This is a genomic window from Ruminococcus bromii (genome assembly GCF_928721825.1).
Taxonomy (GTDB): Bacteria; Bacillota; Clostridia; order Oscillospirales; family Acutalibacteraceae; genus Ruminococcoides; species Ruminococcoides bromii.
The window spans coordinates 1,787,815-1,903,157 of the sequence record NZ_CAKMVP010000003.1 but is presented as its reverse complement, the minus strand read 5'-3'; the positions used below and the strand labels follow the sequence as shown (position 1 = coordinate 1,903,157).

The following is a 115,343-nucleotide window of genomic DNA, read 5'->3' as shown; positions in this document are numbered from 1 at the left end:
TCAAAAACTTTTAATGCCCGAGCGTAACTCTGCAAGCACCTGTACATTCTGAAAAGCGAGTGCCTCGCACCCTATTCGTGCAGACAGTCTTACTTTTCAAAAACTTTTGATATAAGAGCATAACTTTGCAAGAATTTTATGCTAAAGCACAACTCGGCAAAATTTGACAGTTTTCAAAAACAAGAATCTCACAATTGATATTTTCCTATAAAATAAAAATCGGAATATGCCTAATGTATTCCGAACACCTTGTCGAATTAATTTTAGCACAATTATATCTGCGTTTCAAGTGAATTTTGATGATTTTTACATATAATTCTTGCCATTTCACCAAACAAACAGCCTATTCTGCCGTTATTTTTTTCACAATCCCCCAAAAAGCACAATTCAATCAATTTTTTGAACCTAAGAATAATTTTTGCACATATGAAAACCCTAAAAAAAGAATACAAACGAAAGGGACGGTCACATGTCGGGAAACAAAAGAAAGGTTGTACTTGTGGGAACGGGAATGGTCGGAATGAGCTTTGCCTATGCGGCACTCAATCAAAATGTGTGTGATGAGCTCATTATGATTGACCTCAACGAAAAGCGTGCCGAGGGCGAGGCAATGGATTTGAACCACGGGCTTGCATTTTCGCATTCAAGCATGAAAATCCGCTGCGGAGGTTACAGCGAATGTGCCGACGCCGACATTGTTGTAATCTGCGCAGGTGCCAATCAAAAGCCCACCGAAAGCAGACTTCAGCTTTTGCAAAAAAACGCAGTTGTATTTTCTTCAATTGTGCCAAAGATTGTGCAAAGCGGTTTTGAGGGGATTTTCCTTGTTGCGACAAATCCCGTTGACATTATGACACGGGTGACCTATGAACTTTCGGGATTCAATGCGTCAAAAATTATCGGCACGGGAACTACACTTGACACGGCACGGCTCAGATATCTCCTCGGCGAATATTTTGAGGTTGATCCACGCAACATTCACGCATATGTAATAGGCGAACACGGAGACAGCGAATTTGTTCCGTGGAGTCAGGCACTCCTTGCCGCCAAACCGCTAAAGGATGTCATGCGTGATAACCCAAAGTCGTACTATATGGAAGAGCTTGAGCAGATAAGCGATGATGTGCGTTGTGCCGCCCACAAAATCATTGAGGCAAAGGGCGCAACCTACTACGGCATCGGTATGTCAATTGTTCGTATCGTCCGAGCAATTCTTCAAGATGAAAACAGCGTTCTGACAGTATCGGTTCGTCTGCGCGGCGAATACGGCGGCAAGAAAGATGTGTTCATCGGCAACCCGTGCATAGTAAGCGCAAACGGTGCAAAACGCATTCTGGAACTTAAATTAACCGAACAGGAATTGCAAAAGTTAGATAACTCCTGCACAATTCTGAATGACAACTTTAAGAAATTGAAATTTGAAAATTAACGGCGAGCCGCCGTTCCCCGTTCGTGAAGACAGTATGATATTAAAAAGCCATATTATTCCCGAGCGTAACATTGCAATATATTGTACCATTCTGTGTAGGGGCGTTCATCGGACGCCCGCTTTGATGAAACTTTTTGTTTAATAAAAATGTTTTGGTGTGATAGAAAACGTGTATTCAAATTTGCACGCATTGCGTGCAATCATGTGCTTTGCACATGGGCGGGCGACCGATGATCGCCCCTACATTTAAGCAACGACTTTCATATAGAAATCGCATCAAAGCTTTTTCGGGCATCTGATGCGATTTCTATATTATACTATCTTCTCGAATTGGTAACGGCGGCTCGCCGTCAACTTTCAATTTGTAATCCATTAAAACGGCAAAAAGCCTAAATCTTCAAGCAAAATTTTGAGTCCCAGCAAAATCAGTACTGCACCGCCTAAAAATTCTGCCTTTGACTTATACTTTGCACCAAATACATTGCCTATTTTGATGCCGACAGCCGAAAGTATGAATGTTGTTGTGCCTATAATTGCGATTGCAGGCACGATGTCAACATCAATACACGCAAACGAAACGCCTACCGCAAGGGCGTCAATACTTGTTGCAACGGCAAGGGGCAGCATTGTCTTGACCGAAAACGAATCGTCAAGCTGTTCTTCCTCACCGAAGGCTTCTCTTATCATATTTGCACCGATAAGTGCAAGCAGGATGAATGCAATCCAATGGTCAATGCTTGTGATAAGCCACTCAAACTGCTTTCCGAGAAGATAACCGATAAGCGGCATAAGCGCCTGAAATCCGCCAAACCACAATCCGACAGTAATTGCGTGTTTAGGTCTTAACTTACGCACGGAGAGCCCCTTGCAAATTGAAACCGCAAATGCATCCATAGACAAGCCGATGCCGAACAGCAGTAATTCCACAAAACTCATAATATTATCCTCCGTTATATTTTAGTCGGCGGTGAAAGGAAACAGAACACCGTTTGCCGGCTGTTATTTAATCAAAATGATATTCAGCTGTTTCAATCAGTTTGAAATGGCTCTTTTTAAATTCAATAATTCCTGCTTTTTTCAGTTCACCGAGTGCTCTTGAAAGTGACGCTCTGTCAACCGCAAGATAGTTTGCAAGCTCGTCACGGGAGAACGGCAGATCAACCTCACAGCTATGCTCACGCTTGCAATGGATTTGAAGAAGGTGCATAAATTTGCCCTTGATACTTCGCTTTGAAAGGCAGGCAAGGTGTTCCGAAATCTGCAAAAACACCTGTCTTTGTGACGCAAGCATATTGACGAGGATTTTCTGCTGAATCGAAGCAAGCGAATCCTCGGTTATAAACATCGGCTCCGGCGGAATAAAAAGAATTTCGCAGTCCTCTCCTGCCATAATCTCAACAAGCGTGTTGTAGTAGTCAAACATCGCATAAAGCGTTCCGCTTGACTCGCCGCTGCGAATTGTTTTGAGCAGACTTTTGTTGCCGTTGTAGTCCACAGAATAAAGGTATGCAGTTCCTGAAAACACAAGACCCGTCATATGGCTGAACTTGTTTTCAACCCTTGCCGTACTGCCACGGTTCAGCGACATATAGTACGGCTGTGCATATTGAATAAACATAAAAATCTCGTGATCCGTCAGCCCCGAAAACAACAGCTGATCTCTCAGCTTTGGCAAATGGTCACGAGTAAAAACTTCTACATACTTTCTCATTTAATCCTCCCTCATACCGTGGGGCGTGGGTTGTAACGGCATTATTTGTACAATTCATAATATCCGACCCTGCTTAATTGCAAACGCATCATCCGTCTTTCAAAACGAAAACGGCCGAACCCTGATTAAGCCCTAAAACTTTCTTGGCGATTTTCTTATTCTTATACCGCATAACAAAATCTTTCAATGCCGTACCGCTGTGATAGCCGAAAATTACGCACACCTCACGGACATCGGGCGAAATATTTTTCAGCCGAGCGGTAAGCACCTTTTGTGCGCTATAAACAGTTTCGCCGTGCAAATCAATCGTTACGGAATAAGACATGGTTGTATCCCTCTGTTCAATTCATTTAAAACATTCAAATTAGATTATACCACAGGAAATTGCAAATGCAACCGTTTTAACCTTTCAACAGGAAATAAAAAAACTTTGTTATAAATTTTTGAATAAATGCATAAAAGAGTACATTTTTTCACCTTTTAAATCCTTTAAATGGAGGTGTAATTTATGATTATTTATAACAAACGAAAACCTAAAGCCTTTGACGGGACAAACTGCATTGGAGTCACAGGCGAAAACCTTGCCGAAACGCAGGAGTTTTTGATTAACGGAATAACTGACATCACGGCTGACTACCGCATTCATCTGCGTTTTGCAGACGGAAGCGTCAACTCAATAATTCCGGACAGCACTACTGTTGACAGGTTGGGGACAAAAATCGTATGGAAAGTCAAGAAAAATGATATTTTTATGCACGGCTATTTTGAACTTCAGCTTGAAGGCAGGGGCGAAAACGGCAGTATTTTTCAGACGCAGATTGTTACCCTTTATGCCGATGAAAGCATTCCGATTGAGGACAGGGAGTATCTCAATCCGAACTCAGAAACATTAAGATTGCGTGAGGAGATGCTGAAAACTCTTACCGAAGCTAAAAAACAGCAAGCAAAAATTGACGAAAACCGCAAAATTATTGAACAGAGCAATTTGTCGCTGAAAGAAAACATTTCAAACAAGCTTGAAAACAGACAGCAGATTGTAAATCAGTCGGAAAATTATCCAAGCATCAAGTATCTTGAAGCCTACTATCTGCCGGCAAGCAAGTCATACGGACGCGACGAGCTTGACGGAATGTTTGCCGCAAAGGCTGACAGGGCAACCACTCTTGACGGTTACGGTATTACGGACGCAATTAAAAATGCAGCAGGCACGGTCAGAACTGTCAACTTGGCATATGATGTCAAAAGTAAATTTGATGAAAAAGTAAACAGTAGTGAATTATTTGATGTTACTAAGAGTATAAATTTAGCTAATTTGGCAGATTACTCACAATACCAAAACGGTGTAACTATTACTGTTAGTAAAAACAAAATCAGTTTGAGCGGTACATCTACGGCGGCTATCAACGCATTTTTACCACTCAAAACACCGATAGCATTACAAGCTAATAAACCTTACTGCCTGTCGTTACAGGATTTTACAACTAACAACACAGGATGTGTGTTTTATCCTGCACACGGTCAAACGGTTATCGACTCAAAATGGTTACTATCTGAGGTGAGTGCGCTTAAAAATGCAGCAGCTACATACACTCCCACACAGGATATCGTCATTGACCATATTAAAATTGCCATTGCTGCAAATAGATTAACAGACAATAGCTGTTACTTGCAGATTGAGCAAAACAATCAAAAGACTGCATATGCTAGCCCTGAAAAGATTGTTCAAAAGGTTAAGCCTGCATTGTATCAAGCTCCTGACTACACAATGCACTATTTGTATGTTTCAAACGATTATGATGAGGATACAGAGGGATTCGGAAAAACAAAATTTAACTCTATCTTGTCAGCTAATAACAGCATTTCAGACAACAGCTATCATAATCGCTATACGATTGTCGTAATGGCAGGTACATACACAGATTTGCAGGACAAATATGCAGGCATGTCAGATGTCGGCTTAGTGGGTTATCGTGGCGTAATGACTAAGGATTATGTTTACTATGAATCCGAAAACATTTATAATCCTGCCGCAACAATAATCAAATGGGACGGAGCAACAGGATTTGATAAATCTACATTAAAATCTGAAGACATTATTAAAAAGTGCCCATTCCACCTTGATTTGAATGTTCATACGCACATCAAAGGATTTACATTTGACTGTAAAAACATCAGATACGGCATACACCTAGAAAGTGGCGGAACAGGTTATGCAACAAATTGGGTTGTGGGACACTGTACCTTTATTTGGGGCGGTCGTGCTGATTGTGTGGATTATGCGAATAAGACAACAGTGCCAGTCTTCGGTTGCGGACACAGTTTTGGCGAAGTCGGCTTGATTGAAAACTGTAAAATCATACCTACGCATTGCACTATTGGTTATCAAAGTCACGATAATGCCGATAACAGCGATTTTGGCTTACCTATTAAAGTTGGCGCAAAAATTACCTTCAAAGATTGTGATTTCGGAGGTACAGAAATACAGGCACGCACGCTCAAGGGTGCATATGCGGACACGCCGAATGTATTAACACTTGACGGTTGTATCAACATATCTGCTATCAATAAGATGTATGCTGCACCAGCCGACCATTGCGACTGGGAGGTAATTGATTGTACTGACTTATCAAACGAGGTTCTCGGAAACAAAGCTGATAAGGCAACAACACTTGCAGGGTACGGCATTTCAGACGCATATACTAAAAATGCTGTTGATACTTCACTGGCAAATAAAGCTAACCTCGTTAATAGCTCGAATATTTTTGATTTTGATGCTTGGGCAAAAGGATTACAGGGGCTTACTAATCCAGTTTACAGAGGTACTCTTGACAAAGTGGATTATAACGAAAAATCATTTGCTATAACAACTACTGAACCCAATGGATACACAAACGGATGGAATCCGTCAGCGCCGCAATCTATGAGAATAGCAGTAAAGCCAAATACAAAATATTTATTCTCGTGGTTACCATCTTCCACCACTTGTGGAGCGTATGTCTTTTTAAATGGAATTAATACAGACGCAACTCGCTTTGAACTTAGAAAGGGTTTTGGTTCGTTTACGACAGCAGAGGATACCACTTATATTGCGATTCGGTTTGATTATTACGGAACAGGATTCTTCAAAGTGTCCAAAATTATGATTGCTGAAAAAGAATCAATCTATTTGCCGAATGAAGTTGCGGAAGGTGTCACAGAGGTTGCGAACGAGGTTTTGGCATTTGAAAAGACAACCCAAACTTCACTTGCGACTAAATACGATTCGTCAAATGTTGAGGTCGGCAAGGGTGAACTTACTCCTGCACAGGCTGTTTATGACGGCTGTGAGGGCAGTTTTAACTATTCAAAAATCGGCAAAACCGTGACGGTAGCACTAAACATCACAACCCTTGTTGCAGGTAAAAACTATGTACAGTTCGCAGGACTGCCATTCAATGCTATGACTGCAAGCGGATTGTCAAGCATTGCGGTGTATACAACTGCCAACAAGCTTGTTAATATTCGCCTTGACGGCTCATGGCTGTACATAAACAGTCCCGGTACGACATTTGCAGAAGGCGAAAAAATCAATGTAATAGTTACATACATCATAGGCTAAGGAGGCAAAAATTATGGAATTAAAAGAAAAAATCACACTTGATATGCTGACAAAAGACAGCGTATCGGTACTCAGACAGCAGTTTATAAACTATAACGGAACTGAAATGCAGGTCGGCGAAAATGTTCGCAACGCATATTCAAATAATGAAGATGACAGAGCTTCGCTTAAAAGCATCTTATCGGACGAATACTACAATGCCGTTATGGCAGTCTGGCAGTGTAATTAACAATGACAGTCGGCAAGAGTTTCGCAATGGCGAGAATATATTTGTCATAACGGAACTTTTTTAATTGAAAACTGAAAGCGGAAAATTGAAAATTGCGGTCGGCGGTGTGCCGCCGCATTCTATTCGAGAAGGCAGTCAGATAAAAAAATTGCATCAGATACCCAAGTAAGGTTCTGATGCAATTTTTGTTTGTGCCAAACTTTGTCAGTAGCTGCGAACCGTGTTCGCCATATAAATAAACAGTAAATTTCATATTAACAAAACAGTCGGGAAGACATTGCATTTTATTTTGCAAACTGTCTTCCCGACATTAATTTTTAATTTTCAATTTTCAATTTTACATTTAATTAAAACTTTCTTCACGAATTGGAGACAGCGGTTCGTCGGTTACGGTTTTTCGCCTGTCAAAAACTCAACGCTTCTCTCAATTGAATCCTTGGAAGTGCCCCAGTCCTTGCCTTGATTGCGGTAATCAAACATTGAGCAAAAGTATGTTATATCCTCTTTGAGTGACAAAAGATAATTCTTTGTAAGTACCGCCGTTTCGGCGTAGAACTGCGGCAAAAGCTTTGACGGCAGCTTGCTCTTTTGGGTTGCAACATTCATAATAAAATCGTAGTGTTTAAGGCAGATGAACGGCTGTTCGTTGTACAGCTTATAAAACTCCTCTCCCTTTGCCCACTCAACAAAAATCGTGTCGCAAAAATGGTGCATATCCCACTCTATTCTGTCGCAGACATAGCAGGAATTAAGCCGCTTTTTTATGACTTCCAACTGCTTTTTATCAGGCTTTCCCTTCAATTTTTTCGGCATATCGTTATCAATAATTTCCTGAAGGTGGCTTTCAAGAATGAGAGCGTTCGGGAGCTTCTGCCCTTTTTCAAACATCTGCGAAAAATGGCGGTGACAAAAGCCCTTTTTGTTGGTTTCAATCCTGATATTAGGCTCCATCATCGCGTCGCCCGTAATAAATTTTACATACTGCTCCTCAAGCATACTCTCCATTCGGCAAAACGGACATCCGCATTTCGGCATAAATATATCGTTAATCGGAATTGTGCAGATAGTTTCTTTCACTTATAATTCTCCTTTTGTTAGCGTAAATGAGGCACGGCTGCACTCTGTCGACGGCTCGCCGCTGCTTTTTTCATATTTCTGATATAGGCAAATGTTTTTTCCTCGCCCTCATCTCTCAGCATAACCAATAATTTTTCAAGCAACGCTTCGGTGTTGGGATGCATGCGGTGCTTGCCTCTGATTCTGCAAAAATATGTGAACGGATCGCTGTCCTTGTAGTTTTCGCCGTTATAGATTTTGCTTGCGGCTACTCGGTCGCAGAACATTTCGATAACATATTTTATCGGCATTTCAACATTTTCAATTTGCTTTGACTTTGGGTTGTAATCGTTCCAGTACTCGTAATGATGGCGGTTTCTGCCCTTGTGATGCATCCAAGCCAGAGAGTAGCCGTACCGCTCTCTCTCCTTTTCATTCGGACTTCTTGTTCCCTGAAAATACTTTGCACCAAGAATAAATTCCGTGGGCGAATATTTTGACAAATCGTGCCTTAATCCCTGCCAAAAAATTCCTGCCCTTGCGCAGTTGGCAATTACCTTGTGTCTGTGGCGGGTTATTGTTCTGAAATGTTTAATCGGATGTGCCATAATTATCACCATAAATTATTTTAATCATTAGTTCGGAAATTACAAAAACATTTTCCGACTGACATTTTACCACATTTTCAGCCAATTTAAAATAGTACTTGCAAGATTACACTAAAAAAGTTATAATAGGAAAAGGTTAAATTTTTGTAACCATTTTTTGTAAAGGGCATAAGGATAGAAAATATATGAAAAAGAAGATTTTCCTTTTTTTCCTTTGTGTTGTACTTATCGCAACCAGCATATTATGCGGCACAATGGGTATAATCAGAAATGATTCTAAATCACATAAAAAAACACAGACGGCGGATACAGCCGCAACAGAAAATCCGACATTACCAAGCACATTAGATTCGCTCACATTAAAAGTCGGCGAAACAAAGCTTATTGAGCTGTCATCCGAAAAAGCAGAATCTGTTACAAAATGGACAAGCTCGGACAGTAAAACCGTGACTGTTGATGACGGCGGAAGGGTTGATGCATTAAAAGAAGGCACGGCACTTGTTTCGGCAATCCTAAAGGACAAATCCAAAGCCGAATTTCAGATAACAGTTACGAAGTCAACGGTAAAAAAACAGCAGAGCTATTCAACCTGCATAACGGCAAATACAGACAAGCTCGAGCAAAACAAGCGCAACAAGGCAAAAAATCTGTATGAAATCAAGGTGAACCGCACGGCAAACTGCGTGACTGTCTACACATACGACAAAAACGGCAAGTACACAATTCCTGTCAGAGCGATGGTTTGTTCAACGGGGTTGAACAACGCAACAATCACAGGCGACTACACAATCGGAATAAAGACCGAATGGCTGTTCCTTGTGGGCGATGTTTTCGGCAGGTACATCAGCGGAATTTCAGGCGATTACCTCTTTCACTCTGTTCCCTACTACACCTTAAACGAACAGGATTTAGAGGTTGACGAGTTCAACAAGCTCGGTGAGCAGGCGTCGCAGGGCTGCGTAAGGCTTGCGGTTTCGGACGCAAAGTGGATTTATGACAATTGCCCCACAGGTACGGCGGTCAATATTTATGACGATGCCGAAACGGCAGGACCTCTCGGAAAGCCTGACGCGATAAAAATTACGGATTTCAATAACAAATGGGATCCGACAGACAGCAGTAAAAAGTGTCCGTATGCCACAGCCGCCCCGACAATCAGCGGCGCGAACGATTGCACAATAAAAAGCGGCGGAGAATTTTACGCTCTGACAGGGGTAACGGCGGTTGACACCTGCGGCAATGATATAACCTCAGATATTGAGGTTGTGGGTAATGTGGTAACCGCACGCAAGGGCAAATATAAGGTGACCTATTCAGTTACCGATGTGCTTAAAAGAACTTCAAGCGTTACAATTACGGTTACGGTACAATAAACAGCAACATAAATCAAGAGCATTATTGCCAAATATGGCAGTAATGCTCTTTGTCGGTTAATTACGCATTTTTGCTGATAGCGAACACACCTAAAAACCTCTGTCTTAATGGTTATCACATTCAAAATTCATTGCAATTTGCAATATTACAAAATTTGATAAATGCCGCAAAGCCGCCCATACAAAACACAAAAAGGCTGTGAAGAAGTGAAGTTTAAAACTTCGTTCTTCACAGCCTCTGATTTACTGTACTAATCTTGAGAATCAGCCTTGGCTTTCTCAATAATTTTTTGAGCAACATTTGCAGGGGTGTCCTCATAGCGAACAAACGCAAAATCAAACGAACCTCTGCCCTGTGTTACCTGACGAATGTAGGTTGCAAAGTCATCCATTTCTGCCATAGGAACTTCCGCCTCAACAATCTGCGTTCCGTTCTCACCCGGCTGCATACCGAGTACACGACCTCTACGCTTGTTGACCTCGCCCATTACATCGCCCATATTTGCATCCGGAACATTGGCTTTAAGGCTTCCGATCGGCTCAAGAAGCGTGGGAGAAGCATTTGGAATACCGTTCTTATAAGCCAGAGAAGCCGCTGTTTTGAATGACATTTCGGAGGAATCAACAGGATGATATGAACCGTCATAGAGAGTAGCCTTGATGCCTACCATCGGATAGCCTGCAAGAACGCCCTTCTTGATTGAGTCCTGAAGTCCCTTTTCAACAGCAGGGAAGAAATTTTTCGGAACTGCACCGCCGACAACTCTTTCGGCAAATACAAGACCGTCCGAATCACACGGCTCAAACTCAATCCACACATCGCCGAACTGACCGTGACCGCCCGACTGCTTTTTATATCTGCCCTGTGCGGAAACCTTTTTGCGGATAGTTTCTCTGTATGCAATCTTTGGCTTTTTGAGGACTGCGTCAACATTATATTTTGTTTTAAGTCTTGAAATTACAACATCAAGATGCTGTTCACCGAGTCCCGAAAGGAGCATTTCATGGGTTTCGTGGTTTGAAACAAGTTTGATTGTCGGATCTTCGTCCGCAAGCTTTGCAATGCCCTGAGCAACCTTATCCTCGTCACCCTTCTTTGCCGGATACACAGCCATTGTATATGATGATGACGGATAGTCGATTCCGTCAAGAACAACCTTTCTGAGAGGCGAACAGAGTGTGTCGCCTGTCTTTGTTGATGCAAGCTTTGGAATTGCGCCGATGTCGCCTGCACCGATGTACGGAACATCCGACTGCTTTTTACCGCTTACGGAAAGCACCTTTGTTATCCTCTCCTGTGCGCCTGTACGCATATTGATGAGAGGAGCGTCCGAGCTTACCTTGCCCGAAACAACCTTTACATATGAAAGTCTGCCGATGAACGGGTCTGCAACCGTCTTGAATACGATTGCGGCAGCCGCACCGCTGTCATTAACCGAAACATCAACGGGTTCACCGTCAAGGTCAACACCGATTTCACCGCTCTTGTCAGCCGCTGACGGAGCAAGCCATGTAAGACTGTTCAAAAGCTGATCAATTGCGAATGTATTATGAGCGTCGCCGCAGAATACGGGGCAGATTGTGCCGTCCTTAACACCCTGACTTACACCGAGAATGATTTCTTCGGGAGTAAACTCCTCACCCATAATAAACTTGTCAAGAAGTTCCTCGCTTGTTTCGGCAACAGCCTCCTTGATAGCCTCGCGCAAGCCCTCAAGCCTGTCGCCCATATCGGGAAGCGCAGTCTGTTTTACACTGCCGTCTGTGCCGTACTCATAAGCCTTGTAATCAAACAAATTAACATAAGTGTTTGCCTGACCGTCAACAATGTACGGAACAACAACAGGACAAACAGATGGACCGAATGTAGCCTTCAAGCTCTCGAATACACGATAGAAACGGGCGCTTTCGTCACAAAGACCGTTTACAAAGAACACCTTTGTAAGCCCTGCCTTTGTTGCCGCCTCAACTGCTTTTTCGGTACCTACACAGACACCGTCCTTGCCCGAAACAACGATGAGCGCTGTATCAGCCGCTCTCATGCCCTCTGCAACACCGCCTGCAAAATCAAAAAGACCGGGGGTGTCGATTAGGTTGATTTTTGTATTTTTCCATTCAATCGGTGCAACCGCCGTCATAATTGAAGTCTGTCTTTTGATCTCCTCGCTGTCAAAATCAAGGACTGTGTTGCCGTCTGCAACCTTACCGAGTCTTTCGCTCATCTTTGAGAGATAGAGTATTGACTCCGCAACCGAGGTTTTGCCGCTGCCGCTGTGTCCTGCGAGGGCAATATTAAGAATTTTTTTAGCGTCGTATTGTTTCAAAAGTGAAATCCCCTTTCGTAAAATTTCTATTCTAATCAAGCTTATTTCGACAAAATTAAACAATAGTGTCAATTAATACGGAATTATTATAGCATATTTGTATAAAATAAACAACCGAATTATGGCAAAATAAAAAAATTCACCCTTTGCCCAAATGGACAAGGGGTGAATTGTGCAACTTGCTTTTTTATTTTATGTTAAGCCGAAAAATATACAGATTTTCGCAAGTTCAATTGTGCATTTTAACGATTGATTCCCTAAAAAATCAGTTTTCGACAAAAGAAAAGGCTCTCAAAACGAGAGCCTTGAAAACTTGATTATTCGAGAACCGCACCCTGTGCGCCTGATGTAACAAGCTTTGCATAACGAGCAAGGTAGCCTGTTGTAATCTTGGGCTGACGGGGTTTCCACTCTGCCTTACGCTTTGCAAGCTCTTCGTCAGAAACGAGGAGGTTGATTGTGTTTGCAGGAATGTCGATTTCAATCATATCGCCCTCTTTAACAAGTGCGATCGGACCGCCGACTGCTGCCTCGGGAGATACATGACCAATAGCCGCACCTCTTGTTGCGCCTGAGAAACGGCCGTCTGTGATAAGAGCAACACAGTTGCCGAGACCGCTGCCCATAATAGCGGAAGTCGGGTTGAGCATTTCTCTCATGCCCGGACCGCCCTTAGGACCTTCGTATCTGATAACAACAACCTCACCGGGATTGATTTTGCCGTCATAAATTGCACTGAGAGCGTCCTCTTCGCAGTCAAACACTCTTGCCGCACCCTTGTGGTGCATCATTTCCTCTGCAACGGCACTTCTCTTAACAACAGAACCGTCAGGAGCAAGGTTACCCTTGAGAACAGCAATACCGCCTGTCTTGCTGTATGGATTTGTAACAGGGCGAATGATGTCCGTGTCCTTGATTTCACAACCCTTAATGTTCTCGCCTACAGTCTTGCCTGTTGCCGTGATAAGGTCTGTGTCAAGAAGTCCAACCTTTGTAAGCTCGTTCATTACGGCATAAACACCGCCTGCCTCGTTGAGATCCTCCATATATGTGTGACCTGCAGGAGCAAGGTGACAAAGGTTAGGAGTCTTTTTGCTGATTTCATTGGCAATGTCAAGGTTAAGCTTAACACCTGCCTCTTTTGCGATTGCAGGAAGGTGGAGCATTGTATTTGTTGAACAGCCGAGAGCCATATCAACAGTAAGAGCATTCATAAATGCTTTTTCCGTGAGAATGTCACGAGGACGGATATCCTTTTCAAGAAGTTCCATAACCTTCATGCCGGCGTGCTTTGCAAGCTTGATTCTTTCTGAGTAAACAGCAGGAATTGTACCGTTGCCCTGAAGTCCCATACCGATTGCCTCGGTAAGACAGTTCATACTGTTGGCGGTGTACATACCCGAACATGAACCGCATGACGGACAAGCCTTGTTTTCAAACTCGGCAAGCTCTTCGGCAGTAATCTTGTTTGCCGTGTAAGCGCCGACTGCCTCAAACATACTCGAAAGACTTGTCTTTTTGCCCTTAACATGACCAGCAAGCATAGGACCGCCACTTACAAAAACTGTCGGAACATTAATTCTTGCGGCAGCCATAAGCATACCCGGAACATTCTTGTCGCAGTTAGGAACCATTACAAGTGCGTCAAACGCATGAGCCTTTGCCATAGCCTCTGTTGAGTCTGCGATAAGCTCACGGGTTACGAGAGAATACTTCATTCCCTCATGTCCCATAGCAATACCGTCACAAACAGCGATTGCAGGGAATACAATCGGAACACCGCCTGCAAGAGCAACGCCCTGCTTAACGGCGTCAACAATCTTATCTATATTCATATGTCCCGGAACGATATCGTTCTTGGAACTTACAATACCGATAAAAGGTTTCTTGATTTCTTCTTCGGTAAGACCGAGAGCATTCAAAAGCGAACGCTGAGGTGCGGTACTTACGCCGTCCTTTATAACTGAACTTTTCATTGTAAACACCCTTTCCATAATTATCAAATCGGAACAAAATTCACATAAAAGCCCTTCAATTGTTCCATAATAAAACACAGTGAAAATTTCTGTATTGTTAATCTTAATTTTAGCACATCGGCTGTTCAAAATCAAGTAGAGAACCTATATTGCCAAAATCATTTATTGCGGCTCAATCGTTGATTATTCTGCCCTTTTCAACATTGGGCATAATAAAGTTATCCCTTGAATATTCCCACAGCTTTTTTGAGCCGTCAGCAGTGTTTTTGTTGCGGTTAAGGATACTGTGCAGGTGAACAATATGCTCTACCCACGCCTTGCCGTCGGTTGCATCATTGAGCATGGCGGGCTGAATGTTGTCCATTGTGTGAGCAAACTTTGCTTCGGCTGTTTCACCGTTTTCAAATTCAAGCCACAGATTCATCATCTTTTCGCCCTGATCTTCCGGAAGAAGTCCGAAAATTCTTTTTGCGGCTTTCATTTCACGCTCTGCCTGAGTTTTCTTAGCTTCCTCATCATAGGCATATGTATCTCCTGCGTCAATCTCGACAATATCGTGAATCAGGAGCATTGTCATTGTTTTAAGCACATCAATTTCCGAATTTGCATATTCGGAAAGCATAACGGTCATTATCGCCATATGCCATGCGTGCTCGGCATCATTTTCCTTTTTTCGAGCGTCGGAAAGGTAGGTTTGACGGATGATGAATTTTTCCTTATCAATTTCCTTTATAAAATCAAATTGCTTTTCAATTCTTGATTTCTCCATAATGTTCCCTCTTAAAATTCAGGCCTGCACATTGGCATAGTGCAGGCTTTATGTGATTATTTATTTACTACAGGAAGTTTGGTTTTATCGTATTCATCCAGTCTGTTGCCGTAAAGGTAATAGTTCGTTTCTTTTACAACAACAGGTGAAAGCACAACTACGGCAATAAGGTTGGGAATTGACATAAGTGCATTGAAGATGTCAGCCATTGTCCAAACAAGGTCAAGCTTGATAACAGGACCGATGAGAAGAATAAATACAAAAATCAGCTTGTAAGGAATCATACCGCCTCTGCCGAAAAGATATTCAACGCAGCGTTCACCGTAGTATGACCAGCCGAGGATTGTTGAATATGCAAAAGCGGCAATACCGATAACAAGAATCGGTGTACCGATTACGGGAATCTGCTGGAAGGCTTTGTATGTAAGGTCGCCGCCGTCGGAAACATCAATTGCAGGATTTTTGATAATTGAGCTTACAAGCACAAGACCTGTCATAAGACAAACAACGACCGTGTCCCAGAAAGTACCCGTTGAAGAAATCATAGCCTGACGAACAGGGTTTCTTGTTTGAGCGGCAGAGGCAACTATCGGAGCAGAACCCATACCGGATTCGTTACTGAAAAGGCCTCTTGCAATACCGTAACGAGCGGCAAGCATAAGGCTTGAACCGAGGAAACCGCCTGCAACGGACTTGAGAGAAAATGCGTCCTGAAAAATCATTTCAAATGTCTTACCGAGAACATCAAAGTTCATGCCGAGGATAATAAGACATCCGAGAACATAGAAAACAGCCATAAACGGTACAAGGAGTTCGCAAACTCTTGAGATTGACTTGATACCTCCGAAAATTACAACGGCTGTAATTGCGGCAACAAGAACACCTACAATAATCGAAATAACCGAAGCGTCCTGACCGAAAAGATTCACAGTACCAAGGTCAAAGGTGTTGTTCATAATGTTTGAAATTGCATTAACCTGAACACCCGAACCGATGCCGAAGGATGCAAGCAATGCAAAAAGTGCAAAAAGAACGGCTAAAATTTTGCCGAGAGTTTTAAACTTAAATCCTCTTTCAAGAGCATACATAGCGCCGCCGAGCATTCTGCCGTCAGAGGTCTTTACACGATACTTTACACCGATGAGTGACTCGGAATACTTCGTTGCGATACCGAAAACACCGGTGAGCCAGCACCAGAGAACCGCACCGGGGCCTCCGAGTGCAATTGCAGTACCTACGCCTATGATATTACCCGTGCCGATTGTTGAGGCAAGCGCTGTTGCAAGAGCCTGAAACGGGCTGATGTCACCGTCTGAATCGGGATCCTTTGTCACCGAAAGTTTGATTGCCTTAAAAGTTTTTCTCTGTACAAATTTTGTGCGAATTGTGAGGAAAATGTGAGTTCCGAGAAGAAGAATAATCATAAACCAACCCCACAGGAAGTCATTGAAGCTATTCATCACAGCTGAAATCGCATCCCACATATTGTACGCCTCCTTGTTTTAGTATAATCCTACCCTGTTTAATATACAAAAGCAAAACCTGCTTTATGTCCGTTAATGTTTTTTACAAAAATCGTTTTACATCAATAAGGTTGTCTGCAACTCCGTAAAGAAGGGGAATTGCCTCTGCACTCGGACGGTCAAGGTCGGGAACCATAACCGTTTTACACCCTGCCGAGCTTGCCGACTTTATGCCGTTGAGCGAGTCCTCAAGTGCAATGCAGTTTTCGGGAGCAAGTCCGAGTTTTTCTGCGGCATAAAGATAAATGTCGGGTTCGGGCTTTCCTTTTGCAACCATTGACGCACAAACTATTTCGTCAAAATAATCGTAAAGACCGAGAGCCGAAAGATATTTTTTCGTTCTCTCCGGAGCGGTTGCGGTTGCAAGGGCAACCCTGTAGCCGTTCTGCTTTAAAAAGCCGAGAAATTCAGCAGCACCGGGTTTTGATTCAATGCCGTTTTCCGAGATGAACTTATCCATAAGCTCAATTCTTTTATCGTGAACCTTGCAGTAGTCAAAATCCTCCCCGAAAAAGCCCTTTAATTTTGCAATTGCAAACGGGCGAGCCATTGAACGAATACTGAGTGCGTGGTGCGTTTCCATAGGATAACCGTAAAAAAGAGCCGCCTCACACCAAAAACGGACATACAGCTTTTCTGTGTCAAGAATGACACCGTCCATATCGGAAATAATACCTTTTATATCAGGATTCATATTTTACCTCCCGATTTTTTTAGATTCATATTTACAAACGCAATTCCGAGTGAAATCAGAATAAGCGAGATGAGCGTTTCGATTCTGAAAACATTTTCACCGAGCATAAGTCCCGACAAAACTGTTCCGAACACGGGAACAAGCAGATTGAAAACGGAAATTCTGCTTGCATCATGAAACTTGAGAAGTGCTGTCCACAGCGAAAATGCCGCCGCTGATACGAACGCAAGCCAGAGCAACACGGAAACACTTTCAACATTTATCAAACCAATACTGCCACCGCAGCATATGCCCGACACAAGTAGTATAAAACCGCCTGTTAAAAGCTGAAAAGCGGTTACAGGGAACGGATCTCGTCCTGTTGTGACTTTTTTCGCCACAATGTTGCCCGCCGCCGCAGATATTGTTGAAAAGAGAATCATCATATCGCCGAACCAAGTGCCCGTGCTGACAGTTTCGCCGAAATTGATTGCGATAATTCCGCCGAATCCGAGAATACAACCGATAATTTTCATCAGCGTGAGCCTGTCGTTTTTGAAAAACAACGGCACGAAAAGTACGGTAAAGAACGACGCACAAGCCGTTATTATAGAGGTGTTCGTTCCGCTTGTAAAACCGATTCCGATGTATGTAAAAATATACTGCAATCCTGTCTGCACCACTCCGAGTGAACAGACGGGCAGTATATCTTTTTTTGAAAGCGTCGGCGGTTTTCTTTTTGATATCCACAAAAAGAGAAACACCATAAATCCCGCCAACATAAAGCGCATTCCTGCAAAAATCAGCTTTGAGCCGATATCCGACTCCTCAATCTTAAAAGCAGAGTAGCCGACCTTTATAAACGGAAAAGCCGTTCCCCACAAAAGTGTGCAGAAAATTGCTGTTAAATATGCTATTTTTTTATTTTGTAACAGTTTCATTTTATTCATCCGGAAAAATTAACAATATCGGATATAGTATACCATAAAAATCAGAAAAAGAAAACCTTACAATTTCAAAAATTTGTTTATTCCGTAAACAGAATTTGCACCGTCACAACAGGCGGTTATAATTTGTCGCAGATTTTTTGTGCGGATATCCCCTGCAACAAAAATTCCCGACACGGATGTCTGACAGGTTTCATCGGCAATCACATATCCGTTGTCATCAGTTTTTACAAAGCCCTTGATACATTCGGTTCTCGGTTCAAGACCTACCGCAACAAAAACTCCGTCAGTTTTCAGAATTTTCTCATTATCAAGCGTAACCGATTTAACCTTTTCATCACCGTCAATTTTCACAACATTGGTGTTGTAAAGAATTTTGACATTGCCCGATTTCTCAAGCTTTTGCACAAGCACTCTGTCGGCTTTTAATGCTTCGCCCCTGTGAATAAGAAAAACCCGTTTGCATATATGAGAAAGATAGGTCGCCTCGGTAACGGCTGTGTTTCCTCCGCCGATTACCGCCACTGTTTTGTCTTTAAAAAAATAGCCGTCACACACGGCACAATAGCTTACTCCTCTGCCTTCAAACTTACTTTCACCGTCAATTCCCAATTTTTTGTGGGTTGCGCCCATGCAGAGAATAACAGATTTTGTCTTGACCTCGCTGTCGGAACATTCAAGGATAAAACCGTCATAATTTTTTCTTATGCCGACAAGGGATTGTCTGACAAAATTTGCACCGAATGACTTTGCGTGTGAATAAAAATGCTGAATGAGGTCAAAGCCTGCAATATCGCTGAAACCCGTGTAGTTTTCAACTGCATCCGTAAGGGCAATTGAACTGCCCTCGGGTGATGACGGATCAAGCACAATGCAGTCAAGTCCGCTCCGTGAGGCATAGAGCGCCGCCGTAAGTCCTGCCGCACCTCCGCCGACAATTACAAGATCATACAAGGCTCTCACCCATCTTTTCTGAGATTGCGGAAATTATTCTTTCCTTTGTCTGAACTCCCGACATACGGAAAACTTCCCTTCCGTCCTTAAAAAATAAAAGTGCAGGGATTCCCGAAATGCCGTAACGCTCCGTAAGCACGGGATTTTCGTCAACATTTATCTTGACGGTTTCAAAGCAATTGCTGTACTCACTGTGAATTTCTTCAATTGTCGGAGCAAGCATTCTGCACGGTGAACACCATATTGCGTAAAAATCCGCAAGAACAGGCTTTCCTGATTTAATTAAATCTTCAAATTCGTTTTTCTGTATATTTTCGGTCACAATTACCACTCCGTAAATTATTTTTGATTATTGTTCCCTATTTGCGGAGAATTATGAAAACGAAATTTTATCGGCCTCGGCACTGTTGCAATATCTGTCCGATAATTAAAAATCGGTATAAAAATAAAAACACCATCTGCGAAAAGGCAAATGGTGTTTTGGCGCGCCGGAAGAGACTCGAACTCCCGACCTTCTGATTCGTAGTCAGACACTCTATCCAGCTGAGCTACCGGCGCATATGCGACTGTTTATCAGCCGCAATTAGTATGATATCACAACTTAACTTAAAAATCAAGTCTTTTTTTATTTTTTCCCGGAAATTAGTCTTTGGCGTCAAAGAATGTAAAAAATGCTCTGTATGCCATATAGACATCTGTCTTGGAAACAATCTCAAACGGAGCGTGCATTGAAAGCACGGGAACGCCGAGATCGACAACATCGACATTCATATTGGCAACATACTTGGCGATTGTTCCGCCGCCGCCGCCGTCAACCTTGCCGAGCTCACCGACCTGCCAGAGAATATCGTTGTTCTCAAGCATAGCTCTGATTTTTCCCATATATTCGGCAGACGCATCTGATGTGTCATACTTTCCGCCGTGACCTGTGTATTTTGAAATAATTACACCGTTGTTAATGTATGAGCAGTTGTTAGCCTCATATGCAGACGCAAAAGTCGGATCAAATGCGGCATTTACATCGGCTGAAAGACAGGTGCTTTTTGAAAGAACACGGTAGCCGTCAACACCGTCCTGTTTTGCAAGGTCATAGATGAAGAAACGGAGGAAGTCGCTCTGCATACCTGTGTTGCCGTCACTGCCTGTTTCTTCTTTGTCTGTAAGATATGTGATACAAGTCTGCTCGGGCATTTCAACATCAAGTGCCGCCATAACAGCCGGATAAGCACAAACCTTATCATCATGACCGTAACCGCCGATCATGCTTCTGTCAAAACCGATATCTCTTGACTTGAAAGACGGGATAAGGCAGAGCTCAGCCGAAAGAAAATCACCCTCGCAGATACCGTACTTCTCATTGAGTACAGCCATTACATTGAGCTTTACAAGGTCTTTTTCGTCGCTGTCCGCATCATACGGACGAGAGCCGAGGATAACATTGAGGTTTTCGCCCTCAATTGCCTTTGCCATTGGCTTTGACGCCTGCTCCCTTGCAAGATGCGGAAGAAGGTCTGTAATGCAGAAACAGCTTTCGTTCTCATCATCGCCCCAGCAGATGTCAACTCTTGTACCGTCAAGCTTTACAACCGAACCGTGAAGTGAAAGCGGAATTGTTGTCCACTGATATTTTTTAAGACCACCGTAGTAATGAGTCTTAAAGAAAGCAAGATTGTTTGCCTCAAAAAGAGGATTCGGTTTGAGGTCAACTCTCGGGGAATCAATATGAGCAATTGCAAGCCTTGCACCGTTCTTAACACCGTTTTTACCAATTACGGCAAGAGCAACAGCCTTGTCACGGTTTACATAATAGAGCCTGTCGCCTGCCTTATATTCTTTGTCCTGCTCATACTCTGCAAAGCCTGCTTTTTTGGCAAGCTCAACAGTATAGCGAACAGCCTCACGCTCAACGGGTGAGTTATCAAGAAACTTTTTGTAACCGTTGCAAAAGCTGTCTGCCTTTTTAATTTCTTCCTCCGAAAGAGCCTTAACGCCCTTCGGTTCGGTCATCATAATTTTTTCCTTTAATAAAGTTGTCTTTGACTTTTCTTCAGCCATAATAACCGTCCTTTCTGTGCCGTAAAACACGGCAAAACCATTTTATTTTGAAATCCGCCGCCAAAGGCATCGGAACATCTTTGCACTTAATTAGATTGTGAATAATAAAGTTTTATATACATTTCCTTGGCACTTTCAACCTTGTCAACATAATTCTCTGTTTCGGGATACGGAATGGAATCAAGATTTTTTCCGTCCGAACTGTAATTAGTATCGTTGAGCCAGTCGCTTACGACAAAGCCGGCATTATATGCGGCAATTGCCGAGCGTTCCGTGCCGTAATAATCGTAAAAATATTTTAAAAGATAACTTCCGTAATCAATACAGATTTCGGGGTCAAACAGGTCATCCTCGGTGTACTGTCCCGCACAACCTCTTTGCTCCTGCAGCCACTCAAAGGACGATGGCATCATCTGCATAACACCCTTCGCTCCGACTCCCGATTCGGCTTTCGGGTCAAAGCCGCTTTCCGTGTGGATTACGGCATATATCAACGCAGGATCAAGGTCATAATCCTTGGCGGCTTTTTCAACATATGTGCTGTAGGTACACGGATAATTCATTTTATCGAGTTTATTTTTTGTGTCCTCATAAAAAAATGAAACAAACACGAATACTGCCGCCGCAAGAATTGCAAGCACAATTATCCATGCCAAAATCGCCTTTCCTGCACTTTTTTTCTTTTTATATCGCCTTGATTGGGGCATCCTATCACCTCATCAGGTTGTTAATAACCTCTGCCGCCTTTTGTGCGGCAAGCTCGACTTGCTCTATAGAAAAATTGTTTTCAATGACAATGTCGCTGTGACTTCTGAAAAATTCCTCGTCAAGCTGTGCAGACATTCTTAGCTCTGCACGGGAAATGTCAATGTTATCCCTTTTGCAGATTCTCTCAAGCCTTATCTCTTTTTTAGCGGTAACGCTTACAATAAGGTCGCAAAACACATCGGCACCGCTTTCAAAAAGCTGAGGAGCGTCATAAATCACAACGCTTTTGCCGTCTGTCTGAGCCTGTTTCGCCATCTGCATAAATTCATATGTAACAAACGGATGAACAATTGAATTGAGCAAATGTGTGTTTTCTTTGCTTGAAAATGCCTTTTTGGCAAGCAACGGTCTGTCAATGTTGCCGTCAGAAAGGATAATATCCTGACCGAAAACACCCGAAACAGCCTTTAAGCATACGGAATCGGGAGTGTAAAGATTTTTTACAATCTCGTCAGCATTTATAACGCACATCCCGTTTTTGGCAAAATATGCCGAAACCGTGCTTTTTCCCGCACCGCTCTGTCCCGTAAGACCGACAATTTTAATTCTGTTCAAGGTTAATCACCTCAAAGCCTGCCGCTCTTATAAGTCGGTTGTAAACCGCCATTCCTACGCCGTTCGTTTTTGGCAGTCTTGAATAGACAACCTTAACGCTGTCGTCCTCATCAATTCTGCGAAGCTCGTCAAAAAGCGTGTGAGCCTGTCTTGTATAGTCGTTTCGTTTTCCGAGAGAGAAAACGGGAGTTTTCAAAAGCGGAATATCCTCGTCACAACAGAGTGCAGCAACTCCCTTTGCCGCCTTTTTGTTTACATAATCAATATATTGCTCATCGTTGCAATTAAGAAGTATTACTCTCGCCCTTGGCGCATAGTGCTTGTACTTCATACCGGGGCTTGCAACCTTAACATTGTCTGCAAGTTTGTGCAAAACCGCATCATCAACTTCAACCTTGCCGAGAACACTCTCGAGCATTTCAACCGTAATTCCGCCCGGGCGAAGTACCCTCGGAACATCTCCCGCAAGAGTAATTACCGTGCTTTCAAGACCTACCTCACTTGCACCGCCGTCAAGAACAGCGTCGATTTTGCCGTCCATATCGTTCATAACATGCTGTGCGGTTGTCGGACTGGGTGAGCCCGAAATATTTGCCGAAGGTGCGGCAAGAACCGTACCCGATTCACGGATAATCGCCTGTGCGGTTTTATGGCTCGGAAAACGGATTGCAACCGTGTCAAGTCCTGCCGAAACTTCATTCGGAATAACATCCGACTTCTTCATAATCATTGTGAGCGGTCCGGGCCAGAACGCATCGGCAAGTTTTTTTGCCGTGTCGGGGATTTTCGTCACAAGGTTAAGTCTTTCAATATCGGAAAAATCGCAGATGTGGACAATCAGCGGATTATCCCCGGGTCTGCCCTTTGCTTTAAAAATCTTCTTTACGGCCTCGGGGTTGAGTGCGTCAGCCGCAAGTCCGTAAACTGTTTCGGTCGGGATTCCTACAACACCGCCGTTTTTAAGCAACTCTGCGGCGGTTTTTATATCTTCCTCTGTATTTTTTAACAACAATGTTTTCACAATTATCACCGGATTATTTTTCCATACTTTCTTTGAGCTTTTCGGCTCTGTCAGCGGCAACAAGTGCGTCAATCACTTCGTCAAGACTGCCGTTGAGAATTTCTTCAAGCTTGTAGAGAGTAAGACCGATTCTGTGGTCGGTTACTCTGCCCTGCGGATAGTTATATGTGCGGATTCGCTCACTGCGGTCGCCCGTACCTACCTGCATTTTTCTGTTTTCGGCAATTTCACTCGCCTGTTTGTCCTGTTTTTCCTTGAGAAGTCGGCTTTTGAGAACTTTAAGAGCCTTGTCCTTGTTCTTGTACTGACTTCTCTCGTCCTGACACTCAACTACCATACCTGTGGGCAAGTGAGTGATTCGGATTGCGGAACTTGTCTTGTTGATATGCTGACCGCCTGCACCGCTTGAACGGAAGGTGTCAATTTTGAGGTCATTCGGATCAATTTCAAGCTCAACATCTTCTGCCTCGGGCAAAACCGCAACAGTTGTTGTCGATGTGTGAACTCTGCCCTGGCTTTCGGTTTCGGGTACTCGCTGAACACGGTGAACACCGCTTTCGTACTTAAAGCGTGAGTATGCACCCTCGCCCTCAATCATAAAGGAAATTTCCTTGTAACCGCCGATTTCGGTTTCATTGGCATTGATAATCTCGATTTTAAAGCCCTTTTTTTCGGCATACATCGAGTACATTCTGAACAGAACCGCACTGAACAGAGCCGATTCCTCACCGCCTGCACCGCCACGGATTTCAACGATAACATTTCGTTCATCGTTCGGATCTTTCGGCAAAAGCAGAATTTTCAAATCTTCCGCAAGATTTTTGATATTATCCTTAGCCTCGTCAAGATCGATCTGAGCAAGCTCTTTAAGCTCTTTGTCGCTTGTTTCCTCAAGAATTTCAAGGCTGTCTTTTTCGGTCTGAACAGCCTCTTTGTATTTACGGTAAGTCAAAACGATTTCCTCAATCGACTTGATTTCCTTCATAATTTTCTGATATTCCTCGGGATTGCCCGCTACTGACGGCTGGTAGAGCCTTTCGGAAAGCTCGGAGTACCTTTTGTCAAATATTTCAATTTTTTCAAACATATATATCCTACTCCGTCAAAATTTTTTTAATATTTTTTTCAATCTTTGCACGGGGCGCCATAACCTCTCTGCCGCATTTTTCGCATTTTATCTTAAAATCCATTCCCACACGCAGAATTTCAAAGGTTTTGCAGCCGCATGGGTGCTGTTTTTTCATCTCAACTCTGTCGCCAACGCTGATATTCACAAAAATCACCCTCCTGCAAATTTTTTACATTTTTCACATTTTGAATTTCTATGATTATTTACATCACTTTAGAGATGCAGATAATCTGCACTTAGATTATACAACAGAGATTTAAAAATATCAACCAATGCCGATAATTCCGAGAAGTCCCGTGTATTCAAGCGAAAGGGCAACGGGAATTGAAATCAGCAGAGAAAATGCGCTCTGTTTTACATCCTTGAACAAAATTCCGATGCTTGCAAGCCAAAGTATAAATTCGGGGAAGTACAGAATTCTGAAATCGGCAAAGTTGAGATTAAATGCAAAGCAACAGAATATTGCTATGAGTACGGAAGAAATTCCGATTGCAAGCGCACCCCGTCCCCTTGCATACCAAATCAGAAATGCCAAAAACGGCGATACAACAGCAAGAATCAGCCACCTCATAAGGTACGGAATATCGGGATAAAAGCCTGCAAAAACACTTGTCCACACATAGTACCCTATTAACATTCCCACAAAAAACGCAAAAACATTTATTCCTGCTTTTAAGGGAGATTTGCTGAATACGGCAAGACACACGGCAATAAAAATCCACGGTGCTGTTCTGCTCAAAAAGTTTGACAAATCAAGCCAATCGAGAAAGCTCGGCAGTCTGTTCAAATCAAGAAACTTTGCGACAATTCCCATGCCACCGCCAAAAAGCAAAGCAAAGAATGTTGTCATAATTTGTTTTGGTACAGACATTTTGCCCGATACCTTTCGGGTTTTATTCAAAATTTTTAACATAAAATCCTCGTTTCATCTACATCAAAAGGACTTCTCAAAAAAAGAAGTCCTCTTTAATCTTAATTATTCCGCACTGTTTTGCTCACCGAAAACCTTTAAAATTTCGTCTTTGTGAGCCATAATCGCATCGTAGCCCTCCTGAATGGTTTCGTCAACGCTGTCCATTGAGAAAAGCTGTGTGTTTTCGTTCTTGATATCAATTGCGAGGTCAGCCATTTTCTTTGACTCTCTTGTGCCGTCAATTGAATAAACATCAAGCGCACGCCAAATAACCTTAATAAGGCCGCCAAGGCCTGCGTCGGGATTGTAGGTCATAATATCAAAGCCGATTGCAAGAACCTTGCCGACGCCCATATCACGCAGAATTTTTACGGGCAAATTGTCCTTTGAACCGCCGTCAATAAAGTTGTACTTGTCATAAGGACAGGTTGTGTAAATTGCAGGGAACGACATACTTGCACGAACAGCAGTTTCAAGCGGAGCGCCTGTTATGTAGTGAATATGCTCGTTTTCAAGATTTTCTTCCTTGGTTGTAAAAATACATTCATCGGTTGTAAGCGTGTCAACCGTACAGATTGAAAGGTTAATCGGAAGATTTTCAAAGCCTGTTATTCCTTTTTCATTCATAATGTCACGGATAACATCTTCAATCAGTTCACCCGACTTGATGCCGTCTTTCTGAATCTTTTTATTTAGAATAAGCTGTGCAAGAGATTTGAAAATAAGGCCGTTGTCGATTTCGGCAAGAGTTTTCCAATGCTTTTTTGCAACTCTTTTCATTTCATCGGAATCACAGCCCATTGCAACGATTGCCGCCATTGCCGCACCCGAGCTTGTACCCGAAACATACTGCGGATGGATTCCGAGTTCATAAAGAGCCTGAACAGCACCGATGTGAGCAATACCTTGAAGTCCGCCGCCCGAAAATGCTACACCGATAGAATTTTTGCGATCGATTTTATCCGAATTCATTTTAAACACCTCTGTTAATAAAAACGATAAACATTGCAATACGACTCGGTTTCAACAAAATAGTCGTACCAGTTGTAGAAATCTTCAAAGCTGTAATCAGCCTGAATAAGCTCATAATTCTTAAATTTTGTGTTTTCCGTTATGTATTTAAGCACATCATCTTTGTCTGCAAGGCGGGAAACATAAACCGTTACCTCGTCAAGTGACGCAAGCTTTTTGTCCGTTTTGAGTTTTTCCATGCTGTCGGTTTCCTGCTTATTTGTGTCGCCGTTAAACATAAATGCCTCTGCTAGCGAAGAAACCTTTCCGTTGGTGATAACTCCTCGTTTTTCGGCAAATTCTTCAAGCTCATCACCGAGAGTCGGAGAGAACTTTGAACTCTGAACAATCATTGTGCTGTCGTAGTTCATAAACTTGTCAATACACTTGTTCCATTCAAGCATTGCAGTTCCGACAAAAATGCAGTTGTCTGTCTTTGGCTCATAGAGATTTGTTTTGCCGTATGTGTAATAGGGCTTAACCGTAACAAACGCTGTGACTGACGCAAGCAAAATGCATACAGGCACGGCAAGGCGTATCTTCTGATTTTTGAAAAGTGTGAAAATTCTGATGAACGAGAATGCAAAAAGCATCGCAATCAGCGGAAGTGACGCCATAACATAGCGGTCGCTGTTAAACGGTGAAACAAGTGAAATGCCGATGAAATAGCAAACTGCCGGAACTACGGCAAACATCGCCTTTTTAGGAATTTTTACCTTTTTCACAAAACGGAAATAAATTCCGAAGCCGATAACTGCGGCTGTACAAAGTCCGAGCAGCCAAACCTGATTGATGAACATATCCTTTGCAAGAATCTGAACATAGGTGCAAAGCTTGTAGAAAACATAGGTCACAACCGTAATCATATCAAGCGCCGACATATCAAGCGAACTGAGTCCACGGTTGCCGCCGAGTACATTCGAGATTATGTACGGATAAATGCAGAGCGCAAGTCCTGCACCCACAACAGCCGCAATAATGTACTTAATGAGGTCTTTACCGCACTTTTCCCTGATTTTGAACACAAGGAAAACAAGTCCCGTAAGTCCTGCAAAGAGGATGAAATAATACTGGGTAAGCACACCGCAAAGCACTGTAACTGCAAGCAGAATGCAGTCCTTTATGCCGACGGTGTTCTTTTTTTCATAGAGCTTTATGCTCATATAAACGAATGCAAGCACCCAGAAGGTAAGCGTTGCATACATTCTGAGATAAATTGTCGTGGTAATACACGCAATACTCAGAGCATATGCCCCCACACCGAGCAAGGCGTAAAGATTGTTGCCCGTGATTTTCCGTCCGATTTTATAAAGCATAATCAAAATGCCTGCCATGGCAAGCACATTTATTGAATAGGCAAGCCATTTTGAGAACACGCCAGGAAAGAACGAACAGACCGTGTGAACAAGTGCGTAATAGAGAGGCGGATGCGACGCATCTATAATCTGATTTTCATATACCTGAGCATAGTCGAATCTGTCATCGGGCGACACGGCAAGATACTCGTTGAAATCCTCGGGACTGTTCCAACCTCCGTCAACATTAAGCTGTTTTGAGGAATTTGCAAGGTTATAGGTCAGAAGCTCGTCCTCGTGAAAGCCCTGTTTTGCAAACATATAAACCGTGCTTATGACAAGGCTCACCACAATAATAACCGCAAGAATTATTCTTGCCTTTTTGTTGTCGATTTTCATATAAAATTCTCCGTAATAATCAAAATTAAAATCAGCCGACAATTTTGTGCCGTTCAAACGGCAATTTTCGGCATTCCGCATTTAAATGATTATACCACAAATACGGTCACAATAACAATAGACTTTACAAAAATTTTGTATGTAATGCGTTTTCGGGCAAACAAAAATGCCGACAGAAAAATCCGTCGGCACAAATGATTTGTAATATTTTGATTATTTTTTAGCTGTTGTTTTCTTTTCGGCAGGCTTTTCAGCTTTTACGGTTTTGCTTTCAGCCTTTACGGCAGTTTTGGCTTTCTCGACTTTTTCAGCCTTAACTGCTTTTTCTGTTTTTTCAGCTTTTTTCTCAACCTCAGCAGAAGCAGGAGTTTCCTCCTTAACTGCTTTTACTGCCTTTTTAACGGGCTTTTCGGGAGCGGGTTCGGCTTTCTTTTCAACCTTTTCAGCGGTTGCTTCTGCCTTTGCAGACTTTGCTTCAACCTTTACTTTTTCTGCCTTATCTTCCTTTTTCGGAGCAGCCTTTGCCGATTTCTTTGCCTTTTCGGCTTTAAGCTTTGCAAGAGCGGCGTCCTTCTTTGCCGTAGTCTTTTTCTTTACGGGAAGAGCCAGCTTCTTTTTAAGCTTGAAATACATAACAGCAAGCGGCGGAACTGTGATTTCCATTGAATAGTTGAGCTCGTGGTCTTTCTTCTTTTTAGCCTTGAGCTCGCCCTCGTTTCTGATTCCGCAACCGCCGAATTCTTCAGCCTCGGAGTTGAACACTTCTTCGTAAATACCGTATTCGGGCACACCAACAACATAGTTATCGTGCTGAACAGGCTGGAAGTTACACACGCAGATGATTTCACTGCCGTCATAAGCAATTCTGCGGAACGAAATGATGCTGTTCTTGTAGTCATCAAGTGCAATCCACTGGAAACCGTCCCAATCATAGTCGTTCTCATGCATGGCAGGAACATCACGGTAGAACTTGTTTGCCTCAGCAAAGAAGCGGTTAAGCTGACGGTGCTTTTCAAATGAAAGAAGGTTCCATTCAAGCTCCTCGTTCGCATTCCACTCGTCAAACTGACCGATTTCACTGCCCATGAACATAAGCTTCTTACCCGGGTGAGCCATCATATATGCCACAAAGCCTCTCACACCGCTGAACTTCATGTCATAGTCGCCGGGCATTTTATTGATGAGAGAACCCTTGCCGTAAACAACTTCATCATGAGAAATCGGGAGCATAAAGTTCTCGGAAAAAGCATAAACCATGCTGAATGTAAGGGTATCGTGGTGATAATTTCTCCACAACGGATCAAGTGAGATGTACGAAAGCATATCGTTCATCCAACCCATATTCCACTTGTAGTCAAAGCCGAGTCCCATATCCTTAATCGGATAGCGTGTAACATTCGGCCATGCCGTACTTTCTTCGGCAATCATCATAGCCTCGGGGTGGAACATATGTACAACCGTGTTGAGCTTCTGCAGGAAATCAACGGCAACAAGGTTTTCTCTTCCGCCGTATGCGTTTGCAATCCACTCGCCGTCATTCCTGTTGTAGTCAAGATAAAGCATTGATGCAACGGCGTCAACACGGATACCGTCAACATGATACTTGTCAAGCCAGAACATTGCAGACGAAAGGAGGAAGCTTGTTACCTCATATCTGCCGTAATTGAAGATATATGTACCCCATTCCTTGTGTTCGCCGATACGGGGATCTTCATATTCATAACAGCCTGTACCGTCAAATCTGCCAAGACCGTGTGCGTCCTTCGGAAAGTGGGCAGGAACCCAGTCAAGGATAACGCCGATGCCCTCTTCATGACATCTGTCCACAAAATACATAAGGTCTTTCGGCTCACCGTAACGGGATGTTGCGGCAAAGTAGCCTGTAACCTGATAGCCCCAGCTGCCGTCAAACGGATATTCTGTAAGAGGCATAAACTCAATGTGAGTGTAGCCCATATTCTTTACATAAGGAATAAGCTCATCAGCAAGCTTGCGATAGCTGAAAACATTGCCGTCCTCATACTTACGCCAAGAGCCTGCATTTACCTCATAAACATTGATAGGCATATTCTTGTGCGGATGCTCTTTTTTGTAGTCATACCACTTTTCATCGTGCCACTCGTAGCCGTCAATCTCGTAAACACGGGATGCGTTGTCGGGACGAGTCTGGCAATGAAAAGCATAAGGATCGGTTTTGAGCCTTCTCTCATGCCACGGGGTTTCGACACAATATTTATAGCAGGCAAACTCCGGAATTCCCTCAATAAACAACTCCCAGACGCCGCCGTCCGAGATTTTGTACATAAAGTTTGCGTCATTGTTCCAGTCGTTAAAATCACCGACCACCGAAACGGACAATGCGTTCGGCGCCCAAACTCTGAACACAACGCCCTGACGACCGTCCCAGTTCACAAAGTGTGAGCCTAAAAATTCATAAGCGCGAACAGATTCGCCCTGCAGGAACTGATCCAGTGGAGCTCTTTCGTCATTGATTTTAAAAGCCATAGTAACCCTCTTTTCTGCGATTGTAGGCAGTCTTTCAATATTATAAGAACAGTATAATATATTTTCACCAAATATACAAGTGGTAAAAACGATTTTTATGTAAATAATTTTGTCGGTTTGTCTGAAATATTGTCAGTTGCTGTGAAAATCGTTCCAAAAAATAGTCAGGGAATGCGTGTTTCATCCGTAATTTTTATTTTTGACACACTTATCCCATACTGTTATAATATACAATAACGAAAGCATAAACAAGCGACAATTACGCTACTTTCGTCGGAAAACCAACTAATTTTAAAATCAGGTGATTATCTTTGGACATAAGAGTTATAAAAAGCAAGAAAAGTATTTTTGACGCATTTGTAAATCTGCGTTCAAAAAAAGAACTGCGCAAAATTACCGTTAAGGAGCTTTGTGAAAAAGCACTCATCAACAAATCTACCTTCTACACATATTATGAAGATATGTTCGACCTTTCGGATAAAATTGAAAGCGAGGTAGTTGACGGCATTGTAAGTACCATAAGCAATCCGCAGATGATGATTGACGAGCCCGTAAAATTTTATCGCAGTCTTTTGGGCGCAGTGTCTGAAAACAAGAAATTGATTGACACGGTATTTTCGGGTTCACAGCATCCTAATCTTATCGTGAAGATTTCAAAGTCATTAAAGAAAATGACCTTTGAAAATCATCCCGAGTACATAAATGATAAAAAAATCTGCACAATCCTTGACTACGCAATCTACGGCGGATACTATGCCTTTGTTGAAAATCAGGAGAACACAAACGATTATTCGGATGAACTTATTGAATCGGTTTCAGTGATTTCCGAGCATATGACAAAACTCATAAAAGCAAGCATTCCAACCCTTAAGAGCAATAATACATAAAAAGACTTTTTGCATATTTTTCAAGCTGTATTATTCATTAATTTGTGCAAAGTGCGATTTTTGTCGAACTTCAAAATATTTATTTAAAATTGCTGTCGATTGTGATAGAATATATTCGGTTTTATAAGAGAGAAAGGAGAGTCGGTCAGACTGCCGTTTAGGAGGCGTTTGAAGTCTGTCCGAAAAAGAAGTTATGGAAATTAACACACTTGATATTCTGAAGAATCTTGCCATAATCCTTGTTGCGGCAAAGCTTCTCGGTATTGTTGCCAGAAAGCTCGGCGCACCGCAGGTTGTGGGTGAGATTATTGCAGGTCTTATCGTAGGACCTTGTATGCTCAATTTTGTATCGTATGACGGGTTCATCTCAGGTATGGCTGAAATCGGCGTTATTTTGCTGATGTTCTCGGCAGGTCTGGGAACGGATCTTAAAGAGCTTATCAAAACAGGACCTGTTGCCTTGCTTGTTGCGTTTGCCGGTGTAATCGTTTCGGTTGCAGGCGGTGCGGCTGTTTACCTTGTATTCGGCTTTGGCGACGGTGATCTGGCAATGCTTGAGGCTGTATTTATGGGAACAATTCTTGCGGCAACCTCGGTTAGTATTACTGTTCAGGCTCTTAAAGAAATGGGACACCTGAAAGGAAGGGTTGCAACAACAATTCTTTCAGCCGCAATTATAGACGATGTTATCGGCATCGTACTTCTCACCGTTGTAATCGGTTTCAAAAGCCCCGATGTTCAGCCTGCGTCCGTTTGCATCAACATTGTACTTTTCTTTGTTCTTGCATTTATACTCGGCTTTGCACTTTATTTTCTCTTCAAGTGGCTCGACAAACTCTGGCCGCACTCAAGAAGAATTCCGATTTTCGGTCTTGTTCTCTGCTTTGCGTGTGCATACTGCGCGGAAGAATTTTTCGGAATTGCAGACATCACAGGCGCATATGTTGCAGGTATTATCCTCTGTAACATCAAGGATTCACAGTACATCGAAAGAAAGATGGATGTCAGCTCGTATATGATTTTCGGACCTGTATTCTTTGCAAGTATCGGACTTCAGACAAGCTTTAACGATTTCAACCTTTCAATGCTCTGGTTCTCAATTGCACTCGTTGCAGTTGCACTTTTGACAAAGGTTATCGGCTGCGGCGGTACGGCAAAGCTTTGCAAATTCAATATGCCCGACTCGCTCAAAATCGGCGTAGGTATGATGAACCGTGGTGAGGTCGGTCTTATCGTTGCCAAGAAGGGACTTGACACAGGTCTTATGGCACCGCAGTTTTTTGCTCCTATTATTATTCTTATCATCGTTTCATCGCTTGCAACACCTATTCTTCTCAAGGTAGTTTACAAGAAATGGCCGGGTAAAGAAAATGAGGAGGCAGACAATCGTTCGGAAAAGCTTGCCGAAAACGAAAAGTATCTTACTCAGGAAGTTGTCGGTGCAACCTACAACATCACAGAAGATAATTTCAAAGATAAAAGCAAAGACGAATAATTTAATACAATAACCTAAAAGGACAAATGACAGTCATCAAGTCATTTGTCCTTATTTTTATATCTGTAAATTGTCAATAGTTATCGTAAAAATCTTCTGCACAGGGCAAAAATGCCTTGTCAAATTCACTTTTCGGCAAAAGCCACAGCTTGATGTACATTGCAATCGGGGATGCAGGAGGCAGAACTTTTATATTAAGCCCGTCAAATTTCAGCTTGCTTTCGTAATAAAAGCCCTTGCACGCACCCGTCAAAAATACGGGAATATTCATTGCTTTTGCTTTTTGACAAAAGTCGTTCAAGGCCTTACCGTCAGTATTCAGCGTACCCGAATGGAAGCCCTCAAGGAGAACGGCTTTTACATTTTCCGTAATTTCTGGATACTGCATACCGACCGTTGCGGAAATTTTCAGCACATTGCTGTTATCCGAAATTCGGACGCTTTCATCAAAAGCAAACTCGCTTTTTAATGTCTTATAGCGGATATTCTTCACAAAAATTCCGTTCTGAATTTTTCCGTAGCTTTCGTCAAAAATGCTGTGCAGTTCGTCGCTGTATGCCGAATGTGCAAGCAGTCTTGACGCTCTGTGAATTGTCACGGGCAAATCAGCATTTTTATACGAAACAAAAGCACCGTTTCCGCTGCCTGATTTTATAAAGTCAATCGCACCGACAAAATTTTCAAAGCCGTTTGAACGGCTGTCATCAAGCGGATAATTTGCCGAAACAAGCACAATCGGCACATTTAAGCCGTCAAAAATATAAGCAAGAAATGCAGATGTATATTGCAGGGTGTCTGTTCCGTGAGTTACAACAATGCCGTCATAGCTGTTCAAATCATAGCTTTGCAGACAGTCGGCAAGCCTGTTCATGTGACAGCCCTCAAGATTTTCGCTGAGGACGGTATAAGGCTCAGCCGTGTCAAAATCAACATCGCCGTACCTGTCAAGATACATCTGCGTGAGCATATATTTCTGCTCATTGTCGGGCGAAAGCACCTCGCCTTTACGCACACAGCCGATTGTACCGCCCGTAAAAACAACAAGAATTTTCATATACTCACCTCTTTCATATTCTGCCCATAAACAATTATAAATAAACTATTTATTTTCCTTGCCCGTGATTTTTTCGATTGTGATTTCATAAACGCCTGTCATACTGCCCGATTTCTCTATGCACCTTTTTCCGCTTTCGATAAATTCGGGAGCATATTTTTCAACAATCAGTTCAAGACCTCTGTTCTTGTTTTTAACCGATTTTGCAATCGTACCGAACACAACCGCACTTTCGTATTTTGAAGTCAGTTTTGCACCGTCAATTCTGTTGTTTTGAACCGTGCAAAACGAAACCTTGTTGCTGTATTCAACATTTTTCAGTTTCAAACCCGAATTCGGAGCGCAATGGAAATAAATTTTGTTGCCCTCAACGGCAAAATTTACAGGCACACCGTAGGGATAGCCGTCCTCCCCGATTGTTGACAAAATGCCGTATTCACCGCTTTTAAGGATTTCATAGGCTCTTTCTTCGGTAGTTTCCCTGTCTTTTCTACGCATCTTTTCGTTCATTATTCAACTCCGATGTCGTTCATAACCATTCCCGTAATCATCTTCGGATAGAAATATGTTGACTTCTGCGGCATCTTTTCGCCTGCGGCGGCAACATCACGGATTTCGGTTACTCTTGTCGGATTAAGCACAAACGAGCATTGGAACTTGCCGTTGTCAACGCCCTCAACAGCCTCTGAGAAGAACTTTGTGTATGTAAGGTTAATCTGATTTGCCATATTTTCCTTATCAATGCCGAAAATTCTTTCAAGCACAAGTGAGTGGAGAACGGTAACATCAAGCTGTCTTGACGGTTCACTCAATTCGGGAAGAAGCTTGTCCATAATGTCAAGATTTTTCAGCACAAGCCTGTACCATTTTCCGTTTCCGACATAGAATCCGAATGCCTTTTTGCCCTCGTCATAGAGCTTTGCAAGCTCGCTTTCCATATTGTCCGTGCTGTTCATTTCGGTTACATCAAAATATTCCCTGCAACCGTCAAGAACTTTTTCAACATTAAAGTCCGGCAAATCACGCACAAGGCGGTGTGTCGGGAATACAACAAGTCCCGGATGCTCCATGTCAACAAGGTAAATCATCTGATAATCACAAGGATCGCCAACCTTTGAAAGACCGTTTTCACGGCAGTAGTTTCTATAGTTCAAGGCGGTTTCATAGCGGTGGTGACCGTCTGCTATGTATAGCTTTCTGTCGGCAAAATCTGCACAAAGCTTTGCGATTACATTTTCATTCGTAACAATCCAAAGTCTGTGAGTAACACCCTCACCGTCGGTAAATTCAAGCTTTGGTGTGTCCTTAGATTCATTATCAATTGTTGCGAGAGTTGTATGCTCGCTGTCCATATAAAGGGCATAAATCTGACTGAAATTACAGTTTGTTGCCTTCATAAGATTAAGTCTGTCCTCTTTGGCCTTTGAAAGAGTGAACTCGTGGGGAAGAATGATTCCCTTTTCAAACTCTTCAAGATGAACACGGGCGATGATACCCTTGATTCTCTTGCGTTCGCCGTAAGCCGTAAATTCTTCCTCATAAACATAGATTGCAGGCTTGTCCTCGCTCACAAGAACACCCCTGTTCCGCCACATATCAAGGATTTCTCTTGCTGTCTGATACGGGTTTTCGCCCTCTTTCGGAAGCTCAAGCCGAATGATATTATACTCGTTTTCACTGATATAACCGAGTCTTTGTTCCTCGCTTATGATGTCATAAGGCGGACAGCAAAGCTGAGAAATTTCGCCTGCTTTTTCCGTGTTGTAACGCATTCCTCTGAACGCTTTTATTTCTGCCATATTAAAAACCTCCAAATTGTTTTTCGGTCAAGTGTATCTTCACCGTCCGGATAAGGCAATTATAACACAAACAGTCGTCATGAACAAGAAAAAGTGGAAATATTATAATTTTCTGTACAAAGCAATCTATTCAATAAAAATTTTCGTGCTATTACCTATTCACTTCGTGTGTAAACACGAAGTGATTGCAATCACTGTTTGCCGCTGTAGTAGAACCACATTTTGTGAGATTTATTAAATTTGTTTTCAACAAACGATATCTGCCATTTCCTGTCTGGCGGATGATATCCGTCCCTACACACAACAAAAAGAGCCGACGCTAAAGCATCGGCTCTGAATGTTAAAAATGAAACGATAATCGGTTAAAATTAATCGTTAATAGCGATAACTGCGCCTGAACCTACTGTTCTGCCGCCTTCACGGATAGCGAAACGAAGACCAACTTCGATAGCGATAGGAGTAATAAGTTCAACATCCATTTCAACGTTATCACCAGGCATGCACATCTCTACGCCCTCTGGGAGTGAGATTGTACCTGTTACGTCAGTTGTTCTGAAGTAGAACTGTGGACGATAGTTGTTGAAGAATGGAGTATGACGGCCACCTTCGTCCTTAGTAAGAACATAAACCTGGCCACGGAACTTTGTGTGTGGGTGAATTGTACCCGGCTTAGCAAGTACCTGACCTCTCTGGATTTCAGATCTCTGAACACCACGGAGAAGAACACCTACGTTGTCGCCTGCTTCAGCGAAGTCAAGAGTCTTTCTGAACATTTCAAGACCTGTAACAACAACTTTTCTCTTTTCGTCTGTAAGACCAACGATTTCAACTTCTTCACCAGTCTTAACCTGACCTCTTTCAACTCTACCGGTTGCAACAGTACCACGACCTGTGATTGTGAATACGTCCTCAACAGGCATAAGGAATGGCTGGTCAGCCTTACGGTCAGGAGTTGGAATATACTCGTCAACAGCGTCCATAAGCTCGTGGATGCACTTGTACTCAGGAGCGTTAGGATCCTTTGATGTGCTTGTAAGAGCAAGGTAAGCTGAACCCTTGATGATTGGTGTATCGTCGCCCGGGAACTCATACTCGTTGAGGAGGTCACGAATCTCCATCTCTACGAGCTCGAGGAGCTCAGGATCGTCAACCTGGTCAGTCTTGTTCATGAATACTACGATGTAAGGTACACCTACCTGACGAGAAAGAAGGATATGCTCTCTTGTCTGTGGCATAGGACCATCAGCAGCTGATACAACAAGGATAGCGCCGTCCATCTGAGCAGCACCAGTGATCATGTTCTTTACATAGTCAGCATGGCCTGGGCAGTCAACGTGTGCATAGTGACGCTTGTCTGTTTCATACTCAACGTGAGCTGTGTTAATTGTGATACCACGCTCTCTCTCTTCAGGAGCCTTATCGATGTTAGCGTAATCAACGAAATCAGCGTCGCCTTCGAGGTTGAGAACCTTTGTGATAGCAGCAGTAAGTGTTGTTTTACCATGGTCAACGTGGCCGATTGTACCAATGTTAACATGGGGTTTATTTCTTTCAAATTTTTCTCTTGCCATTGGAAATTTCCTCCTTATTGTTGTAAAAAGAATTTACAATAGATTTAAACATATTGTATCAATTTTTTTTAAAAAAATCAATACATTTTTGAAAAAAGTGCATTAAAAGGAACGATTAGTCCTTCTTAGCTCTTTCACTCATAATCTTTTCAGCAATGTTCTTCGGAACCTCTGCATATGTGTCAGGCTCCATAACATACTGACCGCGGCCCTGAGTCTTTGAACGCATATCTGTTGCGTAACCAAACATCTCTGAAAGCGGAACATGAGCGATAACTCTCTGAACGCCGTTGTCAGCTTCCATGCTCTGGATCATACCACGGCGAGAGTTAAGGTCGCCGATTACATCGCCGAGGTATTCCTCAGGAGTGATAACAGTAACCTTCATGATCGGTTCGAGAAGTACAGGGTCTGCCTTCTTCATAGCATTCTTAAATGCCATTGAACCGGCAATCTTAAATGCCATTTCTGATGAGTCGACTTCATGATAAGAACCATCATAAAGCTCAACCTTAACATCAACTACATTGTAGCCTGCAACAACACCGCTGAGCATTGCGCCCTGAATACCCTGGTCAACAGCCGGAATGTATTCCTTAGGAATAGCACCGCCGACAATGTTGTTGACGAACTCATAGCCCTTGTCCTTGTTAGGATAGATATTGATCTTAACGTGACCGTACTGACCCTTACCACCTGACTGACGAGCATACTTTTCGTCAACAGAAGCTTCCTTGCGGATAGTTTCCTTGTATGCAACCTGTGGAGCACCGATGTTTGCTTCTACCTTAAATTCACGGAGAAGACGGTCAACAATGATTTCGAGGTGGAGTTCACCCATACCTGCGATGATTGTCTGACCTGTTTCTTCGTCTGTATAAGCCTTGAAAGTAGGATCTTCTTCTGCAAGCTTTGCAAGAGCGATACCCATCTTTTCCTGACCTGCTTTTGTCTTCGGCTCAATAGCAACACGAATTACAGGATCAGGGAATTCCATAGACTCAAGGATAACAGGAGCCTTCTCATCACAGAGAGTATCACCTGTTGTTGTATTTTTAAGACCAACGGCAGCAGCGATGTCACCTGCGTATACGCAGTCGATATCTTTTCTGTCGTTAGCGTGCATCTGCAAGATACGACCGAGACGCTCGTTGGTGTCCTTAACTGAGTTGTAAACAGTTGTGCCGGCAGAAACTGTACCGGAGTAAACTCTGAAGAAGCAGAGCTTACCAACAAACGGGTCAGTAGCAATCTTGAATGCGAGAGCTGCGAATGGCTCTTTATCTGATGACGGTCTTTCAACCTCATCGCCTGTTTCAGGGTCAACACCCTTGATAGCAGGTACATCTGTCGGAGCAGGCATATAATCAACGATAGCATCAAGGAGCATCTGAACACCCTTGTTACGGTAAGAAGAACCGCAGGTTACAGGTACCATTGTGTTGTCAATAGTAGCCTTTCTGATTGTGCTCTTGATTTCGTCGATTGTAAGCTCTTCGCCGCCGAAGTATTTCTCCATAAGATCTTCATCGAGTTCAGCAACTGATTCGATAAGTTTCTCATGATACTCGTTAGCGAGATCCTGCATCTCTTCCGGAATTTCCTCTTCACTGTAGTCTGTGCCGTCTTCGTTGTGATAGATTTCGGCTTTCATAGTAACGAGGTCAACGATGCCTCTGAAATCACTCTCAGCACCGATCGGAAGCTGAATCGGAACAGCATTACATTTAAGTCTGTCCTTCATCATCTGAACAACATGGTAGAAGTTAGCGCCCATGATGTCCATCTTGTTTACATAAACCATTCTCGGAACGCCGTAGTTATCAGCCTGACGCCATACTGTTTCAGACTGAGGCTCAACGCCGCCTTTTGCGCAGAGGACTGTTACAGAACCGTCAAGAACACGAAGTGAACGCTCAACTTCAACAGTGAAGTCAACGTGACCGGGGGTGTCGATGATGTTGATTCTGTGCTTGTCATACTGATGCTTGCTGCCGAACCAGAATGCAGTTGTAGCAGCAGAGGTGATTGTGATACCACGCTCTTTTTCCTGAACCATCCAGTCCATTGTGGAAGCACCGTCGTGTGTCTCACCGATTTTATGGTTTACGCCGGTATAATACAGGATACGCTCAGTTGTTGTGGTTTTACCGGCATCAATGTGAGCCATGATACCGATGTTTCTTGTTTTTTCAAGTGGAACCTGTCTTGGCATAAAATCCTCCTAATAAACGCTGATGATAAAATTACCATCTGTAATGAGCGAAAGCCTTGTTAGCTTCAGCCATCTTATGAGTGTCTTCACGCTTCTTGAAAGCACCGCCGGCACTGTTTGTGGCATCAAGGATTTCTCCTGCAAGTCTTTCCTTCATTGTCTTTTCGCTGCGAGCTCTTGAATAAGTAGAAATCCAGCGAAGACCGAGTGTCTGGCGTCTTTCAGGACGAACCTCCATAGGTACCTGATAAGTAGCACCGCCGACACGACGAGCCTTTACTTCGAGAACGGGCATTACATTTTCCATAGCCTGTTCAAAAACCTCAAGCGGGTTGTTTCCTGTCTTTTCAGCAATAATATCGAATGCACCGTAAACAATTTTCTGAGCAACGCCCTTTTTACCGTCGTACATAATGTTGTTGATAAGACGAGTTACGAGTTTTGAATTATAAAGCGGATCTGGTAATACATCACGCTTCGCAATAGAACCTCTTCTTGGCACTTTGCTTCCCTCCTTCACAATAATTGAGATATCATAGGTACTCGAAAGCGACAAACTCCCGTATGCCAACAAGACATTCTACCATAATATATATAGTAAAATTCCTGCCGCATAGCAGAACTTAAATAATTTAAGTCAAGAGAGTTTTGTCAATTCCTTATTTACCCTTCTTCGGACGCTTAGCACCGTACTTTGAACGGCTCTGCATACGGCCCGAAACGCCCTGAGCGTCGAGTGTACCACGAACGATGTGGTAACGAACACCAGGCAAGTCCTTAACACGGCCACCACGAATAAGAACAACGCTGTGTTCCTGAAGGTTGTGACCTATGCCGGGAATATAGGAACTGACTTCAATACCGTTAGAAAGTCTTACTCTGGCAATCTTTCTGAGCGCTGAGTTAGGCTTTTTAGGTGTAGCGGTCTTTACTGCAGTACAAACACCTCTCTTCTGTGGGGAGCTCTGATCAATAGCAACACGCTTTTTTGAGTTCCAACCCTTTAAGAGAGCAGGTGCCTTTGCCTTCTTCTCGGAAACCTGTCTGCCCTTGCGTACCAACTGGTTAAATGTAGGCATTATTTGTCCTCCTTTCAAAAAATATAAGAATTGATAAAACTGCTTTGCTTTTGCAAAGCCCTGTGAAACATCAATAATATCCCCAAAAACGGGCGCAATTACAGAATGTCCCACGATTAAACATTATAAACTATCCGCTCGCTTTTTGTCAAGCATTTTTTTGTAAAATTTAAGCGGGCTTATGCTTGATAAATATTATACATTCCCACGAATATGTTTTTATATTATGAAAGCTGTATATTAATCACAGCGACTAGCAAAAAATTGTCTGCACGAATTGACAACGGCGGCACGCCGCAATGAAAAAAGGCAGTCAAAAAATGACTGCCCGTTTTCATATTTAATTAAGAGAGAGGAAAAATGTATCAAATGAAAAAATCTTATTAGCTGTTTAATCGGTCGGTGTTTGCCGTTCACATCCGCCGCATCTTTATTTTACCATACCAATATTGACAACTGTGTGACAAAAACAAGAAAGTTTTCGGAATTTTTAATTTTTTCATTTGTAGCAACAAACAATGTATTTGAAAATTTAGTAAATGTCACAAATTTGTAGGGGCGTTCATTGGACGCCCGCCTTGATGATACTGTTTGCTTATTCACATAACTTTTGATGTGATGAAAATTATGTATTCAATTTTGCACGCAATGCGTGCAATCGTGTGCAATGCACACGAACGGGAGAACACGGTTCTCCCCTACAAAATAGCAGTAACTTTGTGATATTTATATAGTTTATTTCTATCACAATGTTTGTGTCTTTACTTGCGGGCGTCCAATGAACGCCCCTACGGGATTGTGCAAACAGCAGCTATACTACGCTCAGGCGATATAGTCTTTAATACAAAATAACTGTCTGCACGAACAAAAAATCATTCAGCAGACTTAATGATTACCGTTGACTGTGGCGGTACAGAGATTTTACCGTCTTTAAGCTCGGTATGCTTTGAGCTGCTTTCGGGGATAAGGTCTGCACGGAGAGTTGCGTTCTTAATCATATCGTCTGTAATTGTAAGCTCCTTGGCGTCTTTCTTGCTGAAGTTATGAATAATGAGGAGCTTTGAGCCCTCATATTCAACATAGTAAGCGCCGACTGCCTTATCATCAAAGCCCTGTGTGCCTACAATTCTGCCCCTTGCAATTTCGGGGTTCTGATTTTTGATTGTGATAATTCTACGATAGTAGTTGAGGAGAGAATCCTTGTCGGCAAGCTGCTGTTTTACACCGCCGCCGGTAGGCACTTCTGCCTCTTCTCCGATACCGTTTACATAAATATCGGGAAGGTTGTCGCTGTCAAAAACCATCTGTGTTCTGTATGCCGCATCGTTTGTGGTATTCGGAGCCTTAATGCCGATTTCCTCTCCGTAATAGATGAACGGATTACCCGGTGCAAGCATATAAACTGCGGCTGCAAGTTTCTGAGAAGAAAGTCCCTGAGATTCAAGTGCGTTTCCGCTACGAACCTGATCGTGGTTTGAAAGGAACATTGCATTGATAGCATTGGGATTTGACTCTGTCATTTTGTTATCGTAATTCATAATTTTTTTGGCAGTAGCCATACCGCCCTGCGAAATGATGTTGCTGATAATTGTGCCTGTTGAGGTTGAAAACTTAAATGCAAACTGGCTGTCGATACCGGATTTGTAAAGCTCCTGAATATCGGAATCATCGGTCCAGTTCTCCCCAACCATATAGACATCTTCCTTTATGCCCTTGCAGGTGTCGTAGAACCACTTGAGAAATTCTGTTCCGTCGGTTTCCTTATTTGTAAAGTATTTGCAAGCGTCAAGTCTGAAACCGTCAACTCCTCGGTCAAGCCAGAATTTCGCAATTTTTGTAAATTCTTCTCTCGTCTTTTTAGAATTGAGATTCCATTCGGGCATCTCCTGAGAAAAGTTCGCCTCACAGGCATAACCGTTTCCAAGACTGATAGTCTGAGTATCGCTGTCAAAATATGAGGCCTTGTGAATTTCAAAATATTCGGCATTGCCGTCAAGCTTATTATCGGCAACCTCTTCAACAGCCTTTGTGAAAAGCGGATTTTTTGAAGATGCGTGATTCAAAACAAGGTCAAGAATTACATTTATGCCACGCTTGTGACATTCTTCAATAAGCTTGTCGAAATCGTCGAGCGTACCGAAGTCGGGATCAATATTGTAATAATCTTCAACATCATACTTATGATATGACTTTGACGGCATAATCGGAGTAAGCCAGATTGCGTCAACACCGAGGTCGTCACCTGAATTTGGGTCGCCGTCATTAAGGTAGTCAAGCTGTGAGATGATTCCCTGAAGGTCGCCTGTTTCGTCACCGTTTGAATCGCAGAAAGAGTTTACGAAAATTTCGTAGTAGTTTCTGTATTTATCGGTTGATGCAGTTGCCTTAACGCCTTCAATCGGGTCGGCAACTTTTGCAGTATTTCCGTCGGATGAATCTGATTTTGATGATGAAGAATCAGAGCAGCCTGTAAGCACACAGCCCGCAAGCATTGCACCTGCAAGAAGAATGGAAAGAATTTTTTTCATAGTATCCTCCGTAAATTTAAAATGGGCGGCAGCCTGTGACTGCCGCCCGTGAGAGCTTTTGTATATTGGATTAACCCTTTACGCCACCGGCTGTTACACCTTCAACATAATACTTCTGCATCTTGAGGAAGAGAAGTGTAATCGGAACAGCAACAACAACAGAACCTGCGAGGAACTGCTTGTAGTATGTGTTCTTAAAGTCCTGATCAATCATTAGCTGAAGACCGATAGCAACAGTATAGTTGTCACGAGCATCACCCATGATAATCTTAGCAAGAATGAAGTCTGTCCACGGTCCGATAAATGAAGTAAGAACCGTGTAAACAACAATCGGCTTTGACATAGGAAGAATAATCTTCCAGAAAATCTGGTTCTTGGTAGCACCGTCAATGGTTGCCGCCTCGTCAAGTGCTCTTGGAATTGTATCGAAGAAGCCCTTTGAAATCTGGAAACCAAGACCGGCACCGCAGCTGTAGCAGATTACAAGAGCAACGAGAGTCTGAGTAAGACCCATTGCCTTGAGAAGGTAGTAAATAGCAACCATTGTCATGAAGCCGGGGAACATACCGAGAATCATACCAACATTCATAAACTTTTTACGAGCCTTAAATCTGAGTCGGCTGAATGCGTAACTAACCATAAGAACCGAAATTGTAGAAATTACGCAGCTGAAACAAGCAACTACGAATGTGTTAAGAAACCATCTCGGGAAGTTAAGGCTTGCAGTACCGCCTGAGCCTGTGAACAAATCAATGTAGTTCTGGAGTGTCCATTCCTGCGGGATAATTGTACTTCCGTAAATTTCAGCACCGCCACGGAATGAATGCATTAAAAGATAGATGAACGGAGAAATCCAAATGAAACCCATTACAATAAGGAACAGGTAAACAAAAGCGTTCGCAATGTGTCTTCTTAACTTGTAACTTTTTATCATGAGAACGCCTCCTCATCCTTCATTGATTTTGAGTTATTATACACAATGAGTGAGAGCGTTGCGCAAATAACAAATACCAAAATACCTATCGCGGCGGCAAGTCCGTAGTCCTGAGAGATCATGGTCAGCTTAAAGAGCCATGTAACAAGGATATCGGTTTGACCGGCCTGATAATATTTTTCGGTCGTCGGACTACCGTTTGACAACAGGTAAATAACATTAAAGTTATTGATGTTGCCGACAAACTGGGTAATGAGCTGAGGAGTTGTAACAAAGAGCATATACGGAAGTGTGATAGCCGTAAATGTCTTTACAGGACCTGCACCGTCAATTCTTGCAGATTCGTAGAGATCCTCAGGAATATTCATAAGAATACCCGACATAGAAAGGATGGTGTACGGAATACCTATCCAACAGTTAATGATGATAACTACCCAACGAGCCAGTGTTGCATTATCAGTCAGCCACTGAATTTCAACATGACTGTTTGTAATGTTTGAAAGCAGGATATTTACAGCACCGTTTGACTGGAGCATCTGGTTCATGAGAAGAAGTGATACGAACTGAGGAACAGCAATTGTGATAACGAAAAGTGTTCTCCAGAGTGATTTAAACTTGATACCCTTCTTGTTGATCATAAGAGCAAAGATCATACCGAGGATATAGTTTGAGAATGTAGCTGCAACAGCCCAGATAAGAGTCCATTCTGTGAGCTTAACAAATGTATAACCCTTCTTAGCACCTTCAACGAGGTTGAAGAGTGAGCCGAAGTTGTCAAAACCAATCCATGTGAACAGTGTTCCCGGAGGCATATGCTGTTTATCATAGTTGGTAAATGCAATCAAAATCATAAATATGAGCGGCAGAACATTGAAGATACCGATCATAAGTACAGGGAATGACATAAGTGTGATATGATACTTACCGTCAAGGAACTGCTTCATATCATATTTGAATGAAGTCGGTTTCTGACCGTTAGCCTTCATAATCTGATGTCTGTACGCATCTTTGATGTTTGTTATGTAAATAGCGAAAACCACTACTGTGATTACGAGTGTCAATACCGAGTAAAGCAGAATAAGCATTGAGTTATCGCCGGGTACCGGCTTTGGAATGATACCGTTGATATATTCAGTTCTCTGAGCCTGAATACCAAGTGTCGGGAACATTTTGAGATATCCCCAACCGAAAAAAGCCATATAAAGGATATAGAGAACTTCAACAGCGAAGAAAAGAATACCCTTGTAATATTTACCTTTGCTAAGATCACCTACACCGAAAATAAGGTAGGAAAGTTTTGTAGCCCAGTCGCCTTTTACGAAGGTCTTGCCGTAGTTGGCAAAGCCCTTGCCGATGCCTACGAAGAACTTAACTATTGCCTTGCCGAGTGCTGTAAAAAAATGGGCAACGGCATGAGGAATGTTACAGAAAAACTTCTTTGTGTTGTAGGCAAATCTCTGGAAAGGATTGAGCTGTTTGTATTCAACATATGTCATTAGGCGCTCTCCTTAATAATTTGCAAATCTCTCTAATACACCAAACTAATAATACTTTTTACGCTATCTTATAATAGTTGCCGTTCGTAATAAAACATTATTAGTCAGGCGAATACACAAATTGATAACGCAAGCGGACAGTCCGCATTTTTTCTTTTTTTACGGGACACTCCGTTTTCGGAGTGTCCCGCAGCTAATTAATCAATTAAATTAAATCAATTTAACTTACTTAACGATTAGCCCTCATCCCTAACGTTAGAAATTGTTTCGTTAAGAAGCTTCTTCATAGCAGCTGCATCTGAAGGTTTGCATGTGTCAGCGATGATCTTGTTGCCAAGGTTAGCCATAGGATCCCAGAATGTTGAAGCAATATTAACCTGTATACAAGCATTCTTAGCCTGCTCACCGATAGCCTTTAGAACAGGAGAACCTGTTACAGCTTTGTTTTCCTGAACCTTCTTGTTTGAAGGTCCCCAACCGAGCTTCTCAGTTCTCTGGAGCTGGCACTCTTCACCTGCAAGATAGTGAGCAAGAATCTGAGCTGTTGCCGGGAACTTAGAAGAACCGTTTACACCGATGTACTTATAACCGAACATTGAGATAAGCTGCTTGTCTGTGCCGTTGACATTGATTGTAGGAAGCTTTGCAGCACCGAAGTTGTCACCGAGAGCCTTCTGGTTAGAAGCTGTATCCCATGAACCGTCGATACCTGCGCCACACTTACCGCTTGCAAAACCTGAAGCGATGTTAGCAACGTCAAGCGACTGGAATGTACCTCTGTAATCCTTGATGAGCTTTGCAAAAGCCTGAAGTGTTTTAACAGCTTCATCTTCGTCATATTTAACAAATTTCTGTGTAATACCGTCTTTTTCAAGACCGTCAATTTTAACACCTGCAGTGAAAGCGAAAGTACAAGCATAGTAACCGTCACCGGCATTCATAATGAACTTCTTACCTGCCTTCTTACAAGCCTCAAGAATACCCTCAAGTGTCTGAGCCTGCTCGTCTGAAACTACTGACTTATCATAAACGAGATAGTAACCGTTATCGTTTGTTTCAGGATAAGCATAGAGGGTACCATTAAGTGTACCTGCTTTTACAGTTCCCTCATCATTAGCCTCTGTTACGGCATCCTTAAATGCAACCTGAGAAATAACGCCTGCATCAACAAGCTTGTTGAGCTGATCACTCGGGAAGCTGAATACATCTGCAGCTGTTGTAGCATCGTTAAGCATATTTGTAGCAGCATCCTTTTCGCCCTGTGCTACAACTGAGATTTCCTTGAACTTTCTTTTAGGATAAGCCTTTTTGAAAGCCTCAACCTGCTCTTTAACAAGGCTTACAGCAGCATCAGGAGCCCATACCTTAAGAGTTACAGGCTTGCTGTCTGTACCTTCATCGCCGAAGTAACTGTCGTCAACGATTGAGCCTTCAATCTTAGCAGCACCGTCCGAAGAACCGTTGTCTGTTTTTGAACCGTTGTCTGTTTTCGATGATGCGTCTCCGCCGCCGCAGCCAACAAGTGCAGTAGCAGTCATCATACCTGCCAATAAAATGGCGAGAATCTTTTTCATTGGAAAAATCCCTCTTTCTGAATATTTTCGTAGTGTCCTTTCGGATTACATACTTTTTTTGAGGATATAACGCACAAAGTGCATCATATCCGCTACATAAATCATATCAAAAAATCGCCTGAATTTCAACTCCCTTTGTACTTTTTATCTATGTTGTTAAAAATCAAAATTATTTTTGTGCAATATGACATCTTTTTTATTGGAATTCTACTTATTGCACAAATTGTATTGATTTGAATTGTTTATTTTGCTAAAATACCATTTGCACAAGTTGCACAATCACACCCGACGGTTATTTGACATAACACCCAAATTATATTCTTTATTCATAAAATAAGCTTGAATTTCGGCAAAATTTCCTGATTTTAGTAAAAAATGACCAATCACAAAACAAAGGCATTTATTTCAAACATCACACATTAATTTTTTAACATATAGTTGTAATAAGCGCTGACAATTGTTATAATTATAGGGTAACGCAAAACAGAATCCGACCGTGAGTCGGGGAAACGGAGCTGCACGATAATGAAACTTAGAAATCTCCTTGTAAATCTTGAATATACGGTTCAGGGAAATCTTGATACCGAAATTTCGGATATTATCTATGATTCGCGAAGGGTTAAAAAAGGCACGGCCTTTGTGTGCCTTAAGGGCTATACCTCAGACGGACACAGGTACGCAAAGTCAGCCGTTGAAAAAGGTGCGTCGGCACTCGTTATCAGCGACAGCCTCGACTTTAAAGTGCCGAGTGATGTTGCCGTTGTAAAGGTTGATGACACAAGATACGCTCTTTCGCTTATGAGCATTGAATTTTTCGGACATCCCGAGGATGAGCTCTACACGGTTGCAATCACAGGCACAAAGGGCAAAACCACAACAACAGCAATGGTTGCGGAAATTTTTGAACACGCAGGAATCAAGACCGGCACAATCGGAACACTCGGTGTTGTTTACGGCGGAGAAACCCACAAAACCGACAACACAACTCCCGAATCATACATTATTCAGAAATCAATGCGTGATATGATTAACGCCGGCTGCAAGGCTATGGTAATTGAGGCATCGTCAATCGGACTTAAACACAGCCGTCTGGCAGGCATGACTTTTGATGTCGGCATCTTTACAAACTTTTCGGATGACCACATCGGCGGTGTTGAACACAAAGACCTTGCGGAATATCTCTACTGCAAGAGTCTGCTTTTCAGACAATGCAAATTTGCCGCTGCAAATATTGACGATCCCGCATGGAAGGATATCACAAAGGATTTCAAGGGTTCTGTTCTCACCTACGGTTTTGCCGACAATGCGGACTTGAAGGGCAAAAATGCTCATCTTCTCTCCGAAAACGGATTTGTCGGTGTTCACTTTGAAACAGAGGGAATCAAAAATCTTTCTGTTGATGTTGACATTCCCGGCAAATTCAATGCATACAACGCACTTGCGGCAATTTCGGCAGTTTCATTCTTTGACGAAATTGAAGATCAGATGATTATTGACGCTCTCAAGGTTGCCAAGGTCAAGGGCAGAGTTGAGCGTGTGCCTGTTCCCTACAACTACACACTCATCATCGACTACGCACACAACGCACTTTCAATGGAAAATGTACTTGAAACACTTCGCCAATACAATCCGCACAGACTTATTACAATGTTCGGTGCAGGCGGCAACCGTCCGAAAGTTCGCCGTTATGAAATGGGCGAAACCTCGGGCAGACTTTCAGACCTTTCGGTTGTAACGGAAGACAACTCAAGATTTGAAGATGTTATGGACATCATTGAGGACATCAAGACAGGTCTTGCAAAAACAGACGGCAAGTATGTTGTCGTGCCGAACCGCAGAGATGCAATTAAATATTGCATGGACAATGCCGAGGACGGAGATATTATCGTACTTGCAGGCAAAGGTCATGAGGATTATCAGGAAATCAAGGGTGTTAAGTACCATATGGACGAGAGAGAAATCATTGCTGATATTCTCAACGGCAAAAGCTAAACCCATAAACATATAAATACAGTAAAAAAATCACGGTCGGAAATCAATTCCGACCGTTTTTTCATACTCTTATTAAGTTAAATAATCATTCCGCCGTTTACACCGACAATCTGTCCCGTGATGAACCTTGCCCTGTCGCTACAGAGAAACACAGCAGTTTCTGCAATATCATCGGGCATACCGAGCATATTAAGCGGAGTTTCCTCCTTAAGCTCCTGTACGGTCTGCTCATCAAAGCCTTTCATCATATCGGTCATAATCACACCGGGACAAATACAGTTGACACGCACTCCCGACAGACCGACCTCCTTGGCAAGACCTTTGGTAAGTCCGATTACACCCGCCTTTGACGCACTGTAATGCACCTCACATGATGCACCGACCTGTCCCCACATTGAGCTGATATTGAGAATAACACCGCTGTGGTTCTTAATCATATATCTTTTGAGTGCCTGTTGCGAGCAGTAGAAAACACCGTCAAGGTTAACCCCCGTCATTTTCTTCCATTCATCGGGAGTTATGTCGGTAAACAGCTTTTGCTGTGCGATGCCTGCATTATTGACAAGTACATCGAGATTACCAAATCGGCTGTCGATTTCATCAAACATTTTGCAAACACTCTCATAATTGGAAACATCTGCCTGCACCGCAAAGGCATTTATTCCGTATTCATTTGTAAGCTTTTCGGCAAGGCTCTCGGCTTTTTCGGAATTTTTTGCAAAGTGCAACGCAACATCGCAACCGCATTTTGCAAAAGCAACGGCAGTCTGTGAACCGATTCCGCCCGATGCACCTGTTACAAGTATCTTTTTTATCATATCAATACCCATGCAGGGTCGGATATCATCCGCCCGTTCGTGTGTATTACACACGATTGAACATATTGTGTTCAAATTTAAACATAGTATTGATTACATCAAAACATATTTATCGAACACAAATTCTTATTAAAGTGGGCGGTCAAAGAAAAGACCGCCCTTTGTTTATTTTACTTCTTAAAACTGTCTTTAAGGCTTACACTGCGGTTGAATACGAGGTGCTCGGGTGAGCTGTCCTTGTTGTCAATGCAGAAATAGCCGTGGCGCATAAACTGATAGCTCTTCGGAGCCTTTGCACCTGCAATATTCTTTTCAGCCTTACAGCCTGTGAGAACTTCAAGTGAATTTTCGTTAAGATAATCGAGGAAGTTTCTGTCGCCTGTATCGGGATCGGGAACCGTGAAGAGGTTGTCGTAAAGTCTTACCTCCGCATCAAGGCAGTTGTTGGCGTCAACCCAATGAATTGTACCTCTTACCTTTCTGCCGTCGGGAGTATTTCCGCCCTTTGTTTCGGGATCATACTCTGCGTAAACTTCGACGACATTGCCGTTTTCATCCTTTTTGCAGCCTGTGCATTTTACGATGTATGCAGACTTGATTCTTACCTCGTTGCCGGGATAAAGGCGCTGATACTTCTTTACGGGTTCTTCCATAAAGTCGGTTTCTTCAATATAAAGCTCACGGCTGAAAGTAACCTTTCTTGTGCCGTCCTCAGGACGGTTCGGGTTGTTCTCAACCTCAAATTCTTCGCTCTGTCCCTCGGGATAGTTTGTAATAACAAGCTTAACAGGCTTTAAAACGCACATTGTACGCTCTGCTGTTTCGTTAAGGTCATCACGCAGACAATGCTCAAGAAAGCCGTATTCAACAATTGAATTAACCTTTGAAACACCAATCTGCTCAATGAACGAACGAATTGACTTTGGTGTGTAACCCCTTCTGCGAAGTCCGCAGAGTGTGGGCATTCTCGGATCGTCCCAGCCGCTTACATAGTTCTTTTCAACGAGTTCACGGAGCTTTCTCTTCGACATTACCGTGTTGTTAATTCCGAGTCTTGCAAATTCAATCTGTCTTGGCTTGCACGGAACGGAAATATTGTTAATTACCCAGTCATAAAGCGGACGGTGAGCCTCAAATTCAAGTGAACAAAGGCTGTGCGTAATGCCCTCAAGAGCATCCTCAATCGGATGAGCAAAGTCATACATAGGATAAATGCACCACTTGTCGCCTGTTCTGTGATGCTTGAGTCTGTTAATTCTGTAGATAACAGGATCACGCATATTAAAGTTACCCGACGCAAGGTCAATCTTTGCACGGAGAGTCATTTTGCCGTCCTCAAATTCGCCGTTTTTCATTCTCTCAAACAAATCAAGGCTTTCTTCTATAGGACGGTCACGGTACGGACTCTTTGCAGGAGTCTGTGTGTCGCCTCTGTATTCTCTCACCTTATCGGGAGTAAGCTCACAAACATATGCAAGTCCCTTTTTGATAAGCTCAACGGCAAATTCATACATCTGATCAAAATACTGTGATGCATAGAAAAATCTGTCGTCCCAATCGTAACCGAGCCACTTGATATCCTCTTTGATAGCGTCAATATATTCTACATCTTCCTTTGTAGGGTTGGTATCGTCCATACGAAGATTGCAGATTCCGCCGAAATGCTCGGCAGTACCAAAGTCAATGCAAAGAGCCTTTGCATGACCTATGTGAAGATAGCCGTTCGGTTCGGGAGGAAAACGGGTGTGAACCTTTTTACCCTCAAATCTTCCGCCCTCGGCAGTATCCTCTTTTATAAAATCCCAGATGAAGTTGCCCTGAACGGCAGCGTCACCCTCAACATTCTTTATTTCATCAGCCATTTGCCGTGTACCTCCGTCAGTAGAATTATGCGCCGAGCTTTTCAAGACCGATTTCAAGTCTTCTGAGCGACTCTTCTCTTCCGAGAATGTCAAGAATTTCAACAGCACCGCCCGGAGTTACTGTCTTGCCTGCCGCGGCAATTCTTACAGGCCACATAACAGTGCCGTTTTTAAGCTCTTTTTCAACTGCCATATTGATGAGGCAATCGTGAATTGAAGTGTTGTCCCAAACAGGCATAGCCTTTAATCTTTCATAAGCCTCACTCAATACAACGGGAGCGTTTTCAAGATTAGTCTTGCTCTTCTTATTTACGAAAAGCTCCTTGTCATATTCGGGAAGTTCTGCAAAGAAACCGAGCATTTCGGGAATATCCGTAAGCTTTGTAGTTCTTTTCTGAAGAATTTCGGCAAACTTCTCAAAAGGCATTTCTCTGTCACCGAAAACCTTCTTATAGTATGGCATACAAACATCCGTAAATTCTTCGGGAGTCATAGCCTTTAAATACTCACCGTTGAACCATGAAAGCTTGTCATAGTCAAAAATTGACGGTGACTTGCTGATACCGCTTACATCAAACTCTTTTTCAAGCTCTGCAAGGGTAAAAATTTCCTGATTATCCTTTGGACACCAGCCGAGAAGTGCAATATAGTTGATGATTGCCTGTGGGAGGTAGCCCTCGTTAATGAGGTCATAGAAGCCTGTTGCGCCGTGACGCTTTGAAAGCTTTGAAACATTGCCGTCGGCGTCCTTGCCCATAATGAGCGGAAGGTGGATATATGTCGGGATTTCCCAGCCGAATGCCTCATAAAGAAGATTATATTTCGGTGTGGAGCTTAAATATTCACAACCACGGACAACATGAGTAATGCCCATTGTGTGGTCGTCAATTACATTTGCAAAGTTGTATGTCGGGTAACCGTCAGTCTTAATGAGAATCTGATCCTGAAGTTCGCTGTTGTCAACGGTAATTTCACCGAAAACCGCGTCTGTAAAGGTTGTACTGCCCTCAATCGGCATTTTCTGACGGATTACATAAGGTGTACCCTCGGCAAGTAGCCTGTCAATTTCTTCCTGCGGAAGATTACGGCAATGTCTGTCATAACCGCCGCCAACGCTGTCCTCCTGTAACTTTTCAAGTCTTTCCTTTGTGCAGAAACAGCGGTAAGCCTTTCCCTCTTTTATAAGCTGTTCGGCATAAGGAAGGTACATATCCTTTCTTTCGGACTGAACATAAGGACCGAAATCGCCACCGATATCGGGTCCTTCATCGTGTTTAAGTCCTGCAAGCTTCATTGTATCGTATATAACATCAACCGCACCCTCAACAAGGCGTTCACGGTCGGTATCTTCAATTCTGAGAACAAATTTACCGTTTTGTGATTTTGCAACGAGGTACTCATAAAGAGCAGTACGCAGGTTGCCGACATGCATAAAGCCTGTCGGACTTGGTGCATATCGTGTACGGACAGTTTTTTCAGCCATAATAATATCCCTCCGAAACTTATGTTTTAGTGTGCCGATCGGCGCATTTTTCACCCACAGCACAATTGTCACATATATACGGCTTATTATATCATATTTTTCACACTGTTTCAAGTCTGTATGGGTGCAGTCAACAGCCTCCGTCAATATCCCCATCTGTCAAAAAATCTGACGGTCTGATATGTCAAAATATAGTTCTGGCTTTCATGGAAGGCACTCTGAACCATATCGGGATTATACATATACATAATGCGGTGCTGAACCGCGTCTTTGTTCTCATCAAAAATATAACTTACCGCCTGAATACAAGCCTCGTTAGTACCGATTTTGGTACTGCCTGTGTAATGACAGTTTTTAATTACCGATTCAACAGTCGGGTAGCCGTCAAAGCACATTGCGTCCTTTACAGACTGTGCAATAAGCGCCGCACCGATAAAACCTCCCGAGCCGAACTCACCCATACAAAGCCTTTCAAGCAAATCTCTGTCCTCATCTGTGAGAGTAACCTTTGCACATTCATAGGTTTTGTCCGGATTATCAATCGCAACAAGATAACCTGCGTCCCATTGTGACTGATAGTCAACAGGTTCTTTGGGCGGAATTGCGGTTGCAAACGGAACCGTTGCCGCCTCAGTAGTAATTGGCTGAGTTGTAGCCTTGGCAGCCTTTGTTGCTTTAGTCGCTTTGGTCGCCTTGGTGGCTTTTGTTGCCGGCTGAGTTGCAGCCTTTGGCTTTGCTGTGGTTGTTTCAACGGGAACTGTTGCAGGAACCGCCGTTGTAGGCACAATCCTCTGAATATTCGGATTAACCCTTGCCATTGCCGACTCCTTTGGAGTTTCGCCTGCATTAAGCGTTCCGTTTGAGCAGACAAACTGCAGTACTACAAAAACGGAAATCACAACAAGGACAACCGACAAAACTTTGTTGATATTTTTATTAAAAAACTTCATCGTTTCACCGCCGTTTAATACTTCTAAACACAAACAATTTATGTGCAGTAAATATTACACACGCCTTAATTATACCACTGTACACGGTTGTTTTCAACTTGGAAACTCTACAAAAATGGACTGCCTTTTTTAAACAATACTACCGAAGAAGGTAAAATATTACCTATAAAGCAAAAGGGGGAGTGCGAAAAACAGCCCAACAAAAGCAAGAAAGCACATAACCGAAAACGATGACGGTTATGTGCCTTTTGCGGTTTATTTATATATATTCTTATGTTTAAATTTTATAAATTCGCCGTGCTTCACAAAATAAGTCAGGCTGTGAAGAAATGAAGTTTAAGACTTCGTTCTTCGCAGCCCTTTTTACTGTAAAAATATTTGTTTATACTGACTGTTTCTCAGCTCTTCTGTACTTTGACGGTGTTGTATCGTAGTACATTTTGAATGCTCTGTTGAAATTTGAGATGTTGTTAAAACCCGACATTCCTGCAATTTCTATGACGGGAGTGTCTGTTGTTGTAAGAAGCATTGCCGCTCTTGTGAGTCTAAGCTCATTGAGGTAATTTACAAATGTTGTATTCATAAGCTCCTTGAAGAGGTGTGATACATAGTAACGGCTAAGACCTGTTGTCTGTGCTATTGTATCAAGAGTGATACTGTCGCAGAAATTGTTGTTGATATACTCTGTAATTCTGCGAAGAGCACGGTACTTTTTGCCCTGAGCTTCAACATCACAAATTTTCACAAGACCGGATGAGAAAAGAATGTAGAAAATATCGTACATTTTGCCGTGAACAAGAATCTGAAAATACTCATGCTTTTCATTCTCGGCAGTAATAACTGTGTTAATATCGTCAATAAGGTTGTTGTAACGGTAGTCGCCTCTCGGAATCTTTGCAAAGTGAGTACAGTTGCCTGTTACAAGACCTCTGATGAGGCTCTGCGGAATAAATTCCTGAGTAAGTGACGCGGGATTTGAAAGGTTAAGAAGGACAACCTCAACCCTTGCGTTGCCTGTGTTGTTTATCTTATATCTCTGGTTAGGTGAAATAAAGTAAATGTCGCCTGTTGAGAGCGAATAAGTGTCAGCACCCATTTCAACGGTCATATAGCCGTCCCTTACAACAGCCACAAGAACCTCGTTGTGAACATTCCACATATTGCTGTCAATAATCATTTCACCGCAGACTACTCTGTAAGCTGAACTGGATGCGGTTGCCGAACGCAAGAAATCAAAATTCATAATAATAACCCCGATTCTAAAAAATTATGTCTTCAAACATTTTGTGTCTGAAAACAACACAAATAATCACTGCAACAATATAATAGACTTTATGCACAATAAAGTCAATAATTACGACAAATGTGCAAAAAATAAATGTATAAACTGCAATTAGTGCAAATTTTAAATATTCCGCTGTCTGCTGTATGTTAATTGATTTTTTATTCTACGCAATAATGTATCAATTTTTCTACTGATAATTGTTATGATTGTTTCCGAATCAGACATTATTATTTAACGATTTTAATATGAAATGTTGCCAATCATACGGCAATTAAAATGATTCGTTTACATTTTCAAGCTGTTTTTTAAATTCATCAACAACATTTTGCGGTGATATAATTCTGACCTTTCCGCCAAGACCGAATACCCAAGCGTAGAACTGTTTGCTTGTCATAATATCAACCGATACACCGAATGTTGTGTCGCTTTCCTTTGTAACAAAAATATCCCTGCCGAACCTGTCAACAATAACACCTATGCAATCATTGTCAACCGACAGCTTAACCGTAGCTTTTTCACCGCCGAACATTGAGAAAACGCCCTTTGAATAATCTGCAGGATCAAATTTTTCAAAGGTCTTTCCCCCGTCACGCTCATCATCAAGCACCTCGATATCGTCCATTTTGTCAACTCGGTAATGCTTTATACTGTCGGCACAGGTGTCATAGGCAATGAGATAGTAATTCTCATCATCCCAGCACAGCGCCCACGGTGATGCCGTATATCCGCCGTCCCTGATTTTTTCGCGCTTGACAATTCGCTCCGTTCCCGAAAAATCGAGTTCCAAACGGTAGTATTTGAACGAGATTTTGCGGTTGAGTGCTATTGCATTCTGAATTTTGTCAACCGAATAATAAATTCGTTCGTTCATGGTTTTGACTCGGTTTGAAATAACCACCTGACGCTGCAGCTCCTTGCCCTCATAAACACTGGCAAGACCCTCAATCTTGTGAATCAGCGAAAAGCTCTTTTTCTCGGTGATAAACTTTGAGCTTTGAATTGCGTCAACAAGAAGTTTTAATTCGGGAAGTTCAAAATCTCTGCTTCCGACATAATATTTCACGGTTGAGGATTTTGTTTTACAAATATCCATACCGAACTTTTCAAGCACCTGCAAATCGTCGTAAAGACTTTTTCGCTCAGCCTGTATTCCGTAGGACGCAAGCTCCGCGAGTATTTCGCTTGAGGTCAAGCCGTGGTTTTCGTCTGTTTTTTCAAGCATAATTTTGCGCAGATACAAGAGCTTTTGTTTTTGCATTGGATTTCTCGACACGATACCGTTCCCCTTTAAAAGATTAACAATATGTGTTCATTATATCAAATTTTCAATTCAAATTCCATATGCTTTTGAATATTTTTTACAATTATCACTTTTTAAAAATGATTGTTATACCGTATAAGAGAATACGGCTCACACAAACGGTCTGCGGCTTTCGTAAAAAACAAACGGTCGGGCAACCTTGCTTTGCGTTTTGCAAACTGTCTGCCCGACCATAACTTTTAACTATTCACTTTTCACTCTTCACCGCTGACAAAGTCAGCCTGTGTATGTTCCCATATACAACGGGATATCGCTTTCGTTATCGAGGATAACGAACATAAACGGACGGTTAAATTCTACCGTAACATCCGTGTCGGCGAGCTTTTGTGTTCTTTTTTCAAGCTCTGCCTTATCGCCGTTTGACTGCATACCGCCGATTCCGCCGGCATTGATTGAGAGCGACGGAGCGATGTCGTACATTGCGCTGAACGCAATATCATCGGAACGGCTCAGGTTTTTATAGCTTGAACGGTCAGCCGTGAACGATGAATTGATTCCGCTTTTTTCAACAATCTGCGTTACATCCTCTGCGGATTTGCTTCCGTCAACTGAAAATTCAGGGATTTTTGCCTTGGCTGTTTTGGTTACATCAACGCTGTCAAGCAATGTTGTGTACTCAAGGCTCGTAAAATCGGTTGCGTAATCATCAAGCGAAACACTTTCGTTCGGCATAATAACCATCATTTTCAGAGGCGTCTGCGAAAAATATTTCATAACGGCAGTCGCCTTGTTTGACTTCATATATGTTTCGTTTGAGGTCATATATGTAACTTCTTTTTCACCGTCAGCCGACTTAAACTTGCCCTTTTCAAGGTCGGTCTGTGCATAAGGATTAAGCCATCTGTCACAGATATCTGCCGCAGAAAGCGAAATTACGCTCTGCTTTGCGTCAAGATTTTTAAAAACAGAACCGCTGTTTGTGAAATCGGCATATTTTTTGTCAAGCTTTTTAAGAGCGTCATCGCTTGCATAATCAAAACGCAGAACATCCGTATCATAATAATCCTTTGTTGTCTGCAAAAAGCCTGTCATAATGTCGGCGTTGTCATTTGAGATAATTGAGTTTGAGAGCTTTACAAAATTCTTAGCACCGTTCTTTTCCGTATCATTTTCCGAGCTCTGCGAACTTTCGGGGGATTTGTCGGATGATGCGACAGACTGAATGCGGCTTGCAAAATATGACGCGCATTGGTTCATATTTTCAAGCGTCACGCCGCTGCAAAGTGCATTTGTGATTTCCTCCTGAGTATCGCCAGACGCACCGTTAGCCACCGCTTCAAGATTAAGCACCGCATTTGCGGGGCAAAATACATATGAACCGCTTTTGTGACGGTTTCTGAAAAGCCTGAGTTCAAAATCGGTTATTTTTGCGGAATAGGTATCATATGATGACGGGGCGGTGTCGGCACCGTCTGCATAATTGAATGTATCATCGGTTTTGTCGGAGCGTGTGTACTTAAGCGAAAGATTTTCGCTGTCCGAAAATTCATCGGGATTTGAACACGCCGTAAGTACTGTGCCTGCCATAAGAAGGCACAATGCAAAAGAAATTGCTTTTTTCATCATTTGTTATTTCCTCCATCAGATTCGTTGCAAAGCTTCTGTGCAAGTCTGAATATTTTTTCAGCCGAATCGGGACGGTGCAGCTCTCTGCACTTTGCCTTCATCTCTTCAAGCTTTTCTGTGTTTTTAACAAGGTTTACGATATCATCTGCGCCTGTCTTTTTTTGGAGCATAATTGCCGCGCCCTTGTTGAGTAAAAATTCCGCATTGTCCCGTTCCTGACCGGGAAACGCACTGTAAATTGCCATAGGAAGCGAACAGGCAAGGCTTTCGGTAACGGTAAGTCCGCCCGGCTTTGTAACAATAAGGTCTGATATGTGCATATAATCTTCAACATTCTTTACAAAGTAGAGAAGCTTGGTATTGTCCTGCATACCCGTTTCTTCAACCAGCTTTTCAAGGTTGGCAAACAGCTTTATGTTTCTGCCTGTGATGACAATAAACTGCATTTCGGAAGCACGCTGTGCAAGGGCTTTGTAAAAGCTCAGCACGCTTGTAACGCCGAAAGAACCTGCCATAAGCAGAATTGTAGGCTTGTTCGGGTCAAGTCCTTCACGCTCACAAATTGCCTTTTTGTCAAAAGGCTCTGTAAAGCGGTCAAAAATCGGGATGCCGAGCGGATATATTATGCTCTCGTCAACACCGTATTCATCAATAAGCTTTGTTGCCATATCAGGCTCTGCAAGCACATACGCGTCAACATACGGAACGATATATGTTCTGTGTGCGTCATAGTCTGTTATAAGGCTGATTGCCTTAACCTCAATTTTGTGCTGACGGCGCAGCTTTGAAATCATTGTTGTAACAAACGGATGGCACATAATAATCGCGTCGGGCTTGTACTCGTTGATTGTATCAAGCAGCTTTGCCGACATCATTGTGTTTGACTGCATAACAGCCTTGTACATAAGAGTTCTTCTGTCGGTAATTTTGTAAAATTTGCCGTAAACCTTCGGAATCTTTGTTGCCATAAAATGATAACCGTCACAAACGGTTTTATCGTACACCTTTCCGATTGTTTTCATAGCGTCAATAACCTTGACCTTTGTATCGGGGCTTACAGCTTTTATTTTTGATTCAATAGCCGCGGCGGCTCTTTTATGCCCGCCGCCTGTTGAGGCTGTGAATATGATTATTTTCATATCAATCCTCCGTAAACTTAAAATAAGCGCAAAACGGTTTTGCACGCAGACACGCTCAATGTTATTATACTTTTTATCGGCAAGTATTTCAATAGATTATTTTCTCAATTCGGCTGAAAATTGAATAAAATTTTTGCGTATCGGACCTGTATTTCGTCCATTCAAAAAGCCGTCAAATTATTTTGGGCAAAAGAACTTAAATTTATATAAAAATTTTTTCTAAATTTTGTGTTTTCACACTTTATTTTTTCAAAATTATATTGTAAAATAAAGACTGTGCTGTTGTATATTACAGTACAGGGTAATTAAAGGAAGTAATGAAAAATATTAGCCGTTGTTAAAAGCTGAATAAATTCGATTTTTAACAGACAATTTTGGGATATATTATGAGGTGAATTTTTTGAACAGGAATTATATGGACGATATTCTTGTTGTTGACGAAGAGTTGGTCGACATCAACCACGGCAGCAACGGCTCATCTAACGGCAAGAAGGGCAGACACTCGGCGGCCAAAGGTGAAAAAAAGAGCAAAAAAAAGCTCGTTGTCATCATTTCCTCTGCCGCAGCGGCGGTAATTGCACTCGGTGTTGCAGGCTTCTGCGTTTTCGGCGGAAATCTTTTCAACAAAGTTGAAGAGGCTATGGCAGGCGAATTTAAATTTCCCGACGGCACAACCGTTTCGGGTATTTCAATTTCAGGCAAAACATACGATGAGGCGAAAAAGCTTCTCGAAAAGAACGAGGAAAGCTTTGTCAAGCCGCTCAGCATTTCGGTTGATGTGAGCGGAATCATCAGCAATGTGACCGAAAAGGATTTTAAGTATACATATGACATTGAGTCGGTACTTAATGAAATCAAAACAAAGGCAACCGACCCGTCTGCGGAAACCGCTTCAACAAGCGGCTCAGCCTACACCGTAACCGCTACGGTAATCCCCGAAAGCGTTGAAGAGGCCGCCAAAAAGGTCGCAAAGAAAAATTACAAGGGAGCTGAAAACGCCTATGTTTCAAAGTTCCACCCTTTTGCAAAAAAGCGTTTTGAATATACAGAGGAAACTCAGGGACAAAAGGTAAACGAAACCGACCTTACAAATCAGTTCAAGGGCGTGTTTGCAAGCGGTGCAAGCGAATACAGAATTATTGCCGATGTTGAAAAAACAGACGCAAAAATCACGGTTGACGATTTGAAGAAAAACATCGTTCTTCTTTCAACATACGAAACAGTTTCAACCAACACGGCAAACGGAACAGAAAATATGCGTGTTTCGCTTAAAGCCTGCAACGGTTCGGTTATCGAGCCCGGTGCAACATGGTCATTCAACAAATGTACAGGCAACTCAAACCTTGAATCACTCGGTTACAAACCGGCAGGCGTTATTTCAAACGGCAAATCCGATATCGGCATCGGCGGCGGTATATGCCAGTCCAGTTCAACAATCTACAATGCGGCAGTCAGAGCCAATATGAAGGTTGAGGAACGCTACTGTCACAAGTGGGCATCAAGCTATGTTCCGACAGGTCTTGACGCAACAATCGACTACGGCAACCTTGATCTCAAGCTTTCCAATCCGACAGACTACCAGATGTTCCTTGAATGTAAGGTTGTTGACAGCACTCTTTATGTTTCGTTTTGGGGATGGAAGTCAGATTCCTACGACCTTATTATGACTCGCAACAAGCTCACGGATCGGGGCGGTTCAAGCTATACCGTAAAGGCTTGGAGAGTTTACTACAAGGACGGCAAGGAGGTTGATTCGGAGTCGCTCGGCTCTTCAACCTATGATACGGCAAACGGCTATATTTTTATTGATGCGGCAAACGATCCCCGTGCAAAGTACGGCGATGATGTTAATGTTCCCGATGAAACAGCACCCACAAACAGCAACGACGACAGTTCGGCGGCAAGCTCATCAAGCGTACAGTCATCCTACAGCGAACCGTCGCATTCGAGTTCGAGCAAACCAAGCCAGTCGAGCAAGCCGTCATCATCTTCTTCATCAAGCCATGTAAGCAGCTCGTCAAGCACGCCGAGCAGCTCACCGTCACACTCAAGCTCAGAACCGAAGACAGAGCCGAAGCCTGAACCGGAGCCTGAGCCGACGCACGCAGAATCTGATGTTACAGAATAATTAAAGTGTCTGAAATTTAACAGGCAATAATAAAAAGACTCCCTTTCGCAGATAATAACAGCGGAAGGGAGTTTTTGTATGTTAAAAAGAACAGGAGCATATACAATAGAATTTGAAAATCAACCTGTTATTGCAGGCTGGGGTTCTGTTGCCGGAAAAAAAGAAGCCGAGGGGCCTCTCAAAAAATACTTTGATAAAATCATTTACGACAGCTACGACGGCTGTGATACCTTTGAACAGGCGGAAAGTATGTTTCAGGGAGAGGCTCTTGAAAAGGCGCTTGAACGGTCAAAAATATACGCAAATGAGGTTGACTGCGTGTTTGCAGGCGACTTGCTCAACCAGTGCATCGGCTCAAGCTTCGGACTTATGAAGTTCGGAATACCGTATCTCGGGCAGTACGGTGCATGCTCTACAATGGCGCAGAGTCTTATTATGGCGGCAGCGGCTGTTGAAAGCGGCGGTGCGGAAATTTCCGCCTGCGTCACCTCATCACATTTCGCCTCGGCGGAACGGCAGTACCGCTTTCCGCTTGAATACGGCGGAGTCCGCACACCTACCGCCCAATGGACAGTTACGGGCGCCGGGAGTTGTATTCTGAAAAATCTTAAAAACGGAGTCTGTGTGGCAAGGGCAACAGTCGGCAGAATAGTTGATCTTGGAGTAAGTGACGCCAATAACATGGGGGCGGCAATGGCTCCGGCGGCAGCTCAGACCCTTGAATGTTATCTTGAGGATACCAAAACATCGCCCGAGGATTACGATATGATTATCACGGGCGATTTGGGAGAGGTCGGCAGTAAATCGCTTTATGATTTGCTTGAGCGTGACGGAATAAATATCAGAAAACAGCACAACGATTGCGGTCTGATGATTTTTGAACGCTCAAATCAGGATGTTCACTCGGGCGGTTCAGGCTGCGGATGTGCCGCATCGGTGCTTTGCTCAAAAATTATGGACGATTTTCAAAACGGCATTGTTCAAAACATCCTGTTTATGGCAACAGGGGCGCTCATGAGTCCGACATCAAGCGGACAGGGGGCAAATATTCCCTCAATTGCTCATTTGGTTAATATAAAAATAAAGTAAAATTTTTTCAAAATATCTGTTCAAATGAAATTCCATGTGTTATAATGAACCTGTATGAATAATGATAGGATGCCAGAATAGCCTGCAATGCAATTTTATCTTGCGGCAGACAGAGTAAATATACGAATAGGAGTTGCGTTTATGTTTGGCAGGATTCAAAACATCGACAATAGGGTTCTTGACAACATATCCCGAATTCATAAGCCGGCACTAAACAGAATAATGATTACTGCGTCCCGTGCAGGCAATGCCGGGCTGATATGGTGGGCAATTTGTCTGCCTTTCCTTATAAATCCGAGTTGGAGGGCAACAGCCGCTAACTTTATTTTCGGACTTGCTTGGGCTCACCTTATGGGAGAGATTATTATAAAGCATATCGTAAAGCGTGTGCGACCCTGCCACAGCCTTGATGATGACGAACAGCTTATTGACAGACCGAGGTTTTACTCGTTTCCGTCGGGTCACACCACAGCATCGTTTGCAATGGTCGGAGTTGCTCTTCTGCGTTGCAGATTGGTAACCTTTATGCCGATTCTCGCACTCGCACTGCTGATTGCATTTTCAAGAATTTATCTGCGTGTGCATTACCTAACAGATGTTATCGCCGGTATGATTCTCGGCTTAACCTGCGGAATCTGTTCAGTGCTTATCTTTAACACCGTTGTCCCCATATGGTTTCCGGGTGTATTATAATTCCATGCGGCAATAGCTTTGACAACAATTGTCGGTAAACATTGACAGATAATTAAACAAATCAAACGGCTTAACAATTGCCTTTCTTTTTACGGTAGATTTGAACATTCTCACTGTAAAAAGAAAGGCGATTTTTTTGTACGCTTTTGCGGCATTCGCATAATATCCATCCGTCCTACAGATTTGTACAAGCTCTGCATATCTGCACACGGGCGTCTATACTCTCTCATTAACAAAACTGTCTTCTCAAAAGGACTGCGGCGGCACACCGCTGACCATAATTTTCAATTTTCCATTTTACATTTTCAATTTTTAAAAAAACTCTCCCGAACACGGCAGTGCCATATTCGGGAGAAAATTTTATTTATTATCAATTTGTACAAGCTTTAACCAAAATTATTCAGCGTCGGGAAGGCTTGCAAGCTTTTCAAGGTGAGCATACTTATCAGCTGCAACCTTTTCAGCCTTTTCAAAGAGTTTTTCTGCTCTTTCGGGGAATGAGCGAGTGAGTGAGTTATAACGAACTTCGCCCATGATGAAGTCACGATATGATGCAGAAGGAGCTTTACCGTCAAGCATAAACGGATTCTTGCCCTCGTCTGCAAGTCGCGGATCATAACGGAAGATGTTCCAATAACCTGCCTCAACAGCCTTTTTCTCCTCAAGCTGAGCAATGCCCATGCCGCCCTTGATGCCGTGGTTGATACACGGAGCGTAGCAGATTACGAGTGACGGACCGTTGTAGCTTTCAGCCTCAACCATAGCCTTGAGAACCTGATTGTTGTCAGCACCCATAGCACACTGTGCAACATAAACATAGCCGTAGCTCATTGCAATAGCGGCGAGGTCTTTCTTCTTAACAGCCTTACCTGCGGCGGCAAACTGTGCAACCGAACCTACAGGAGTAGCCTTTGAAGCCTGACCGCCTGTGTTAGAATAAACCTCAGTATCGAATACGAGGATATTAACATTTTCGCCTGATGCGATTACATGGTCAAGACCGCCGAAACCGATATCATAAGCCCAACCGTCACCGCCGAAGATCCACATTGACTTCTTAGCGAGTTCGTCCTTGTCAACGAGTGTTTTCTTAACGAGTTCGCCAACCTTTGCGTCCTCTGTGTTCTTTTCGAGTTCAGCGATAAGAGCGTCTGTTGCAGGACGGCTTGAAGTTGAATCTGTTACTGTGTCGAGATAGTTCTGGCAAGCTGTCTTGAGGTCAGCGCTGTCTGTATCCTTCTGAATACCCTCAACATACTCGATAAGTCTGTTGCGGATAGCCTTCTGACCGAGAGCCATACCAAGACCGAACTCTGCGTTATCTTCAAAGAGTGAGTTCTGCCAAGCAGGACCGTAACCCTTCTTATTCTTTGTATAAGGTGTTGCAGGAGCAGATGCACCCCAAATTGATGAACAGCCTGTTGCGTTAGCGATAAACATTCTGTCACCGAAAAGCTGTGTAACAAGCTTTGCATACGGTGTTTCACCACAGCCTGCGCAAGCGCCTGAGAATTCAAGCAACGGCTGTTTGAACTGACTGCCCTTAACTGTAGTGAACTTGAACTTCTCGTGAACTTCAGGCTTATCTTCAAGTGTGAGAGCGTAGTCAAATACTGCCTGCTTAGGACGCTGTGAGTCAATTGGCTGCATTGTGAGAGCCTTAGCGCCCTTCTTACCCGGACAAACCTGAGCACAAGCGCCGCAACCCGTACAGTCAAGTGTTGAAACTGTCATTACAAAGTTGAGGTCCTTAAGTCCCATCATTGGGAGGCTCTTTGTACCCTCGGGAGCTTTTGCAAGCTCATCGGCTGTCATGGCAACAGGACGGATTACAGCGTGAGGACATACGATTGCACATCTGTTACACTGAATACAGTTTTCAGGATTCCATTCGGGAACATCAACTGCGATACCTCTCTTTTCATAAGCGGCAGAACCGTTCGGAGCAGTACCGTCAACATGATCCATAAATGTTGAAACAGGGAGCTTGTTACCCTTATATGCGTTTACAGGCTTGAGGATTTCGTTTACATACTCAACGAGAGCGCCGTTACCCTCTGCCTTGTCGGCAACTGAATTATCAACAGCATTAGCCCAATCAGCAGGAATTTCAACCTTCTTGAGGTCTTCCATACCACGGTCGATAGCGGCGTAGTTCATATCTACGATAGCCTGACCTTTCTTCATGTATGACTTCTTAGCGGCAGCCTTCATAAGCTCCTTAGCCTTGTCGGCAGGAATAATATCTGCAATCTTGAAGAATGCTGACTGAAGAACTGTGTTGATACGACCGCCAAGACCGATTTCCTTACCGATCTTGATACCGTCAATTGTGTAGAAGTTGATGTGTCTTTCAGCGAGAATCTTCTTCATCTTACCCGGGAGACGCTCGGAAAGCTCTTCTGTATCCCATGGGCAGTTAAGAAGGAATGAACCGCCTTCTTTAAGGTCATCAACAATATCGTACTTGTCAACATAAGACGGATTGTGACAGGCAACGAAGTCTGCCTTTGAAATGTAGTATGTTGACTTAATAGGAGTTTTACCGAAACGAAGGTGAGAAACTGTAAGACCGCCCGACTTCTTTGAGTCATATGCAAAGTAGCCCTGAGCGTACATATCGGTGTTATCGCCGATAATCTTGATTGAGTTCTTGTTAGCACCGACAGTACCGTCAGCACCAAGACCCCAGAACTTACAGCTGTGTGTACCCTTCGGAGTTGTATCGGGATTTTCAACAATCGGAAGTGAGAGGTTTGTAACATCATCAACAATGCCGATTGTAAATCTTCTCTTAGGTGTTTCGCTTTCAGCGTTTCTGTAAACAGCGATGATGTCGCCCGGTGTTGTATCCTTTGAGCCAAGACCGTATCTGCCTGTGTAAACCTTTACACCTGCAAAGTCCGAACCGTTGATAGCAGCGAGAACATCAAGATAAAGAGGTTCGCCGATTGAACCGGGTTCCTTTGTTCTGTCAAGAACAGAGATTGTCTTAACAGTCTTAGGAAGCTCTCTGAGCATATAGTCGGCAACGAAAGGTCTGTAAAGGTGAACTTTAAGAAGACCGACCTTTTCGCCTGCGGCATTGAGGTAATCAACAACTTCTTCTGTACAGTCACAAACAGAACCCATAGCAACGATAACATGCTCTGCATCCTCTGCACCGTAGTAGTTGAATGGCTTGTAGTCAGTGCCGATTTTAGCATTAACCTTGTCCATATATTTAACAACAACTTCGGGAACTGCGTCGTAATACTTGTTACAAGCTTCTCTTGCCTGGAAGAAGATATCATCGTTCTGAGCAGTACCTCTTGTTACAGGATGCTCAGGGTTAAGAGCACGACGACGGAAAGCCTCAACTGCATCCCAGTTAAGCATATCGGCGAGGTCTGCGTAATCCCACTCTTCAATCTTCTGAATTTCGTGAGAAGTTCTGAAACCGTCAAAGAAATGAAGGAAAGGAACTCTGCCTTCAATAGCTGCAAGGTGAGCAACAGCGGCAAGGTCCATACATTCCTGAGGATTGTTTGAACAAAGCATTGCATAACCTGTCTGACGGCAAGCGTAGATATCTGAGTGGTCACCAAAAATAGAAAGTGCGTGGCTTGTGAGCGCACGGGCTGATACATGAATAACGCCCGGAAGGAGCTCGCCTGCCATCTTGTACATATTCGGAATCATAAGGAGCAGGCCCTGTGATGCTGTATAGGTTGTAGTCAAAGCACCTGCTGCGAGTGAGCCGTGAACAGCACCCGAAGCGCCGCCCTCTGACTGCATTTCCGTTACCTGAACCTGTCTGCCGAAAAGGTTCTTTGCACCCTGTGCCGAGAACTTGTCGGTAAGGTCAGCCATTACGGAAGAAGGTGTAATAGGATAGATAGCCGCAACATCGGTAAACGCATAAGATACATGAGCTACTGCGCTGTTGCCATCCATAGTTTTCATTTTTCTTGCCAATGGAATCGTCCTCCTTTTTAATCAAAGCGGCAAAGGAAATGATGCCGCATAAATTTTCGATACCCTTTAATTACGCACCGTAAATTAACAAACGGTACGGATACCTTGTATCATCTTAAATTTTATCACTTAAACACCGATTTGTAAAGTGTTTTACACAAGAAATTCAAAGCAGGATATATATTTTTGTTTCGTTTTTTACAAAAAGTTTTTTGTATTTACTTGTTCCTGTCAAGGTACTTTGTTATTGCTTTTTTAAAATTGAAAGTTGAAAATAGAAAATTACGGCGAGCCGCCGTCCCCAATTCGTGAAGACAGTTTGCAATGTAAAAAACATAATTATGCCCGAGCGAAAGTTTTTTAAAATTGAAAGTTGTGGTCGGGCAGACAGTTTGCAAAATGCAAATCATTGTCGCCCGACTGTTTTTGTATATATGGAAGTTGCTTTTAAATGTGGGGCGGATATTATCCCCCCACTTGATGAAATTTTATGTCCACACACATATGTTTTGATATAACATAAACTGTGTATTTAATTTCGCACGCAATGCGTGCAACCGTACACACGAACGGAAGAACACGGTTCCCACCTGCAAACAAGCACCGGCTTTGCGCCTTTTATAAAATTCAATCCATCACAATTTTTTCTGCTATTACTTAAGGGCTGTGAAGAAATGAAGTTTAAGACTCCGTTCTTCACAGCCCCTTATTATAAAATTTATTGAACAGTCAAAGCTTAATGTTATTCATCTCGTCACCGAGGACATCGGCGATTTCTTTCAGGTGGCCTGTGCGTTTGCCTTTTAGTTTATAGAACTGCAAAAGTCCGTAGCCCGGGTACTCGTTGCCCTCAACCATAACGGGACCGTTCTTTGAAAAGGCGATATCCCAGCCGATATATCTCACCTGCGGAATCTTTTCCGCTGCCTCAACAACCATGTCAAGAGCCTCTCGAACGCCTGCAATCTTAACCTCGGAGAACTTTTTGCCTGTCATCGGGTGTTTGTCGTAAACATTGCCGTAGTCGTCAATTACATTACTGTCGATTCTGCCGTCTGCATCAAGGCTGAGGTAGAGGTCATTTGTACAGCCGATAACATTCGACTCGTCCTGATTGATACGGAGAGCGTTATTTATTATATGCGCCTTGCCGTCCTTATAGAGCGTAACAACTCGCCATGAATTTACAACGCACGGATTGATTTCGTTGAGGTCATCGCTCTGAACGATTGCTTCCTCAACAAGAAGCTGACCGTTTGCCTTGAGTTCATCATAAAGCTTGTTGCTGTCCTTTACATCGGCAACGGTGATTTTTGAAATGCCGTGACCGCCCTCGCCTGTCGGATCTTTTGCAAAAACGGTTTCTCTGCCGTCAAGGAACTTCTTGAAATCTTCCTTACTGCCTGTGCGAAGGTTGATGAAATCTCTTTTGAGATACTTTTTGAAAAGCTCGTCAAAAACAAGCTTGTCACGAAGAAGAACGATATATTCCTCATCGTTGAGATATTCAAGAATTTTGTAGAAAGTTTTTGCAGTTACAAAGGTTTTTTTCTCTTTAGCCGAAAGGTTGATAAAATCGCAACGGAAATAGTCCGTGTAGCCTGTGCCTCTGATGAGAAAGTTACGGATTATGTCGAACTTGATATAAGCCTTTGACTTACCGCTGTTCTTGGCGATAATGTCAATGTGCTTATCCATTCTACTGTGGTTAATATCTCTGAATTTATTCAAAAGCCATTTGTGTACCGAAACTGCCATCTTACTTCTCCTTTACAACCTTACCGTCTTTTACATAAAATCTCGGATTGTTCTTGCCTATATTCACAAGCGCCTCGGCATTGCCCATACCCGAACTTCTGCCGAACATTCCAACGGTTATACCGTCACCGAGGAGTGTTACCTCGTCATCAATTTTTACCGATGAATCAACCTTAACAGCCGTCATATTCATACACATCTCACCGACAACAGGATATTTTTTGCCGTTGATAACAACCCTTCTGCCGTGATTTGCGTGACCGATGCCGTTGTTGTAGCCGACAGGAAGAATTGCAAGAATAATATCCTCATCTGCCGTATATGACGCATTGTAGCCGAACCACTCACCCTTGCTCACCTTTTTAAGCTGAAGAATACGGGTTTTCATCTTCATGGCCGGCTGTAAATCTATCTTTACATCAAAATATGTTTCGCTGATGTTGTACTTCTTAATGAAGTAATTGTTTCGCATTTTGCGGAGTCTGTCCTTCGGCGAACTTGAAAGAGAATCGGGGGCAACATTGTAGCCGTAGATTGCAATGCCCATTCTCACGCCTGTTGTAAAAGGCTGTTTCGGGTGGGTGAGCATTGAAACGGAACTGCCCATATGGACAATCGGGATTTTATTCAAATCAATAAGCGATGTAAGCTCCTTGAAGTTTCTGACCTGCTCGTCCCAATGGGGATCAAAAATTCCGGCTGTTGCAAAATGCTGATAAATTCCCTCAAGAACAAAATTTGAACCGCTAATCATATCAACAGCAGTTTTAACCTCGTTCTTATCCTTGAAGCCGAGGCGGTTAAAGCCTGTATCAATCTGAAGATGAACCTTGAAATTGCAGTCAATGTTCAAATTAAGCAACCTTTTAAGGTAGTCAAGCTCATTCACGGCAATTGTGAGATTAAGCCGCTTTGCCTCCTCAATTCTCGAAAGATGAACCGGGTGCAGGCACAAAAGCGGAGCGTCCTTGTTGACCTTACGAAAGCTTTGAGCCTCCTCAAGAGAGGACACGGCAAAATAGTTAATACCGTTTTTGTACATTTCATTTGCCACTTCCATACCGTGACCGTAACCGTCACCCTTGAGAACGGCAATAAAATATTTGTAGTCACTGTATTTTTGTGTTATCGCACGGGCATTTGCACCGATTTTGTCAAGGTCAATTTCAACATATGAGTCCAGCATCATAAAGCCTCCGTTAATACACTGTATCTTTAAAATTATAGCATAACAATTCCTCTAAATCAATACTTAAGCCGCACGGCCGGCAGCGTGTCGCTGCACCCAATTCGGGAAGACAGTTTGTAAATATCAAAAAACATATTATGCCCGAGCGTTAATTTTAAATTGAAAGTTGAAAATGGAAAATGGAAAATTGTGGTCGGCAGCGTGTCGCCGTACCCAATTCGTGTAGATAGTTTGTAAATATCAAAAACATATTATTCCCGAGCATAACATTGCAACCGTTCACACAATTCCACATATAAAAAACAGTCGGGAAGACATTGTTTTGCATTTTGCAAACCGTCTTCCCGATCTTTATTATAATCTTTTCAATTTACTTACGATTTTTTCCATGCTGACGGGGCGAACAGCAGCATCAGCGGGAACAATTCGAGTCTGCCTGCTAACATATCGAAAATCAAAATAATTTTTGACAAAATACTGAATTCCGAATAGTTGCCTACAGGGCCAACCATTCCAAGACCCGGACCTGTGTTGTTGATATTTGCGGCAACAGCCGTGAAATTCGTCACAAAATCCGTCCGGTCAAGCGAAAGCACAAGCCAGCTTAACGCAAAGATTCCGATGTACAGCACAAGGAAAATTGAAGTTGACCTCATAACGTTGTGGTCAATCGCCTTGCCGTCCATTTTAACGGTCTTAACATTTCTCGGATGAATGAGGAGTGAAAACTCCTTTCGTGTTTCCTTAAAGAGCAAAATAACTCTTGAAACCTTAAAACCGCCGCCTGTACTGCCTGCCATTGCACCGATAAATGTGATAATCATAATCACGGTTTTTGAAAATTCAGGCCAGTTATTGACATCCGTCAAACCAAAACCTGTTGTCGTGATAATTGACGAAACATAGAAAAAGCTCTGGTGAACCGCATCATACGCACTCGGATAAAGTGACCTGATGTTAAACGCAATCAAGGCTGTTGACAGCACGATAATTCCGAAATAAACCCACAGCTCCTGAATGCGGAAAGCCTGCTTAAACTTCTTCGCAAGAATGAGGATATACACGGAAAAGTTAATTCCGAACAGCATCATAAATACAGCAATAACGGTTTGCAGATAATTGCTGTATGAAGCGATACCTGCGTTGGTAACGCCGAAACCGCCCGTACCTGCCGTTGCAAAGCTTATGTTAAGTGCATCAAAAACAGGCATTTTGCCTATAATTAAAAATATAAATTCAAGTGTGGTCAAGCCGAAATAAATTCCGTAGAGCATCATTGCGTAATTTCTCATTTTCGGAACAGCCTTGCCCACAATCGGACCGGGGCTCTCGGCTTTCATAAGGAAAATATTCTGCTGACCGCCGAGCTTCGGGATAATCGCAAGCAAGAACACGATTACGCCCATACCGCCCAACCAATGGAGAAAGCTTCGCCACATAAGCATTCCGTGGCTCAATGCCTCAACATCGGTAAGTATAGTTGAACCTGTTGTTGTAAAGCCCGACACGGTTTCGTAAAAAGCGTCAATAAAACTCGGAATCTCACCGCTCAGCCAGAACGGAAAACATCCTACAAAAGACATAAGAATCCAGCTTAACGCAGTGGCTGCAAAGCCTGCCTTCTGATAAAGCACAGCGTTTTTCGGTTTTTTTACTTTTACGGCAAGCAAGCCCAAAAGTGCCGACAAAGCACCTACTCCGAGAAAATAAAGTCCCTCGTGTTCGCCGTATATAAATGAAGTAACGGTTGCAATCTGCATAGCCGCACCCTCGACAATAAGAACCCAGCCGAGGATATACACAATTAATCGTTTATTCATTATGCTCCCCTCAACGCTTTACAATATCTTCAAGCTTGCTAAGACCTTTTTGCATGGTAAGCACAATTACCGTGTCCTCAGGTTTAATCACATCCGTACCTTGCGGAAGAATAATTTTTCCGCCTCTGTTAATGCAGATAATCTGAAGATTAGCCTTCAGATTAAGGCTCATAATCGGAACATTCGTAACCCTTGATTCCGCATTAACCTTGAATTCAAGAGCCTCAACCTTGTCGTCGTTAAGGCGGTAAAGCGATTCAACATTGCTGTCGCCCGTATTCTGCATCGCTCTGATATATCTTGCAATATATTCGCCTGTAAGGCTCTTTGGATGAATAATACATTCAAAATTCTGATCATGCAAAAGCGGATCAAATGACGCATTATTTACCTTAGTAATCAATTTTGCCTTTGTAATGCCCTTTAGGTACATCGTTATGATAATATTTTCTTCGTCATAATCCATAAGAGCGGCAATGCCGTCAGCGTGTTCAACACCCTCCGAAAGCAACAGCGACTGATCCATGCAATCGCCCTGAATTATAACAGCCCCAGGTATAGCCTCCGAAAGAAAGTTGCAGCGTTCGGGATTTTTCTCGATAATTTTGACATTCGCACCGGATTTAATAAGCGTCTTTGCAAGGTAGAACGAAACCTTGCCGCCGCCGAGAAGGATAACATCCTTACTTCTGCCGATTGCAATACTGATACGCTTAAAGAATTTTGCGGCAATTTCGGGCTTTGCAACAACAGAAATTCTGTCACCGCCGTTAATAACAAAATCACCGTTAGGAATGAACATCTCATCCCCTCTCTCAACCGTACAGATTCTCACCTTACCTCTGAGGTTGTCAACTCTGCTCAAAGCAGTTCCGACAATTGACGAATTCTGCGGTACAGTTACCTTGATAAGCTCAACAACGCCCTTTGAGAACGAATCAATTTCAAGCGCACCCGAAAATCTTAACAGACGACTGATTTCATTAGCGGCGGTCTGTTCGGGATTGATTGCCATAGAAAGACCGAGATGCTCTTTGATTCTGTAAAGGTCGTTTGTGTATTCGGGATTACGCACTCTTGCAATTGTGTGGGTAACGCCTGCCGCCTTAGCCATAAGACACGAATACAGATTGATTTCATCCCTTGCGGTTGCGGCAATAAGCAAATCGGCATACTCTGCGCCTGCCTCAACAAGCACATCATATGTTGCACCGTTTCCCTCTATGCCGAGAACATCAAGCGAATTTGCAAGTTTATCGACTGCACCGTGGTCAATATCGACTACTGATATTTCATGTCCTTCCAAGTTAAGCTCCGACGCTATCGAGGAGCCAACCTTTCCGCATCCAACAATTATTATTCTCATAAATTTTCCTCTTAACGATTATTTAAGAACAAGGTGCGGACCACTGAAAAATTTCACCCGTCCGCATACCAAAGTCATAATACACCTATTTTATGCTAAAATCAATACTAAAATAGAAAGAATCCGACTATATACAAATTTAGTTTATTGTGCAAAATTATTGTTGTGTTACAGCGGCGGTCACTGACCGCCATTCGAAACGCTTGCAAAATCGGTTTAACTTAATACATTTTGTTATAGTTATATAAAATTTATGTTTATAAAAACCGGTTTGCTTGTTTTGGTTGAACAGCCAAAACAAATGGTAGCCTTGCGACCGCCGCCGGTGGCGGATAAAGGGAGCAATGCACTGTCTGAAATAACGAGCAATAGGAAGCACATTTATGTGCAACGCATTGCGACTATATTTCAGACGGGAGAACACGGTTCACCGCTACATTTAAACAACAACAGTCGGGAAGACATTGCTTTGCATTTTGCAAACTGTCTTCCCGACATTCATTTTCAATTTTCAATTTTTAATTTTTAATTACTTGTCCTTCCCCATATCATCATATCTGTCCAGAAACGAAATCTTATTATCGCCCTGTTTATATGAAATAATCGTATCGAGGTTGACATTTTCAACGCTGTGGAAAATGTTGCTTTCAATCTGGGGATTGATTTTCTTCAGATTTGCGATAAGCTGTTTGATTTCCTGTCGTTTTGAGCCTGTGTTGCTGTTCGGGGAACAGGTTGTGCAGGTGTCCGTAAAACGGCACGCACATTGAATGAAATTCAGCTTGTTGTAATCTCGCCAATGCTTGATTTCAGCCTCACGAACGAGGTAGAGAGGGCGGATAAGTTCCATTCCCTCATAGTTTGTGCTGTGGAGCTTCGGCATCATCGTCTGAACCTGACCGCCGTAGAGCATACCCATAAGAATAGTTTCTATAACATCGTCATAGTGATGACCGAGTGCGATTTTGTTACAGCCGAGCTGCTTTGCCTTTTTGTAGAGATAACCTCTCCTCATTCTTGCACAAAGGTAGCAGGGATATTTGTCAACATTGTAAACAGAATTAAAAATATCTGTTTCAAAAACAGTTATCGGAATGTTCAGCCTACGGGCGTTGCTCTCGATTACATCACGATTTTCAACGCTGTAGCCCGGGTCCATTACAAGAAAAACAAGCTCAAACGGAAATTTATTGTGTCTTTTCAACTCCTGAAAAAGCTTTGCCATCAGCATTGAATCCTTGCCGCCCGAAATGCATACGGCAATTTTATCGTTCGGCTCAACAAGCTTGTATTCAATGATCGCCGCAGTAAATCTGCTCCAAATTGTTTTGCTGAACTTTTTGCGGATGCTTTTTTCAACATCGGTTGCATAGTCCTCATTCTCGAATTGACTTCTCAACCAACTGTAATAACCGCCCTCAAGATTCACGGCATTGAATCCGTCATCACGCAGATTTTCTGCAAGCTCGTCACTTATCTGACCGCTTTTGCAACAGAGGACAACAAGCTTGTCTTTTGGCAAAAGTGAATTGTCCTCTTTGATTTTTGCAAGCGGAATATTCTTTGCACCGTCAATGTGGCCGTATTCAAACGAAATTTCATCTCGGATATCGACAAGAGTATATTCCTCGTCAAGCTTTCTCATCTGTTCTATTGTAATCTGATTGTTTTCCGATTTAAACATTCATAACCCTTCAATCTCTGTTTTTGCTGTTTTTTATTGCAACAATTGTTATATCGTCAAATTGCTCCGCATTTTCGGTAAAGTCCGTCAAAGCGTCATAAACTCCGTCACACACACCTTTTGCAGTCTGTTCGGCATTTTGACAGGCAGACACAAGTCTATCGTTGCCGAAAAATTCATTATCCGCATTTGTTGCCTCATTCACACCGTCGGTGTAAAGGCAGATTATATCTCCGTTTCCAAATTCAGCGCTGTTCACAACATATCTTGCATCATCAAACACACCGAGCATTATACACGGCTTACATTCTAAAAATTCAGCCTTGCCGTTGCTCACCGCAACAGGCTTGTTATGACCTGCATTTATGTACAAAAAGCTGTCGCTGTTTTTGTCAAAAATCACGGCGAATGCAGTTACAAACATTCCCTCGGGATTTGACGAACAGAGTTCCCTGTTGATTTCTTCAAATGCTCTGTCGGGTTCTGCATTTTCGGTCATTTTTTCGTGGATAAGAGTTTTTGCAAAAGCCATAAACATTGCCGCCGCAACGCCCTTGCCAGACACATCACCGACTACGGCACATATTCTGCCGTCAGGCAATGCAAAGCAATCGTAAAAATCGCCGCCTACCTGTCTTGCAGACTCCATTCTTGCCGAAACATCAAAACAATCGGCAAAGACAACATTCTTTTCTCTCGCAATTATTCCGTACTGAATCCGCCTTGCAACCTCAAGCTCGGTTTCATTCTTAGCCTTTTCACTCGCAAGGGCGGAATTTTTTTCAACATAATTTTCTACATCGTGAGCCATATCGTTGAAATAATCAGCCAAAAGCTGAATTTCATCGTCAGAGCCGAGTTTTATCGGCACAAACGCTTTCTTTGTATTTGTGCCGTCAGCCTTGTCGGAAAAGTATCCTCGAATTTTTTCAAAAATCAAAAGTATCGGATTATACATCTTTTTTCTGACAAACCGCATTACAAGCAAGAATACAATTGCCAGCACAACAAACAACGCAAGAACTCGCATTGCAGTATAAAAAATGATTTCCGTATAAATCTGCGTCAGCGAATAGTCCGCACCGATTAATGCGACAGGCTTGCCGTCATTGCCTTGAACTGCTGAAAATGCCGTGTAAAAACTGCCGAAGCTGTCGTTCTGATATTCGTAAGCCGTGACAAGGTTAGGATTTTCCCACGCCTCTTTTTCAGCGTCCCACAAGCTGTGGTCAACCTCTGCACCTGCACTTCTCACATTTAAAACATTCTCGTTTTCGCTGTCATCATCGGCAACAGTCATAACATATGTAACCTTGTTTTCGTCAAAATTCGGAATGTAAATATACATATATTCAAGGTGGTTCGTCTGACAAATCCACCTCAAGGTCTTAACGGCTTTCCGATATTCTTCGGAATCGGGATTATCAAGCAATGCGTTTATATCGCTGCGTTCAAAAGTTTCCGTTGCAACCTTTGACGCACTTTCGGTCAGCTGTCGTGTAAACCGCCTTGTGCGCTGAATGTTTTCAATGCAGTTGAGCGTACCCGAAACAATCACCGCCAAAATAAACAGCACAAGCACACGAACGAAAAGCCTCTTGAAAATCGACTTTTTTACTTTTATTTTATCAGCAGATTTTTCCGCATTATTCATACCCGATTCACCTCCCGTTCAACCGTGCATATCCTTATATTTTACATTTTAACACGAATGCACGGCAGATGTCCATATTAAATTAACGGTTACTTTTGTATAAAATAAAAGTCGGATGAATATACTTTGCGTTTTGCAAATCTTCATCCGACAACTGTTTTTGTTTTAATTTTTAATTCTTTAATTTGACTTTTGCATACCTACAACCTTTTTCTGAATTTCGGTTGCATCGGCAATTGTAATTATGCCGTCACCGTCATAATCGGCATTATAAATCTGAGTTCCGTCAAAATCGGTATTACCTATAATATACTTCTGAACGAGTGTTGAATCAACAACGGAAATCACTTTGTCAAAATTTGTATCGCCTTTCATTATATTATCATTCTCAAGTGCAACAGCCTTTATGACAAAGGTACCGCCGAGAAGGTCATTATTGTTCAGCTTGTACCAATCAAGTAAATCTGATGTTGTGCCGTCATACTTAATGTAGCTGTCACCGTATCTTGAATCATTTATAAAAGTCTTTTTTGTTGAATTGGTAAGCCATTCGCCAACGCCAAGCTGACTTGATTCACCTGATTCAGTTATAATTCTTATGCCGATTGCACCTCTGCCCAACGGCGCAACATAGCCGTTTGTATCAACTGACTGATAGCCGCTGTATGTAACCTTACCCGATGAAATGAGCTTCCACTTGCTTTCATCATTCGTAGGCGTGCCGTTATCAACAGGTATATAGTAAACCTCATAATCAGCACCATTGCTCTTGGTTTCAAAAATCACATTGTTAAGTGTGCGGCTGTTTTCATCAAAATCAAAGCAATTGATAAAGGTGATGTCGTTGCTGTCAACATAATTAAAGCTGTAGGTTGCACCGTAGCGTTCATTCTGCAGCATGGTCATATCATCGGAAATTTCAACAACCTCGTCAATCGTAAAATTAGGAGAATACTTTTCGCCGAAAATGTACTTATCCTCATATGAAAGCCAGAAATAACCGCCCATTGTGTTGTTGTCGCCCCAGCTGTTGCGCACAAGCCATGCACCGTTATTTTGGGGCAGTACGCCTGTTCCGTTAGAGAATTTGTACCTGCTGAGATTATCGTTCCAACCCACAATGCTGATTGTGTGGCCTGTATAATCGCCGTCATACGACTGTGGCATAAAATAGGCTGTGCCTGCATTGTTAAAGCAATTGTTTGTTGTTGCATATGATGCAGTAACCGCACCGTTATCCATAATTGCCTGTTTGATTTCATTTGAATCAACGCCGTCAAGATAACGCAGTTTTGTTGTGCCGTATTTAGTCTTGTCGGCTGTCATATCATCGCCGTGAATATTTTTTGAAAAATCAATCTCACCGACATCGGCAATCTCTGCACCGCCCTGCCATGAGGTGAGATAGCCGGGATAAATATTTGTAAATCCGCCGCCACGGTATTTTCTCTGCCAGCCCTTGCCGTTTGTCTGTGTTGTGGAACTTGCGTTTGCGTGGTCATGTGACATCTCGGTAACGGGATAGCCAAGCTTCAAAAGCTTTGTTTCAAAGCCTTCCGTGCCTGCAACCGCCCAACAATCGTTATACTGCTGAGCCTTGATAGGTGTTACAAAGCCGAGTTTTTTTGAGCTGAAATCACTCGGAAGTCCGTTTTCGTCAACAAGCGTACAGCCGATTGCAGAATATGCTGACGGAAAAGATGAATCGGAAAAATCCATATTCTTTGTTACCGACTCAAAGCCATCGTCTATTTCAGCAGCATTTACAGCTACAGTTCCTATTGAAAGCATACACGAAGCCGAAAAAAGAGCAATGAATTTTTTAGCAAACTTTCTATTCATAAAATCACCTATACAAAAATTTTAAACATTTTACTTTATAACAAAAAATCAAATCAAACAATTTCCGCCTGAGCTGCAACGGAACGGAAATTGTGGCAGATGTAAGCTATAAATGGATTATAACAGAACACATTTAGAATGTAAATAGCATACATCATGTAAAATTGCACAATAATAACTATACAAACACAAATTTGCGAAACGGGGGATTATTTTGCAGTTCAGAACCGACCTTGCAATTGAAGCAAGAGAAATTGCAGGAGAAAACACAGGCGGTGTTGAATTTAAAAGGTACAGCGAAAACGGCCTTGAAATCTCACGGCTGATTGTAAAGAACCAAAAGGCAAGACAGGCACTCGGCAAGGAAATCGGCACATACATTACGATTGAGCTGCCGTCACTCACCGACAATTTTACGGAAACCGACAAGCGGCTTGAAACCGTGGGCAATGAAATAAAGAGGCTTTTGCCCGTGAACGGACTTGTGCTTGTGGCGGGGCTCGGCAACATGGAAATTACTCCCGACTCGCTCGGTCCGAAAACAAGCAGCAGAGTGCTTGCCACCCGTCACATAAGCGGAGAAATTGCCCGCTCAACAGGGCTTGACAGACTTCGTCCTGTTGCGGTTATGCAAACAGGCGTCACAGGTCAAACCGGCATTGAAACAGGCGAATATATTCTCAGCATTGTACGGCGGATAAGACCTACAGCCGTTGTCGCAATTGACGCACTCGCCTCACGCAGACCGGAAAGGCTCGGCTGTACACTTCAGATAAGCGACACGGGAATTTCACCGGGAGCAGGAGTCGGCAACCATCGCACCAAAATCACAAAAGAAACCGTAGGAGTACCTGTTATTGCAATCGGAGTGCCTACGGTTGTTGATGCACAAACGCTTGCGATTGATATTCTCGGCAGCGACTGCAACCGCAAAACCCAAAAAATGCTTATGCCGCAGGGCAGACAGCTTGTTGTAATTCCCAGAGAAATTGACCTGCTCACGGAAAGAGCCTCACGGCTGATAGCCTTTGCGCTCAACGGAGCATTGCAAAATGAGTTTGATTTGCCCGACCTCATATCGTTAATGTAAATTTATGCATATTCACGCACAGCACCGCATATATTTTATTTAGAAACCGTTAGCCAACATATGTACGGATTGCAGGTGATTTTGTGAAAAGTGAAGGAAAATCAAAAAATAAATTTAAAAAAGCCATAAAAATCAGCACAGCCGTTGTATTATTGTCAACGGCTGTTTTAAGCGTTATATACAGATTTCCCCTATGTTTTGACTCTCAAAATCCGGCAGCTCTTGCCGCTGCCGCATTTACCCTCGCAAACGGAGAATACAGGCTTGAAAATTCAAAGGCGAAAAAACCGACGGATTCCGACCAAAAGCCCACCGAATCAGCCGACACAGAACCCATAGTACAAGAAAAACACAAGCGTGACAAAGGCACCTATTACGATTCCTACGGCAACCATGACGGTGAAAATAAATATACGGTTGAGGAACGCACCATAGGCGACACGGGAACTCCGGTTGACAACTGCTTTGTCAAAAACAAAACGGGATTGTCACTTGACTTTGACGGACTGCTCTCGGCAAAACTGCCGTTCTCAATTGACAAGGGCATAAACTCACCGCAGGTTCTCATCTACCACACCCACACAAGCGAGGCTTACCTTGACGAGGATGTTGACTTTTTCTATGACAGCTTTTATTCACGCACAAACAACAACGATTTCAATGTTGTGGCAGTCGGTGACGCACTCACCGAACAGCTCAACAAGCGTGGCATAAAAACGGTTCATGACACGACAATTCACGATGAATCCTACAACGGTTCGTACGACCGAAGTGTTGACACTGTGTATAAAAATCTCGAAAAATATCCTGACATCAAGGTCGTAATCGACCTGCACCGTGACGCAATAGGAACAGATGAGAACAAGGTTAAGCCTGTATTTACATACAACGGCAAAAAAGGTGCGCAAATTATGATTCTTGCAGGCTGCGACTCTGAGGGCGAACGGGGCTTTGACTGCTGGGAAGAAAATCTAAATTTTGCCCTGAAAATTCAGGACAAAGCCGAAACCCTCTACCCCGATATGACCCGACCGCTGAACTTCGACTACTTTGCGTACAACGAGTATGTCTGCAACGGTTCCCTGTTAATTGAAGTAGGTACAGAGTCAAACTCGATTGACGAGGCGGTTTATTCAGGCACTCTCTTAGGCAACGCATTAGCAGATGTTTTGTTAGGGTTGTAAGGGAAAATCACTGAAAAAATAACAAAACACCCTGCCGTGTAGGCAGGGTGTTTTATAATTATGCTTTACGAGATAGATTAAACAGTCTCGCTGTTGTTGCCATAGTAAGCATTGAGGTACATCTGCTTGATTTCCTTGAAGAGCGGATATCTTGGGTTTGCACCTGTGCACTGGTCATCAAATGCCTGCTCTGTCATAGCGTCAAGACGGTTGAGGAAGTCCTCTTCGTCCGGAACATAATCCTTGATAGAGTTCTTGATGCCAACTCTTGCCTTGAGGTCGTTTACAGCCTTGATAAGGTTTTCAACGCTCTCTGTATCGTTCTTGCCGCCGAGGCCGAGGTAACGAGCTACTTCAGCATAACGAGCGAGTGTGTGCGGGTGATCATACTGTGGGAATGTACCCATCTTAGTAGGAACTTCTGCTGAGTTGAATCTGATTACCTGCTCAAGCATAAGTGCGTTAGCAATACCGTGCGGTACATGATGGAAAGCACCGAGCTTATGAGCCATTGAGTGACAAACACCGAGGAATGCGTTAGCGAATGCCATACCTGCCATTGTAGCAGCGTGAGCAACCTTCTCACGAGCAACAGGCTCGTTCATACCGTTGTCATAGCAAGCAGGAAGATACTCGAAGATAAGCTTGAGTGAACGGAGTGCAAGACCGTCTGTGAAATCTGTAGCCATCATTGAAGCGTAAGCCTCAAGTGCGTGAGAAACAGCATCGATACCTGATGCAGCTGTAAGTCCCTTAGGACCGCTCATCATGTTGTTAGCATCAACGATTGCCATTTTAGGCATAAGCTGATAGTCAGCAAGCGGATACTTAACGCCTGTATTCTGGTCTGTGATAACTGCGAAAGGAGTAACCTCAGAACCTGTACCTGATGATGTTGGGATAGCAATGAAGTATGCCTTCTCACCCATCTTCGGGAATGTGTAAACTCTCTTACGGATATCGCAGAAACGCATAGCCATATCCTGGAAGTCAACTTCCGGATGCTCATAGAGAACCCACATAATCTTGCCGGCATCCATTGCTGAACCGCCGCCGAGTGCGATAATGCAGTCAGGCTCAAACTTACGCATAGCCTCTGCACCCTTCTGAGCTGAAATAAGTGATGGGTCAGGCTCAACATCTGCGAATGTTGTATATGTGATGCCCATTTCATTGAGCTTGTCTGTGATTGGCTTTGTGTAGCCATTCTTGTAAAGGAATGAGTCGGTAACGATGAATGCTCTCTTCTTACCCATTACATCCTTGAGTTCCTGAAGAGCTACAGGCATACAGCCCTTCTTGATATAAACCTTTTCAGGTGCTCTGAACCAAAGCATATTTTCTCTCCTCTCGGCAACTGTCTTAATATTGATAAGGTGCTTGCAACCAACATTCTCAGAAACAGAGTTGCCGCCCCAAGAACCACAGCCGAGTGTGAGTGAAGGAGTAAGCTTGAAGTTGTAAAGGTCACCGATACCACCCTGTGAAGAAGGTGTGTTTACAAGGATACGGCAAGTCTTCATTCTTGAAGCAAACTCGTCGATCTTTGCTCTTTCGTTTACAGCGTCAACATAAAGTGAAGATGTGTGACCGTAACCGCCGTCAGCAATAAGATGCTCAGCCTTTGCAATAGCATCTTCAAAATCTTCAGCCTTGTACATAGCGAGTACAGGAGAAAGCTTCTCGTGAGCAAACTCTTCGCTGATGTCAACTGATTCTACCTCACCGATAAGAACCTTTGTTTCCTCAGGAATTGTTACACCTGCAAGAGCTGCGATTGTAACAGGCTTCTGACCAACAATCTTAGCGTTAAGAGCGCCGTTGATGATGATAGTCTTTCTAACCTTCTCTGTCTCTTCCTCGTTAAGGAAGTAGCAGCCACGAGCCTTGAATTCCTTCTTAACTTTGCTGTAAATCTTCTTTTCAACGATAACAGACTGCTCTGAAGCACAGATCATACCGTTATCAAATGTCTTTGAGTGGATAATTGAGTTAACTGCGAGTAAAATGTCAGCTGTTTCATCAATGATAGCAGGTGTGTTACCGGCGCCAACACCGAGTGCAGGCTTACCTGATGAATAAGCAGCCTTAACCATGCCGGGGCCGCCTGTTGCGAGGATGCAGTCAGCTTCCTGCATAAGTGTGTTTGTGAGTTCGAGTGAAGGAATATCAATCCAGCCGATGATACCCTCCGGAGCGCCTGCCTTAACAGCAGCTTCAAGAACAACCTTGGCAGCCTCAATTGTGCTCTTCTTAGCACGGGGATGCGGGCTGATGATGATACCGTTTCTTGTCTTAAGACAAACGAGTGTCTTGAAGATAGCGGTTGAAGTCGGGTTTGTTGTTGGGATAACGGCAGCAATTACGCCGATTGGCTCAGCAATCTTCTTGATGCCGTAAGCCTTGTCTTCCTCAAGAACGCCGCAAGTCTTAACATTTCTGTAAGCATTGTAAATATACTCAGAAGCGAAGTGGTTCTTGATAACCTTATCTTCTGCAACGCCCATGCCTGTTTCTTCAACAGCCATCTTAGCGAGCGGAATTCTCATCTGGTTAGCAGCAGTTGCGGCAGCAAGGAAAATCTTGTCAACCTGTTCCTGTGTGTAGGTAGCAAAAATTTTCTGAGCTTCTCTTACTCTTGCAAGGGCAGCTTCAAAGCTTTCTGCGTTATCTACGATAGGATACTCTTTTGTACTCATTTAATCTACCTCTTATCTTGCATAATTATATTAGATTCAGCAAAGCTGAAAATGAATATCTTACTTTTTATTTCAAGGCTTATTCAGCCACGAACTTCAATTTATTTTTCTGTGCGTAGTTCTGGGCATATGTTCCTTTGCCTCCGTGAATTGTAACCTCTTTGGCACACTCCGAGAAAGCATTGTCAGGGATACTCGTCACACACGCAGGAATTGTAATGTCTGTAAGCTCACGCGACTGATAAAACGCAAATTCACCGATTTTTGTGAGATTTCCGTTGTCGGGAAGAACCACATTGTTTACGGACGCACCCGAAAAAGCTCTTACGCCAATCTGCCTAAGTGAATTTGGAAGCTTAATTTCTCTGAGCTCCGAACAGTTAAAGAACACGCTGTTGTCAAGAATTTCAAGACCTTCGTTGAAGTTTACCTTTGTAAGGCTGTGGCAGTTTGCAAAAGCATAATCTTCAATCTGTTTGATGCTTGACGGGATTGTAACCTCAGTGATTTTTGAGTCATTGAACACACTCGGACCGATTACGGTAACCTTGTAGTTCTTGTAGCTTTCGGGAATTTTAACAACCTTGTCTGAACCTGTGTACTTAGTAACCATAAGTTCTTCCTGATTGATGATAAAAAATCCGAATTCGCCGTTTGTAAAATCAGGCTCTGTCGGCTCAACCTTGTAGCCGGGTTTGTTTTTCTGGGATTTGTTGTCGTCACAACCGCATCCGGAAAGACCTACTGCTGCTGTCAGGCACATTGCACATGCCATTAAAAAGCATAGAATTTTCTTCATTTTTTGGATCCTCTCAATCGTTGTTTTAGAATTAGCCAATCATCGATTGACTCTATTTTATCATCTTTGTTAAATAATTGTCAATGTTTTTTTGACCATTTTTCTACTTTTATCGGGTTCAATAATAATTACAAAAAGATTACACAGTTATTGTTGCACTTCTCACAAAAAAGATAAAATTCCCGTAAAAATCGCCTTTTTTAGCGGTAAAAAATGTAATTAAAGCCTTTGTAACCGTGCCAATCTGTCATATCATTGAAGAGCCAATCGCTCGGCGTCATATTTTTACAATCTGTGTAGTAAAATCAAGACCTCCTTTTTTCGGAACGCGGTAAGCAAGAGCCGAAATATTATAAGCGGAAATGTCCTTTTCGAGCAATGCTTTTGTACTGCCGCCGATTTTAAGACCGGCAATTGCAGAAGTGACAACATTTAATCTGCAATCCTTTAAAAGCTCTGCACCGTCTTTCGTAAATCCTAACACACGGACATATTCAATCGGAATCTGCGTATGAGCTTTTTCAATTCCGAGCAATGCACAGGCGAGTATTCTCCGTATGCGTGCATGAGTGTAGCGTTTTGTTTTTACAAAATCGGCAATTTCCGCCGAGGTACTGCATTGCATTGCCGCATCGGCTATTCTGTTTTCAAGTCCCTCGCCCACATCGGGCAGCTTAGAAATCTCCTCTCTTGTCATAGTACGCAAACGATACAGCAACGGTCTGTCAAGATTTTCGGAAAATGTGATTTCATCGGGAACATATGGTGCATATTTCTTTGCATTTTCACCGTTGCGGAGCATTTCTCTTATGTGTGACGCAGACGCAAGGCCCTCGCCCGCAATTCGGCTGTCGTGTGCAACACCTGTTCTTGCAACCGAGAACGGTTCAACAGATGTACCGTTCAATGCCTTGATATACTCAACGGCAAGAATATTATTCGGTTTGCAAAGTACCGATGAAACCTCCTCGCCGAAAACCGTTTTGACGGCGCTTTCAAGCTCACGGGGGTAGTATCCGCCGTTTTTCATTCCGTCACGCACAAGAGCCTGTACCCTTTCGTCACAAACAGCGTTTGCGGATCTTTTGAGCAGTTCGCAGTCACCGCTTTCACTGCCGAAAGCAAGGTGATTTGTGCAGTCAAAAGCCGACGCAATCGCAACACCTGCCCTTGCAAAGCCCTCAGCGCCCGAAAGCGAGAACACAACGGGCAGTTCAAGCACCAAATCCGCACCGTTTTCAAGGGCAGATTTTGCACGGACAAATTTGTCGCATACGGCAACCTCACCACGCTGGGTAAAGCTTCCGCTCATAATCGCTATGACCGGCTCTTTAAGCACATTTTTTGCACTTTCGAGCAAATATTTATGACCGTTGTGAAACGGATTAAATTCACAGATAACGGCAGTTGCCATAATTTCTCCCCCAAAGCTCATATTCGCACACATATTGTAAAAAACACTTGAAAACACACATAAATTGGAGTATCATATGTATGTGTGACCTGTCGATTTCGAAAAGACATTTTCTGATTTACATTATAGTATAAAATATGGCGGCAGGCAAATATATTTCTTCACTTAAAACTGAAAATAACTACCAAAGGGGACGATTGTAATGAAAATTCTCGTAATCAACGCAGGCAGTTCCTCGCTTAAGTACCAGCTCATTGATACTGACAACGAGGCAGTTCTCGCAAAGGGTAACTGTGAAAGAATCGGTCAGGACGGTGCTTTCATTGGTTTTAAAACACCGGACGGCAAAAAAATTGAACGCAAAACACAGATGCTTAACCACACGCAGGCTTTTGAGGCTGTTAAAAATGCACTCTTAGATCCCGAATACGGTGCAATCAGCGATTTGTCTGAGGTTTCCGCTGTAGGTCACAGAGTTGTGCAGGGCGGTGCGTACTTTGACAAGTCGGTGCTTGTAGATAACTCGGTAATCAATAAAATCAGAGAGCTTGCTCCTCTTGCACCTCTTCACAACCTTGCACACCTTCAGGGCATTGAGGCCTGTACAAGAGTTTTCGGTCCGAAAGTTCCGCAGGTTGCGGTTTTTGATACTGCTTTTCACCAGACAATGCCCGAAAAAGCATTTATGTATGCAGTACCTTACAAATATTATGAAAAGTTCGGTGTAAGAAAGTACGGCTTTCACGGCACATCTCACCGTTATGTTTCCGAAAAAATGGCTGACCTTATGGGCAGAAAAAAGGAAGAGCTTAAGCTCATCACCTGTCACATCGGCAACGGTTCTTCAATCACAGCCGTAAAGGGCGGCAAGGTTATTGACACAACAATGGGACTTACTCCTCTCGGCGGTTTTATGATGGGTACGCGTTCAGGTTCACTTGATCCGTCTGTTATCACATTTATCGCTGAAAAAGAGCATCTCACTCCCGAGGAGATGTCAAAAATTCTGAACAAGGAGTCGGGTCTTTTAGGTATTTCGGGTGTTTCGTCTGACGACCGTGATGTTTGTGCGGCAGAGGCAGACGGCAATATGAGAGCTCACCTTGCCCACGAAATGCTTTACTACCAGATTGCAAAGTACATCGGCAGTTATTATGTAGCGCTCGGCGGTTGTGACGGCATCGTATTCACGGCAGGTATCGGTGAAAACCAGCCTATGCTCCGTGAAAAGGTTTGCGACTATCTTGAATGCCTTGGCGTTAAGTTGGATAAGGAATTTAACAAGCAGGCCACATGCGGTGTTACAGGCACACTCTCAACTCCTGATTCGGCAATCAGAGTTGAACTCATTGCAACCGACGAAGAAATGGTTATTGCAAGAGATACAAGAGCCATTGTTGAGGCACTTTAATTAAAACAAATCTGCCACGCAGTAAATATTACATAAGAAAACAGGTTGTCATATGACAGCCTGTTTTTTGTTTATTGGTTATTTTATTATACAATACGGCGAGCCGCCGTTCCCCTTTCGTGTAGACAGTTTGTAATATAAAAAGCATATTATGCCCGAACGAAAGTTTTTTAAAATTGAAAGTTGAAAATTACGGCGAGCCGCCGTTCCCAGTTCGTGAAGATAGTATGATATTAAAAACACATATTATACCCGAGCGTAACATTGTAGTCGTTCGTAAAATCCCGTAGGGGCGGATATCATCCGCCCGCAAGGCTACCCCTACTGCAAAAACTACGAATCCGCAACTGTTCCGTCCGTCACGGTGTCGCTTGTGTCCCTGAATAAAAGTGTAATGCACCAGATTGCGGAAAGTCCGACAAGGATGTAAACAATACGGCTTATGATTCCTGTCTGTCCGCCGCAAATCCACGCAACAAGATCAAACTGAAAAATGCCGACACTTCCCCAGTTGAGTCCGCCGATAATAAGAAGCGTCAATGCTATTTTATCGAGCATTCAAAGTCCTCCTTTGTATTTGCTGAAAATAGTATTGACGCAATTTTTCGTTTTATTCGTTTTATTTAAAATCAGAATTTAATTAACAATGCAAGGAGCAAAATCAGCACTCCGAGGAAAATTACCGCACCGCCGATTATTCTTGTGATTTTTACGGCTTTCCGAATTTTGAATTTTGAAATCATATTTTCCGTGGGAAACGGAAGAATAATGAGCATAATTCCGAGAATTACACAGCTTGCAAGTGCGACGGTAAGACCGACCTCTCTTGCAAACGAGAGCATAAAAAGTCCGATTGGAATTCCGAACACACAAATCATATTGATTACCGCAAACAGCTTGCCGAAACGCTCGCCCTTTTCGTAAAATTTATTTGCTTTAATATGACACTCATCATCACAATACTGGTCAAAATACGATATCTGTTTTCCGCAGAATTCACATTTTTTCATGGACACACCTCGTTGTTTCATTTTAAATCGTTCACAGAATATTTTAACATACAAATCGACATATTTCAACTTGAACAAATGTACATTTTCGGGTATATGCTTTGTTGAAAAAAATTTTGCAATGTGGTATGCTGAAAAGAGGTGATTTTATGGAGAGTTTTTTCGTTGCGCTTAATGCGGTTCTGCCGATGTTCATAATGCTTTTCATCGGTTTTCTTGTGAGAAAATTAAAAATTTTGCAGGACAGCTTTCTGCCTCAGCTTAACAAAATTGTTTTCAATGTATTTTTTCCTTTTCTGATGTTCAATAACATCTACGGCTCAGATTTTTCAAGCGTTTTCAGCCCGAAGCTGCTTGCCTTTGCGGTTATTGCAGTGTTCGCAATTTACTTTTTGTCAATCGGGTTTACACTCCTTGTTGAAAAGTCAAATTACAGCCGTGGTGCGATGATTCAGGCGATTTACCGCAGTAATTTTGTACTTATGGGACTTCCGATTGCGGCAAATATTTTCGGTAAGGATAAGCTTGGTATGACCGCCGTTCTTGTTGCCGTAATTGTGCCGATTTACAATATGCTTGCCGTAATCACGCTTGAAATTTTCAGAGGGCAAAAGATAAATGTGCTGAAAATTTTAAAAGGCATTGCCAGAAATCCTCTGATTATCGGCTCTGTACTCGGACTTCTGTCTGTTGCATTTAATGTAAAGCTGCCGGAAACAATCGGCAAAACTGTTTCGGATATTGCGGCGGTTGCAACTCCGCTTGCTCTGATTGTACTCGGTGCGTCTGTCACATTTGACAGCATAAAAGGCTGTTCACGCAACCTCATAATCTGCATAATCGCAAGACTTGTTGTTGTGCCGGCACTTTGTCTGGGTACGGCGGCGCTTATAGGAATCAGAGGTGTTGACTTTGTGTCGCTTATCGGACTTTTTGCATCGCCGTGTGCGGTTTCGTCATTCACAATGGCTCAGCAAATGGACAGCGACTTCAAACTTGCAGGTGCGGCGGTTGTGTTCACTTCGGTTTTAGCGTGTTTCACGATGTTTTTGTGGATTTTCTTCTTCAGACAGGCAGGTTTCTTTTGATAATCTGCACAAATTTCAGACACATGATTTATTCAATATGTAGAGTTAAACGATATTATTACTATCAATAACAAAAAATAGCATAACAGTCTTGACTTTTATTACTGTTAGTGTTAGAATACTCGCATAGGGTAACGGTTTGCAGGAAACGACTTGAAATCCTGCAAGATTAAACTGTTACTTTATTAAACAGCTATTTCCTTCTTTTTTTATTATTTTGTGGGCATAAGAAAACGGAGTGCGTAATGCACTCCGTTTTCTTTTATACGAATTTTCTGAATATAACAAAATAATTGCAACACCGTAGCATCCGCCCATACATTTAAACGCAACTTCTATATATACAAAAACAGTCGGGCGACAATGATTTGCATTTTGCAAACTGTCTGCCCGACCGCAATTTTCAATTTTACATTTTCAACTTTCAATTTTAAAAAACTTCCGTTCGGGCATAATATGCTTTTTGACATTTACAAACTATCTGCACGAATTGGGAACGGTGGCTCGCCGTGCGGGCGTCCAATGAACGCCCCTACAGAATTGTGCTAACAATTACAATACTACGCTCGGGCATAATATGTTTTTTACATTACAGACTGTCTGCCCGACCGCAATTTTCCATTTTCAATTTTCAACTTTCAATTAAAAAAACTTCCGCTCGGGCATAATATGCTTTTAATATTACATACTATCTTCCCGAACCGGGTGCAGCGACACGCTGCCGATCAATCTGTTTTTTGATTTTGTCAAAGGTTACGCCGTATTTTTCGGCAATGTCTTTGGCATAGCTTACACCTTGAGGCGGAGCGATGAAAACCTTGAACGAACGCTGTCCGTTTTCAACACCTGTTACCAGACTTTCAACCTTGCTGTCGCCCTTTACGGTTGTGTTCACCTCGTCAAGATTTCGTGCCAAATCGTGCATATGGGTATTAAAAATCGCCCTTGTGCCGAGATACCGCATTGATTTGACAACATCACGGGCTATGTACAAGCCCTCGGCAACATTGGTTGTTGCAAGGCTTTCGTTGAGCAAAAGCAGGCTGTAACGGCTTGCAGAAGAGAAAATTTCGGCAAGTCTTTTGCTTTCTTCACCAAGTCTGCCGAGGTCAACGGTATCGTTTTCATCGGCAGGAAAATGCGTAAAAATGCTGTCGCATGGGCTGAATTTCATCTGCGTTGCAGGAACATATATTCCGTTCTGAGCAAGCAGAAACGCAAGTCCGACCGCCTGAGTAATCGTGGTTTTACCGCCACGGTTCGGACCTGTCAGAATGTAAATTCGCCTGTCATCGTTAAAATCAATATCGTTTGTGACAATATCTAAATTCTCACCGTTTGCCGATTTTATGCCGAGTTTAAGGTTGTAAACATCTTTCAAAAAACAGTTTCTTTCCTCTTTAGGAAGAACCTCTGCCTTGCACAGCGGAAGATTTTTCTTCTTCATCCTGTCGCAAAGCTCTGCAAAACGGATATAGAAAATGATTTCGGGCATAAGCGAAACGAACGAGTAGCCGTTGACATTGACATATCTGTTGAGCATTGATTTTATATCATTGACGATTCTGCGGAGAATATCGGTTACAACATTTTTGAGGGCGTCCGACATTGGGTCGGCTCCTGTGAGAGAACTGCTCATTGTGTGGTTTACATCCTGTTGTGCGCCCACAACGAACTGTCCAAGTCCGAACTGCGAGGTTGACGGATTGGACGGATGAAAGCTTAAAAATCCCGAAACATCGTTGCCGTGGTGCAGTTCGCTGTCACGGTTTGTAAACTTCATAAATCTTTTGAGGATACCGCTGTCGGTAAATTCTTTGTCATTGAGTGAGATTACACCCACACTCTTTGGGCGGAGCAAATCGTCAAGATTCACACCGAGGGTTATGCTCTTGAGCTTTTGAGCCTTTGCAAGCGTGTCAATTATATCCTTTTTTAGTTCGGGAAAGCCGCTGTCATTGTAGATTGCCTGAACATTTTTCTTTAGCTCGAGCAATCCCTCCGACCTTACATCAATCGTTTCAAGCGTATTTTTTATTCTTGTAATGCAATCGACATAGCCGTCCATTTCACGGAGTCGGTTTACAAGCTGCCATAAGGAAGATGCCTCGGTATCCTTTTGAAAGCGCTCAATTTCACGCAAATCGTTCAGCTTTACAAGGAGTGCGGATAGATCATCACGAAGTTTCGGAAAACGAAGAAAATCCTCAAAAACATCGCAACGATATTTTATAACTTCCTCGTCATCCGTAATATTTATCAGCAGCTGCTTTATGCTGTTGCGTTCATACGGCTCTTTTGTAAGAGCGTCACATATAAAATCAACCGACAAATCATTCAGTGCCTCTTTGTTGAGAGTTCTATAGGCTGCATTTGAATTTGTCGGGTGTAATAAGCTGAAATTTTCCATAATTCACCGCCGAAAAAATTTGCCGTATAACGGGTTTAAATGAATGATAGCACAATTTTTTTTCGTTTTCAATTGGCAATTTAAAAATTTGCACTTTATCCTCTTGTGTGATATTATAATTGTTGAGCAGAGGCTCATAAATTTATAATTGCAGTCAGGAGGATTGACTTATGGATAAAAAAATGCTCGAAAGAATTAACGAGCTTGCAAAAAAGAAAAAAGAACACGGACTCACCGAGGCTGAGCAAAAAGAGCAGAAAGAGTTATATAAAATTTATCTCGGTGAAATCCGCACACAGTTCAATGCAACACTTGACAATGTAAGCGTTGAGGAAAAGGACGGCACGGTAAGACCGTTCAAAGAGGCATACAAAAAGCCGTATGACAAAAACTAATTTTAATAATCGAACAAAGGTCATATAAAAATCCAATTACACAGTCAAACAAAAAAGCAGTTCCGATTTTGGAACTGCTTTTGTTTTATAAAGTTATCTAATTATTTGTATCTTCTTCCGCCCTTTGAGTTGTTCTTGGGGAGTTTGATTTCAGCAGTATCGTACTTACTGCGTCTTTCGGACTTTCTGCCTGAAGATGAATAATCATCGGCATAGTCATCGTTACTACTGTAACGCTGCGGTTGTGCAGATTTGCTCTTTGGAGCGTTACTTCTGCCGCCGACTGCGACTCTCTTCTTTTTGTTAAGGACAATCGAAATCACAAAGTATGCGATGCCGGCAACACCGAGAGCAAGAAGAACAATTGAAACATAGAACATCCAATGACCGTTGTCACCCTTGCTGTTATTGTTCTTGATGAAGCTAAAGTCATCACCGTCAGAACCCGCTGTGTCGGTATTTTTAAGATTTTTTGCGATATCAGACCAGTCGCCGCTTGAAAGAGTCTTTTCGTCAATGTTATCGTCAGACTTGATAAGCGACGCTGACGGAGCAGTATTTGACGGAGCAACATATGACTGACCGCCGCCTACATATGACGGCTCAGAGTAGTAGTAAGTCTGACTGCTGCTGTAGCTATTGTTATAATCGTTATTGTTGTTGTAGTCATAGCTGCTGTCGTAGCTATAGCTGCTGTCATATGACGAATCACTTGACGAATAGCCCGGATCTACATATGATGAATCGTTCGAAGAATCCGGATACACGGGGTCGGGCTGCGGCTGTGGCTCCGGCTCCGGCTCAGGTTCAGGTGCAGGGTCCGGCTCAGGGGCAGGATCGGGTTCCGGCTCTACCGGATCAACAATAACGCTTGAATCTCCGCCTGAGTCAACATCCTCACCGACTGCCGATACAGAATAGCTTACAGCCGAAATGCTCAAAAGTGCTGTAAGAAAAATTGCGCAAAGCTTTGAATGTTTTTTCATAAAAGCTCCTTTCTTCAGAATAATCTGAAAGTGCGTCTGTTGTATGTCCGATATCAATTACTTTGAGCTTTTATCAGATGCGGTTGTTGTTGACGCCGCTGTTGTAGGCTCAACCGCAACGAAGAAGAGTTCGGGCTTGTACTTGTCAATAACCGAAGTGTTTTCTTCATACTTGAGTTTCTCTGCAAGACCGTCAATGTACTTTGAAAATTCGTCTGACTTCATTGACGCAAGTACACCGGCTCTGTTTGATTCGTTGCCGATATAGCTGTCAACATCCTTGCTGACGTCTTTCTTATAAACGAGATAGTAGATTGCGCTGTCGCCGCTGCCGACCTTGAGAGTTTCAGCCTTGCCTGTTTTAAGCTTGCCGATAGCCTCTTTAAGCTCGTCACCGATTGAACTCTTGTCGAGAACTTCTACATTTGAAACAGAAGAATCTTTTTCCGAACCGCTTGACTTCTTGTATGATGCAATAACATCGTCAAAAGAACCGCCCTTGTTAAGGTCATTCTTGTAACCGTTAAGCTGATCCTCAACCTTCTTGATTTCCTTGTCACTCATTGCAACATTCTTTGATGAACCTGCCTCATCTTTTGTTGATGTGTAAAGGTTCACGGGAAGATATGAGTAGTCCGTATAGTTTTCCTTGAAATACTTTGTAAGGTCGGCGTCGGAAACTTCCTTTGAACCGCCCTTGCCGTAAACTGCTTTGAAGAGAGCCTCATACTTTGTGTTGTAGAGAGTTGTGCAGTATGCAAAGCTGTCGAGTGAAACGCCGTACTTTTCATACTGCTTCTTCATCGGCATTACATAACCCTGTGACGCATACGGACCAACATTCCAGTATGTTTCAGCCTGACTTGTTGCAGAGTCAAGAGTTGCCTGACCGATGTTTACATTTTCCTTTTTAAGCTGTTCGTCAACTACGAGGTAGCTGAGGCACATTTTCTTAGCCTGATCCTTAATCCACTCTCTTGCAACCTGCTCGTTGCCGTCATCGTCCTTGATTTTTTCATCAAGCCACTTGTCGGATGTCGAATCATAATCGTCAAGCTTCTTAGCATAGCTTTCAGCCTGACTGTAAGCTGCATTGAGTGAGTAGATATAAGCGCCGATGGCAAGCTCGTTATCGCTTGTCTTATACGACCATTCTTTGTTAAGAGTTGTGGGTGTACAACCTGCAATTGCAAAAACTGAGAACATCATAACAATTGCAAGTAAAAATGAACCAACCTTGATATTAGGCTTCATAGTTTTTTACCGTCCTTTTAAAAAATTAAATGCTGAGTGTCCTGCAAAACACACTTCCGCAGGATAATGTACCTTACGATTATACACAAAAAAATCGTCATTGTCTACATTTTTATAAAATTTTGTTGAGAATTTCCACCGAAAAACAGCATTTTTGTACTTTCGGGAGGTTTTTTCTTAACAAATTACGGCTTTATACCGTTAAATTACCGCACACCGAAAATTTTGGTGAGCGTTTCAAGCGGAGCGGAACTGTTTTTGCACTCAACCGCAACACACGGTTTTGCTCCTGCAACAAGCTTTGCTTTTCCGCCCAAAGCGATGAGCAGATCGGCAACCTGCGGTGATTTAAGCTCGTTTACATAGAGCATAAGCATTGTGCCGTTCTGTCTGATTTCATACACACCCATTGAGTAAGCACGGTTACGCACAAGGGCAATGTCGATAAGTCCGAGAACCGAGTTTGGAATCTTGCCGAATCTGTCCTGAAGCTCGTCGATAACATCGCCTGCATCCTCATTACTGCGAATATCAGCAATTCTGCGGTAAACATCAAGGCGGAGCGTAAGGCTTTCGACATAGCTTTCGGGAATGTGAGAGTCAACCGAAATGTCAATAAGACAGTCAAGATCCTTGGCAGTATTTTTCTCGCCCTTTTCCTCGCTTACTGCCTCATCAAGAAGCTTGAGATACATATCGTAACCGACCGACTCCATATGACCGTGCTGCTGTGCGCCCATAATATTGCCCGCACCTCGCAGTTCAAGGTCACGCATTGCAATGCGGAAGCCGCTGCCGAATTCTGTAAATTCCCTGATTGCGGCAAGCCTTTTCTGCTGAATCTCCGTGAGAACCTTGTTCCGTCTGAAGGTAAAGTAGGCATATGCCCTTCGTGAACTTCTGCCCACACGGCCTCTGAGCTGATGCAACTGTGAAAGTCCCATACAGTCGGCATTTTCTATAATAAGGGTGTTGGCATTCGGCAAATCGACACCCGTTTCGATAATTGTTGTACAGACAAGCACATCAATCTCCTGTTCAAGCATCTGCCGCCAAACCTCGCTGAGCTCACCCTCTTTCATTTTGCCGTGACCGATTGCAATTTTTGCCTCTGGAATTGCCTCCCGTATTTTTGCGGCACATGATGAAATTGTTTCAACATTGTTGTGAAGATAGAACACCTGACCGCCACGGCGGAGCTCACGGCGGATTGCCTCGTTGATAACCGCATCATCGTGTTCAAGCACATAGGTCTGAACAGGCTGACGGTTTGTCGGAGCTTCTTCGATAACGCTCATATCACGCAGACCGCTCATTGCCATATTGAGGGTTCTCGGAATAGGCGTAGCCGAAAGCGTAAGCACATCTACATTTTTGCACAGTTCCTTGAACCTCTCCTTTTGAGCAACACCGAAACGCTGTTCCTCATCTATGATTGCAAGTCCGAGGTCACGAAATTCAACATCCTTCTGCACCAGTCTGTGAGTTCCGACAATCATATCAATTTCTCCTCGCTTTAGCTTTTGGAGAATTTCTTTCTGCTGTTTTGCGGTACGGAATCTTGAAAGCAGTTCCACACGAACGGGATAGCCCTCAAAACGCTTGATTATCGTCTGATAATGCTGCCATGCGAGAATTGTTGTGGGGCAGAGCAATGCGCATTGCTTTGAATCTGCAATACACTTAAAAGCGGCACGGAGTGCAACCTCTGTTTTGCCGAAACCGACATCACCGCAGAGAAGTCTGTCCATCGGCGACGAACGCATCATATCGTGCTTGATTTCCTCACAACAACGCAGCTGGTCGGGAGTTTCGTCATACTCAAAGCTGAGTTCAAAATCTCTCTGCCACTCGTTATCAGCCGAAAAGGCATAGCCCTTGGCTTTCATACGCTGTGAGTAAAGCTCAATAAGCTCCTTGGCAATGTCCTTGACAGAGGTTTTAACCCTTGCCTTTGCCTTTTGCCAGTCACCCGAACCGAGTCGGCTAAGCTTAACCCTTGAATCCTCTTTCGGACCTATATATTTTGCAACCATATCAAGCTGTGTGACAGGCACATAAAGCACATCGCCCTTTGCGTAGTCAATCTTGATATAGTCCTTTATAACTCCGTGAGTATCAATTTTTCTTATACCGCCGAACACACCGATACCGTGAACATTGTGTACAACATAATCGCCCGGAGTAAGCTCGGAAAGGCTGTAAATTTCCTGTCCCGTCTTTTTCTTCTTCTTTTTGGACTTTTCGGGACGGTATGAAACCTGACTGTAAGTTATTGCAAAAAACTTTTGTGACGGATACTCAAAGCCTGCACTCAAAGCGCCCTGCATAACAAGCAGTTCGCCCTTTGAAATCTTATCCGCACCCTCGCTGTAAACAGCATTTATGCCGTCTGCGTTAAAGGTGTCGCAAAGATTTTTGGCGGCTCTTTCCGTTCCCGCAAAGATAACGCCCCTGCTTTCGGGGGTGAAAAGTCCGTCAACATCTTCTTTTAGCTGTTTATACGAACCGCCCCATGCCGAGAGCTGTTTTGTTGAAAAGCTGATGATTTCCGACAGCTTGATAGGCATACTTCCGTGAACAAAGTTTTCAAGCACGATTGTTCCGTGACTTTGCAAAAACTCGGTACATTCGTTGAATGTGAGCGCAAAGCGGTCAAAACCTCTGCAAAGAGTTCCGTCCTCAAAGCCCTGCATAAGGGTTTCATTGCTGATAAAGTCCATTGACTTTCCCCGTTCCTGAATTGCAGTAAATTCGGACGCAAAAACGAGGGTGTTTCTGTCGAGATAATCAAAAAGCGACTCCGGTTTATCGTAAATCTGATTGATAAATTTGTCCGCATTGGCAATCATTGCGCCGCTGCGGATAAGCTCTGCCTCGGAGAAAAGTTTTTCCTTGGCCTTTGCGCTGTTCTTGGAACGGAGGAGCTTTGCCTTGTGTTCAATTTTGTCTGCAAGGGCGGCTCTGTCCTCAATTACTATTTCGGTTGAGGGCGAAAGTGTAATTTTGTCAGCCTTTTTGAATCTTCTCTGAGTTTCAATGTCAAAATAGCTGAGGTTGGTAATTTCATCGCCCCAAAATTCACATCTCACGGGATAGTCGCTGTCGGGCATAAAGAAGTCGAGAATACCGCCTCTCAGCGAAAACTGACCGCTGCCCTCTACCGCATCAAAGCGTTCGTAGCCGAGCAGAGTAAGCGCCTTTGTCGCCTTTTCAAGCGAGAGCTCCCTGCCCTCTTCAAATTCAATAACCGACTGTTCAAGCACATTTCTCGGAACGGTAAGCTGTGCCGCCGCATCAACGCACGCAATTGCAACATCACATTCGTGGTTGAGAAGTTTGAGCAAAACTTTAAGTCTTGCGTGCTCGTACTCGTGCGAACGGCTCTGAAAGTCAAGAAAGTTGAAGTCACGCACAGGATAAACATAGGCACGCAGTCCCATACACGAAAGGTCGTTACACAGGGTTTGCGCCTCTTTTTCATCGGAGGCAAGACAAAATGCCGTGACGCCCTTGAGGCGGCACAGCGCATAGATGATATTTGATTTGTTGATTGTTGAAAGTCCCGAAGCACAGACCGTTCTGCCCGGCTTGACATTCTTTTCAAGTGTTTTGAAAACGGGCGAGTCTTTCAGAACATCAACAAGAAAGTTGAGATTATTCATTTCTTTGTCCCTTTTCAGTTGAACAAATTCATAGCACGGTCGGTTTTGCCGTCAATAATCAGCTCGATTGCTTTTTCGGCATTGTCAAAAATTTTATCAAGCTTTTTCATTTCATCTGGAGTGAACTTTGAAAGCACCCAGTCGGCAAGGTCCCAGTCGGGATTTGGCTTTGCACCTATGCCAACCTTGATGCGCGGAAACTTGTCACTGCCGCTGAGATAGATTATACTGCGCATTCCCCTTTGACCGCCGTCACTGCCCTTTGAACGGATACGCATTTTTCCGACATCAAGCGAAATGTCATCAAAAATTACAATGACATTTTCGGGCGGAATTTTATAGAAGTTCATCGCCTCAACAACTGCCTGACCGCTGTTGTTCATATATGTTGTGGGCTTCATCAGCATAACCTTTGCGCCGTTTACGGTGCAAGTGCCGATAAAGCTTTTGTATTTTATCCTGTTTACCTCACAACCGAGCTTGTCGGCGATGCTGTCAATTGCAAGCCAGCCTGCGTTGTGACGGGTGTTTTCGTATTTTCTGTCGGGATTGCCGAGTCCGACTACAATGTACTCAACCGACCCCGTTGATTTGTTTTTTCCGAACATATCAGTTTCCCTCTTATTTATATTATATGTATTCTGAAATTTAAATTAACCTTTTCCGAAGCTTACAACAACCCAGTCATCGTTGCCGAGATGATAAGGATTTCCGCAATACGGGCAGTTGCGTTCTCTTGTTGCATCAAAGCTTGCGCCACAGCTTTTACAGGTTACTTTTTTCATTGTGAAAACTCCGTCATCCATGGCGTTCACACTTCTGCAAACGGTAAGCCTGAACTTTTCGTTTTTAACCCTAAATGAAGAATTTTTGTTCTTCACGGTCGTTGCGTAAACGGTCATATCAACATAGCAACAGCCGTTTGTGACATTGAACGAATTAAGCTTTGACACACCTCTGTACTTGATATCAACAATATCTCCGAAAGGATTTTCCGTCGGAGCGCCCTCATAAACTGCGAGGTTTGTGTAATCATCGCTGAAAATCATAATCTTGAGCAAAGCAAGCACCTTGCCGATAAAGTATTCATATGAGAAGTTGGGATTAACCTCTTTCATAAGCCACGGAAGTCTTTTCTGACAATTGAAGTGCGGACCTATCATAGGAATGCTCTTTGCCGCACCGACAAAAAGTCCGAAAAGCGTTTTTAATGCCCATGCAAGGTAACCTGCCAAAAGTCCGCCGAGCAGAACAGGGATTACTCTGATGCCGATTTCATAAAGCATATTTGCGGTTGCGGGATCAAAGGTTCCGTCTTTTACAACCGTCCATACCGTAAATGCCGCAACGGCGGCAATTCCGCCGAGAAGGTACGGTGCAAGCACCTTTTTGGTTGACTTGTTCGCAAGCGAATAGGTTTTTACAAAGTAGAAGTTTGTAACCTTCGGGAACAAATCGTCCATAATAAAGCGAGTTTTGCAGTTTTTACAACCGTCGAGAAGCTCTCTTACACTGCTTACCGCACCGCAGTTCGGACACGAACACGCAACCTCGGAATTTCGGTTTTCAAGCCTTGTAATCATTGTGTAGAAGAAAAATCTGTCCTTGATTTTTTTCTTTTTCTTTCCGTCTTTAAAGTATTTCTCCGTAACCTCATATGTCTTTGACGCAATGTTACTCTTACATTCGCCCATATCGTAGGCAGTACAAGCATTTACGGGGACTTCATTCTTCACCGTTTCCTTATCGGTAAAGGCGGTCTGAATCTTTACACCCTTTTCGTCAAGTCTTTTCTTCTGTAGGTCAAGCGCAAAGTCAAGGTCGATTGACGCAATATCCGGATTTTTGCCCTCATTGCACCACAATTCGTACTCATCGACAAAGCGGTTCATTATTTTGTTATCTGAATCGGAGCCGTAAACTATACCAAACAAAATTAAATCACCCTCACATATTGTACCGTTTTATTCCTGAAAATTTTGCAGTAAAACAGCGAAATGGCGGGTTAGTTAAAACCCGCCTCAATTTATATGATTAAATTGCCTGTTGTTCGCCTATCATCCGAAAGCGGCTGTGAACGGCTTGTCATTGTAAATTCTTGCGATAGCCTCCGCAAATGTAGGAGCAACAGGAAGAATTGTGAACTTGTCAATCATCTTTTCCTTCGGAACAGGAATTGTGTCAAGAAGAACAACTTCCTTAATTGCACTGTTGCGAATTCTCTCAATTGCAGGACCTGAAAGAACTGCGTGAGTAGCACAAGCGTAAACCTCTGTTGCACCGCCCTTTTCAACAATAGCGTTAGCGGCATTGCAGAGAGTACCTGCTGTGTCGATCATATCGTCAACGAGGATAACCTTCTTACCCTTTGCGTCACCGATGATATTCATAACCTCACAAACATTAGCCTTCGGTCTTCTCTTGTCGATAATAGCAAGACCTGTGCCGATTTTTGATGCGAAGTTTCTTGAACGGGTTACAGAACCGAGGTCGGGAGATACAACGATATAATCATCATTGTTGCCGCCGATTTTCTCTCTCATATGGTTGGCAAGAAGTGACGCACCCTGAAGGTGGTCAACAGGAATGTTGAAGAAGCCCTGAATCTGATTTGCGTGAAGATCCATTGTAAGCACACGGTCAGCACCTGCACAGGTGATGATGTCTGCACAAAGCTTAGCCGAGATCGGATCTCTTGCCTTAGCTTTTCTGTCCTGTCTTGCATAGCCGAAGTATGGCATAACAACTGTGATTCTTGCAGCAGACGCACGCTTCATGGCATCAATCATTATGAGCATTTCCATAAGATTGTCGTTGACGGGAGCACAGGTTGACTGAACAATAAAGCAGTCGCTGCCACGAACAGATTCGTGAAGAGAAACAGAGATTTCGCCGTCCGAGAACTGTGTACAGTCACTCTTACCAAGCGGCAGACCAAGACAGCCTGCAATTCCCTGAGCTACATCAACATTTGAACTGCCGGTGAAAATTTTAATGTCCTTACCGTGAAAATTCATTGCAATAACTCCTTTGAATTTTAATGTGTGTAGTATATGTTTACCAATGATTAACCGAACAATCAGCAGCTGTAACCCTTTGCTCTTGCAATTTCGTTAAGCTGTTCAAGCTGAGCCGGATCATTTGCACCCAGAACCGTATCACTGCACTGAGCCGTGAATGCTCCGACCTTTCTTCCGTCCTCAAGCAAAAGCTTGATTGCGTCGGGAAGATAATATTCCTTTGCGCTGTTATCCGACTTGATTCTGTCGAGAACCGAAAGAAGAAGTTGACAATCAAACCAGAAACCGCCAGAGTTTACTTCATTTATTTTGAGAGTTTCCTCATCAGCGTCTTTCTGCTCAACAATTGCACGCAGATTTCCGTTTTCGTCACGGACAATTCTGCCGTAACCTGTCGGATCGTCAACCCTTGCGGAAATAACCGTTGCGGCACAATCGTTCTCAATATGAGCCTTTAGGGAATCCTCAATAGTCTTGCTGTCCATAAACGGAGCGTCGCCGTTGAGAATAACAACATTGCCGCTGTGCTTTTTAAGAAAATCCTTTGCCATCATCACAGCGTGGCCTGTTCCGAGTCTTTCAGCCTGAAACACGCTTTCAACGGAAAAATTGAGAGTTGAAAGATACTCCTCAATACACTCTTTTTTAAAGCCCTTGACCACACAGATGTCGTCAATGCCGGCTTTCCTTAAAGCCGACATAACCCAGCAGAGCATCGGCTTGCCGAGTACCTCCGACAATGTTTTCGGCTTGTCGGATTTCATTCTTTTGCCCTCGCCGCCTGCGAGGATAACGGCACAATTCTTCATTTTTTCTCCTTTTATCTGTGACAAAACAACAAAGATGCAGACAGTCCTGTCACAAGACACTCGTTCATACCATAATATTATCTCACAAAAATCACAAATTTCAAGAGAAAATTACAAAATTCGGGCAAAAAAAGGCATTTTAAACGATTTATACAATATTGTCGAAAATAAAACTCGTTTTTTATAAGAAAAAAGTTTGAAAAAAATATAGCTATTTTGACCAAAGTTTGTTATAATATTCGATAGGCTTATACAAGCAGGCAGGTTTTACCAAGGGGTAAGTCTGCCACAGCCGTATATCTTAATTTATTTTTAGGAGGATTACCAGTTATGGCAAACAAATGGGTTTACCTTTTTACAGAAGGTAATGCTAACATGCGTGAGCTCCTCGGCGGTAAGGGTGCCAACCTTGCAGAAATGACAGGTCTTGGACTTCCTGTACCACAGGGCTTCACAATTACAACAGAAGCTTGTACTCAGTATTATGAGGACGGCAAAGAAATCAACGCTGAAATTCAGGCTCAGATTAACGAGTACATCGAGAAGATGGAAGAGATCACAGGCAAGAAGTTCGGCGACAAGGAGAACCCCCTCCTCGTTTCAGTTCGTTCAGGTGCTCGTGCTTCAATGCCGGGTATGATGGATACAATCCTTAACCTCGGTCTTAACGAAGATGTTGTTGAAGTTATCGCTAAGAAGTCAAACAACCCTCGTTGGGCTTGGGACTGCTACAGAAGATTCATTCAGATGTATTCCGATGTAGTTATGGAAGTAGGTAAGAAATATTTTGAAGAGCTCATCGACAAGATGAAGGCTGAGAGAGGCGTTACTTACGACGTAGAGCTTACAGCTGACGATCTTAAGGAGCTTGCAGGCCAGTTTAAGGCTGAATACAAAGAGAAAATCGGTCAGGACTTCCCTGACGATCCTAAGGAACAGCTCATGGGCGCAGTTAAGGCTGTATTCCGTTCATGGGACAACCCTCGTGCAAACGTTTACCGTCGTGACAACGATATCCCTTATTCATGGGGTACTGCCGTTAACGTACAGTCAATGGCATTCGGTAACATGGGTGACGATTGCGGTACAGGTGTTGCATTTACAAGAGATCCTGCTACAGGTGAGAAGAAGCTCATGGGTGAGTTCCTCATCAACGCACAGGGCGAAGACGTAGTTGCAGGTGTTCGTACTCCTATGCCAATTGCTAAGATGGCTGAAGAGTTCCCGGAAGCTTTCGAGCAGTTCCAGAATGTTTGTCAGACACTTGAAAACCACTACAGAGATATGCAGGACATGGAGTTCACTGTTGAAAACAAGAAGCTCTATATGCTCCAGACAAGAAACGGTAAGAGAACAGCTCAGGCTGCTCTTAAAATTGCTTGTGACCTCGTTGACGAGGGCATGAGAACAGAAGAAGAAGCTGTTGCAATGATCGATCCTCGTAACCTTGACACACTTCTTCACCCACAGTTCGATGCTGCTGCTCTTAAGGCTGCTACACCAATCGGTAAGGGCCTCGGCGCTTCTCCTGGTGCTGCTTGCGGTAAGATCGTATTCACAGCCGAAGATGCTGAAAACTGGAACGCTAAGGGTGAAAAGGTTGTTCTCGTTCGTCTTGAAACTTCACCTGAAGACATCACAGGTATGAAGGCTTCACAGGGTATCCTCACAGTTCGTGGCGGTATGACATCACACGCTGCCGTTGTTGCTCGTGGTATGGGTACATGCTGTGTATCAGGTTGCGGTGACATCGCAATGGACGAGGCTAACAAGAAGTTCACACTCGCTGGCAAGGAATTCCACGAGGGTGACTACATTTCAATCGACGGTTCTACAGGTAACATCTACGACGGCGTTATCCCAACAGTTGACGCTACAATCGCAGGTGAGTTCGGCAGAATCATGGCTTGGGCTGACAAGTACAGAACTCTTAAGGTTAGAACAAACGCTGATACACCTGCTGACGCTAAGAAGGCTCGTGAGCTCGGCGCTGAAGGTATCGGTCTTTGCCGTACAGAGCATATGTTCTTTGAAGAGGACAGAATTGCTGCATTCAGAGAGATGATCTGCTCAGATACAGTTGAAGAAAGAGAAGCTGCTCTTAACAAGATTCTTCCTTATCAGCAGGGCGACTTTGAGGCTCTTTATGAGGCACTCGAAGGCAATCCTGTAACAATCAGATTCCTTGATCCGCCGCTTCACGAGTTCGTTCCTACAGAGGAAGCTGACATTGAGAAGCTCGCAGCTGCTCAGGGCAAGAGCGTTGAAGACATTAAGACAATCATCGCTTCACTCCACGAGTTCAACCCAATGATGGGTCACCGTGGCTGCCGTCTTGCAGTAACATATCCTGAAATTGCAAAGATGCAGACAAAGGCAGTTATCCGTGCTGCTATCAATGTTCAGAAGGCACACGCAGACTGGACAGTTGAGCCTGAAATCATGATTCCGCTCGTATGCGATGTTAAGGAACTCAAGTTCGTTAAGAAGGTTGTTGTTGAAACAGCTGACGCTGAAATCGCTGCTGCAGGCATCGACCTCAAGTACGAAGTTGGTACAATGATCGAAATCCCAAGAGCTGCTCTTACAGCTGATGAGATTGCTACGGAAGCTGACTTCTTCTGCTTCGGTACTAACGACCTTACACAGATGACATACGGCTTCTCAAGAGATGACGCAGGTAAGTTCCTCAACGCTTACTATGATGCTAAGATCTTCGAGAACGATCCATTCGCTAAGCTTGACCAGACAGGCGTTGGCAAGCTCATGGAAACAGCTATCAAACTCGGTAAGCCTGTAAACAACAAGCTCCATGTTGGTATCTGCGGTGAGCACGGCGGCGATCCTTCTTCTGTTGAGTTCTGCCACAAGATCGGTCTTGACTATGTATCATGTTCACCGTTCCGTGTTCCGATTGCTCGTCTTGCTGCTGCTCAGGCTGCTATCGCAAACAAGTAATTCCGCACACCGGATGTATTGACAGGTAACTTAATACAAGTTTAATCCTGATATAAAATCAGAGGCTGTGAAGAAATGAAGTTTAAGACTTCATTCTTCGCAGCCTCTTTCAATTTTGGTAAAACTTTTGTGAAATAAGTTACAAATTAAAGGCAAGGTGAATATCACAGCTTTTTTTCTGCCTTGCATTTGCAATGCATTTTTAGCTGATTTTCGCGTATTTCAGCATATTTTAGCATACAAAAGATATAAAAATAACCGCACTAAAAAGCTCTAAAATGGCTTCTTAGTGCGGTTTTTCTTTGGTGCGCCAACAGGGACTCGAACCCCGGACCGACCGGTTATGAGCCGGTAGCTCTAACCAACTGAGCTATTGGCGCATATTCCGTTTACAGTCTGACAAATCAATAAACTTCAAAATCAATCCGCCACATTTTGTAACCGAACCACGCGAATAGTATTATAACAAACTTTTCCTTCGTTGTCAATGATTTTTGTATTACAATATGCTCGGAGTTACTTTGGAAATTAACGCTCATTGAATTTATTCTTTTTAAATTCAAGATACTTTATATAATCAAGCACATTGTCGCAGTCCGCTTTGGTAAATGATTGAGGAAGCGGAAGGGAACGGTTATTGCGGTTGAACGAAAGCGGTTCGTCAATCAGACCGATTAGGTAATCGACCGACACATCAAAAAGCTTTGCAATGATTATTTTTGAATTATCGTCGGGGTCACTGCGGTTACATTCGTAGGATGATATCGTGTAGTGTGACACGCCCAAAAGCTCCGCAAGCTGTGCCTGCGACACTCCATGGTCTTTGCGAAGTTCCTGCAAGCGTTCACCAATCATAATATCACCTCATACCTTTAATAATTTAATTATAAGTATTTTGCGAATTATTGTTTGAAATTATGAGAAATTTTAGAATTTTAATTGACAAGTGTGAAAATCTACATTATAATTCTCATATAAGCTGTGAATTTTCACAGTAATTTTAAGGAGGAATTATTTATGTATTGTCAAAAATGCGGCAAACAAATTGCTGACGGAAGTGTATTTTGTCAGCACTGCGGCGCACAAATAGGAAATGTTGTATCAGATAATTTTTCTAATCAAAATGCAAATCAAAATTTTAATGTACAGCATACCGAAAAGCATGAAGAACCAATAAAAAACAAAGAAGAATTTATTGCCGATTTCCGCGCAAAGCACCCTGAACGAATGGTATATATAGTTATATTTATTATTTTAGAAATTGTTTCAACAATCGTATTTATAATGAATGTATCATCTTATATAGATCATCACCGTGATGAAAATCTCACAGGTATGATGATTGCGGCATTTCTCGAAATAATTGCAATAATTTTTGCATGTGCAATTCAAAAAGTAAACGCATCGGCAAATAAAGCATTTGACAGTTATATTACAAAAGAAAGCCGCGAAAAAACGAATGTAAGTACAAAATGGCTGTGTCCGAAATGCGGAAATTCAAATCCTGCCAACATAAGATATTGCTCAAACTGTAGTTGTCAAAAGCCGAATTTTGAACCGATTTCGGCTCAAACCGATGTTTGGCAATGTCCAAAGTGTGGAAAGATAAATCAAAATTATGTCGGAACATGCGGTTGCGGCACAAGAAAACCATAAAGCGACAGGCTGTACGAAATTTGTACAGCCTGTTTTTATGTGTGGGTATTAAAATATAGCGGCTCGCCGTGCGGGCGTCCAATGAACGCCCCTACTGATAACTTTGCTTTTACACCGACATTTTGTCCCGTATGGCAGTAAGGATTTTCTTTTCTCTGCGGCTGATTTGAACCTGCGTCATAGAAAGAATTTTGGCGGTCTGGGTTTGGGTTTTGCTTTGATAGTAACGCAGTTGGATTATTTTTCTGTCGGTGTCGCATAGGGATTTTACCGCCTGTTCAAGCGACAATCGTTCCGAGATTTCGTCCTGAATATCATCTGTCGGGACATCAAGCTGTGGGTTGCCCTCGCTGTCATATTCGGCAGTCAGGGAGAGCGGAACTCTTGCGCTGTTAAGTGCGTCAATGATTTTTTCCTCGCTTGTATCAAGCCTTTCGGCAAGCTCGCTCACGGTGAGTTCTCTGTCGTTTTTCAGCCTGCTTTCATTGTTAAGCCTTGATATCGCAAGCGAAAGCTCCTTTAATGTGCGGCTTACCCTGACTGCACCGCCGTCACGGAAAAGCCGCTTTATTTCGCCCATAATCACGGGGAAGGCATAGGTTGAAAACTGCAGGTTACGGCTTTCATCAAAGTTATTTATCGCCTTTGCAAGTCCAAGACACCCCGATGCGAAAAGCTCTTCGTACTCTATTCCTTTGCCTGAAAATCGTTTGCAACAGGCATGGACAAGCCCTATATTTTTATCGGCAAGTTTATTTTTATCGGTCATTTTCTGAACCTATAATTTTTTCAAGAGTTACGGTTGTTCCGCTGTCGGGCTTTGAACGGACACGCACCTTGTCGCAAAAGCTCTGCATAACTGCAAAGCCGAGTCCCGCCCTCTCCTCTTCGGGAGCGGTTGTAAACAGCGGTTCCATTGCCTTTTTTACATTGGGAATACCGCAGCCTTTGTCACGGATTGTGATTATCACCTTGTTTTCGGCGGTGATTTTTCCGTTTATGTAAATCATTCCGCTTTGGCGGCGGTAGCCGTGAACAATGCAGTTTGTCACAGCCTCGGACACAGCGGTTTTCAGGTCGCTGAGTTCGCTGACAGTCGGGTCAAGGTTCATTATAAACGCAGACACTACGCTCCTTGCAAAAGCCTCGTTACAGCCTTTTGACGGCACGCAAAGTTTCATTTCATTTACTGTTTTCATCTCAACACCCCCAGACCCTCAAGCCCCGACATTTCAAACAGTCTGTACAATCTGTCGGGAATATTGATTACACGCAACGCTCCGCCGACAAGCTTCATCTGACGGTACCGTCCCATTACAAGACCTATGCCCGATGAGTCCATAAACGACACCTTGGAAAAATCAAGGCACAAAAGCTTAGGTTTGTTTGTCTGAACGGCGGCGTCAATTTTCGTGCGTATCTCTGCCGCCGAATCGTGGTCGATTTCGCCGTCAATATATGCCGTGAGAATGTTGTTTTTAAATTCCGTTTTCAGCAATTTTATCAGTCCTTTTCAAAAATAAAAGCTCCGCACCTGTTATCTTAATGATAATAAGTGCGGAGCAAAAAATTTGTTTTATTCTGTTGTAACGAAAAATTTACTTTTCGGCTGATTCGTTTTCAGCCTTAATTTTATTGATGATATACGGACGAATTTCGCCTGCAAGGTAGAGCGAACCACAGATTACAACTGCACAATCGGTCTTTTCAGCCTGTTCAAAAGCCATATCAAATGCGTGTTCGGCACTTTCAAAGGTTACCGTATCGTCAACAAATCTTGCATACTGTTGCATAAGCTTTGCAGGGTGCATTGCCCTTGGATTGTGAACGGGAACTGTGTAAACTCTGTCAAAAACTCCGTCAAGCAGTTTTACCGAAGTGCTGACATCCTTGTCGGCAAGCATCCCCGTGATTGCAATTATATACTTATTCGGAAGGAATTTTTGGATTGCCGATTTAAGCGCCTCAATTCCGTTAGGATTGTGAGCACCGTCAAGCAGAACAATCGGCTTTTCGCTCAACAGCTCAAGTCTTGCGGGGTTGACAGCCTTTGCAAAACCGTTTGCAATCTGCTCATCTGTTATTGAAATCAGAGAATTGCAACGGAGCATATCAAGTGTCGCAAGTGCGGTTTTTGCATTTTCAAGCTGATGATCACCCGAAAGCGGAAGATAAATTTCAACACCGTTAAACATAAAGCGACTGCCCTTTAAGGTGGTTTCGATGACATCAATATTAACGCTCTCGCTCGTTGCAAGCGGGATTTTCTTTTCTCTTGCAGTTGATTCAATAACCTTCATTGCACGGATATCCTGCTTTGAAGTAACCGCCATTGAGTCGGGCTTGAAGATTCCGCATTTTTGCTGTGCAATTTTTTCAATTGTATCGCCGAGAATTGCCGTGTGGTCAAGTCCGATTGTGGTGATAACGGCACAAAGCGGTGATTTTATAGTATTGGTGCAGTCGAGCAGACCGCCCATTCCTGTTTCAAGAACAACAATGTCACAATCTGCATTTGCGTGTATATAAAATTGAAGAGCGTTGACATACTCAAATTCTGTGATGATTGTGCCCTCTTCACGCAGTTGCTCGATAATAGGGAAAGTTTTTTCAACCGCATCCGTGAGAACGGACTCGCTCACCATACAATTGTTTATTTGTATCCTCTCACGAAAATCCGTGATATACGGTGAAATGAACAAGCCTGTTTTGTAGCCTGCCGCAACAAGTGCGGATGAAAGCATAGCACAAACCGAGCCTTTGCCGTTCGTACCTGCAATGTGTATAAATTTCAGCCTGTCCTGCGGATTTCCGAGCCTGTCAAGTAAAATTCTCATTCGGTCAAGTCCCGGACGAGAACCGAATGTCAAAAGCGAATGAATTTTTTCAACAGCGTTTTCGTATGTCATTTACAACAGCTCCCTGTAAATCTCATTTTTCTTAAAGCCTGTTATACTTGCCGCCTCTTTTGCCGCCTCGGTGGGCTTTGCACCGTTTTCAATCAGCTTGCGTGCGGTTTCAACCGCAAATTCAAGGGTGTATTCTTCGGATTTTTTCTCTTGCTTTTTGCCCTCAAGCACAAGCACAAATTCGCCCTTCAGACTGCCGTCCGCATAATTTTCCGCAGCATATTTTGTTGTGGTGCGGATTACTTCTTCGTGAATTTTAGTGAGTTCACGGACAATCGAAAGCTTTCTGTCACCGAAAAAGCTGTACAAATCTCGGAGAGTTTGCGGAAGCTTGTGTGGTGCTTCGTAGAAAATCATTGTTCTGTGTTCGTTTTTCAGGCTGTCAAGATGCTCGCTGCGGCTCTTTTTGTTCACACTCAAAAAGCCTTCAAATGTAAATCTGCCTGTTTCAAGTCCCGAAACCGCAAGTGCGGAAATCACGGCACTCGGTCCGGGAATCACCACGGTTTTTATTCCACGCTCCTCGCAGAGCTTTATCAAATCTTCACCCGGATCGGAAATGCACGGCATTCCGGCGTCCGTCACAATTGCACAATTTTCGCCCTGTTCAATTCTGTTGCAGATGATTTCGCCGCGCTCACGCTTGTTGTGTTCAAAATAGCTTACCATAGGCTTTTTTATGCCGAAATGATTCAATAGCTTAAGCGTTACCCTTGTGTCCTCTGCCGCAATGAAATCAACCGATTCGAGGGTTTCTGCGGCTCTCGGTGAAAAATCTCCGAGGTTGCCGATCGGCGTTCCCGTTACATACAAAATTCCGCTCAATTTATATAGTCCTCCTTGTAACTGCCGTAGATGTTCAGCATTTCTTCGGAAAAGTTTCCGCTTTCGTCCTCAATAAAAAGGGTTGGCATAACCTCAAGAAATCCCCTTTTGCCGCCCCTTCTGCCTTCAAGCAAAAAGAGCTTCGGAGCTTTTGACTTTCGCTGTTGAACAAGTCTTAATTTTTTCGGCTCAACCGAATATTTACGCATTGCCTCCATTGCGTCGGCGAGTCTTTCGGGGCGCTGACAAATGCAGAGCCGTCCTCCAAACTGTAAAAGCGACGAACCGCAGCGGCACACATCGTCAAGCGTACATTCGGATTCGTGCCTTGCAACAAGCTTTGCGTTTTCGGGATTTGTAATTCCGCCTCCGCTGATTTTGTAGGGCGGATTGCAGGCAACAAGGTCAAACGAGCCGAGCGGCAATGCACCGTCAAGCTTGTTTAAGTCCGAGTTTACAATTCTGATTTTATCCTGAAGATTGTTGTATTCAAGACTTTGTGAAAACAGCCTGCAGGCATTCTCCTGTATTTCTACCGCCGTTATATCAAGGCGGTTGTTGTTTTTGTACCACAAAAGCGGAATCGTTCCGCAACCCGTGCCGAGGTCAACACATTTTTTCGCACCGATTTGCTTTGAAAAATCGGCAAGTAAGATTGTGTCCGTTGAAAAACGGTAGCTGTCTGACACATATATTTTAATACCGCCGCCAAGCGGTTCAAGATGTTTATTATTCATCGGTATTCCCCTGAAAACAGTAATTAAAAAGCGGCAAGGAAATCCCTGCCGCCTGTCTTTGTGGATTAACCCTTAATCAGCCTTCCTGTGGAGCGCCAACGGGGCAAACTTCAGCACATGAACCGCAATCAACACAAGCGTCTGCATTGATTTCATACTTGCCGTCGCCTTCTGAAATAGCCTCGCAAGGGCAGTTATCTGCACAAGCACCACACATGATGCAATCGTCACTGATAGTATATGCCATAGGGAAATACCTCCTTCATAAATTTCACCTTTATTGTAACATAAATTTTGAAAAAAGCAACCTTTTGGAAAAAATTTTATATTTTAAACTAAAAACAGTTCTTTTTTACTGCAACTTGACGAACGCTGTACACATTACAAAAAATTATTCAAGTTCCTTGAATTTTTCCATTTCCTTTTTGTCAAGCTTGATGTAGCCGTCCTTGACAAGCTTGCATTGCTTGACTGTGAACGATTTCGGAGCGGCATCTTCGGGAGTGTTGTTGAGCTTAACCTTTAAAGTTCCTGCAATCAGGTTGTTTTCAACAACAAGACCTCTGCCTTCGGGAGTATTTACAATTGCTCCTACCTTTGGGGTGTGTTTAAGAAGGTCTGTGTATGCCTCCTGTTCATATTTAAGACAGCACATAAGTCTGCCGCAGGTTCCCGAAATTTTAACGGGAGAGAGTGACAGGCCCTGCTCCTTTGCCATTTTGATTGAAACGGGCTGGAACTCACCCATAAAGCTTGCGCAACAGAACGGCTTACCGCAGATACCGAGTCCGCCGAGCATTTTTGCCTCATCACGAACGCCAATCTGGCGAAGCTCAATTCGTGTTCTGAATACACTCGCAAGGTCTTTTACAAGGGCGCGGAAGTCAACTCTTCCGTCAGCTGTGAAGTAGAAAAGAATTTTGCTGTTGTCAAATGTGTATTCAACATTTACAAGCTTCATTTCAAGCTTGTGATGGGCAATTTTCTGTTCACAGATTCTGTATGCGTCCCTTTCCTTAAGCTTGTTTTCAGCAAGGTGATTGAGGTCTTTTTCGGTTGCAATTCTGATTAACGGCTTGAGCGGATGAGAAATCTCCGCATCGTCAACGGTCTTGTTAGGAGTTGCAACCTCCCCGCACTCAAGACCTCTTGCCGTTTCAACAATTACCCTGTCGCCTGTGTTAAGCTTATTGTCAAGCGGATCAAAGTAGTACACTTTGCCAACTTCTTTAAATCGTACTCCGATTATCTCTGCCATGAAATCCTCCTGTATTCTCCGCACAGCCAAGTTGTGAGGAGATTTATATTTATATGTTTCGGTATTTTCAGTTTTGCGTTCTCGGTCAGCTCAATCATTGAAATCAGCTTTGCCCGAGTAAACCGTCTTGCAAGCTCCCCTGCGCACTCTTCGTCAAAAACCGCATCAGCTCCAATGCTCTTTGCCATTCCGTCACGCAGAAACAGCTTTACTGCAAGCAGAATTTCGTCCGCAAGGCTTTTGTCGCTGAGGGCATAGAGTGCCTGCATCAGTTCGTACTCCTTTGCCGATAGAATACCTTTTATAATTTTCCTTGCCCCTTCCACAGCGTCTTCGCTGAAAACATCTTTCGTTTTCAGGCGGAACACGCTTGCGCGTGAAAGAATTGTCGTGAGCAGTTTTTTTGAATTTTCACAGAGCAGTATAAAATATACATTCTGAGGCGGTTCCTCAAGAAGTTTAAGAAATGAATTTTGAACAATCTCCGACAGTCTTGTGTCGGCAAACGGAAATATATACACCTTTGCGTTTGAATCGTTCGGCTTGATGATTGAATCCTTGATTATCTCCCTCATCTGCTCAATTGAATTTTGCTTTCTGTCCTTTGGGAGTTCAACATATTTAATGTCAGGGTGTGCCTTATTCCTCGCCTTGTGACATTGTTCACAACTGCCGCAGGGCTTTATCGGTGCGGTACACACCGCATACATTGACAAAAACACGGCAAGGCTCATTGCCTTTTCGCTGTCCCTGCTTTCTATTACAACAGCGTGGGGAACTCTGCCCTGAATATCAAGGGTGTTGAAGGTTTGTTTTATATTGTCGTCAAAATCAAATCCGTCAAAATTCAAAATCCCACCTCCGCTTATTTATCACATTTAATTATATCATTTTATTTTTGCAATTTCCACAGTTATTTTAAGGCTACGGTATTGGTAACAATTTCGCCCTTGTCGGTGATGTCGATAATGCCGTAGGACGCATAGTATCCGTGGCATGAACCGGGGTTCATAATATACAGACCGTCCTCATAGAGTGTGAGAGGCATATGTGTATGACCGAAGAGGAGAATATCCGCTCCTGCTTCTCTTGCGGCGGAGGTAATGCGGTAAAGTCCCGATTTTGCGTCATAGAGATGTCCGTGTGTTACAAAGACAGTTTTACCGCAGACTTTAAAAATCTCCTTTGACGGAAAAAAGCTGTTCCAATCGCAGTTGCCCCTTACGGCAACAATCATCTTGTCTTTGTAATTATCCTTTAAAAAACGCTGTTGTTCTTCACCGTCGCCGCAATGCACAATTATTTCCGCCTTGCGCTGTGCGTCAACGGCTTTGATAAGACTGCGAAGATCTCCGTGAGTGTCCGAAACTACCAAAATACGCATTGAAAATTCTCCGTTCTAAAAATAAAATTTCCGCATAGTATATGTTGAGGTGTTGGTATGTCTGATAATAAAAAAGTTAATAAACTGCTCGGTGAGGTATCGAAAAAGTACGGTATCTCTAAGGAACAGCTTGAAAGTGCCGCACAAAGCGGTAACATAGAAAATCTTTTGAAAAATACAAATCCGAATCAATCAAAACAGATTGAGAGCGTTCTGTCGGATCCCGAAAAAGCAAAGAAACTTTTGCAAAGTCCGCAGGCTCAGGCGCTGATGAAACTGCTCGGCGGTGAATGATATGTCGGATTTACAGGATAAGCTCAATCAGATTTTGCAGAACCCCGAGGCAATGAAACAAGTGCAAAGTCTTGGGGCACAGCTTGGTCTGACAGGTGAGCAAAAACAACCGCCAAAGCCGAAACCGCCCGAAAATAATCTTATGTCAATGATTGGCGGTGACGACACGATCGGCACAATTGCCAAATTTGCACCGCTTTTAAGCTCACTGAACAACAGCGATGACACCACCCGACTGCTTGATTCGCTCAGACCGTTTCTTTCACATGAGCGGCAGGAAAAGCTTGACAAAGCCGAAAAGATGCTGAAATTATTCCGCCTTATGCCGTTGCTGCGTGAAAACGGATTGTTCTGACAGGAGGTGATTTTTTGCCGAGTTTTGAAGAGGAGGCTTTTAACCGTGCGCAGCAGATGCACCGAAAGCCGCAGTTCAATCGTGAAGCACCAAGAAGAGAAGTTCCGAAACAACCCGAAAAGCAGGAAGAACCAAAGTCCGAAATTCCCGAACCGCCCGTTCCGAAAAAGGATGACGGCCTTTTGAATCTGATGTTCAAAAACAAGGAGCAGAGCCTTATTCTTTTGCTTGTGATACTGCTTATGGAAGAAAACACCGATCCGTCAGTTCTGCTTGCGCTGATGTATCTTCTGATGTGATTATCGGATTTGTCCGTTTCCTCTGATGATATATTTTGAGCTTGTAAGCTCGTTAAGTCCCATAGGTCCTCTTGCGTGGAGCTTCTGGGTTGAAATTCCGATTTCTGCACCGAGTCCGAATTCTCCGCCGTCGGTAAAGCGGGTTGATGCGTTTACATAAACCGCCGCAGAATCAATTCGTGCCGTGAACTCGTTTGCACTGTTGTAGTCGCTTGTCACAATGCATTCGCTGTGACCTGTACTGTACTTCTGAATATGAGCAATTGCGTCATCAAGGTTGTCAACAACCTTTACGGCAATGATGTAATCGAGAAATTCGATTCTATAATCTTCTTCCGTTGCAGAAACAACGCAGTCGCCGAGAATCTGTTTTGTTCTGTCACAG

The 115,343-nt window shown here is 43.1% G+C and carries 95 protein-coding genes and 2 tRNA genes (1 of these 97 running past the window's edge); 20 read left to right on the top strand and 77 right to left on the bottom strand.

What is annotated here, in order from left to right; genetic code table 11:
- Positions 1-469: 469 nt before the first annotated feature.
- Entirely contained in the window at positions 470-1,429 is a 960-nt protein-coding gene (locus QDI94_RS09375) for an L-lactate dehydrogenase (RefSeq protein WP_278868553.1), read from the top strand.
- Between the two features lie 372 nt (positions 1,430-1,801).
- Here the strand turns inward: QDI94_RS09375 and QDI94_RS09370 are convergent, their stop codons facing one another.
- The 3 genes from QDI94_RS09370 to QDI94_RS09360 form a co-directional block, all read right to left on the bottom strand.
- Positions 1,802-2,365: a manganese efflux pump MntP gene (locus tag QDI94_RS09370; RefSeq protein WP_021883218.1), complete on the bottom strand. Its 564-nt coding sequence runs from the start codon at positions 2,363-2,365 to the stop codon at positions 1,802-1,804.
- Positions 2,366-2,432: 67 nt separating this feature from the next.
- Positions 2,433-3,140 (bottom strand): Crp/Fnr family transcriptional regulator, encoded by a 708-nt coding sequence (locus tag QDI94_RS09365; RefSeq protein WP_101028400.1) that lies wholly within the window; start codon positions 3,138-3,140, stop codon positions 2,433-2,435.
- 88 nt (positions 3,141-3,228) lie between these two features.
- Positions 3,229-3,465 (bottom strand): Smr/MutS family protein, encoded by a 237-nt coding sequence (locus tag QDI94_RS09360; protein ID WP_101028399.1) that lies wholly within the window; start codon positions 3,463-3,465, stop codon positions 3,229-3,231.
- A gap of 183 nt (positions 3,466-3,648) precedes the next feature.
- Here QDI94_RS09360 and QDI94_RS09355 point away from each other — a divergent pair, with 183 nt between their 5' ends.
- Complete coding sequence (locus tag QDI94_RS09355) at positions 3,649-6,738, top strand: hypothetical protein (protein ID WP_278868550.1); 3,090 nt, start codon at positions 3,649-3,651, stop codon at positions 6,736-6,738.
- Between the two features lie 13 nt (positions 6,739-6,751).
- Positions 6,752-6,967: a hypothetical protein gene (locus tag QDI94_RS09350; RefSeq protein WP_278868548.1), complete on the top strand. Its 216-nt coding sequence runs from the start codon at positions 6,752-6,754 to the stop codon at positions 6,965-6,967.
- Positions 6,968-7,354: 387 nt separating this feature from the next.
- Here the strand turns inward: QDI94_RS09350 and QDI94_RS09345 are convergent, their stop codons facing one another.
- Both QDI94_RS09345 and QDI94_RS09340 read right to left on the bottom strand, forming a co-directional pair.
- Positions 7,355-8,044, bottom strand: coding sequence for a DUF6062 family protein (locus tag QDI94_RS09345; protein WP_278868546.1), 690 nt, complete (start codon positions 8,042-8,044; stop codon positions 7,355-7,357).
- Between the two features lie 17 nt (positions 8,045-8,061).
- Positions 8,062-8,631 carry a DUF5662 family protein gene (locus QDI94_RS09340; protein WP_278868545.1) on the bottom strand — a complete coding sequence of 190 codons (570 nt, stop codon included), beginning with the start codon at positions 8,629-8,631 and terminating at the stop codon, positions 8,062-8,064.
- 185 nt (positions 8,632-8,816) lie between these two features.
- Here QDI94_RS09340 and QDI94_RS09335 point away from each other — a divergent pair, with 185 nt between their 5' ends.
- Entirely contained in the window at positions 8,817-10,004 is a 1,188-nt protein-coding gene (locus QDI94_RS09335) for a L,D-transpeptidase family protein (RefSeq protein ID WP_278868543.1), read from the top strand.
- A gap of 251 nt (positions 10,005-10,255) precedes the next feature.
- Here the strand turns inward: QDI94_RS09335 and QDI94_RS09330 are convergent, their stop codons facing one another.
- The 19 genes from QDI94_RS09330 to glgB form a co-directional block, all read right to left on the bottom strand.
- Positions 10,256-12,328: an elongation factor G gene (locus QDI94_RS09330; RefSeq protein WP_278868540.1), complete on the bottom strand. Its 2,073-nt coding sequence runs from the start codon at positions 12,326-12,328 to the stop codon at positions 10,256-10,258.
- A 317-nt stretch (positions 12,329-12,645) separates the two neighbouring features.
- Positions 12,646-14,304, bottom strand: a complete 1,659-nt coding sequence (gene ilvD / locus QDI94_RS09325) for a dihydroxy-acid dehydratase (protein WP_278418315.1) — start codon at positions 14,302-14,304, stop codon at positions 12,646-12,648.
- 172 nt (positions 14,305-14,476) lie between these two features.
- The gene (locus QDI94_RS09320; RefSeq protein ID WP_101070413.1) at positions 14,477-15,073 is read right to left on the bottom strand and encodes an HD domain-containing protein; all 597 of its coding nucleotides are present in this window, start codon (positions 15,071-15,073) and stop codon (positions 14,477-14,479) included.
- Between the two features lie 56 nt (positions 15,074-15,129).
- Entirely contained in the window at positions 15,130-16,557 is a 1,428-nt protein-coding gene (locus tag QDI94_RS09315) for an alanine/glycine:cation symporter family protein (RefSeq protein WP_015523301.1), read from the bottom strand.
- Positions 16,558-16,639: 82 nt separating this feature from the next.
- A complete protein-coding gene (locus QDI94_RS09310; RefSeq protein WP_117951826.1) occupies positions 16,640-17,290 on the bottom strand; it encodes an HAD family hydrolase in 651 nt (216 codons plus the stop codon).
- Positions 17,287-18,210, bottom strand: a complete 924-nt coding sequence (locus QDI94_RS09305) for a DMT family transporter (protein ID WP_278868536.1) — start codon at positions 18,208-18,210, stop codon at positions 17,287-17,289. The genes QDI94_RS09310 and QDI94_RS09305 overlap by 4 nt, the downstream gene beginning before the upstream one ends.
- Positions 18,211-18,276: 66 nt before the next feature.
- Positions 18,277-19,170 (bottom strand): NAD(P)/FAD-dependent oxidoreductase, encoded by an 894-nt coding sequence (locus QDI94_RS09300; protein WP_278868535.1) that lies wholly within the window; start codon positions 19,168-19,170, stop codon positions 18,277-18,279.
- Positions 19,163-19,492 (bottom strand): thioredoxin, encoded by a 330-nt coding sequence (gene trxA, locus QDI94_RS09295; RefSeq protein WP_278418305.1) that lies wholly within the window; start codon positions 19,490-19,492, stop codon positions 19,163-19,165. The genes QDI94_RS09300 and trxA overlap by 8 nt, the downstream gene beginning before the upstream one ends.
- 159 nt (positions 19,493-19,651) lie before the next feature.
- Positions 19,652-19,728: transfer RNA gene (locus QDI94_RS09290), tRNA-Arg, on the bottom strand.
- A gap of 84 nt (positions 19,729-19,812) precedes the next feature.
- Entirely contained in the window at positions 19,813-21,225 is a 1,413-nt protein-coding gene (locus tag QDI94_RS09285; protein ID WP_278868532.1) for an aminopeptidase, read from the bottom strand.
- Between the two features lie 86 nt (positions 21,226-21,311).
- Positions 21,312-21,881, bottom strand: a complete 570-nt coding sequence (locus tag QDI94_RS09280; RefSeq protein ID WP_278475338.1) for a lytic transglycosylase domain-containing protein — start codon at positions 21,879-21,881, stop codon at positions 21,312-21,314.
- 55 nt (positions 21,882-21,936) lie between these two features.
- Complete coding sequence (gene coaE, locus QDI94_RS09275; RefSeq protein ID WP_278475341.1) at positions 21,937-22,548, bottom strand: dephospho-CoA kinase; 612 nt, start codon at positions 22,546-22,548, stop codon at positions 21,937-21,939.
- Positions 22,535-23,569: an L-threonylcarbamoyladenylate synthase gene (locus QDI94_RS09270; protein ID WP_278475343.1), complete on the bottom strand. Its 1,035-nt coding sequence runs from the start codon at positions 23,567-23,569 to the stop codon at positions 22,535-22,537. Before QDI94_RS09270 ends, coaE begins: the two co-directional genes overlap by 14 nt.
- A gap of 13 nt (positions 23,570-23,582) precedes the next feature.
- Positions 23,583-24,656, bottom strand: a complete 1,074-nt coding sequence (prfA, locus tag QDI94_RS09265; RefSeq protein ID WP_278475345.1) for a peptide chain release factor 1 — start codon at positions 24,654-24,656, stop codon at positions 23,583-23,585.
- Positions 24,657-24,663: 7 nt separating this feature from the next.
- Positions 24,664-24,843 (bottom strand): DUF951 domain-containing protein, encoded by a 180-nt coding sequence (locus QDI94_RS09260; protein WP_101029820.1) that lies wholly within the window; start codon positions 24,841-24,843, stop codon positions 24,664-24,666.
- Positions 24,844-24,963: 120 nt separating this feature from the next.
- Entirely contained in the window at positions 24,964-25,569 is a 606-nt protein-coding gene (locus QDI94_RS09255) for a hypothetical protein (protein WP_278868529.1), read from the bottom strand.
- A 105-nt stretch (positions 25,570-25,674) separates the two neighbouring features.
- Complete coding sequence (locus tag QDI94_RS09250) at positions 25,675-26,583, bottom strand: patatin-like phospholipase family protein (protein WP_015522820.1); 909 nt, start codon at positions 26,581-26,583, stop codon at positions 25,675-25,677.
- Between the two features lie 14 nt (positions 26,584-26,597).
- Complete coding sequence (locus QDI94_RS09245; protein WP_278868527.1) at positions 26,598-28,316, bottom strand: glycosyltransferase family 39 protein; 1,719 nt, start codon at positions 28,314-28,316, stop codon at positions 26,598-26,600.
- A gap of 213 nt (positions 28,317-28,529) precedes the next feature.
- Positions 28,530-30,821, bottom strand: a complete 2,292-nt coding sequence (gene glgB / locus QDI94_RS09240) for a 1,4-alpha-glucan branching protein GlgB (RefSeq protein ID WP_278868525.1) — start codon at positions 30,819-30,821, stop codon at positions 28,530-28,532.
- 311 nt (positions 30,822-31,132) lie between these two features.
- Here glgB and QDI94_RS09235 point away from each other — a divergent pair, with 311 nt between their 5' ends.
- Positions 31,133-31,708, top strand: a complete 576-nt coding sequence (locus QDI94_RS09235) for a TetR/AcrR family transcriptional regulator (RefSeq protein WP_101029816.1) — start codon at positions 31,133-31,135, stop codon at positions 31,706-31,708.
- 193 nt (positions 31,709-31,901) lie between these two features.
- Positions 31,902-33,203, top strand: coding sequence for a cation:proton antiporter (locus QDI94_RS09230; protein ID WP_117847140.1), 1,302 nt, complete (start codon positions 31,902-31,904; stop codon positions 33,201-33,203).
- 73 nt (positions 33,204-33,276) lie between these two features.
- Here QDI94_RS09230 and QDI94_RS09225 read toward each other — a convergent pair whose 3' ends face one another.
- From QDI94_RS09225 to QDI94_RS09175, 11 genes are all read right to left on the bottom strand, one after another.
- Positions 33,277-34,257, bottom strand: a complete 981-nt coding sequence (locus QDI94_RS09225) for an asparaginase (protein WP_278868523.1) — start codon at positions 34,255-34,257, stop codon at positions 33,277-33,279.
- 45 nt (positions 34,258-34,302) lie between these two features.
- Positions 34,303-34,767, bottom strand: coding sequence for a pyridoxamine 5'-phosphate oxidase family protein (locus QDI94_RS09220; RefSeq protein WP_278475437.1), 465 nt, complete (start codon positions 34,765-34,767; stop codon positions 34,303-34,305).
- A complete protein-coding gene (locus QDI94_RS09215) occupies positions 34,767-36,056 on the bottom strand; it encodes a DUF1015 domain-containing protein (protein WP_278868520.1) in 1,290 nt (429 codons plus the stop codon). The genes QDI94_RS09220 and QDI94_RS09215 overlap by 1 nt, the downstream gene beginning before the upstream one ends.
- 368 nt (positions 36,057-36,424) lie before the next feature.
- Positions 36,425-37,627, bottom strand: a complete 1,203-nt coding sequence (gene tuf, locus QDI94_RS09210; RefSeq protein WP_278868518.1) for an elongation factor Tu — start codon at positions 37,625-37,627, stop codon at positions 36,425-36,427.
- A 115-nt stretch (positions 37,628-37,742) separates the two neighbouring features.
- The gene (gene fusA / locus QDI94_RS09205; protein WP_101029810.1) at positions 37,743-39,842 is read right to left on the bottom strand and encodes an elongation factor G; all 2,100 of its coding nucleotides are present in this window, start codon (positions 39,840-39,842) and stop codon (positions 37,743-37,745) included.
- A 31-nt stretch (positions 39,843-39,873) separates the two neighbouring features.
- Complete coding sequence (gene rpsG / locus QDI94_RS09200) at positions 39,874-40,344, bottom strand: 30S ribosomal protein S7 (protein ID WP_021882688.1); 471 nt, start codon at positions 40,342-40,344, stop codon at positions 39,874-39,876.
- Between the two features lie 157 nt (positions 40,345-40,501).
- Positions 40,502-40,921: a 30S ribosomal protein S12 gene (rpsL, locus tag QDI94_RS09195; RefSeq protein WP_278868514.1), complete on the bottom strand. Its 420-nt coding sequence runs from the start codon at positions 40,919-40,921 to the stop codon at positions 40,502-40,504.
- 872 nt (positions 40,922-41,793) lie between these two features.
- The gene (locus QDI94_RS09190; protein ID WP_278868511.1) at positions 41,794-43,449 is read right to left on the bottom strand and encodes an alpha-amylase family glycosyl hydrolase; all 1,656 of its coding nucleotides are present in this window, start codon (positions 43,447-43,449) and stop codon (positions 41,794-41,796) included.
- Between the two features lie 70 nt (positions 43,450-43,519).
- Entirely contained in the window at positions 43,520-44,383 is an 864-nt protein-coding gene (locus QDI94_RS09185) for a sugar ABC transporter permease (protein WP_278868508.1), read from the bottom strand.
- Complete coding sequence (locus tag QDI94_RS09180; protein ID WP_278868505.1) at positions 44,380-45,879, bottom strand: carbohydrate ABC transporter permease; 1,500 nt, start codon at positions 45,877-45,879, stop codon at positions 44,380-44,382. The genes QDI94_RS09185 and QDI94_RS09180 overlap by 4 nt, the downstream gene beginning before the upstream one ends.
- A gap of 236 nt (positions 45,880-46,115) precedes the next feature.
- Positions 46,116-47,453 (bottom strand): extracellular solute-binding protein, encoded by a 1,338-nt coding sequence (locus QDI94_RS09175; RefSeq protein WP_278475449.1) that lies wholly within the window; start codon positions 47,451-47,453, stop codon positions 46,116-46,118.
- Between the two features lie 525 nt (positions 47,454-47,978).
- Here QDI94_RS09175 and QDI94_RS09170 point away from each other — a divergent pair.
- On the top strand, positions 47,979-49,445 hold the full coding sequence (locus tag QDI94_RS09170; RefSeq protein ID WP_278868502.1) for a UDP-N-acetylmuramoyl-L-alanyl-D-glutamate--2,6-diaminopimelate ligase: 1,467 nt from the start codon (positions 47,979-47,981) through the stop codon (positions 49,443-49,445).
- A gap of 77 nt (positions 49,446-49,522) precedes the next feature.
- Here QDI94_RS09170 and ymfI read toward each other — a convergent pair whose 3' ends face one another.
- The 8 genes from ymfI to QDI94_RS09130 all read right to left on the bottom strand — a co-directional run bounded on the left by ymfI (position 49,523) and on the right by QDI94_RS09130 (position 59,869).
- Entirely contained in the window at positions 49,523-50,263 is a 741-nt protein-coding gene (gene ymfI, locus QDI94_RS09165) for an elongation factor P 5-aminopentanone reductase (protein WP_278868500.1), read from the bottom strand.
- A 170-nt stretch (positions 50,264-50,433) separates the two neighbouring features.
- Positions 50,434-52,125: a glutamine--tRNA ligase/YqeY domain fusion protein gene (locus tag QDI94_RS09160; protein WP_101029803.1), complete on the bottom strand. Its 1,692-nt coding sequence runs from the start codon at positions 52,123-52,125 to the stop codon at positions 50,434-50,436.
- A 25-nt stretch (positions 52,126-52,150) separates the two neighbouring features.
- A complete protein-coding gene (gene gltX / locus QDI94_RS09155) occupies positions 52,151-53,608 on the bottom strand; it encodes a glutamate--tRNA ligase (protein ID WP_278868497.1) in 1,458 nt (485 codons plus the stop codon).
- Positions 53,609-53,751: 143 nt separating this feature from the next.
- Positions 53,752-54,558 carry a hypothetical protein gene (locus tag QDI94_RS09150; protein WP_278868495.1) on the bottom strand — a complete coding sequence of 269 codons (807 nt, stop codon included), beginning with the start codon at positions 54,556-54,558 and terminating at the stop codon, positions 53,752-53,754.
- Positions 54,559-54,940: 382 nt separating this feature from the next.
- The gene (locus tag QDI94_RS09145) at positions 54,941-55,801 is read right to left on the bottom strand and encodes a helix-turn-helix domain-containing protein (RefSeq protein WP_101029800.1); all 861 of its coding nucleotides are present in this window, start codon (positions 55,799-55,801) and stop codon (positions 54,941-54,943) included.
- 313 nt (positions 55,802-56,114) lie between these two features.
- Complete coding sequence (locus tag QDI94_RS09140; RefSeq protein WP_278868492.1) at positions 56,115-57,101, bottom strand: helix-turn-helix transcriptional regulator; 987 nt, start codon at positions 57,099-57,101, stop codon at positions 56,115-56,117.
- Positions 57,102-57,380: 279 nt separating this feature from the next.
- Complete coding sequence (locus tag QDI94_RS09135; RefSeq protein ID WP_278868488.1) at positions 57,381-58,730, bottom strand: serpin family protein; 1,350 nt, start codon at positions 58,728-58,730, stop codon at positions 57,381-57,383.
- A complete protein-coding gene (locus QDI94_RS09130) occupies positions 58,727-59,869 on the bottom strand; it encodes an MGDG synthase family glycosyltransferase (protein ID WP_278868486.1) in 1,143 nt (380 codons plus the stop codon). Before QDI94_RS09130 ends, QDI94_RS09135 begins: the two co-directional genes overlap by 4 nt.
- A gap of 400 nt (positions 59,870-60,269) precedes the next feature.
- Here QDI94_RS09130 and QDI94_RS09125 point away from each other — a divergent pair, with 400 nt between their 5' ends.
- From QDI94_RS09125 to QDI94_RS09115, 3 genes are all read left to right on the top strand, one after another.
- Positions 60,270-61,997, top strand: coding sequence for a VanW family protein (locus tag QDI94_RS09125; RefSeq protein WP_278868484.1), 1,728 nt, complete (start codon positions 60,270-60,272; stop codon positions 61,995-61,997).
- A gap of 78 nt (positions 61,998-62,075) precedes the next feature.
- On the top strand, positions 62,076-63,086 hold the full coding sequence (locus QDI94_RS09120) for a stage V sporulation protein AD (RefSeq protein ID WP_278868482.1): 1,011 nt from the start codon (positions 62,076-62,078) through the stop codon (positions 63,084-63,086).
- Positions 63,087-63,227: 141 nt separating this feature from the next.
- Entirely contained in the window at positions 63,228-63,779 is a 552-nt protein-coding gene (locus QDI94_RS09115; RefSeq protein ID WP_278418263.1) for a phosphatase PAP2 family protein, read from the top strand.
- Positions 63,780-64,175: 396 nt separating this feature from the next.
- Here QDI94_RS09115 and nifJ read toward each other — a convergent pair whose 3' ends face one another.
- From nifJ to QDI94_RS09075, 8 genes are all read right to left on the bottom strand, one after another.
- Positions 64,176-67,736 (bottom strand): pyruvate:ferredoxin (flavodoxin) oxidoreductase, encoded by a 3,561-nt coding sequence (nifJ, locus tag QDI94_RS09110; RefSeq protein ID WP_117837900.1) that lies wholly within the window; start codon positions 67,734-67,736, stop codon positions 64,176-64,178.
- A gap of 729 nt (positions 67,737-68,465) precedes the next feature.
- Positions 68,466-69,494 carry a sugar-transfer associated ATP-grasp domain-containing protein gene (locus tag QDI94_RS09105; protein WP_015522919.1) on the bottom strand — a complete coding sequence of 343 codons (1,029 nt, stop codon included), beginning with the start codon at positions 69,492-69,494 and terminating at the stop codon, positions 68,466-68,468.
- Position 69,495: 1 nt separating this feature from the next.
- A complete protein-coding gene (locus tag QDI94_RS09100; RefSeq protein ID WP_278868479.1) occupies positions 69,496-70,683 on the bottom strand; it encodes an alanine racemase in 1,188 nt (395 codons plus the stop codon).
- A gap of 374 nt (positions 70,684-71,057) precedes the next feature.
- Positions 71,058-72,503: a TrkH family potassium uptake protein gene (locus tag QDI94_RS09095; protein WP_278418257.1), complete on the bottom strand. Its 1,446-nt coding sequence runs from the start codon at positions 72,501-72,503 to the stop codon at positions 71,058-71,060.
- Positions 72,504-72,513: 10 nt separating this feature from the next.
- On the bottom strand, positions 72,514-73,869 hold the full coding sequence (trkA, locus tag QDI94_RS09090; protein ID WP_278868477.1) for a Trk system potassium transporter TrkA: 1,356 nt from the start codon (positions 73,867-73,869) through the stop codon (positions 72,514-72,516).
- 529 nt (positions 73,870-74,398) lie between these two features.
- Positions 74,399-75,553 (bottom strand): ATP-binding protein, encoded by a 1,155-nt coding sequence (locus QDI94_RS09085; protein WP_278868474.1) that lies wholly within the window; start codon positions 75,551-75,553, stop codon positions 74,399-74,401.
- 10 nt (positions 75,554-75,563) lie between these two features.
- Positions 75,564-77,207, bottom strand: coding sequence for a PP2C family protein-serine/threonine phosphatase (locus tag QDI94_RS09080; RefSeq protein ID WP_278868472.1), 1,644 nt, complete (start codon positions 77,205-77,207; stop codon positions 75,564-75,566).
- Between the two features lie 180 nt (positions 77,208-77,387).
- The gene (locus QDI94_RS09075) at positions 77,388-79,049 is read right to left on the bottom strand and encodes a lectin like domain-containing protein (RefSeq protein ID WP_278868469.1); all 1,662 of its coding nucleotides are present in this window, start codon (positions 79,047-79,049) and stop codon (positions 77,388-77,390) included.
- Between the two features lie 214 nt (positions 79,050-79,263).
- Between QDI94_RS09075 and gpr the strand changes: the two genes are divergently transcribed.
- Both gpr and spoIIP read left to right on the top strand, forming a co-directional pair.
- Positions 79,264-80,139 (top strand): GPR endopeptidase, encoded by an 876-nt coding sequence (gene gpr, locus QDI94_RS09070; RefSeq protein ID WP_101029783.1) that lies wholly within the window; start codon positions 79,264-79,266, stop codon positions 80,137-80,139.
- A gap of 83 nt (positions 80,140-80,222) precedes the next feature.
- Complete coding sequence (gene spoIIP, locus QDI94_RS09065) at positions 80,223-81,323, top strand: stage II sporulation protein P (protein ID WP_278868466.1); 1,101 nt, start codon at positions 80,223-80,225, stop codon at positions 81,321-81,323.
- 77 nt (positions 81,324-81,400) lie between these two features.
- Here the strand turns inward: spoIIP and adhE are convergent, their stop codons facing one another.
- The 3 genes from adhE to QDI94_RS09050 form a co-directional block, all read right to left on the bottom strand.
- Positions 81,401-84,022 carry a bifunctional acetaldehyde-CoA/alcohol dehydrogenase gene (gene adhE, locus QDI94_RS09060; RefSeq protein ID WP_278868464.1) on the bottom strand — a complete coding sequence of 874 codons (2,622 nt, stop codon included), beginning with the start codon at positions 84,020-84,022 and terminating at the stop codon, positions 81,401-81,403.
- Positions 84,023-84,101: 79 nt separating this feature from the next.
- A complete protein-coding gene (locus tag QDI94_RS09055) occupies positions 84,102-84,821 on the bottom strand; it encodes a leucine-rich repeat domain-containing protein (RefSeq protein WP_101029780.1) in 720 nt (239 codons plus the stop codon).
- A gap of 277 nt (positions 84,822-85,098) precedes the next feature.
- A complete protein-coding gene (locus QDI94_RS09050) occupies positions 85,099-86,235 on the bottom strand; it encodes a tRNA(Met) cytidine acetate ligase (RefSeq protein WP_278868462.1) in 1,137 nt (378 codons plus the stop codon).
- 202 nt (positions 86,236-86,437) lie between these two features.
- Here QDI94_RS09050 and QDI94_RS09045 point away from each other — a divergent pair, with 202 nt between their 5' ends.
- Complete coding sequence (locus QDI94_RS09045) at positions 86,438-87,646, top strand: acetate/propionate family kinase (RefSeq protein WP_278868459.1); 1,209 nt, start codon at positions 86,438-86,440, stop codon at positions 87,644-87,646.
- Positions 87,647-87,979: 333 nt separating this feature from the next.
- Here the strand turns inward: QDI94_RS09045 and QDI94_RS09040 are convergent, their stop codons facing one another.
- Positions 87,980-88,204 carry a DUF378 domain-containing protein gene (locus tag QDI94_RS09040; RefSeq protein ID WP_021882621.1) on the bottom strand — a complete coding sequence of 75 codons (225 nt, stop codon included), beginning with the start codon at positions 88,202-88,204 and terminating at the stop codon, positions 87,980-87,982.
- A 71-nt stretch (positions 88,205-88,275) separates the two neighbouring features.
- On the bottom strand, positions 88,276-88,656 hold the full coding sequence (locus tag QDI94_RS09035) for a hypothetical protein (protein WP_117838721.1): 381 nt from the start codon (positions 88,654-88,656) through the stop codon (positions 88,276-88,278).
- Between the two features lie 149 nt (positions 88,657-88,805).
- Here QDI94_RS09035 and QDI94_RS09030 point away from each other — a divergent pair, with 149 nt between their 5' ends.
- Positions 88,806-89,744, top strand: a complete 939-nt coding sequence (locus QDI94_RS09030) for an AEC family transporter (protein WP_278868455.1) — start codon at positions 88,806-88,808, stop codon at positions 89,742-89,744.
- Between the two features lie 688 nt (positions 89,745-90,432).
- Here QDI94_RS09030 and QDI94_RS09025 read toward each other — a convergent pair.
- On the bottom strand, positions 90,433-92,154 hold the full coding sequence (locus tag QDI94_RS09025) for a MutS-related protein (protein WP_278868453.1): 1,722 nt from the start codon (positions 92,152-92,154) through the stop codon (positions 90,433-90,435).
- Positions 92,155-92,324: 170 nt separating this feature from the next.
- Here QDI94_RS09025 and QDI94_RS09020 point away from each other — a divergent pair, with 170 nt between their 5' ends.
- Positions 92,325-92,549 (top strand): DUF896 domain-containing protein, encoded by a 225-nt coding sequence (locus QDI94_RS09020; protein WP_278868450.1) that lies wholly within the window; start codon positions 92,325-92,327, stop codon positions 92,547-92,549.
- Positions 92,550-92,650: 101 nt separating this feature from the next.
- Here the strand turns inward: QDI94_RS09020 and QDI94_RS09015 are convergent, their stop codons facing one another.
- From QDI94_RS09015 to QDI94_RS08985, 7 genes are all read right to left on the bottom strand, one after another.
- The gene (locus QDI94_RS09015; protein WP_278475011.1) at positions 92,651-93,535 is read right to left on the bottom strand and encodes a hypothetical protein; all 885 of its coding nucleotides are present in this window, start codon (positions 93,533-93,535) and stop codon (positions 92,651-92,653) included.
- A gap of 57 nt (positions 93,536-93,592) precedes the next feature.
- Complete coding sequence (locus QDI94_RS09010; protein ID WP_278868448.1) at positions 93,593-94,789, bottom strand: hypothetical protein; 1,197 nt, start codon at positions 94,787-94,789, stop codon at positions 93,593-93,595.
- A gap of 206 nt (positions 94,790-94,995) precedes the next feature.
- On the bottom strand, positions 94,996-98,454 hold the full coding sequence (gene mfd / locus QDI94_RS09005; protein WP_278868445.1) for a transcription-repair coupling factor: 3,459 nt from the start codon (positions 98,452-98,454) through the stop codon (positions 94,996-94,998).
- 14 nt (positions 98,455-98,468) lie between these two features.
- Positions 98,469-99,062 (bottom strand): aminoacyl-tRNA hydrolase, encoded by a 594-nt coding sequence (pth, locus tag QDI94_RS09000; RefSeq protein WP_278868443.1) that lies wholly within the window; start codon positions 99,060-99,062, stop codon positions 98,469-98,471.
- A gap of 45 nt (positions 99,063-99,107) precedes the next feature.
- A complete protein-coding gene (locus QDI94_RS08995) occupies positions 99,108-100,388 on the bottom strand; it encodes a hypothetical protein (RefSeq protein WP_278868440.1) in 1,281 nt (426 codons plus the stop codon).
- A gap of 123 nt (positions 100,389-100,511) precedes the next feature.
- A complete protein-coding gene (locus QDI94_RS08990; protein ID WP_278868437.1) occupies positions 100,512-101,471 on the bottom strand; it encodes a ribose-phosphate diphosphokinase in 960 nt (319 codons plus the stop codon).
- Positions 101,472-101,533: 62 nt separating this feature from the next.
- On the bottom strand, positions 101,534-102,283 hold the full coding sequence (locus QDI94_RS08985) for a sugar phosphate nucleotidyltransferase (protein WP_278868436.1): 750 nt from the start codon (positions 102,281-102,283) through the stop codon (positions 101,534-101,536).
- Positions 102,284-102,613: 330 nt separating this feature from the next.
- Here QDI94_RS08985 and ppdK point away from each other — a divergent pair, with 330 nt between their 5' ends.
- Entirely contained in the window at positions 102,614-105,241 is a 2,628-nt protein-coding gene (ppdK, locus tag QDI94_RS08980) for a pyruvate, phosphate dikinase (protein ID WP_278868433.1), read from the top strand.
- A gap of 303 nt (positions 105,242-105,544) precedes the next feature.
- On the opposite strand, the gene QDI94_RS08975 is transcribed toward ppdK, so the two are convergent.
- Positions 105,545-105,621 (bottom strand) — tRNA-Ile (locus QDI94_RS08975).
- Between the two features lie 148 nt (positions 105,622-105,769).
- Positions 105,770-106,096: a helix-turn-helix domain-containing protein gene (locus QDI94_RS08970; RefSeq protein WP_101029764.1), complete on the bottom strand. Its 327-nt coding sequence runs from the start codon at positions 106,094-106,096 to the stop codon at positions 105,770-105,772.
- A gap of 162 nt (positions 106,097-106,258) precedes the next feature.
- Between QDI94_RS08970 and QDI94_RS08965 the strand changes: the two genes are divergently transcribed.
- On the top strand, positions 106,259-106,897 hold the full coding sequence (locus tag QDI94_RS08965) for a zinc-ribbon domain-containing protein (protein WP_176789791.1): 639 nt from the start codon (positions 106,259-106,261) through the stop codon (positions 106,895-106,897).
- A gap of 109 nt (positions 106,898-107,006) precedes the next feature.
- Here the strand turns inward: QDI94_RS08965 and QDI94_RS08960 are convergent, their stop codons facing one another.
- The 10 genes from QDI94_RS08960 to QDI94_RS08915 all read right to left on the bottom strand — a co-directional run bounded on the left by QDI94_RS08960 (position 107,007) and on the right by QDI94_RS08915 (position 114,010).
- On the bottom strand, positions 107,007-107,666 hold the full coding sequence (locus QDI94_RS08960; RefSeq protein ID WP_278868430.1) for a sigma-70 family RNA polymerase sigma factor: 660 nt from the start codon (positions 107,664-107,666) through the stop codon (positions 107,007-107,009).
- Positions 107,656-108,096: an anti-sigma F factor gene (gene spoIIAB, locus QDI94_RS08955; protein WP_278868427.1), complete on the bottom strand. Its 441-nt coding sequence runs from the start codon at positions 108,094-108,096 to the stop codon at positions 107,656-107,658. Before spoIIAB ends, QDI94_RS08960 begins: the two co-directional genes overlap by 11 nt.
- A complete protein-coding gene (locus tag QDI94_RS08950; RefSeq protein ID WP_278418222.1) occupies positions 108,093-108,395 on the bottom strand; it encodes an STAS domain-containing protein in 303 nt (100 codons plus the stop codon). The genes spoIIAB and QDI94_RS08950 overlap by 4 nt, the downstream gene beginning before the upstream one ends.
- Before the next feature lie 100 nt (positions 108,396-108,495).
- Positions 108,496-109,806 (bottom strand): bifunctional folylpolyglutamate synthase/dihydrofolate synthase, encoded by a 1,311-nt coding sequence (locus tag QDI94_RS08945; RefSeq protein WP_278868424.1) that lies wholly within the window; start codon positions 109,804-109,806, stop codon positions 108,496-108,498.
- Positions 109,807-110,631, bottom strand: a complete 825-nt coding sequence (gene rsmI / locus QDI94_RS08940; protein WP_278474695.1) for a 16S rRNA (cytidine(1402)-2'-O)-methyltransferase — start codon at positions 110,629-110,631, stop codon at positions 109,807-109,809.
- Positions 110,628-111,368 (bottom strand): tRNA1(Val) (adenine(37)-N6)-methyltransferase, encoded by a 741-nt coding sequence (locus QDI94_RS08935; protein WP_278474692.1) that lies wholly within the window; start codon positions 111,366-111,368, stop codon positions 110,628-110,630. Before QDI94_RS08935 ends, rsmI begins: the two co-directional genes overlap by 4 nt.
- 76 nt (positions 111,369-111,444) lie before the next feature.
- Positions 111,445-111,615, bottom strand: a complete 171-nt coding sequence (locus tag QDI94_RS08930) for a DUF362 domain-containing protein (RefSeq protein ID WP_101029756.1) — start codon at positions 111,613-111,615, stop codon at positions 111,445-111,447.
- A 144-nt stretch (positions 111,616-111,759) separates the two neighbouring features.
- Positions 111,760-112,626: a PSP1 domain-containing protein gene (locus QDI94_RS08925; RefSeq protein WP_101029755.1), complete on the bottom strand. Its 867-nt coding sequence runs from the start codon at positions 112,624-112,626 to the stop codon at positions 111,760-111,762.
- A complete protein-coding gene (locus tag QDI94_RS08920; RefSeq protein WP_169923321.1) occupies positions 112,614-113,477 on the bottom strand; it encodes a DNA polymerase III subunit delta' in 864 nt (287 codons plus the stop codon). The genes QDI94_RS08925 and QDI94_RS08920 overlap by 13 nt, the downstream gene beginning before the upstream one ends.
- Positions 113,478-113,539: 62 nt before the next feature.
- Positions 113,540-114,010, bottom strand: a complete 471-nt coding sequence (locus QDI94_RS08915) for a metallophosphoesterase (protein WP_278868422.1) — start codon at positions 114,008-114,010, stop codon at positions 113,540-113,542.
- Between the two features lie 57 nt (positions 114,011-114,067).
- Here QDI94_RS08915 and QDI94_RS08910 point away from each other — a divergent pair, with 57 nt between their 5' ends.
- The 3 genes from QDI94_RS08910 to QDI94_RS08900 are packed head-to-tail and all read left to right on the top strand — an operon-like array spanning position 114,068 to position 114,958.
- A complete protein-coding gene (locus QDI94_RS08910) occupies positions 114,068-114,304 on the top strand; it encodes a hypothetical protein (protein ID WP_015523224.1) in 237 nt (78 codons plus the stop codon).
- 1 nt (position 114,305) lies between these two features.
- Entirely contained in the window at positions 114,306-114,659 is a 354-nt protein-coding gene (locus tag QDI94_RS08905) for a hypothetical protein (protein WP_101029752.1), read from the top strand.
- Positions 114,660-114,673: 14 nt separating this feature from the next.
- Positions 114,674-114,958, top strand: coding sequence for a hypothetical protein (locus tag QDI94_RS08900; protein WP_021883466.1), 285 nt, complete (start codon positions 114,674-114,676; stop codon positions 114,956-114,958).
- Here the strand turns inward: QDI94_RS08900 and QDI94_RS08895 are convergent, their stop codons facing one another.
- Positions 114,959-115,343, bottom strand: partial view of a glutamate-5-semialdehyde dehydrogenase gene (locus QDI94_RS08895; protein WP_278868417.1) — the end only. It continues 860 nt past the right edge of the window; 385 of the gene's 1,245 nt are visible here — the last part of the coding sequence; the start codon falls outside the window, past its right edge — the gene reads right to left on this strand; its stop codon occupies positions 114,959-114,961.

Bases quoted from the DNA above. Each gene is read 5' to 3' on its own strand.
- QDI94_RS09375 (WP_278868553.1), top strand. From the start codon at position 470: ATGTCGGGAAACAAAAGAAAGGTTGTACTTGTGGGAACGGGAATGGTC.
- QDI94_RS09370 (WP_021883218.1), bottom strand. From the start codon at position 2,365: ATGAGTTTTGTGGAATTACTGCTGTTCGGCATCGGCTTGTCTATGGAT.
- QDI94_RS09365 (WP_101028400.1), bottom strand. From the start codon at position 3,140: ATGAGAAAGTATGTAGAAGTTTTTACTCGTGACCATTTGCCAAAGCTG.
- QDI94_RS09360 (WP_101028399.1), bottom strand. From the start codon at position 3,465: ATGTCTTATTCCGTAACGATTGATTTGCACGGCGAAACTGTTTATAGC.
- QDI94_RS09355 (WP_278868550.1), top strand. From the start codon at position 3,649: ATGATTATTTATAACAAACGAAAACCTAAAGCCTTTGACGGGACAAAC.
- QDI94_RS09350 (WP_278868548.1), top strand. From the start codon at position 6,752: ATGGAATTAAAAGAAAAAATCACACTTGATATGCTGACAAAAGACAGC.
- QDI94_RS09340 (WP_278868545.1), bottom strand. From the start codon at position 8,631: ATGGCACATCCGATTAAACATTTCAGAACAATAACCCGCCACAGACAC.
- QDI94_RS09335 (WP_278868543.1), top strand. From the start codon at position 8,817: ATGAAAAAGAAGATTTTCCTTTTTTTCCTTTGTGTTGTACTTATCGCA.
- ilvD (WP_278418315.1), bottom strand. From the start codon at position 14,304: ATGAAAAGTTCAGTTATAAAGGACGGCGTAAGTACCGCACCTCAGCGT.
- QDI94_RS09320 (WP_101070413.1), bottom strand. From the start codon at position 15,073: ATGGAGAAATCAAGAATTGAAAAGCAATTTGATTTTATAAAGGAAATT.
- QDI94_RS09315 (WP_015523301.1), bottom strand. From the start codon at position 16,557: ATGTGGGATGCGATTTCAGCTGTGATGAATAGCTTCAATGACTTCCTG.
- QDI94_RS09310 (WP_117951826.1), bottom strand. From the start codon at position 17,290: ATGAATCCTGATATAAAAGGTATTATTTCCGATATGGACGGTGTCATT.
- QDI94_RS09305 (WP_278868536.1), bottom strand. From the start codon at position 18,210: ATGAAACTGTTACAAAATAAAAAAATAGCATATTTAACAGCAATTTTC.
- QDI94_RS09285 (WP_278868532.1), bottom strand. From the start codon at position 21,225: ATGGCTGAAGAAAAGTCAAAGACAACTTTATTAAAGGAAAAAATTATG.
- prfA (WP_278475345.1), bottom strand. From the start codon at position 24,656: ATGTTTGAAAAAATTGAAATATTTGACAAAAGGTACTCCGAGCTTTCC.
- QDI94_RS09255 (WP_278868529.1), bottom strand. From the start codon at position 25,569: ATGTCTGTACCAAAACAAATTATGACAACATTCTTTGCTTTGCTTTTT.
- QDI94_RS09250 (WP_015522820.1), bottom strand. From the start codon at position 26,583: ATGAATTCGGATAAAATCGATCGCAAAAATTCTATCGGTGTAGCATTT.
- QDI94_RS09245 (WP_278868527.1), bottom strand. From the start codon at position 28,316: ATGAAAATCGACAACAAAAAGGCAAGAATAATTCTTGCGGTTATTATT.
- glgB (WP_278868525.1), bottom strand. From the start codon at position 30,821: ATGGCTTTTAAAATCAATGACGAAAGAGCTCCACTGGATCAGTTCCTG.
- QDI94_RS09230 (WP_117847140.1), top strand. From the start codon at position 31,902: ATGGAAATTAACACACTTGATATTCTGAAGAATCTTGCCATAATCCTT.
- QDI94_RS09225 (WP_278868523.1), bottom strand. From the start codon at position 34,257: ATGAAAATTCTTGTTGTTTTTACGGGCGGTACAATCGGCTGTGTGCGT.
- QDI94_RS09220 (WP_278475437.1), bottom strand. From the start codon at position 34,767: ATGAACGAAAAGATGCGTAGAAAAGACAGGGAAACTACCGAAGAAAGA.
- QDI94_RS09215 (WP_278868520.1), bottom strand. From the start codon at position 36,056: ATGGCAGAAATAAAAGCGTTCAGAGGAATGCGTTACAACACGGAAAAA.
- tuf (WP_278868518.1), bottom strand. From the start codon at position 37,627: ATGGCAAGAGAAAAATTTGAAAGAAATAAACCCCATGTTAACATTGGT.
- fusA (WP_101029810.1), bottom strand. From the start codon at position 39,842: ATGCCAAGACAGGTTCCACTTGAAAAAACAAGAAACATCGGTATCATG.
- rpsL (WP_278868514.1), bottom strand. From the start codon at position 40,921: ATGCCTACATTTAACCAGTTGGTACGCAAGGGCAGACAGGTTTCCGAG.
- QDI94_RS09190 (WP_278868511.1), bottom strand. From the start codon at position 43,449: ATGAAAAAAATTCTTTCCATTCTTCTTGCAGGTGCAATGCTTGCGGGC.
- QDI94_RS09185 (WP_278868508.1), bottom strand. From the start codon at position 44,383: ATGATAAAAAGTTACAAGTTAAGAAGACACATTGCGAACGCTTTTGTT.
- QDI94_RS09180 (WP_278868505.1), bottom strand. From the start codon at position 45,879: ATGACATATGTTGAATACAAACAGCTCAATCCTTTCCAGAGATTTGCC.
- QDI94_RS09175 (WP_278475449.1), bottom strand. From the start codon at position 47,453: ATGAAAAAGATTCTCGCCATTTTATTGGCAGGTATGATGACTGCTACT.
- QDI94_RS09170 (WP_278868502.1), top strand. From the start codon at position 47,979: ATGAAACTTAGAAATCTCCTTGTAAATCTTGAATATACGGTTCAGGGA.
- ymfI (WP_278868500.1), bottom strand. From the start codon at position 50,263: ATGATAAAAAAGATACTTGTAACAGGTGCATCGGGCGGAATCGGTTCA.
- QDI94_RS09160 (WP_101029803.1), bottom strand. From the start codon at position 52,125: ATGGCTGATGAAATAAAGAATGTTGAGGGTGACGCTGCCGTTCAGGGC.
- gltX (WP_278868497.1), bottom strand. From the start codon at position 53,608: ATGGCTGAAAAAACTGTCCGTACACGATATGCACCAAGTCCGACAGGC.
- QDI94_RS09150 (WP_278868495.1), bottom strand. From the start codon at position 54,558: ATGAAGTTTTTTAATAAAAATATCAACAAAGTTTTGTCGGTTGTCCTT.
- QDI94_RS09145 (WP_101029800.1), bottom strand. From the start codon at position 55,801: ATGAATTTTGATTTCTTGCGTTCGGCAACCGCATCCAGTTCAGCTTAC.
- QDI94_RS09140 (WP_278868492.1), bottom strand. From the start codon at position 57,101: ATGCAAAAACAAAAGCTCTTGTATCTGCGCAAAATTATGCTTGAAAAA.
- QDI94_RS09135 (WP_278868488.1), bottom strand. From the start codon at position 58,730: ATGATGAAAAAAGCAATTTCTTTTGCATTGTGCCTTCTTATGGCAGGC.
- QDI94_RS09130 (WP_278868486.1), bottom strand. From the start codon at position 59,869: ATGAAAATAATCATATTCACAGCCTCAACAGGCGGCGGGCATAAAAGA.
- QDI94_RS09120 (WP_278868482.1), top strand. From the start codon at position 62,076: ATGTTAAAAAGAACAGGAGCATATACAATAGAATTTGAAAATCAACCT.
- QDI94_RS09115 (WP_278418263.1), top strand. From the start codon at position 63,228: ATGTTTGGCAGGATTCAAAACATCGACAATAGGGTTCTTGACAACATA.
- QDI94_RS09105 (WP_015522919.1), bottom strand. From the start codon at position 69,494: ATGGCAGTTTCGGTACACAAATGGCTTTTGAATAAATTCAGAGATATT.
- QDI94_RS09100 (WP_278868479.1), bottom strand. From the start codon at position 70,683: ATGATGCTGGACTCATATGTTGAAATTGACCTTGACAAAATCGGTGCA.
- QDI94_RS09095 (WP_278418257.1), bottom strand. From the start codon at position 72,503: ATGAATAAACGATTAATTGTGTATATCCTCGGCTGGGTTCTTATTGTC.
- trkA (WP_278868477.1), bottom strand. From the start codon at position 73,869: ATGAGAATAATAATTGTTGGATGCGGAAAGGTTGGCTCCTCGATAGCG.
- QDI94_RS09085 (WP_278868474.1), bottom strand. From the start codon at position 75,553: ATGTTTAAATCGGAAAACAATCAGATTACAATAGAACAGATGAGAAAG.
- QDI94_RS09080 (WP_278868472.1), bottom strand. From the start codon at position 77,207: ATGAATAATGCGGAAAAATCTGCTGATAAAATAAAAGTAAAAAAGTCG.
- QDI94_RS09075 (WP_278868469.1), bottom strand. From the start codon at position 79,049: ATGAATAGAAAGTTTGCTAAAAAATTCATTGCTCTTTTTTCGGCTTCG.
- adhE (WP_278868464.1), bottom strand. From the start codon at position 84,022: ATGAGTACAAAAGAGTATCCTATCGTAGATAACGCAGAAAGCTTTGAA.
- QDI94_RS09055 (WP_101029780.1), bottom strand. From the start codon at position 84,821: ATGAAGAAAATTCTATGCTTTTTAATGGCATGTGCAATGTGCCTGACA.
- QDI94_RS09050 (WP_278868462.1), bottom strand. From the start codon at position 86,235: ATGGCAACTGCCGTTATCTGTGAATTTAATCCGTTTCACAACGGTCAT.
- QDI94_RS09045 (WP_278868459.1), top strand. From the start codon at position 86,438: ATGAAAATTCTCGTAATCAACGCAGGCAGTTCCTCGCTTAAGTACCAG.
- QDI94_RS09040 (WP_021882621.1), bottom strand. From the start codon at position 88,204: ATGCTCGATAAAATAGCATTGACGCTTCTTATTATCGGCGGACTCAAC.
- QDI94_RS09035 (WP_117838721.1), bottom strand. From the start codon at position 88,656: ATGAAAAAATGTGAATTCTGCGGAAAACAGATATCGTATTTTGACCAG.
- QDI94_RS09030 (WP_278868455.1), top strand. From the start codon at position 88,806: ATGGAGAGTTTTTTCGTTGCGCTTAATGCGGTTCTGCCGATGTTCATA.
- QDI94_RS09025 (WP_278868453.1), bottom strand. From the start codon at position 92,154: ATGGAAAATTTCAGCTTATTACACCCGACAAATTCAAATGCAGCCTAT.
- QDI94_RS09020 (WP_278868450.1), top strand. From the start codon at position 92,325: ATGGATAAAAAAATGCTCGAAAGAATTAACGAGCTTGCAAAAAAGAAA.
- QDI94_RS09015 (WP_278475011.1), bottom strand. From the start codon at position 93,535: ATGAAAAAACATTCAAAGCTTTGCGCAATTTTTCTTACAGCACTTTTG.
- QDI94_RS09010 (WP_278868448.1), bottom strand. From the start codon at position 94,789: ATGAAGCCTAATATCAAGGTTGGTTCATTTTTACTTGCAATTGTTATG.
- mfd (WP_278868445.1), bottom strand. From the start codon at position 98,454: ATGAATAATCTCAACTTTCTTGTTGATGTTCTGAAAGACTCGCCCGTT.
- pth (WP_278868443.1), bottom strand. From the start codon at position 99,062: ATGTTCGGAAAAAACAAATCAACGGGGTCGGTTGAGTACATTGTAGTC.
- QDI94_RS08990 (WP_278868437.1), bottom strand. From the start codon at position 101,471: ATGAATTTTCACGGTAAGGACATTAAAATTTTCACCGGCAGTTCAAAT.
- QDI94_RS08985 (WP_278868436.1), bottom strand. From the start codon at position 102,283: ATGAAGAATTGTGCCGTTATCCTCGCAGGCGGCGAGGGCAAAAGAATG.
- ppdK (WP_278868433.1), top strand. From the start codon at position 102,614: ATGGCAAACAAATGGGTTTACCTTTTTACAGAAGGTAATGCTAACATG.
- QDI94_RS08970 (WP_101029764.1), bottom strand. From the start codon at position 106,096: ATGATTGGTGAACGCTTGCAGGAACTTCGCAAAGACCATGGAGTGTCG.
- QDI94_RS08965 (WP_176789791.1), top strand. From the start codon at position 106,259: ATGTATTGTCAAAAATGCGGCAAACAAATTGCTGACGGAAGTGTATTT.
- QDI94_RS08960 (WP_278868430.1), bottom strand. From the start codon at position 107,666: ATGACCGATAAAAATAAACTTGCCGATAAAAATATAGGGCTTGTCCAT.
- spoIIAB (WP_278868427.1), bottom strand. From the start codon at position 108,096: ATGAAAACAGTAAATGAAATGAAACTTTGCGTGCCGTCAAAAGGCTGT.
- QDI94_RS08945 (WP_278868424.1), bottom strand. From the start codon at position 109,806: ATGACATACGAAAACGCTGTTGAAAAAATTCATTCGCTTTTGACATTC.
- QDI94_RS08935 (WP_278474692.1), bottom strand. From the start codon at position 111,368: ATGAATAATAAACATCTTGAACCGCTTGGCGGCGGTATTAAAATATAT.
- QDI94_RS08930 (WP_101029756.1), bottom strand. From the start codon at position 111,615: ATGGCATATACTATCAGTGACGATTGCATCATGTGTGGTGCTTGTGCA.
- QDI94_RS08925 (WP_101029755.1), bottom strand. From the start codon at position 112,626: ATGGCAGAGATAATCGGAGTACGATTTAAAGAAGTTGGCAAAGTGTAC.
- QDI94_RS08915 (WP_278868422.1), bottom strand. From the start codon at position 114,010: ATGCGTATTTTGGTAGTTTCGGACACTCACGGAGATCTTCGCAGTCTT.
- QDI94_RS08910 (WP_015523224.1), top strand. From the start codon at position 114,068: ATGTCTGATAATAAAAAAGTTAATAAACTGCTCGGTGAGGTATCGAAA.
- QDI94_RS08905 (WP_101029752.1), top strand. From the start codon at position 114,306: ATGTCGGATTTACAGGATAAGCTCAATCAGATTTTGCAGAACCCCGAG.